Here is a 112,249-nt window from a genome sequence, read left to right as displayed (position 1 = left end):
ACCACTCAGGCGCTGGTGATGCTGGCTCGCAAGCTTGCTCGGGTGGTATTCGCCTTGCTGAAAGGGCAAAGCGAATATCAGCCAAAAGCCAGTTGAGGGCTTTCCCTCAACCATAGAATCTCCCACAGTAAACCGTGGCGGTTTAAAAAATCACTGGCAATCCTTACTGCTGATATGCGCCACTAGCCCCATTCATTGAAACAGCTGCAACGTCGCTGCCACGGGCCGCGGCCAGCCTGGAGAACCCCCGTTATGAGCGAGAGCGTGTTTGGCGATCGCATCGTGCAGAACCTGCTCGACACCGACTTCTACAAACTGACGATGATGCAGGCGGTGCTGCACAACTACCCGAATGTGGAAGTCGAATGGGAGTTTCGTTGCCGTAACAGTGAAGATTTGCGCCCGTACCTGGCGGAAATCCGCTTCCAGATCGAGCGCCTTGCCGAGTTGAGCCTGAGCGCCGACCAGTTGAGCTTCATGGAGCGCATCAGCTTCATGAAGCCGGATTTCCTGCGTTTTCTCGGGTTGTTCCGCTTCAATCTGCGCTACATCCACACCGGTATCGAAAACGGCGAGCTGTTCATCCGCCTGCGCGGGCCATGGCTGCACGTGATCCTGTTCGAAGTGCCGCTGCTGTCCATCGTCAGCGAGGTGCGCAACCGCTATCGCTACCGTGAAGTCGTCCTGGAACAGGCGCGTGAGCAGCTCTACCGCAAGTTCGACTGGCTCACCGCCAACGCCAGCGCGCAGGAATTGTCCGAATTGCAGGTCGCCGATTTCGGCACTCGTCGTCGCTTCTCGTACCGCGTGCAGGAAGAAGTGGTGAACGTGCTCAAGCACGATTTCCCCGGTCGTTTTGTCGGCACCAGCAACGTGCACCTTTCACGGGAACTGGACATGAAACCGTTGGGCACCATGGCCCACGAATGGATCATGGCCCATCAGCAACTCGGCCCGCGGCTGATCGACAGTCAGATTGCCGCCCTCGATTGCTGGGTCCGCGAGTACCGTGGCCTTTTGGGGATCGCCCTCACCGACTGCATCACCACCGATGCCTTTCTCAGCGATTTCGACCTGTACTTCGCCAAACTGTTTGACGGCCTGCGCCATGATTCCGGGGATCCGGTGCTCTGGGCGGAAAAGGCCATCGCGCATTATCACAAGCTGGGTATCGACCCGATGAGCAAGACGCTGGTGTTCTCCGACAGCCTGACAATGCCAAGGTCCCTGGAGATTTTTCGGGCGCTGCGCGGTCGGATCAATGTCAGCTTTGGTATCGGCACCAACCTGACGTGCGATATTCCGGGTGTCGAACCGATGAATATCGTGCTTAAAATGGCCGCCTGCAACGGCCAGCCCGTGGCAAAGATTTCCGATGAGCCTGGCAAGACTCACTGCAAAGACCCGAATTTCGTCGCCTATTTGCGACACGTTTTCAAAGTACCTGCTGCCATTTCCAGCACATCAAGCAAGGAGTGAATTCATGCAAGCCGAACAGCGTGAGATTGCTGAACAGCTCAAGGTCCAGCCGCCGTTCGCCGACCAGGCCGCCCTCGAGGCTGAAGTCACCCGGCGGATTACCTTCATCCAGGATTGCCTGGTCAATTCCGGGCTCAAGACCCTGGTGCTCGGCATCAGCGGCGGCGTCGATTCCCTGACCGCCGGTCTGCTGGCCCAGCGTGCCATGCGCGAACTGCGCACACGCACCGGCGACAACAGCTACAAGTTCATCGCCGTGCGCCTGCCGTACGAAACCCAGTTCGACGAACACGACGCCCAGGCCTCGGTGGATTTCATCGCCCCGGACGAGCGCCACACCGTGAACATTGGCCCGGCGGTCAAATCCCTGGCCAGTGAAGTCGCAGCGTTTGAAGGCAAGCACGCAGTCTCGGTGGATTTCGTGCTCGGCAACACCAAGGCGCGGATGCGCATGGTCGCCCAATACACTATCGCCGGCGCAGCCCACGGCCTGGTGATCGGCACTGACCACGCAGCGGAAGCGGTGATGGGCTTCTTCACCAAGTTCGGTGATGGCGCGTGCGACCTGGCTCCACTGAGCGGTCTGGTGAAAAACCAGGTCCGGGACATCGCCCGCAGCTTCGGCGCGCCGGAGTCGCTGGTGGAAAAAATCCCCACGGCCGACCTGGAAGACTTGTCGCCCGGCAAGCCGGATGAAGCGTCCCACGGCGTGACCTATGCCGAGATCGACGCGTTCCTGCACGGCGAACCGGTGCGCGAGGAAGCGTTCAAGATCATCTGCGACACCTATAAAAAGACTCATCACAAGCGAGTGATGCCGTTTGCACCTTGATTGGGCGAACAGACAGGCACAAAAAAAGCGTCCACTTGGGACGCTTTTTTTATGCGTTCGATTCGATCACTTCAGGACAACAGTGCCTTTCATCATCGAGATGTGGCCCGGGAACGAGCAGAAGAAACCGTAGCTTTCGCCAGCAGCCAGTTTCGAGATGTCGAAGGTCACCGAGTCCGTTTCGCCAGCACCAATGATTTTGGTATGCGCGATAATGCGGGCATCACCTTCTTTCAGGTAGTTCTTCTCGATACCTGCACTCAGACCATCGGTGGCAATTGGCTGCATATCAGCTGTTTTACTCAGCACCCAGTTATGCCCCATGACGTTTTTCGGCAGGCTGCCGGAGTGTTTCAGCTCCACGGTGAACGTCTTGCAGCTCTTGTCGATGCTGATTTCCTTGGTATCGAAGGACATCTGGTCAGTCGAGTCGACAGTGACCTTGCACTCGGCAGCCATCAATTGGCTGCTGGCCAGTGTCAGCAGGGATACTGCAACAAGTTTGGCAAACATGGTGAATCTCCAAGGCAGGGTTAATAAAAGTGCGAATGGACAGAAGACTGCCTGAAAACTTCGCAAGTTCCTATGACCTGAATCAAAAATTGTATACAACTTTCGGGCTATGACACCTATCGAAACAATCTACCAGCCAGACGTCTGGGGCGGCCCTATCATCAGCTCGTCCTCACCCATCTGGAGCGTCAGTCATGTCCCTTAACAGCCTGTTGCGCAGTTTGCTCGCCGCCTATGCCTGTGGCGCCAGCGGAACCTTTGAAACACCTGAACGCGAAGTGTAGACCTTGGAACGCCGCGTGCCTGCCTTTACTCTGTGACCATCCTGACCATGGAGTAAGGCATGTCTTTAGCGTCCGTTTGTGTATTTTGCGGTGCCAGCACTGGCACCAACCCGGCTTATCGTGAAGCGGCTGTCGCCTTGGGGCGAGCATTGGCCGAGCGTAAGCTGACTCTGGTCTATGGCGGTGGCGCCGTCGGGCTGATGGGCATCGTCGCCGATGCTGCGCTGGCGGCCGGCGGTGAAGTGATCGGGATCATCCCGCAAAGCCTCAAAGACAAGGAAATCGGTCACAGCGGCCTGACTCGCCTGGAAGTGGTCGACGGCATGCATGCGCGCAAGGCGCGAATGGCCGAGCTCAGCGACGCCTTTATCGCCCTGCCCGGCGGCCTGGGCACGCTGGAAGAACTGTTCGAAGTCTGGACCTGGGGCCAGCTCGGCTATCATGGAAAACCGCTGGGGCTGCTGGAAGTGAACGGTTTCTACAGCAAGTTGACGTCTTTTCTCGATCATATCGTCGGTGAAGGCTTCGTTCGCGAACCGCACCGTGACATGCTGCAAGTGAGCGAATCGCCGCAAACCCTGCTTGATGAACTGGATGCCTGGCAGCCGACAGTGGTGCCAAAATGGATCGAGCAAAAACCCAGCTAACGGCTGGGCATCGATACAGGGCAGAATACGCGCCGCTCAACCTCACCTTCGACCCCAGAGGATCGCCCATGGCTAAACCCAATTATTCCTTCGCCAAACGTCAGAGAGACTTGGCCAAGGAGCAGAAGAAAGAGGAAAAACTTCAGCGCAAGAAAGCTACAGCTGAAGAAGAAGCCGCCGCACTGAACCCGGATGCAGAAGGTGAAGTGGCCGCAGAAGACGCTGTTGAAGCACCGAAAGATCAGGCGCCCGACGCCTGAGACCCTCAGGGCCCGATGATCTGATCAGGCCCACCGGATCTGTGTCCAGGGTCAGCAACGATGTTGCTGACCCTCACAGTCCCATCTGAAATGTCCCCTCCAGAACTGACTTGCACATTCCCATGTGGGAGCGAGCCTGCTCGCGATGACGGCGGCACATTTAGCAATTATTTGACTGATACTCCGCTATCGCGAGCAGGCTCGCTCCCACAGTGGATCGTGGTCACTCCAGCGGCATCACTGTGACGCGGACCTCCGGGTCATGATTACCGCCACCCAGAATCACCCCACGCAACGGCGATACATCGGAAAAGTCCCGGCCCCAGGCCAAGGTGATGTGTTCCAGCGCCGGCTGCACGTTGTTGGTCGGGTCGAAATCCACCCAACCGAGCACCGGGCAAAACACTGAAACCCAGGCATGTGACGCATCGGCGCCGATCAGGCGCGGCTGGCCCGATGGTGGCCGGGTCAGCAGGTAGCCGCTGATGTACCGCGCCGCCAACCCACGGGAGCGTACGCAGGCGAGCATCAGGTGAGCGAAGTCCTGACAAACACCACGCCGGCGCTCCAGCACTTCCACCAGCGGCGTCGCCACTTGGGTCGCCTCGGCATCGAAGGTGAACTCGCTGAAGATCTTCTCCATCAGCGCCTGAACACCCAACAGTAGCGGCCGACCCGATGGAAAGCAGCTTTCGGAAAACTCGACGAAGTTGCGCTTCAAATGCACGTAGGGCGATTCGAACCGGTAACGACACGCTTCCAGCAATTCGGGGGAAAGCGGCTGACTGCTGTAGGTCAGCGCGTTGCGGGTTTCTTCCCACGCGGGGGATTGATTGAAATCCAGCGCAGGCCGGGCCAGCACTTCGACGGTGAGCCGGGCATTGACCAGCAATTCATCATGAGGCCGCTCGAACGCCAACCGGGTCAGCGGATTACCGAACACATCCAGTTCATCGCGGCGGGTCGTCGGGTCGGGGCTGATCTGCAATTGTTGCTCGGTGCAGCGCTGCCAGGCACATGCACGCGGCCACAGGTGCGCGAGCTGCTGAGCCAGGGACACCGGGCTGTCGTAGTGATAATGGGTGTCATGGAGAATCTGGTAATGGGCGCTCATCAGACGGACACCGTGCGCTGGCTGACGTCATCGACGTGGGCAAAGTGGCGCAAGGCCAGACGATCCGACACTTGCCCGCTGGCGTCGGCGATCTCTTGCAACAGATCGGCCAGCCCCTCAATGGCGGCCCGAACGCTGGCTGCGCCGAACAGCGAGTTCTCCAGACATCCCAGATCGAACTGTGCCAGGCGTTCCACCAACTGCGGCAACCCCACTTCGCGAGGCACACCGAAGTCGTCATTCAAGCGCTTCAAGGTACGAGTCACCAGTTTCAACTGAAACAGCACGGCGTGAGGGTTCTGCTCGTCGAGCAGCAACAGGTCAAGCACCGGGATCAATTGCGCCACCGCCAGATAGCGCGATCGGTAGGTGATGCTGCTGTTGCCCAGTTCCAGCAGCCACTCCAGCCCGGCCTGATCGAAAGCACCGGCGCCGCGCAGAAATGCCGCCAGGCTGGCGCTGAGAAATTGCAGACGTTCGATCCGGCGCCCGATCATCAGGAAGCGCCAACCTTCGTCCCGGGTCATGTCGTCGAGGGCGAAACCGGATAACGCCGCCAGGGACATCACCAGACGGTTGAGGAAATCCAGCAACTCGCCGAAATCCGGTTCTTCGGCTTCCAGTTCCATGGCTTCGCGCTGCAACTCCACCAGCGCTTGCCAGTTTTCCCGCGAGAGCTTGCCGCGCACCTGCGAGGCCGCCCACTGCAAACGCTGCAGGTTGGAGCGCAGGCTGAACGACCAGTCATCGCCGAGCAATGCCGCCAGCAAACGCTCCGGCAACTCACCTTCATCGGGCAACAACATCAACCGCTCGCCCAGATCGACCGCCGCCTCCAGGGCTTGCGGGTCATCGCCATCGACATACCGCGCCAGCATGATTCGCAGCAGCCGCGCGCTGTCATCACAGCGTTCGCAATAACGGCCGAACCAGAACAGGTTTTCCACCACCCGTGACGGCAGGTATGGATCACGCCTTACCAGGTCGTGCACACCGATCGTGCGTTGGGTTTTCCATTGCTCACCGCTCGGCGGGCGATCGCCCAACACCCAGGTGTCTTTGCTCGCGCCACCGCGCTGCATCGACACCACTTCGGCGTCAGCCTCGGCGGCAACCCGGGTAAGACCGCCGGGCAACACCCGATAGCCCTCACGGCTGGCCACTGCGTACACGCGCATGCCAATGGCCCGAGGTTGCAGATAACCGTCTTCAGCCTGCCAGATCGGCGCTTGAGAAAGCTGAGCCAATTCTTGCGCGACATAGGCATAAGGCCGGGCCTGCATGCGCTCAGCCAGTTCCTGACGCTGTTTTTCACTCAAATCACGGCCAAATACCGGAGCAAAGCTCTGTGACGGGAAAGCCGGTTTGATCAACAACTCCGGCAATTTTTCCAGTGCCTGGGCCAGCACCGGCGCTTCACCGCACCACCAGGTCGCGATGGAAGGCAGGATCAATTCTTCACCGAACAGGAATTGATTGATCTTCGGCAGGAAGCCCAATAACCCCGGCGACTCCAGCACGCCGCTACCGAGGGCGTTGGCCACCAGCACCCGACCTCGGCGTACCGCTTCCAGCAACCCCGGCACACCAAGGGCCGAGTCAGTGCGCAGCTCCAGCGGATCGCAGAAATCATCGTCGAGCCGCCGCATGATCGCGTGGACCCGGCGCAGTCCGCTCAAGGTTTTCAGGTACACCGTGGCATCACGAACGGTCAGGTCGCCGCCCTCTACCAGTGGGTAACCGAGCTGGCGCGCCAAATAGAGGTGTTCGAAATAGCTTTCGTTGAAACGTCCCGGCGTCAGCAGCACGATCAGCGGCGCTTCGTCATCACTCGGCGCCTGACGGGCCAGGGTTTCCTGAAGCGTGCGGAAGAAGCCGGCCAGGTGCTGCACTTTCAAGTCGCGGTACAGCTCGGGAAAGGCCCGGGACACGATGGTGCGGTTTTCCAACGCATAACCGGCGCCGGACGGTGCTTGCGTCCGATCCGCCGTGACCCACCAACGGCCGTCAGGCGTACGCGCCAGATCCACGGCGTATAGATGCAGAAAAGCCCCGTCGGGTGGCGTAATGCCCTGACAGGGCCAGAGGAAATTGTTGTGACCGAAAACCAGCTCGGCAGGCAGCAGACCCTCAGCGATTAACCGTTGCGGGCCGTACAGATCTGCCAGCACAGCATTGAGCAAGCGTGCCCGCTGGGCGATTCCGGCCGATAACTGCTGCCATTCATCAGCTGCAATCACGTGCGGCAGCAGATCAAGCTCCCAAGGTCGATCCGCCCCCTTGGGATCGGCGTAGACGTTATAGGTCACGCCGTTTTCCTGGATCTGCCGGGTCAGCAGCGCCTGACGCTGCACCAATTGCGTTGGCGTGCAGCGTTGCAAATGGTCGAACAACCGACGCCAATGCGGGCGCACGGCGCCGCTGTCGTCGAGCAGTTCGTGATAAGTGCCCGCCGTCAGCGGGTAGCGGTCAAGCAGGTCAGGCATGGAAAGCTCGGCAGACAGCAAAGAACGGTCAGACTAACGCAGGCTCATGACGCCCGGATATACGAAAAATCCGAGCGTCGCGTACGGTTTAGAAACGTCGTAAATCGAGAGTCATCGGTAGCTCGTCGTTAATTTCCATATTGGGTATAGGAAGTTTCCCAGGCGTATGTCCGATGCGGAAAAAACGCGCCATTCGACGGCTCTCCGCCTCATTGGCGTTCACCGGCAAGCTGTCGTAGTTGCGTCCGCCCGGATGGGCAACGTGGTATTGGCAGCCACCCAGCGAGCGCTGCATCCAGGTGTCGAGCAAATCAAACACCAACGGCGCATGGACCGGAATGGTCGGTTGCAGGCAGTTGGCCGGTTGCCAGGCGCGGAAGCGCACGCCAGCGACAAACTCGCCGACCCGCCCGGTGGGTTGCAATGGCACCGGGATGCCATTGCAGGTCAGAAGATAACGCTGCGGCGGCAGGCCCGTGAGTTTGACCTGCAAACGTTCCAGCGACGAATCCACATAACGCACCGTGCCGCCGACTGCGCCCTCCTCACCCAGCACATGCCAGGGCTCCAGCGCCTGGCGCAATTGCAGCTCGATCCCGCTGACCGCGTAATCGCCGACCTTGGGGAAACGAAACTCCAGATGCGCCGCAAACCACTCGGCGCGCACGGGATAACCGGCGGCATTAAGGTCGACGATGACGTCGGCGAAATCCTGTTCGATGAAGTGTGGCAACAGGAAACGATCGTGCAGTTCCGTGCCCCAGCGCGCCAGTTTCGGCGGCGCATAAGGTTCGCGCCAGAACCGCGCCACCAGCGCCCGCAGCAACAACTGTTGCGCCAGGCTCATGCGCGCATGGGGCGGCATTTCAAAGGCGCGCAATTCGAGCAACCCCAGACGCCCCGTCGCCCCATCCGGTGAATAAAGCTTGTCGATGCAGAACTCGGCACGGTGCGTGTTGCCGGTCACGTCGATCAGCAGGTTGCGCAGCAACCGATCCACCAGCCACGGCGCGCACTCCTCGCCCGGTTCAGGCATCTGGGCAAAGGCGATTTCCAGTTCATACAACGCATCATTGCGCGCTTCATCGACCCGTGGCGCCTGAGACGTCGGGCCGATGAATAATCCCGAAAACAGGTAGGACAAGGACGGGTGGTTATGCCAGTAGCTGATCAGGCTGCGCAGCAGATCGGGGCGGCGTAGAAACGGTGAGTCAGCCGGTGTCGCGCCGCCCAGTACGAAATGGTTACCGCCGCCGGTGCCGGTGTGCCGGCCATCGATCATGAATTTCTCGGTGGTCAGTCGGGTCTGGCGCGCTTCTTCATAAAGAAATTCGGTGCGCTCGACCAGTTCATCCCATGTGGCGGACGGCTGCACGTTGACCTCGATCACACCCGGGTCGGGCGTGATCCGGAAGTTGCTCAGGCGCGGATCGCTCGGCGGTTCATAGCCTTCCAGCAACACCGGGCAATGCAATTCTTCGGCGGTGGCTTCGATGGCACTGACCAGTTCCAGATAATCCTCGACCCGCTCCAGCGGCGGCATGAACAGGTACAACCGCCCTTCTCGTGCTTCCGCGCAGAACGCCGTGCGGGTCAGCCAGTCGGCGGATTCGTCGATCTTTGGCGTGCGCTCATCAGCAACTGCAGGCTCGCCTTGGCTCTGAAGTTGCGCAGTGTCGGGCAGTGCAGGGAAATCCTGATTCGGGTCCACAGGATGAATGAACGGGTACTCCGCCGCTTTCACCCAAGGCTGCGAGCCGAGCGGCAAGCGATAGCCCAGCGGCGAATCCCCCGGCACCAGTCGGCAATGCTCATCGCGCAGATACCAGCGGCCGCTTTGCCATTGATCACCCTTGGCGGTGCGCGCCAGCGGCAGGACCTGGCCGATGACTTTGTCCAGACCCTGGCTGAAGACTTTGCGCAGGCGTGCACGTTCCAGAGGCTCTTCAAGACGTGAGTCTTCGGCGCTGACGTTCTGCGGCAAAGTGCCTTCGCGCCAGAGGTAATAGAAATTGTCTTCGTAGGCCGGAAACACAAAACGTGTCGGAATTTTCAGGCGTTCGGCGACACTCGCCAGAAAGCGTCCGGCCAACTCACCATTGGCACCGTAGTCTTGCTGCTCATCGGCAATCAACGCGCTGTTGTGCCAGATCGGCACATCGTCGCGGCGCCAGTAGCAGTTCAGTGACCAGCGCGGCAATTGCTCGCCGGGGTACCACTTGCCCTGACCGAAATGCACCAGACCTTTGGGCGCGTAGTGCTTACGCATGCGCTGGAACAGTTCGGCGGACAGACGCCGCTTGTCTGGCCCCAGTGCCGCCGTGTTCCACTCGGCGCCGTCTGGATCGTCGATGGAAACAAACGTCGGTTCGCCGCCCATGGTCAGGCGTACGTCACCTTCCAACAGGTCGGCATCGATCTGCCGACCCAAGGCCTGGATCGCCAGCCACTGGTCTTCGCTGTAGGGTTTTGTTACCCGTGGCGCTTCCCAAATCCGCTCCACGGACATTTCGTGGGTGAATTCGCACTCGCACGGTTCAACCAAGCCACTGATCGGTGCCGCAGAGCCCGGATCGGGACTACAGGCCAACGGAATGTGTCCTTCACCGGCAAACAGCCCAGAGGTCGCGTCCAGGCCGATCCAGCCGGCACCGGGCAAATAGACCTCACACCAGGCGTGCAGGTCGGTGAAGTCCACGTCAGTGCCCGACGGGCCGTCGAGGCTTTTAACGTCTGCGGTCAGTTGAATCAGGTAGCCGGAGACGAAACGCGCCGCCAGACCGAGGTTGCGCAACAGCTGCACCAGCAACCACGCGGAGTCGCGGCAGGAACCGGAGGCATGTTCCAGGGTGTGTTCGGGCGTTTGCACACCTGGTTCCATGCGGATCAGGTAGCCAATGTCTTCGCTCAGGCGCTGGTTGAGTGCGACGAGGAAATCGACGCTGGGCAGCGGCGTGCGGTCGATGCCATCCAGATACGCTTTGAACTTTGGCGTCAGGGGCAAGGTTTCCAGGTACGGCGCCAGTTCTTTGCGCTCATCCGCGGCGTAGGCGAAAGGGATCTTTTCCGCGTAGGGCTCAAGGAAGAAGTCGAACGGATTGAAGACCGCCATCTCTGCCAGCAGATCGACTTCGATCCGCAGCTCATCGGTTTTCTCCGGGAACACCAACCGCGCCAGGTAATTGCCCTGGGGGTCCTGCTGCCAGTTGATGAAGTGCTGCTCGGGCGAGACTTTCAGCGCGTAGGACAGTATCCGCGTGCGACTGTGGGCGGCCGGGCGCAGACGAACGATCTGCGGACCGAGCTCGACGGCGCGGTCGTAGCGGTAATGCGTGACGTGGTGCAATGCGACATGGATCGACACGGCGTGCCTCCTGCGAGCCTTAAGCGTATTGGAAAGCGCGCAAGACTTATGCCATCCAGCAGCGCTGGCGCTTTCTCCGGTTGCTTGAGGCAGTACAGCACCAAAATCGGGCGATGCGGGAATTTGGTTTGCGTCGATTGCACGGATTTGTGGCGTTCAGCTGCATTGTCGGCGCCAATACAGGCCTCTTCGCGAGCAAGCCCGCTCCCACAGGGTTTTCTGTGGATGCAGAATTTGTGAACGACAGAGATCACTGTGGGAGCGGGCTTGCTCGCGAAGAGGCCAGTTGCCCCAACACAGCTTCCGGCCCATCGCCCCGGTTTTCCGTGGCGCACAACGCAAAACGCCAACCCGTAGGTTGGCGTTTTGTTCAGCTCAAGCGAGGTTTAGCGCGGTACAACCGGCTTGCGCGCAGGCTTCGGACCCTTGCCTTTGGCCGCGTCCTTGCGATCCTTGGCCGCCTGCTGGTTGCGGGCGAATGCCGCTGCCTTGGCCTGTTCACGCTTGTCCCACGGATTGCCGCCATCGCTGGCGCGCGGTGGCAAGCCTGTGTGCTGGGTCAGGATCTTGGTGGTCTTCTCACCCGCAACTTTGTGGCTGCCAGCCGGCGTCGAGTTCTTGCGACGGGCGCTCTGGTAGCTGTCGGTTGCCGGCTGGTGCAGCGGGATCAACTGGTTCTTGCCCGGCCCGATCAGGTCGGCGCGGCCCATGCGGGTCAGCGCCTCACGCAGCATCGGCCAGCCTTTCGGGTCGTGATAACGCAAGAAGGCCTTGTGAAGACGACGCTGCTCTTCGCTCTTGACGATGGTCACGGCGTCACTCTTGTAAGTGACTTTGCGCAACGGGTTCTTGCCCGAGTGGTACATCGCGGTGGCGGTGGCCATCGGCGACGGGTAGAACGCTTGCACCTGGTCGGCACGGAAGCCATTGCCCTTGAGCCACAGGGCCAGGTTCATCATGTCTTCGTCGGTGGTGCCCGGGTGAGCGGCGATGAAGTACGGAATCAGGTACTGCTCTTTCCCGGCTTCCTTGGAGTACTTCTCGAACATGCGCTTGAACTTGTCATAGCTGCCGATGCCCGGTTTCATCATCTGATTGAGCGGACCTTCCTCGGTGTGTTCCGGGGCGATCTTCAGGTAACCACCGACGTGGTGGGTCACCAGCTCTTTGACGTATTCCGGCGACTCGACCGCGAGGTCATAGCGCAGACCGGAAGCGATCAGGATCTTCTTCACACCCGGCAAGGCACGGGCGCTGCGGTACAGCTGAATCAGCGACGAGTGATCGGTGTTCAGGTTCGGGCAAATGCCCGGGAACACGCACGAAGGCTTGCGGCACGCGGATTCGATTTCCGGGGTCTTGCAGGCGATGCGGTACATATTCGCGGTCGGGCCGCCGAGGTCGGAAATGACGCCGGTGAAGCCGGGGACCTTGTCGCGGATCTCTTCGATTTCGCGAATGATCGACTCTTCGGAACGGTTCTGGATGATCCGGCCTTCGTGCTCGGTGATCGAGCAGAAAGTGCAGCCACCGAAGCAGCCACGCATGATGTTCACCGAGAAGCGGATCATGTCGTAGGCAGGGATCTTTTCCTTGCCGTACGCCGGGTGCGGAATGCGCGCATAGGGCATGCCGAACACGTAGTCCATTTCTTCGGTGGTCATTGGAATTGGAGGCGGGTTGAACCAGACGTCGACTTCGCCGTGCTTCTGCACCAGCGCACGGGCGTTGCCCGGGTTGGTTTCCAGGTGCAGCACGCGGTTGGCGTGAGCATACAGAACTGCGTCACCGCGGACTTTCTCAACCGAAGGCAGACGAATCACGGTCTTGTCGCGAGTCATCTTCGGGCTGGCCAGAATCTGCACGACCTTGGCTTCACTCGGGTCTTCAACCGGACCTTTTTCCTGCTCGATGGCGCAGGCTTGGGTGTCCTGGGTGTTCACGTACGGGTTGATGATCTTGTCGATCTTGCCCGGACGGTCGATGCGCGTGGAATCGATTTCGTACCAGTCTTTCGGGGTGTCGCGACGAATGAATGCGGTACCGCGTACGTCGGTGATGTCTTCGATCTTGTGACCGTAGGACAGACGCTGGGCGACTTCGACGATCGCACGCTCGGCGTTGCCGTAGAGCAGGATGTCGGCGCTGGCGTCGATCAGGATCGAGTTGCGAACCCGGTCCTGCCAGTAATCGTAGTGGGCGATGCGGCGCAGGGACGCTTCGATGCCACCGAGAACGATCGGCACGTTCTTGTAGGCTTCCTTGCAACGCTGGCTGTAAACCAGGCTCGCGCGGTCCGGACGTTTGCCCGCCATGCCGCCAGGGGTGTAGGCGTCATCGGAGCGGATTTTTTTGTCGGCGGTGTAGCGGTTGATCATCGAGTCCATGTTGCCGGCCGCGACACCGAAGAACAGGTTCGGCTCGCCGAGCTTCATGAAGTCGTCTTTGGACTGCCAGTTCGGCTGGGCAATGATCCCGACGCGGAAGCCTTGCGACTCCAGCAGCCGGCCGATGATTGCCATGCCGAACGACGGATGGTCAACGTACGCATCACCGGTGACGATGATGATGTCGCAGGAATCCCAGCCAAGCTGATCCATCTCCTCCCTGCTCATCGGCAGGAATGGCGCTGGACCGAAACATTCGGCCCAGTACTTGGGATAGTCAAATAACGGCTTGGCTGTTTGCATGACGATGACCGGTGTTGAGATGAAAAATCGCGGGCGCGGAATATAGCACAAAAAATAACCAATTCCGACAACAGCGGTCGGCTTTTACCCTCAGGCCCGCCCCCCTGACCGATACAGCACATTTCGCTGGGCACAGGTCACTACATAGAGATTCTTCAAGCAAAAAACCCGCGAGTAATCTGGCGCTTCAATTATCAGACTGGCTTATCCAGAGCCACGGAGCGCCCTTGAACGATTCGACTTTACACAATACAGCCCCCGCACCTACCCCTGCGGCCCTATCTGCTCACGCAAGTTTCATCCAGAGCAAGCTGCCTGGCTGGCTAGTCGAGGGATCCGCCGAACAACGCAAAACGTTTCGCGCTTGCCTGCTCAAAAGCAATGCCGCCAGGCAGGCGTTGGCCTCAGTCTTCGAGGATCTGAAAAACCCCGTGAACTTTGCCCGATCCTTGTTGAGTGAAAAGCTTACAGGGCACCTGGGATCGCTGGACGCTGAAAAATCCACACTGCTGCGCGAGTGGAAGAACTCCCATCTCCTGGGGCTGATCAAAACACATCATAAAACCACCGAACAAACGCTTGTAGACGCCGCTTTGCAGAACTTCGAACCTTCCGAAGCCCAGAGCGGTGGTTTTGAAGCGGGATCGGCCATCTATTTGTCCGGGTACGTCGAAAAGAAAAAAAGCGCTGTCAGCCCAGAAAACTTCGCCGGGGTTTGTCGCGAGCTGGACATCGGCATGCAGTACCAGAGACACATCAGCGAAATACTGGAACCTTGCGCAACGGCGGGAACAACCGCCACTCACTCGGCAAACCAGATAAAGGCCCTGATCAGGAACGACGATCAAAATACTTTTGAGGCGGCGATCCACATCGCCCTGATGAAGAAATCCATCAACAAAGATCTTTACACGCTATTACTCGAACTGAGCCACGCCGGCAGCCACAAGGACTTGATCTGTTCACAGCTGACTCTGGACGGCATAGCCCTTCCGGGCATCGTGATACTTCGGGATAAATGGCCTCAGATCAAACACGTCCTTTACATTCCCGATGATCCCGATAACGCGATCAAACGATATGACTCATATAACGCGCTTCAAAAAGCCTTGGCAATTAAGCTGGACACACCCTCTTACCGCAAATTCTTCAATCGCTTCATTCCGTTTGAGCGCCAGGGAACGCCGCTGACCACAGGCACTTTGTGGTCAGGCGAAACCCGCCTTGGTAATCCGTCTTTTGCCAAACCCTTAGTGCGTGTCGATATGGCCGGTGACATCTATGAAACGGCCTTCAAGCAACGCATTGCCCACCTGAAAGCTGATGCACGTGTACTGGCGGTCCCCACGGCAGATGCCAACACCGCCAGCAGCTTGAAAAAACGTCAGGAGCTCGAGGCAGCAGGAGAGTCGCTGTTATTTTTCGCCGCGTCCTTCATACCGGTCATCGGTGAAGTGATGCTGGCGGTAACAGCGTTGCAGTTACTTCACTCGGTCTATCACGGCGTTGCCGCCTGGAGTCGTGGCGATACCGATGAAGCGTTGAATGATCTGCTCGACGTCGCAGACGCCGCGGCTCTGGGCATCATCACGGCAGGCGCAATAAAAACCACCGGGATCGCCACTCACCTGGTGAAAATCAGGTTGAGCGACAATAGCGAACGACTCTGGCACCCCGATCTGATGCCCTATCGGAATACACTTCAACTCCCTGAAAACATCCATCCCAACGCTCAAGGTTTGTATAAACACAACGCAAAAACCTATGTAGCACTGGAAGACCATTTCTATGAAGTAAAGGTCAACATCGCCACCCGGCAGTGGGAGCTGCAACACCCTTCTGATCCAAACGGGTATGCACCACAGATGGTACAAAACGATGCCGCCGGATGGCGCCATCTGCACGAGGACCCGCGCACTTGGGATGGGTTGAAACTGATCAGGCGTCTTGGCCCTGTCGCACGCAATATCCGCCAAGAAGCCGTCGAGCCCATTCTGCTGGTCTGCGGATTAGACAGATTGGCTCTCATTGAACTTCATCTGAACACCCAACGTCCGCCGGCCCTGCTGACCGATGTGTTGAAGCGCTTTGATTTGAGGCAGGAAATAAATGATTTCAAGATAGAACGCAGCAAAGGTACTAAAACCGGCGCTTACTCACCGTTCATCTTGCTGCACCTGCTCACCACACTGAGCGGCTGGCCAACCACTCGATACCTGACCGTAGTCGACGGGACTGAAACACTCTTTGCTTTTGGTGACTCCGCCGATGCAACACTGCCAGAACTTAGATTGACCTACGCCCAACTCAGAAACGGCGAACTGACTGACGCCGTTGTCGAGAAGCTGGAAACTGAAGAGCTCAGTGAGCTGCTCAAAGAGCTGGCGCCCTCCACTGCCTCTAACGCAGAGCGCCTGGCACAGTGTCTCGAGATCAAACTTGCGGCAACAAAAGCTCTGCTGTTTTCAAAAGTTTATGCGTTGACCGATCAACCGGAAAACTCGATTCAGGAACACATTCGCACGAAGTATCCAACGCTGCCAAAAAGCTATCTGCAACAAATGACACTCAGCCTCAGCGCACTGGAAAAACAACAAATCGTGCGGGAACGGAAGTTGCTGCCACTCATGGAAAAGGAAGCAGCCGAATATTCCAAAGAAGTGGAAACAGCACGTACTTATGAGGGGCTTTATCTTGATTCGGCTCGCCCTCTCGACACCGACAAACTCATCCTCACGAACCTCAAGCACTTGCCTGACTGGGCCGACTCGGTGCACATCGAAATGCGTGATGCAACCCTCAACGGCACATTGCTGAGCAGCGTCGGCAGTGACACAGCCGTTCATCGCAGGGTTCTGGTTCGAGCAGGCACGCAGTACAGGGCTTATGATGCTGCGGGAAATTCGCTTAATGGATTGGCCGACCTCTATACCTCGATCAAAGCGGCCCTGCCTGAAGCCGAGCGCTTTGCCATTGCCAATAGCTGGACTGACCGCGTCAAAACCGCGCTCAACAATGTCATTGAGCATTTACACAAACAACCTTTGGCTATTCGGGAAGCTGATGCGTCATGGGCTACCGAGCCCGTAACCCCAGGCGTGCCTCTCGATACCTATTTTGCCCGGCAAGAAACACCGACGAATCTGTCGCTGCGCGCAGATGGCGTTTATGAACAGCGCCCCCTACAAGGTGGCACGCACACGTATTACGTGCAGGAAAACGGTCTGTACTATCAAGTGCAATACGCCAAACCGGGTTGGCAAGTCATCGATGCGCGCAGCCCCTATCGAGCGTACAAGCCCTATGTGCGGAAAAAGGCTGAGGGTGGTTGGGAGATCGATACCGATAGCGGCTTACCTGGCGGCACTCCGGGCGTTGGCTCGTCCAGGCACCTCGATATTCCGGAGGAGGCAAGCGGCAGCTATCACAGCGCCACCGAATACATCATGCCTGTGCCATTCACTGCCGCCGAACGAGAGCGAATGTCCAGCATCAGATCCTTTCAACAGGCCATCAACACACGCGGCAAATATGATCGCGCCAACAACGGCCGTTACCCCCTCAGGGACTTGAAAGGGCAACCGTTACGCATCAAAAAAATTCAGCAGCAGGCCAGATCGGCTGATGGCGGTACCCGCTACCAGGCCGTGGCAATCAAACCTTACATTCAATGGGAGGGCTTCGAAGACGTAGCCAACCTGTACGAAGAGAAACTGGCGCTACGTACATTCACCGCCGCCGACTGCAAGATGCCTGAGGAAAGGACCTTGATCGGGCAAGACATGGTGAGCAACAAAAAGCCGCTGGTTAAAGGGGAGATTCTTGGGGTCTATGGGGGAGGATTGATACCCGGTTATGTCGGTGTCGCCAGAAAGGACCCATTCCTCATCGATGTACTGCCCGGGAAGCTGTTCACCCACGCCCGACCTTCTACCGTTCTGTTGTCTGGAGACAATGTGCTGTCCCGAATGAATACTCTCTTCGAGTATGAACAGGGCAAGCCGGCACGACAGGCAACAACGGGGTACAACGTCGAAGCCGTGCCGTTCGATGTGGTGGTTCAAGCCCAAGGCGCAGGCAAGGAAAAATACTTGCTGTACGCCTTCTTTGCCATCGACGACATTCCCGTCGATAACGAGCTGCGTTGGAACTATGGCTACACCGAGCAAGCGATCAGAGCCCTGTTCGCCTGAAACACAGCTATCAACCGGACACCCTTGACGTTACTCGTCGTCGAAGTTGTAGCTGCCCGGCGCCAGGTTTTCGAAGCGGGTGTACTTACCGATGAACGCCAGTCGTGACGTACCGATCGGGCCGTTCCGCTGCTTGCCGATGATGATCTCGGCGATGCCTTTGTGCTCGGTTTCCGGGTGATACACCTCGTCCCGGTACACGAACATGATGACGTCGGCATCCTGCTCGATCGCTCCGGATTCCCGGAGGTCGGAGTTGATCGGGCGTTTGTTCGGTCGCTGCTCCAGGGAGCGGTTGAGCTGGGACAACGCCACCACCGGGCAGTTGAATTCCTTGGCCAGGGCTTTCAAGGAACGGGAAATCTCGGAAATCTCGTTGGTCCGGTTGTCACCGCCAGAACCCGGGATCTGCATCAATTGCAGGTAGTCGATCATGATCAGCGCGATATCGCCGTGTTCACGCACCAGACGCCGGGTCCGTGCGCGCATTTCCGAGGGGCTGATACCGGCCGTATCGTCAATGAACAGCTTGCGATCGTTGAGCAAGTTGACCGCCGATGTCAGGCGCGGCCAATCGTCGTCTTCCAGGCGACCGGCACGAACCTTGGTCTGATCGATCCGGCCGAGGGACGACAACATACGCATGATCAGCGATTCGCCTGGCATCTCCAGCGAGTAAACCAAGACGCATTTGTCGCTGCGCAGCACGGCGTTTTCCACCAGGTTCATCGCAAAGGTGGTTTTACCCATGGATGGACGGCCGGCGACGATGATCAGGTCAGACGGCTGCAGGCCGCTAGTCATACCGTCGAGATCGGTATAACCGGTGGACAGGCCGGTAATGGCGTTGTCCGTGTTGAACAAGGTGTCGATGCGGTCGATGGCCTTGGTCAACAGGTCATTCACGCTCACCGGGCCGCCGGTTTTTGGCCGGGCCTCGGCGATCTGGAAAATCTGCCGTTCGGCTTCGTCGAGAATCTCTTCAGCCGAGCGGCCTTCCGGGTTGAAGGCGCTGTCGGCGATTTCGGTGGCGATGCCGATCAACTGCCGCAACGTCGCCCGCGCACGAACGATCTGGGCATACGCCTTGATGTTGGCGACGGACGGCGTGTTTTTTGCCAGTTCGCCAAGGTATCCGAGGCCGCCAACTTGCGACGTCTGGCCTTCCTTGTCCAATTGCTCGGCAAGGGTCACGACGTCGATCGGCGAGTTCTGGTCAGCAAGCTTGGCGATCGCGCGGAAGATCAAACGGTGGTCATGTCGATAGAAATCGCCGTCCGATACTTGATCAAGCACGCGCTCCCAGGCGTTGTTGTCCAGCATCAAACCACCGAGCACGGCCTGTTCGGCCTCGATGGAATGCGGCGGCACCTTCAGGGCAGCGGTTTGCAGATCGTATTGCTCGGGAGCGGAGATATCGTTCATGGCCACTTGGAATTAGATGTGAAAATCAGGAACTGCAGAAAGACAAAGGGCACGACCTGTAAACAGGATCGTGCCCGATGTTACCGGCAAGCACCCGAGGGCACCAGCCGACAAGTGCTGCTTAAGCTGCTACCACGACAACGCGTACGGTGGCTTCAACTTCGGCGTGCAGGTGCACGGCTACGTCGAATTCGCCTACGTTGCGGATAGTGCCGTTCGGCAGACGAACTTCGCTTTTTGCAACTTCAACGCCAGAGGCGGTCAGTGCATCAGCGATGTCGTGAGTACCGATCGAACCGAACAGCTTGCCTTCGTCGCCAGCGGTGGCAGTGATAGTCACTTCCAGCTCAGCCAGTTGGGCAGCGCGGCTTTCAGCCGAAGTTTTACGATCTGCTGCGGCTTTTTCCAGCTCAGCACGACGCTCTTCGAACGCAGCCAGGTTGGCAGCGGTCGCAGCGGTAGCTTTGCCGTAAGGCAGCAGGTAGTTACGACCGTAACCAGCCTTAACGTTCACTTTGTCACCCAGGTTGCCCAGGTTGGTGACTTTTTCCAGAAGGATCAGTTGCATGTGAAAATCCTCTTAACTTTTAACCTTCACCGTTCGCGCTATCGACGTCTTTCGGCGTCGAACGACCGCGAAAATCAATCAGGCTGTCGACGATGGCCAAGACCACCAGCAACGGATAGATCAGCTGCATGAACAGCAACAGCGTGACGTACAACCCCACCAGCCAGAACCTGGCCAGTCGCTTTTGCGCCACCAGCCCGTGAATCAGGGCCAGCCCGGCGAACACCAGCGGTACACTGCACAACGGCGTCAACATGGCCATCTGTGGACCGAGGTTCGGTCCCAGAAGCATGAACGCCAGCAGCAACATCGCCAGCCCCAGCGGGAATCGGATGGCGCGAAACTCGCGACCAAAACCACCCGGGTTGTACAACAACGCCTGCCAGTAGCGCCCGACAAGCAGGCTCAGCACACTGACGATTTGCAACAAGGCCGCAATCAGGCCGGTCAGGACCGGTGCGATCAGGGACGCAAAATGCGCTTGCTCGTCTACCGACAACTTCTGGTAGACATCACCGAGTAGCGACGGCATGACTTTTATCAAAGCCTGCGCCAGCATCTCGATTTGGGGACCAAAAGCCGTCCCCAGCACCACTGAAAACACCACTCCCATCGCTATGCTGACCAGCAGCACGCGGTTCCAGGATTCGCTTGCGCGCAAAACCAACGCAAGGCTCCAAGACCCCAGCAGCACCAGAAGTGCCCGTGGGTCATCGGAGTAAAGCCACCAGATCAACGCCGGCAGCAGTCCCAGAGCAAGAACGCCCAGGGCGTCCTTCAATCCGCGCCGCAGGAGCACAAGGCAACCCGCGGCAGCACCCAACCAATACAACAACGGCAATGTTGCGCATCCGGCCACTACCAGAGTGGCCTGCATACGGCCGCGCATGATGAACTCAGCTATGGCACGCATGCTTTCAATCCTTTGCTACGTGTCGACTGCCCGGTCTCAGCGGCCGTGGCTGTCGGTGTAGGCCAGCAGGGCCAGGAAGCGGGCGCGCTTGATAGCGGTGGCCAGCTGACGCTGATAACGTGCTTTGGTACCGGTGATGCGGCTTGGAACGATTTTGCCGGTCTCGGATACATAAGCTTTCAGAGTGTTGAGATCTTTGTAATCGATCTCTTTCACGTCTTCAGCGGTGAAGCGGCAGAATTTACGACGACGGAAGAAACGTGCCATGTAATAGGCTCCTCAAAAGGTCCGTGGATTACTCGTCAGCGTTATCGCTGTTGTCGCTGTCATCACTGTCAGCGCTTTCAGCGCCTTCGTGCTCAGGACGGTCGCGACGCTCACGGCGCTCACTGCGGTTTTCTTCAGCCTTGAGCATCTCGGATTGGCCGGTAACGGCTTCTTCGCGACGGATGACCAGGTTACGGATCACTGCATCGTTGTAGCGGAAGTTGTCTTCCAGCTCGGCCAGGGCCTTGCCAGTGCATTCAACGTTCAGCATCACGTAGTGAGCCTTGTGAACATTGTTGATTGCGTAGGCCAGTTGACGACGGCCCCAATCTTCCAGACGGTGGATTTTGCCGCCGTCTTCTTCGATCAGCTTGGTGTAACGCTCTACCATGCCGCCGACTTGCTCGCTTTGATCCGGGTGGACCAAAAAGATGATTTCGTAATGACGCATGAATGCTCCTTACGGGTTGTAGCCTGCCGCTCAAAAGCGGTCAGACAAGGAGTGAATGACACTTATGGACTTGCTTGCGATAGACACATGCGTGCCTGCCGTCACAGCAAGGGGCGCAATTGTAGAGAAGGGACAGAAGAGGTGCAAGGCAATTGGTGATTATTTGAACAACCACCAATGTTCGCCAGGCATAAATCATTGTGGGAGCGGGCTTGCTCGCGAAAGCGGAGTGTCATTCAGCACAAGCGTTGAATGTCAGACCGTATTCGCGAGCAAGCCCGCTCCCACATTAGAACTGCGTCGGATCAGGACTTTTTGCTGGCAGCCTTGACGCTGCGCTGGCGCTGGGCTTCAAACAGGCAGACGCCGGTCGCCACGGAAACGTTGAGACTGCTGACACTGCCCGCCATCGGCAGGTGCACCAGGTAGTCGCAAAGATCGCGGGTCAGGCGACGCATACCGCTGCCTTCAGCACCCATGATCAGGATGGTCGGGCCGGTCATGTCGTGCTGATACAGACTCTGCTCAGCCTCGCCCGCCGTACCGACAACCCACAAGCCACGCTGCTTGAGCTTTTCCAGGGTGCGCGCCAGATTGGTCACCGCAACCAACGGAATCACTTCCGCCGCGCCGCAAGCCACTTTACGTACCGTCGGGGTCAGCGTGGCTGACTTGTCCTTCGGAACGATCACCGCCAGTGCGCCTGCCGCATCGGCAGAACGCAGGCAAGCGCCGAGGTTGTGCGGATCGGTCACGCCGTCGAGCACTAGCAACAGCGGTGCGCCTTCGGTGCGATCGAGCAACTCGTCGAGCATCGCCTCGCCCCAGACCTGGCTCGGACTCACCTCTGCCACCACGCCCTGGTGCACGCCTTCAACCCAGGCATCCAGCTCACGGCGTTCGGCGTTGCCAACGGCCACGCGGTTTTCGTTAGCCAGCTCGATCAGCGTCTGAACACGCGGATCACTGCGGCCTTCGGCCAACCAGATCTGCTTGACGCGTTTTGGGTGGTGACGCAGCAACGCTTCTACAGCGTGCACGCCGTAGATCTTTTCCAACTGACTCATGACTTGGCCTTCGGTTTACGCGCCCCGCCGCTTTTGGCGGCTGGCGCAGAACCCGCTTTTGGCGGGCCTTTACGGTGTTTGCTCGTTTTGGCTGGCTTGCCGCCGGGAGCCTTGTCAGGCGCCGACCGTCCGGTCTTTCCCCCAGACGCCGCTTTACCGCCGCTTTTCGCTTCAGACAATAACGCCTGCTTCAATTCGCGGCTTTTGCGCAATTCGGCATTTTTCGCCGCAGCATCGCTCGGGCGATAGGCTTCGACAGCCTTTTCCTTGGCAGGACGACGACCGGTTTTAGCCGGGGCCGGTTCTGCGGCTGTTTTTGCAGCAGGAGCAGAGGTTTCAGTCCCTCGCTTCTTGCGACCAATCGGCGCGCTGATGGTTTTTTCAGCCATCTCGAAGTCGATCTTGCGCTCGTCGAGGTCGACGCGCATAACGCGCACTTCAACGGTATCGCCAAGACGGAAGCTGCGACCGGTACGCTCACCGGCCAGGCGGTGGTGCACAGGATCGAAGTGGTAGTAATCGCCCGGCAGCGCGGTGACGTGCACCAGGCCTTCGACGTAGATATCGGTCAGTTCGACGAACAGACCAAAACCGGTCACGGCAGTGATCACACCCGGGAACGACTCGCCCACACGGTCTTTCATGAACTCGCACTTGAGCCAGTTCACGACGTCGCGGGTCGCTTCGTCGGCACGGCGCTCGCTCATCGAGCACTGCTCGCCGAGCTGCTCCAGGATCGCTTCGTCGTACGGGTAGATGCGCGCTTTCGGAATGGTCATCGCGCCAGCACGGCGAACGTGCGGGGTGTCCATTTTCGAATGGATGACGCTGCGAATCGCCCGGTGCGTGAGCAAGTCCGGGTAGCGGCGGATCGGCGAGGTGAAGTGGGTATAGGCTTCGTAATTCAGGCCGAAGTGGCCCTGATTATCGGCGCTGTACACAGCCTGGCTCAACGAACGCAGCATAACGGTCTGGATCAGATGGAAATCCGGACGGTCCTTGATGCTCGCCAGCAATGCCTGGTAGTCCTTCGGCGACGGGCCGTCCTTGCCTTTGTGCAGGGACAGACCGAGCTCGCCAAGGAAAGCGCGCAGTTTTTCCAGACGCTCCGGTGGCGGGCCATCGTGGACGCGGTACAGCGCTGGGATTTCGTGCTTTTTCAGGAATTCGGCGGTGGCCACGTTGGCCGCCAGCATGCATTCCTCGATCAGCTTGTGCGCATCATTACGAACGGTCGGACGGATTTCGGCAATCTTGCGCTCGGCCCCGAAGATGATCCGGGTTTCCTGCGTTTCGAAATCGATCGCGCCACGCACGTGACGAGCGGCCAGCAGCACTTTGTACAGTGCGTAAAGCTGCTTGAGGTGCGGTAGAACGTCGTTGTACTCGCCACGGAGCTCACGCGCCTCGGTGAGTTTCGGCGTTTCCAGCATCGCGCTGACTTTGTTGTAGGTCAGGCGAGCGTGGGAGTGAATCACCGCTTCGTAGAAGCAGTAGTCGGTCATCTCGCCGGATTTGGAGATGGTCATCTCGCAAACCATGGCCAGACGATCGACGTGCGGATTCAACGAGCACAGGCCGTTGGACAGCTGCTCAGGCAGCATCGGCACGACGCGCTCGGGGAAATACACCGAGTTGCCACGAACCTGGGACTCGTTGTCCAGCGCCGAACCGATTTTCACGTAGCTGGAAACGTCGGCAATCGCCACGTACAACTTCCAGCCGCCGGAGAACAGGCGCAGCTTGCCCGGCTTGGCTTCACAGTAGACCGCATCATCGAAGTCACGCGCATCTTCACCGTCGATGGTCACGAACGGCAGATGGCGCAGGTCGATGCGCTTCTCTTTGTCTTTCTCTTCGACTTCCGGCTTGAGCTTGGCGGCCTCTTTCAACACAGCCTCAGGCCAGACGTGAGGAATGTCGTACGTGCGCAGGGCAACGTCGATTTCCATGCCCGGCGCCATGTAGTTACCCACGACTTCGACCACGTCGCCTTGCGGCTGGAAGCGTGGCGTCGGCCAGTGAGTGATCTTCACTTCGACGAACTGACCGATCTGGGCGTTGGCGTTACGACCCGGGGTCACCAGCACTTCTTGCTGGATCTTCGGATTGTCCGCAACGACGAAACCAATGCCGCCCTCTTCGAAGTAACGACCAACGATGGTCTCGTGGGCACGGGACACCACTTCGACGATCATGCCTTCGCGGCGACCGCGACGGTCGAGGCCGGAAACGCGGGCCAGGGCACGATCGCCATCGAACACCAGACGCATTTGCGCCGGGCTCATGAACAGGTCGTCACTGCCGTCGTCCGGGACCAGAAAGCCGAAGCCGTCACGGTGACCGCTGATGCGGCCCAGGATCAGGTCGAGCTTGTCCACCGGCGCATAGGTGCCGCGACGGGTATAGATGAGTTGAGCGTCGCGCTCCATGGCGCGCAGGCGGCGGCGCAGGGCTTCGATCTGGTCTTCTGTGGTCAGACCAAACTCTTCGACCAGCTGCTCGCGGTTAGCAGGCGAACCCCGATCAGCAAGATGCTGAAGGATCAGTTCGCGGCTAGGAATAGGGTTATCATATTTTTCCGCTTCACGAGCGGCCTCGGGATCGAGGGACTGCCAATCGGCCATTAGAGAGTTTTCACCTTGTCTATATGCGGGTTAGTTTGGCATAGGCGTAATGAAACGGGAAATTTCAGGCTATGACAGCCCATCTAAAGCCCTATATCGACACCGAGAAGCTGAATTAAATGCCACTGGTAAAATTTTCCAGGTTTTTTCGACCTCAGGGGTTTACAGTTAAAAAGACGCTCCGTATAGTGCGCGCCATCGACGACGCAGACGCATTGCCGATAATGCCCAGATGGTGAAATTGGTAGACACGCCAGCTTCAGGTGCTGGTGACCGCAAGGTCGTGGAAGTTCGAGTCTTCTTCTGGGCACCAATTTCGAGCTTGAGATTAGATCAATTTCAAGGCTCACACAAAAACCCGCGAAAGCGGGTTTTTTGCATTCTAAGCCTCTGAATTATTAAAACTAAATCAGGGGTTTACAGATCAAAAAGCTCTCCGTATAGTGCGCCACATCAACAGCGGCAACGCTGAAGATTATGCCCAGATGGTGAAATTGGTAGACACGCCAGCTTCAGGTGCTGGTGACCGCAAGGTCGTGGAAGTTCGAGTCTTCTTCTGGGCACCAATTCAAATTTCAGAGTCGATCTGAAATTTCACAAAAACCCGCGAAAGCGGGTTTTTGCGTTTCTGGCCTACTGAAATCAAGTCAATATTTCTCCTGAATGAAGGTCTTCTTGTGGCGAGGGGATTTAGCGAAGACTTCCCTGCCTCGCAAGGCGCACTTGAGAAACAATATCGTTTATCATTGTTTCAAGTTTTTGCAATGCGACAGTGAGGAACCTTGCGAATGATGTTTCGAAATACCCTGCGCCGCAGCCTGACCATGACCCTGCTCGGCCTGGCACTCGCCACTCCCCTCACCCAAGCCGCCGAACCGGTTTCCCTGACACTCTATAACGGTCAACACAAAGAAGTCGGCGATGCCATCGCCAAAGCCTTCGAAGCCAAGACCGGGATTCACGTCAATGTGCGCAAAGGCAGCAGCAACCAGCTCGCCAGCCAGGTCGTCGAAGAAGGTGCTCGCTCCCCTGCCGACGTGATCTACACCGAAGAATCGCCACCACTGAACAAACTCGGCGAACAAGGCCTGCTGGCGCAGACCGATGCCGCCACCCTGGCCGTTCTGCCCAAAGACTACGTCGCCGGCAACGGCACCTGGATCGGCATCACCGCGCGAGTCCGCGTCGTCGCCTACAACCCCAAGCTGATTGACGAAAAAGACCTGCCCAAGTCGGTCATGGAGTTCTCCGATCCGAAATGGCAAGGCAAGGTCGGCTTCGTGCCCACCAGTGGCGCGTTCCAGGAACAGGCCGTGGCAATCATCAAAGTGCACGGCATGGACGCGGCCGAAGAATGGCTGACCGGTTTGCGCGCTTTCGGCAAGACCTACAGCAACAACATGGTTGCATTGAAGGCAGTGGAAAACGGCGAAGTCGCTACCGTGCTGGTGAACAACTACTACTGGTTCGCCTTGCAGCGTGAAAAAGGTCAGCTCGATTCGAAACTGCATTACTTCACCGGCGGCGACGTCGGCGGGCTGATCACTGTTTCCAGTGCGGCCGTGCTGAAATCCAGCAAACATCCAAAAGAAGCCCAGCAATTGCTCGCTTACATGGCCAGCGAAGAAGGTCAGCGCGTGATCACCCAGACCACCGCCGAATACCCGCTGCACAAAGGCATGGAATCGGATCGCGGGCTCAAGCCGTTCAGCGAACTTGAGGCACCGAAGGTCACGCCAGCCGATCTCGGCAATGCCGAGCAAGCCCTGGACCTGGAACGTGACGTTGGCTTGAACTGATGAGCGCATCGTTATCCGCCCCCGTCGCGCGCGAGGGTTATGTGCCACGGCGCAAGCGGCCATCGATCTGGCTGCTGCTACCGGTTTTGCTGCTGGTGGTGCTCAGCCTGTTGCCACTGGCGTATGTCGGACTCAAGACCTGGCAGGCCGGCTGGGCCGAGGCGCTGCATTTGTTGTGGCGCCCTTATGTGTTTGGCCTGCTGCGCAACACATTGGCGCTGATGGTCGGTGTGACGCTCGCCTGTGGCGTGATCGGCCTGTCACTGGCCTGGCTGCTTGAGCGCAGCAACTTGCCGGGGCGGCGCTTGTGGGGCGTGATTTTATGCCTGCCGTTCGCGGTACCGGCGTTTGTCAGCAGCTTTACCTGGGTCTCACTGAGTGCTCACTTCGAAGGTCTGGGCGGGGCGATCCTGGTGATGACCCTGTCCAAGTATCCGCTGATCTTTCTGCCGGTCGCGGCGACCCTGCGCAATCTCGACCCCTCCCTCGAAGAGTCCGCCCGTACACTGGGGCAGAATCGCTGGGGCGTGTTTTTCAGAATTACCCTGCCGCTGCTCTGGCCATCACTGCTCGCCGGCTCGCTGCTGATCGCGCTGCACATGCTGGTGGAGTTCGGTGCTCTATCGATCATCGGCCTGCAGACATTTACCACCGCAATCTATCAACAGTTCGAACTGGAATTCAGTAACGCGAACGCGGCGATGCTTTCCGCCGTGTTGCTGGCGCTGTGTCTGATGCTGTTGTGGCTGGAACTGCGCGTACGCGGCAAGGGCCGACACGTGCGTACCGGTCAGGGCGCGGCCCGGCAGGCGGAACAGGTCCGGCTGGGGCCTTGGGCTGCCGCCGGACAACTTTACTGCCTGGCGCTGGCGATCATCGGCAGCGGTATTCCGCTCGGGATGCTGGCGTACTGGCTGGCAGTGGGTTCGTCGGCAGCGTTCCCGGTGGCGGCGATCAGCGAGGCGCTGCTCTCCTCCCTGGCGTTGTCACTGGGCGGCGCGGCGCTGTGCCTGGTGTTGGCAGTGCCGGTGGGATTGCTAGTGGTGCGCCACAAGGGCCAATTGGCGATCTGGGCCGAACGCTTGCCGTATCTGCTGCATGCGCTGCCAGGACTGGTGATTGCACTGACGTTGGTGTATTTCGCCCTGCACTATGTGCCCGTGCTGTACCAGACTTCGGCATTGTTGCTGATCGCTTATGCGTTGCTGTTTTTGCCGCTGGCTCAGGCGCCGATTCGTACGGCGCTGAACAAGGCTGCGCCGCAACTGGAAGAGGCTGCGCGCACGCTGGGCGCAACGTCCTTCAGTGCGTTTTGTCGAGTGACGTTGCCGATCATTTTCCCGGCGCTGGGCGCAGCGTTTGCGCTGGTGTTTCTGGATGCGATGAAGGAACTGACGGCGACGCTGCTGCTGAGCCCGACCGGGCTCAACACCCTGGCGACGGAAGTCTGGGCGCATACCGCGAATGTGGAGTTTGCGGCGGCGGCGCCTTATGCGGCGTTGTTGATTTTGGTGTCGGGGTTGCCGGTTTATCTGCTGACTACCCGGATGTATCTGAGCCGTTAAGACCGCTTTCGCGAGCAAGCCCGCCCCCACATTTGATCTGAAGTGTTCACAAATCTTGTGTCCACCAAAAATCACTGTGGGAGCGGGCTTGCTCGCGAAGAGGCCCGCCCAGTCAATACAAATTTAAGCCCTGAACTGCCCCAGACTCGCCTTCAACTGCGCCGCCAATCCATCCAGTACCTTGCCGCTGGCCGTGGTTTCCACCACCGCTTGAGCCGCTTTCTCAGCCTGCGCATGAATGGTTTCAACCCGACCACGCACCGCTTGCGCGCCTTGCGCCTGATGCGCCGCTGCCTGCGTTGCCAGACCAATCGCCGCATGAACCTGCTCGACCGACGCCTGCACTGATTGCTGCAACCGCGCACTGTCACGCAGCACCAGCAAACCTTCGCTGGCCTGGCGCCCGGCCTGACCGATCGCTGCCACCGCCTCACGCGCACCTTGTTGCAAGGCAACGATGTGCGCCTGAATGTCGCCAGTGGAGCTCTGCGTCTTGCTCGCCAGCGCTCGCACTTCATCGGCGACCACGGCAAACCCGCGACCGGTCTCGCCCGCACGCGCCGCTTCGATCGCCGCGTTCAGCGCCAGCAGGTTGGTCTGCTCGGCGATCCCGTGAATCACCGTCAACACCACTTCAATTTGCTCACTCTGCTGCGCCAGCCGCTCGATGACTTTCGCCCCGGTGTCGACCTGCCCGGCCAACGCCTCGATCAGGCTGCCGACTTTCGCCGACGTCCGCGTGTTTTCATCCGTCGCCGAACGAATATCCACCACTTGCTGCAAGGCCGCCTGCATGGCATGACTTTCTGACTGGGCTTCATCAGCCATTTGCGACAACGCACGCAGGCTCTCGGCCACTTCATCGCGCTGCATGCCCGCCGCTTTATCAGCCCCTGCATTGCGCAAGGTCATCGCGCCGATTTCCACACCGGTACGCTGAGCCACATCGCCCGCTTCGCGCACGATCGGCTGCAACTTATCCACAAAGCGATTGACCGCCGAGGCCATGTCGCCGATTTCGTCCTTACTGTTGATCTGCACCCGCTTGGTCAGGTCGCCCTCGCCCGCCGCCAGATCATCCATGGCAACGATGAGCAGCTTCAAGCGATTGACCACTCGACGACCCAGCACCACCGCGAGCAACAGCAGCACCCCGCAACCGACCAACGCGAGCCCCATGCCGATGCGCCAGCGCAAAGTGCCTGCCGCTTCCTGCACGGTGCTGGTGGTGTTGGCCTGCATCGCTGAAGCCGTGGACTGCGCCGACTTCAGGCGCGCGCCCATCGCTGCAGCACTATCAGCCGCCGCGCCTTTGAGGCTGTCGCCGACCAGTTGATCACTGCTGGCGATCAGTGCCGAAAAGCGTTTGTCGAGGGCTGCCAGATCGACTTCCACGGAAGCGGTGGAAACACCCATCAAGACCTTGCCGATTTCCACGCCATTGGGGCTGATTGAGGCTTCGAGGTAGTAGACCGATGGATCGCTCTTCGCCGCATCCAGCACTTTGTCCAATGCGCGCTCGCCCTGGCCTTTCTCCAGTAGCGCTTTGTTGATCGGGTTCTCGCGGTTCAGATAGCGCGTCAGGTGCTGGCCAGTAGCGTCGTCGTAGATCACGAACAGCACGTTGGGATTGCGCTGGGCCCGGCGGGCGAATTCGGACAAGGTTGGAACGTCGCTGTCCCACATGGCGCGAGGTGCGACCGAAGCCAGAAGCTGCGCCATGTCATTGGCAGAGTCCTTCAGGTCCTTTTCCAATGTCCCACGCAGTTGTGCCTGCTCATCCTTCAAACGTGACGACAGGCCGGCGGTGAGTCGCTGACGGGTATTGGTCGACAGGCTGTCGAGGCTCGACGTGACTTCCCGCCCCGCCTGCTCCAGTTCCCCGGAGAGCTTTTGACTGTCAGCACCCAGGCGAACACCTAAATCAGCTTCCAGTGCGGTCACTGTGCTCCGGGTCAGGGCGACAGCTACAAGCACTTGCACCAAAAGGGCGATACCAAGGGTAACGAACACCGGCCGCAGAAGACGGCTTTGTAACAGTGAGAGAATGGCTGACACTTAAAATCCCTCTGCTTGGCGCCATTAAATTGATGGCGCACTGGAAGCGATGCTTTTAATCAACATCACAGCAAAGGTCGTGCCGCCCGACAGGCAGATACGACAAAGGCCCCAAATGAGGGGCCTTTGTGTTTTACATCAACGACTTATTAAGCGAACGGATGACGCAAAACGATGGTTTCGTTGCGGTCCGGGCCCGTCGAAATAATGTCGATCGGCGCACCGATCAGCTCTTCGACGCGCTTGATGTAAGCACGGGCGTTAGCTGGCAGCTCTTCCATGGTTTTGGCACCCACAGTCGACTCGGTCCAGCCCGGCACTTCTTCGTACACAGGCTGCAGGCCCACGTAGCTGTCAGCATCAGTCGGGGCAACGGCATTGCCTTGCGCATCTTTGTAGCCGACGCAGATGTTGATGGTTTCGAGGCCGTCGAGCACGTCGAGCTTGGTCAGGCAGATGCCCGAGATGCTGTTCACATCGATAGCACGACGCAGGATAACGGCGTCGAACCAGCCGCAACGACGGGCACGGCCGGTGGTAGCGCCGAACTCGTGACCTTGTTTGGCCAGGTGAGCACCCACTTCGTCAAACAGCTCAGTCGGGAATGGACCCGAACCTACGCGAGTGGTGTAAGCCTTGGTGATGCCCAGAATGTAATCCAGGAACATCGGACCAACGCCCGAACCTGTCGCCACGCCACCAGCGGTGGTGTTGGAGCTGGTCACGTACGGATAGGTACCGTGGTCGATGTCGAGCAACGAACCTTGGGCGCCTTCGAACATGATGTCTTTGCCAGCGCGACGCAGGTCGTGGAGCTCGGCCGTCACGTCCAGCATCAGCGGCTTGAGCAGTTCAGCGTATTCTTTGCACTCGGCCAGGGTTTTTTCGAACTCGATGGCAGGCTCTTTGTAGTAACCCACCAGCATGAAGTTGTGGTAGTCCACCAGTTCGCGCAGCTTGTCTTCAAAGCGCGGCATGTTGAGCAGGTCGCCCACACGCAGGCCACGCCGTGCAACCTTGTCTTCGTACGCCGGGCCGATGCCGCGACCGGTCGTACCGATCTTCAGTTCGCCACGGGCCTTTTCACGGGCCTGGTCCAGCGCTACGTGGAAGGACAGGATCAGCGGGCAGGACGGGCTGATACGCAGGCGCTCGCGCACCGGTACGCCTTTCTCTTCCAGCTTGATGATTTCCCGCAGCAGAGCGTCGGGTGCAACCACCACGCCGTTGCCGATCAGGCACTGCACGCCTTCGCGCAGCACGCCCGACGGGATCAGGTGCAAGACGGTTTTTTCGCCATCGATCACCAGGGTGTGACCAGCGTTGTGGCCACCCTGGTAGCGCACTACGGCGGCAGCATGTTCGGTCAGCAGATCAACGATCTTGCCTTTGCCCTCATCACCCCATTGGGTGCCCAGGACTACGACATTCTTACCCATAACACTTGTCCTCATTCGCGCAAACTTGGTGCCGGCCGCAGCCGACAGGAAAACTCAAGAAGCCAGTGGCGATACTTGCCAAAGCCCGTTCTGCTGAATCAATTGCCGGTCGCAGTCCGCTTCACGGGCGGCGGCCAAAGGTTGCCCAGGCAACGCCTGAACGACACGCTGACCCTCACTGCGCAACTGGCAAACCTGCTGCCAGAGTGCTGCATCCGTACTGTCAGGCATCCAGATACCGCCAGACGGTAACTCGATCTCAGCACGCCCCAGGGTCACCAGGGTTTTCAAATCGGTAGAGAAGCCGGTTGCCGGACGGGCACGACCGAAGTCGGCACCGATGTCGTCGTAACGACCGCCCTGAGCAATGGACTGGCCAACACCCGGTACGAACACCGCGAACACCACACCGGTGTGGTAGTGGTAGCCGCGCAACTCGCCCAGGTCGAAATACAACGGCAACTCGGGGAAACGCGTGGACAGACGCTCGGCAATCGCCAGCAAGTCGTCCAGAGCGGCCAGTACTGGCGCCGGCGCATCCGCCAGACGCTCGCGGGCAGCGCTCAAGACTTCACGGCCGCCACACAGGTCAACCAGCGCCCGCAACATGCCCGACAGATCGGCAGGCAGGCCTTCGGTCAAGGTAATGACCTCGTCGATGGCCTTACGTTGCAACGCGTCGAACAACTGTTGCTCGACTTCACCGGACAAACCGGCGGCGCGAGCCAGGCTGCGGTAGATACCCACATGACCGAGGTCCATGTGCACATCCGGCACATCGGCCAGTTGCAGCATAGCCAACATCAGGCTGATGACTTCCACGTCGCTGCTCGGGCTGGCATCGCCGTATAACTCGGCACCCAGCTGGATCGGGCTGCGCGAGGACGACAAGGCGCGCGGTTGAGCGTGCAGCACGCTACCGGCATAGCACAGACGGCTCGGGCCTTCGCGACGCAAGGTGTGCGCATCGATGCGCGCCACTTGCGGCGTAATGTCGGCACGGAACCCCATCTGCCGGCCCGATTGCGGGTCGATGACCTTGAAGGTACGCAGATCGAGGTCCTGGCCCGCGCCGGTCAGCAGGGATTCCAGGTACTCGATATGGGGAGTCACGACAAACTCGTAACCCCAGCTCTGGAACAGATCCAACACCTGACGACGCGCGACTTCAATGCGCGCCGCTTCTGGTGGCAGTACTTCTTCGATGCCATCTGGCAGCAGCCAGCGGTCTACCGTTGCCATTACGCCATTCCCCTATGATCCGGGCGGCAAGCCTTTGGGCGAGCCTTGAGTGAAGCAGAAAATGATCGGCTCATGCGCACAAACAACGCGCATGAACGACGCGGCGAAAAGCCTGAAATCGGCTTCACCAACCACTTTCCTCGAAAAACCTGTCGAGTCATTTCAACTCGGACGCCTGCATAAAAAACAGCAATCAAACGTGCAGACGCAAAAAAGCCGGGAATTTCCCGGCTGCCGCATCATACACACGTTTTCCCAAAGGATCACCCCGCCCGAGGCGTTAGCCGCCAGGCGGGGGATGATTCAGGTCAACGACGTATCAAGGCTTGGCTTTTTCCAGGTAACGGAAGAAGTCGCTGCTTGGGTCCAGGACCATGACGTCGGATTTGTTCGCGAAGCTTTCACGGTAGGCACGCAGGCTACGGTAGAAACCGTAGAACTCCTGATCCTGGCCGTAGGCCTTGGAGTAGATCGCAGCGGCCTGGGCATCACCATCACCACGAACCTCTTCAGATTCACGATAGGCTTCAGCCAGCAACACGCGGCGTTGACGATCAGCGTCGGCACGAATGCCTTCCGACAGCTCGTTACCCTTGGCGCGGTGCTCGCGAGCTTCACGCTCACGCTCGGAACTCATGCGTTCGAACACGCTGCGGTTCACTTCCTTCGGCAGATCGATGGCCTTGACCCGAACATCGACAACTTCGATGCCCAGCTCTTTTTCCGCCATCTTGTTCAGCGAAGCCGTGATATCGGTCATCAGCGCATCACGCTCACCGGAAACCACTTCATGCAGCGTGCGCTTACCGAACTGGTCACGCAGGCCCGACTCCAGACGACGGGAAAGACGCTCGTCAGCAATCTGCTTGAGGCCGGAAGTCGCGGTGTAGAAGCGCTCGGCATCTTTCACGCGCCACTTGGCGTAGGCATCGACCATGACGGCTTTCTTTTCCAGCGTCAGGAAGCGTTGTGTCGGTGCATCCAGCGTCATCAGGCGTGCGTCGAATTTGCGCACCTGGTTAACGTAAGGCACTTTCACATGCAGGCCCGGCTGAACATCAGTCTGGACTACACGACCGAACTGCAGCAGCACCGCACGCTCGGTCTGAGCCACGATGTAGAAGCAGTTCCAGGCAGCGATCGCCACGACGACGCCGACAATAAGGGCGATCAGCGATTTATTGCTCATCAGCGACTCTCCCTGGTACGTGCTTGCTGTTGCTGCAGATCGGCTGCACGCACATTCGCTTCATTGCTGGTGGCTGCCGCGCCGGTCACCGAAGTGCTGGTGTTGCGACCGCCTTCGACCATCTTGTCCAGCGGCAAGTACAGCAGATTGCTCTGGCCATTCTTGTTGCCGGTCACGAGAACCTTGCTGGTGTTGCTGAAGACTTCCTGCATGGTGTCCAGGTACAGACGCTGACGGGTCACTTCAGGTGCCTTGCGATACTCGCTCACCAGCTTGGTGAAGCGATCAGCCTCACCCTTGGCGCGCGAGACGGTTTCGTCACGGTAACCATTGGCATCTTCAATGATGCGCTGGGCCTGACCACGGGCTTCCGGCACGACACCGTTGGCGTAGGTTTCAGCCTGGTTACGCGAACGCTGCTCGTCTTCACGGGCGCGGATCACGTCATCGAAGGCTTCCTGCACTTCACGCGGTGCGGCTGCGCTCTGTACGTTGACCTGAGTGACGGTGATACCGGTGCGATAGGTATCCATGAAGCGTTGCAGACGCTCCTTGATTTCGCTGGCCATCAATTCACGACCTTCGGTCAGCACCTGGTCCATCGCGGTGGAACCCACCACATGGCGCAAGGCACTTTCGGTCGCGTGCTGCAGGCTGATTTCCGGCTGATCAACGCTCAGCACGAAGTCCTGCAGGTTGCTGATCTTGTACTGCACGGTCAGCGGCACTTCGACGATGTTCTCGTCTTCAGTCAGCATTTGACCCTGCTTGGTATAGGCACGCTCACGCGTGACGTTTTCCAGGTACTTGCGATCGATCGGCGGGAAGTAGATGTTCAGGCCCGGGCCAACGGTTTCGTAGTACTTGCCGAAGCGCAGCACCACGGCTTGCTCCTGCTCGTCGACTACATAGACCGCGCTGTACAGCCACACGGCCGCCAACACGACCAGGCCGATGCCGAGCAGACCGCCGAAGCCGCCACTCCTGCCCGAACCGCCACCGTCATCACCGCGTTTCTTACCACCACCGAACAACCCGTTCAGGCTTTCCTGCAGCTTTCGGAAGGCCTCGTCGAGATCCGGTGGTCCCTTGCGGTCGCCGTTATTGCGGCGTTTGCCACCCCAAGGATCCTGATTATTCGAGTTGCCACCCGGCTCATTCCAAGCCATAGCGCTCTCCATCTGATAAAGCAAAGACGCACCCACGGCGCGCCGACCAATGCTACAGAATGCCTGTCACCGCGGCACAACCGCTTTTTCAGGCTTTTATTGCAAAGTGTGTTGTTCGATGAATTCCATCGGTTGCAGACCTTCGCGACTCACCAGTCGATTCAACTCGACCCGCGGCAAGCGAACGGCCAGCAGGCTGATGCCTTCTTCGTCGTGTTCTTCTTTCTGCACCGCACCGAGTTCGAAAAACTGCGCACGCAGTCGAGCAAAACGTTGCGGCAAGCGCAAGGTGCCGATAAACAAATCACTGCCGAGTAACTCGGCAATGGCTTGTTCAAGCAATTCCAGACCAGTGCCATCACGCGCCGACAGCCATACCCGCTGGGGTTTGCCGTTTTCGTCGCGCTGGATTTGTGGCTCAACGCCTTCAAGCAAATCGAGTTTGTTATAGACCTCGAGGATCGGCAAGTCCTGGGCACCAATCTCGCCCAGCACCACCATCACCTGCTCGATCTGCAACATGCGATCGGGTTCGGCCGCATCGATCACGTGCAACAGCAGGTCTGAGTTGCTCGACTCTTCGAGGGTAGACCGAAAGGCCTCGACCAGCTTGTGGGGCAAATGGCGAATGAAACCTACAGTGTCCGCCAGGACAATCGGCCCCAGATCGTCCAGCTCCAGACGGCGCAGGGTCGGGTCCAACGTGGCAAACAATTGGTCAGCCGCGTAAACGTCGGATTTCGTCACGTTATTGAAGAGCGTGGATTTACCGGCGTTGGTATACCCCACCAGCGACACCGTAGGGATATCCGCACGCATACGCCCACGTCGCGACTGTTCGCGCTGACTGCGCACTTTCTCCAGCCGACCCTTGATCTGCCGCAGACGAACCCGCAGCAAACGGCGGTCGGTTTCGAGTTGGGTTTCACCCGGGCCACGCATGCCGATACCACCACCCTGACGTTCAAGGTGGGTCCAGCCACGAACCAGCCGGGTGCTCATGTGGTCAAGCTGGGCCAGTTCTACCTGGAGCTTGCCTTCATGGGTACGGGCGCGTTGGGCGAAAATATCGAGAATCAGACCGGTACGGTCGATCACGCGACACTCGAAAACACGTTCGAGGTTACGTTCCTGACTGGGCGTGAGGATGTGATTGAAAATCACCAGATCGGCCTCTTCGGCCTTGACCAGGTCGCGCAGTTCCTCGACCTTGCCGCTGCCAATCAGGAATTTGGCGGTTGGCCGATGACGCGGCACGTTAAAAAACGCAACGGTCTCGGCGCCCGCCGAATTAGCCAGTTCCTGAAACTCCTGCGGATCTTCGCGCGCCTCAGGGTCCTGTCCATCCAAGTGAACGAGGATTACTCGCTCACCACCACCGTGGCGCTCAAAGAACAAAGGAGACTCCTATCAGGCGTTACCTGGCTCAGCGTCACCTGCTTCGGATTCGGTTGCGCTAGGCAGACGAATTGGACGAACCGGCACCACTGTAGAGATAGCGTGTTTGTAAACCATCTGGCTGACGGTGTTTTTCAGCAGGATAACGAACTGGTCGAAAGACTCGATCGTGCCTTGCAGCTTGATCCCGTTGACCAGGTAGATGGAAACCCCCACTTTCTCTTTACGTAAAGTATTCAAGTAAGGGTCTTGTAGCGAATGCCCTTTTGACATGTGCCGCACTCCTTTAAGGATTCAAAATAAAAAATAGGTAAACAATGGCTTGTGGCCGTCACACCCCCAAGGATAGACGGCAATTGCAAGGACTCAGCTCAATATGGAGATGGTCCCAAGGTATTTCAAGGCGCGCGGCAGATTGTCGCAATCGAGGCTGTCCAACCAGTGCAAATCAGCCCAACTGCGCAGCCAGGTGAACTGACGCTTTGCCAATTGGCGCGTGGCAATGATTCCACGCTCCTGCATCTCGGCTTGCGTCAGCTTGCCATCCAGGTAGTCCCAGACTTGTCGGTAGCCTACTGCACGTATAGACGGCAACCCGGCATGCAGGTCACTTCGCTTACGCAGGGCTACGACCTCGTCAATGAATCCCTGTTCCAGCATATTCGTGAATCTTTGTTTAATTCGCTCGTGCAATACCTGGCGATTTGCCGGAGCAATGGCCAAGTTCGCGACAGTATAGGGCAATTGTTGCAGTCCCGAGGCGGCTGCTTCAGTACTTTGCGCAGATTGTTGCAACCTTAGTGCAGTCATGCTCTGACCGCTGACACGATAAACTTCCAGTGCTCGACTAAGTCGCTGCGGATCGTTCGGATGAATACGCGCCGCAGATTGCGGATCGATGACTGCCAATTGATCGTGCAAGGCTTGCCAGCCAAGGCGTGCAGCTTCTTCTTCGATCTGTGCGCGGACGTCCGGATCGGCCGCCGGCATGTCTGCCAGACCTTCAACCAAAGCCTTGTAATAGAGCATTGTGCCGCCCACCAGCAGCGGAATTTTGCCCCGCGCGGTGATCTCGGCCATGGCTTGGAGGGCATCACGACGGAAATCGGCGGCCGAATAGCTCTCTGCCGGGTCGAGAATATCGATCAACCGGTGTGGAAATTCAGCGAGAAGCTCTTTTGAAGGCTTGGCGGTGCCGATGTCCATGCCACGGTAGACCAGCGCCGAATCGACGCTGATCAACTCGCAAGGCAAGACTTTGGTGAGTTCGATGGCCAGGTCGGTCTTGCCGGCGGCGGTCGGCCCCATCAGGAAAATCGCAGGAGGGAGCTGGCTCATCAACGACCGCGCAAAAACAGTTTGTCCAGATCGTCCAGGCCCAATTGGGTCCAGGTCGGTCGGCCATGGTTGCATTGACCGCTGCGTTCGGTATTTTCCATGTCCCGCAGCAGACCGTTCATTTCCGGCAGGGCCAGGCGTCGATTCGCCCGAATCGCGCCATGGCAAGCCATGGTCCCGAGCAGCTCGTTCAGGTGCGCCTGAATCCGGTCGCTGGTGCCGTATTCCATCAGGTCCGCGAGGACGTCACTGACCAATCGATTGGCTTCTGCCTGCTTGAGCAGTGCCGGGATCTGCCGGATGGCCAGGGATTCCGGGCCCAGACGCTGCAATTCAAAGCCCAGGCGCTGGAACCACGCGACGTGTTCTTCGGCGCAATCGGCTTCACGCTGACTGACCGCCAGGGACTCCGGCACCAGCAGCGGCTGACCGCTCAGGCCTTCGCTGGCCATGGCGATTTTCAGGCGTTCGTACATGATCCGCTCGTGAGCCGCGTGCATGTCCACCAGCACCAGGCCTTGGGCGTTTTCCGAAAGAATATAAATGCCTTTGAGCTGCGCCAGTGCATAACCCAGCGGCGGAATGTCGTCCTGCCCGGCCGGCAGCGCTACTGCGTTGGCTTCTGGCAATGGCGCAAAAAACTCGCGATAAGCTGCCTGGGCCTCAGCCACCGGCACGCCGGACTGAGGGCGCGGCGAGTACTGATATTGATAACCGGCACCCGCGCCCGAGCCGGCCGGCGTATTGAACGACGGCTGGGCCTGAGGCTGTTCCAGCAAGGCATTGGCCGCCAGACGCATTTCGCCCTGTGGCCCGAACTCGCCAGCATCAATGCCGGTAGGTCGAACGATGGCCGTCGCGACAGGCGCGGCCAGATGGTCTTCCGGCCGCACATCGCCCAAGGCGCGGTGCAGGGTGCCGTAGAGGAAATCGTGAACCATGCGCCCGTCACGGAAGCGCACTTCGTGCTTGGTCGGGTGCACGTTGACGTCAACGCCTGCCGGATCGACTTCGAAAAACAGCACGAACGTCGGGTGCCGGCCGTTGAACAGCACGTCGCGATAGGCCTGACGCACCGCGTGGGCCACCAGTTTGTCGCGTACCGCACGGCCATTCACAAAGAAATACTGCAAGTCTGCCTGGCTGCGGTTGAACGTCGGCAAGCCGACCCAGCCCCACAAATGCAGGCCATTGCGCTCGATCTCGATCGGCAGCGCCTGCTCGAGGAAACCCGAGCCGCAAATCGCCGCCACACGCCGGGCACGGGCCGCGTCGTCATGGGCTTCATGCAGGCTGAGGATGGTCTTGCCGTTGTGGCGCAGATGGAACGCCACGTCAAAACGCGCCAACGCCAGACGCTTGATCACTTCTTGCAGGTGATCGAATTCGGTTTTTTCGGTTTTCAGAAACTTGCGGCGTGCCGGGGTGTTGAAAAACAAGTCACGCACTTCCACCGACGTGCCCACCGGATGGGCCGCTGGCTGCACGCGAGGCGCCATGTCCCGGCCTTCGGTTTCGACCTGCCAGGCTTGATCGGCCTCTTTGGTGCGGGACGTCAGGGTCAGGCGCGCCACGGAGCTGATCGACGCGAGGGCTTCACCGCGAAAGCCCAGGCTCATGACCTGCTCGAGGTCTTCCAGGTTGCGGATTTTGCTGGTGGCGTGTCGCGCCAGGGCCAGCGGCAAGTCATCGGCAGAAATGCCGCTGCCATCGTCGCGCACCCGCAGCAGCTTGACGCCGCCCTGCTCCACATCGACATCGATACGCCTGGCGCCGGAGTCGAGGCTGTTTTCCAGCAGCTCCTTGATCACCGAAGCCGGGCGCTCAACCACCTCACCGGCGGCAATCTGGTTCGCCAGTCGCGGGCTGAGCAGCTCGATGCGAGCCGTGTTGGTCAGCACCTGGTTCATTCTTTGGCCGCCAGTTCAGTGCCGGGGATGGTCAAGTGCTGACCGATCTTGAGCTCATCACTCGACAGGTTGTTGGCGCTGCGCAGCGTGGCCGCAGACACCTGATATCGCACGGCAATCATCGCCAGCGTCTCGCCGGGGCTCACGCGATGGTCACGAGGACCTTGGGCGATCCCGCCGGAATCACGCAGCCAGGCAATGTAGGTACCCGGTGGCGGGTTCTGCTGGAAGAACTGGCGCACGCCGCTGCTGATCGAACGCGCCAGCGCTTGCTGGTGATTCGCGGCGGCAAGCTTGGACGCTTCGTTGGCGTTGGAGATGAACCCGGTTTCCACCAGGATCGATGGAATGTCCGGCGACTTCAGCACCATGAACCCGGCCTGCTCCACGCGCTGTTTGTGCAGCGGCGTGACACGGCCGATGTTGCTCAGGACTTTCTGGCCGACGTTCAGACTAGAAGTCAGGGAAGCCGTCATCGACAGGTCAAGGAGCACGCCCGCCAGCATGCGGTCCTTGTCGTCGAGGCTGACGTTGCCGGCACCACCGATCAAGTCGGAACGGTTTTCGCTGTCGGCCAGCCAACGGGCCGTTTCCGAGGTAGCACCGCGATCAGACAGGGCAAACACCGAGGCACCGAAGGCTGCGGCCGAAGGCGCGGCATCGGCGTGGATCGAAACGAACAGGTCGGCGCCCTTCTTGCGGGCGATTTCGGTACGGCCGCGCAGTGGGATGAAATAGTCGCCAGTGCGGGTCAGTTCGGCGCGGAAGCCTTTCATGCCGTTGACCTGACGCTGCAATTCGCGGGCGATGGCCAGTACCACGTCTTTTTCACGCTGACCGCGAGAGCCGGAGGCGCCCGGGTCTTCGCCGCCGTGACCGGCATCGATGACCACAATAATGTCGCGCTTGCCGGCCGGAGCTGGCGGCAGCTTCACCGCAGGCTCTACCGGAGTGACCGGCACCGGGGCTACCGTCGCGACGTTGGTCGGCGCCGGAATTGGCGCGGCATCGGCGGCGTTGTCGAACAAGTCGACCACCAGGCGATTGCCGTACTGGGCGTTTGGCGCCAAGGTAAAACTTTTCGGCGTCACGGCTTTTTTCAGGTCGATGACCACCCGCAGATCGGTTGGCGTACGTTGAGCCGAGCGCATGGCGGTGATCGGCGTGTTCGAGCTGTTGACGCTCAGCGGCGCCCCCAGAGTCGCGCCATTGATGTCGATGACCAGCCGATCCGGGGCGGTCAGGGTAAATACACTGTGTTGGACAGGACCACTCAGATCGAACACCAGTCGTGTGTTGTCCGGAGCCCGCCACAGGCGAACGCTGTTGACCTTCGTCTCGGCCACAGCGTCGACGGTCACCGCCAAAAACAACAATCCTACGGCAGCTACCATCGCGCGAAAGCGCATACCTAACCCCATCATTTAATTGGTTTCCAATGCCAAAGCGGCACACCACGACTCGCCACGCGAGCCCTGGGACAAAATTTTCAGCGAACGCCCGCTGTCTTGCGGGCCAATGGTAATGGTCAGGTCAGGCTTTGGCAAAAAGCCTGCACCCTTTTCGGGCCATTCGATCAGACACAACGCGTCGTCTTCGAAGTAGTCGCGGATACCGAGGTATTCCAGTTCCTCAGGGTCGACCAAGCGATAGAGGTCGAAATGGAAGGCCCGGATTTCGCCAATCTCGTAGGGTTCGACCAGGGTGAAGGTCGGACTTTTTACCGCGCCTACATGCCCCAAGCCACGAATGATGCCCCGAGACAGCGTAGTTTTCCCCGCCCCCAGGTCCCCTTCCAGAAAAATCAGACCGTGCCCTTGAGTGGTTTTTGCGATGCGCCCGCCAAATGCGGTCATCGCCTCTTCATCAGCCAGGTACAGGGTTATTTCAGACACGGTGCTTGCTCCTCCAACAACTGACGAATGGCTGGGATCAGATCACTGGCCGCCAGCCCACGGCCCGATTTACCTTCTTGCGCACCAGCATTGGCGTGCAGCCAGACGGCCAGGCAGGCGGCGTCGAACGCCTCCATGCCTTGCGCCAGCAACGCGCCGACCAGACCGGCCAGCACATCACCCAAACCGGCGGTGGCCATCGCAGGATGGCCCTGATGACACACCGCCAGACGCCCATCGGGGCTGGCGATCAGGCTGCCGGCGCCTTTGAGCACCACGACAGCTGTATATTTTTTGCTCAATGCGCGAGCCGCCGCAGGACGATCGGCCTGCACTACGGCAGTGCTCACCCCCAACAAGCGCGCCGCTTCGCCTGGATGCGGCGTGATCACGCAGTCCTTGGGCAAGCTCAAGTGCTCTGCGGCCAGCAGATTCAATGCATCAGCGTCCCAGACTTGCGGCAGCGGCGCCTTGGCAGCCGCCGACAAAAGGCTGCGCCCCCAGGAAGCCTGACCCAAGCCTGGGCCGACAACCAGCACGGAAACCTTTTGCAGCAGTTCCATCAGCTGATTGGCCGACGAAGTGCCCAACACCATGGCTTCAGGGATTCTCGCCAGCGCGGCCGGAACATGTTCACTGCGCGTCGCCACGGACACCATGCCCGCACCGCTGCGCAGGGCACTTTGTGCGCTCAGCAGGATGGCGCCACCAAAGCCGCGATCACCGCCGATCAGCAGGACGTGGCCGAATTTGCCTTTATGGGAGGTTGGAGCCCGGCCCGCCAGACGCGGCAACGAACTGGCCGTCAGGCGACGTGCACTGATGGCGACGCCGTTAAACGACTCGGGGGAGGCCTGCAGATCGTTGAACACCACCTCGCCGACCACGTCTGCAGCATCGCCGGTGAACAGACCCAGTTTCAGGCCGATGAACGTCACCGTCAGGTCAGCCCGCACCGCAGCGCCGAGTATTCGGCCGGTATCAGCGCACAACCCCGAAGGGATATCCACCGCCACAACCGGCAGCCCGCTGCCGTTGATCGCCGCAATGGCGCCCCCGTAGGGTGCTCGCACCTCACCCGTCAGGCCGGTGCCGAGCAAGGCATCCAGCACGATACCGCGCAACTCAGACTGTGCGCTCCAGGCTTGAACCGCGACACCTTCGGACACGGCCTCGGCATGGGCTGATGCCGCATCACCCTGTAAACGCTTGGGATCACCGACCGCCAACACCCGCACATGCCAGCCGGCACGTCGGGCCAGTACGGCCACCAGATAACCGTCGCCAGCGTTATTGCCATGACCGGCCATGACACTCAATTCATTCGCCGACGGCCAATGGCGGACCAGCGCACGCCAGGTCGCCCGCGCCGCGCGCTGCATCAATTCGAAGCCCGGTGTGCCGGCCGCGATGAGGCTCGCATCGAGGGCTCGCACTTGCGCGGCGCTATACAGCGCGTCGGGTAAATCATCTTTAGTCTGCGGCATGCGTCTTCGGGCTCCGATGTCTGGCAGAATTATACGCACCTCAGCTCCGGTTTCTCTCGCCTCATGCCCGCAATTACCACAGACCTGTCCGCCCTCGCCCAATCCATCAAGGACTGGGGCCGCGAGCTGGGCTTTCAGCAAGTCGGCATCAGCGGCCTCGACCTGGCCGAGCATGAGCAGCACCTGGAACGCTGGCTCGCGGCCGGCTACCACGGCGAAATGGACTACATGGGCGCTCACGGCAGCAAACGCTCACACCCGGAAGAGCTGGTGCCCGGCACGCTTCGGGTGGTTTCCCTGCGCATGGACTACCTGCCGGGCGACACCGAAATGGCCAAACGCCTGGCACAACCTGCAAAAGCCTACGTCTCGCGTTATGCCTTGGGCCGCGATTACCACAAATTGATCCGTAAACGCGTGCAACAACTGGCCGATAAAATCCAGGCCGAAATCGGCCCGTTTGGTTTCCGCGCCTTCGTCGACAGCGCGCCGGTGCTGGAAAAAGCCATCGCGGAACAGGCCGGTCTGGGATGGATCGGCAAAAACACCCTGGTCTTGAATCGCAAGGCCGGCAGTTACTTCTTTCTCAGCGAACTGTTCGTCGACCTGCCGCTGCCGGTTGACCCGCCTCACGCTACCGAACATTGCGGCCGTTGCACCGCATGCCTCGACATCTGCCCGACCAACGCCTTCGTCGGCCCGTACATGCTGGATGCCCGACGCTGCATCTCCTACCTGACCATCGAACTGAAAAGCGCGATCCCGGAAGATTTGCGGCCACTGATCGGCAATCGGGTATTTGGCTGTGATGACTGCCAGATTGTCTGCCCGTGGAACCGCTTCGCCCGTCCGTCCGGCGAAAGCGACTTCAAGCCACGGCACAATCTGGACAACGCGGAGTTGGCAGAGCTGTTCATGTGGGATGAGGAGAAGTTTCTCAGCAGCACTGAAGGTTCGCCGCTGCGGCGGGCGGGTTATGAGCGTTGGCTGCGAAACCTGGCGGTTGGCCTGGGCAATGCTCCGTCGAGCATTCCAGTGCTGGAAGCGTTGAAGGCTCGTAGGGATTATCCGTCAGAGTTGGTGCGAGAGCATGTGGAGTGGGCGTTGAAGCAACATGACCAGCGCGCTGGCAACGAAGGATCTCGCCCTTAACAAATGGGGTAATTTGATGATGAACTACCCCATTTGAAGTCGAATTACCCTATTAAGAGCAAACCGCCAGGACTAGCAATCTTCGTTCAAGCCTCGTCGTTATAAACAAACTTCGGCATTTCCCAATGAAACCGGATCGCCAGCAACCGCAGCAGGAAGCCGCCAAACAGCGTGATCAAAATCGCCTGTTCACCCGGCAATTGCAGGTAAATGCAGAGCATGTAGCACCACGCCGCTGCGAACGAGACGCTGGCGTAGAGTTCGCGGCGGAAGATCAGCGGGATGTCGTTGCAGAAAATGTCGCGCAGGATGCCGCCGAAAACCCCGGTGATCACACCGCTGACGGACGCGACGAGCATGCCGTGGCCCATTTCCAGCGCGGTCATGCAGCCGATCAGGGTGAATGCCACCAGGCCCACAGCATCGAGCACCAGAAACAGTGAGCGCAGATGGCGCATCCAGCGTGCGGCGAAGACCGTGAACATCGCCGCCACCGAGGTTAGCACCAGGTATTCCGGGTGTTTGACCCACGTCAGCGGGTAATGGCCAAGCAGCACGTCACGCACCGAACCGCCGCCCAAAGCCGTGACGCAGGCAATCAGCACTACGCCAAACCAATCCATCCCGCGACGGCCGGCAGACAGGGCACCGGTCATGGCTTCGGCGGTAATGGCAATCAGGTAAAGCATCAGCAACATGGTGGCGGTCCTTGCAAGAAGGCGCGCAGTCTAGCCATTTAGTCCCGGCACCAAAAGAGGGCAAAACAGACACTGAGACCTGTGGCGAGGGGATTTATCCCCGTTGGAGTGCGAAGCGCTCCCCTGCATTCTTTCAGTGGCAACGCATTCGCCGGTTTTACGACTGCTTCGCAGCCGAACGGGGCGGTGCGACGTTTCGATAAATCCCCTCGCCACAGAAAGCCCCCTCACCACAGAAAGCCTCCTCACCACAAAGGCCTTCGCTGCTCTGCATCAGAACTTGATGAAGTTCTTGCGATAGTGCTGCAGCTCGGCGATCGATTCGCGAATATCGTCCAGGGCCAGGTGAGTGCTGCCCTTTTTGAAGCTGTCGCGCACGTCCGGCGCCCAGCGTGCGGCCAACTCTTTCAGAGTCGACACGTCAAGGTTGCGGTAATGGAAGAAGCTTTCCAGGGATTTCATGTGCGTATAAAGGAAGCGACGGTCCTGGCAGATACTGTTGCCACAGATCGGCGACTTGCCCTTCGGCACCCATTTTTCCAGGAAAGCGATGGTTTCAGCTTCTGCTTCGGCCATGCTGATGCGGCTGTCGCGAACGCGCTGGGTCAGCCCGGAGCCGCCGTGTTGACGGGTATTCCACTCGTCCATGCCAGCGAGAATTTCGTCGCTGTGATGGATAGCGATCACCGGACCTTCGGCCAAAGTGTTCAGGTCACTGTCGGTGACGATGGTGGCCATTTCGATGATGACGTCGGTATCAGGGTTCAGACCGGTCATTTCCAGGTCGATCCAGATCAGATTCTGCGGGTTTTGCATGTGTCGGCTCCTAGGCAATGCTGCGCAGTTTAGCCTAGGGCGGCGGCCGGGCGTGCTAAACTCGCGGCCGTTTTACCTAATCGCTGCATTCTTGATACGGAACACCCATGGCCAAACGCCAACTCAATCGTCGTCAAAACTGGCGCATCGAAAAGATTCAGGGCGAACGCGCTGCCCGCGCCGCCAAACGCGAGTCCTCGGCTGTCGAGGCACTTGAGGGTGGCGATCTGGGTCCGGAACAGACCGGCCTGGTGATCGCGCACTTCGGTGTGCAGGTCGAAGTCGAAGCCCTCGATGGCGATCTGGCCGGCCAGGTATTCCGTTGTCACTTGCGCGCCAACCTGCCGGCGCTGGTGACCGGCGATCAGGTGGTCTGGCGTGCCGGCAACCAGGGCATCGGTGTGATCGTGGCGCAACTGCCGCGTAAAACCGAACTCTGCCGTCCGGACAGCCGTGGCCAGCTCAAGCCTGTAGCCGCTAACGTCGACATGATCGTCATCGTCTTCGCGCCGCTGCCCGAGCCTCATGCCAACTTGATCGACCGTTATCTGGTCGCTGCTGAGCACGCAGGGATTCGTCCGCTGCTGCTGCTCAACAAGTTCGACCTGATCGACGAGCAGAACGCCCCCGCGCTGAATGCCTTGCTGGCGGTTTACCGCACGCTGGGTTACCCGGTGCTGGAAGTCTCGGCGCACCACGGCAACGGCATGGAGCAACTGCAAGAACAGCTGGACGGACGCATCAGTGTGTTCGTCGGCCAGTCCGGCGTCGGCAAATCCTCGCTGGTCAACAGCCTGTTGCCTGAAGTCGAAGCCCGTGTCGGCCCGCTGTCCGAGTTGTCCGGCCAGGGCACTCACACCACCACGACCGCGCGGTTGTTCCACTTCCCCGGCGGCGGTGAGTTGATCGACTCCCCGGGTATCCGCGAATTCGGCCTGGGCCACGTCAGCCGTGCCGACGTCGAAGCCGGCTTCATCGAGTTCAACGACTTGATCGGCACCTGCCGCTTCCGCGACTGCAAGCACGACCGCGAGCCGGGTTGCGCGTTGCTCAAGGCCTTGGAGGAGGGTCGCGTGCAGCAGCAGCGGATGAACAGCTATCGCTCGATCATCGCGAGTTTGCCGGAGACCAGTTACTAAGCCGGTACGAAACCTGTGAGCGAGCTTGCTCGCGAAAGCGGTAGGTCAGTCAACATTGATGTTGAAGCTGATGACCCCTTCGCGAGCAAGCCCGCTCCCACAGGGACCGTGCCCACGCTGAAAATGAAGTGGCTTCCAAACCAGTGAAAGCCGCAAAAAAAGCCGACATCACTGTCGGCTTTTTCATGGCTCACTGCTTGGGCGGTTCACCCGGTTTCGGTGCCGGGTTGTCGAACAAATTCAACCGTTCACGAAGCTCATGCGCCGGCAACGGCTCTTTATCTGCCGGTAACGCGTTCGGGTCGGCTGGCTTGGCGGGCACTTCGCCCGGGCCGCCCTGCCCTTGCGCCGGCGTTGTTTCTGGAGCCGGTTCCGCCCCTTGCGAACCTTCGATGGCACGCTGGGCTTTCTTGGTCAGCACAATAATGTCGATACGGCGATTGATCGGATTGAACGGGTGCTCGCGATCGAACAACGCCGATGAGGCATAACCGACGACGCGCGCCACCTGCGCATCCGGATAGCTGCCGGCGACCAGCGCACGACGGGCAGCGTTGGCACGGTTGGCCGAAAGCTCCCAGTTACCAAAGTCACCGGTGCCCGTGTACGGCTTGGCATCGGTGTGGCCGCTGATGCTGATCTTGTTCGGCACTGCTTTGATGGTGTCGGCCATGGCCAGCAGGATGTCTTCGAAGTACGGTTTCAGACGAGCTGAGCCTGAGTCGAACATCGGCCGGTTTTCGGCGTCCACGATCTGGATGCGCAAACCGTCCGGCGTGATTTCGAAACTGATTTGGTCTTTGAATTTCTTCAGCTGCGGGTTCTCTTCGACCTTGGTCTGCAGTTCTTGCAGCAACAGTTCGAGACGCTCCTTCTCGACCTGCTCGGCCATGCCTTCAACCTGCTCGGCGTCGATGGTCACCTTGTCTGGCTGCGGCTGGGATTTCACCTCGGGGTTGAGGGTGTTCTCCGGCGCCAGGGTCGGTGTGCCGCCCAGGTCGATGATGTACGGCGTGCCGCTTTCGGAAAAGCCGACCGGGTCCTTGAAGTATCCGGCGATGGCGATCTTCTGTTCAGGCGTTGCGGTCGACAGCAGCCACAGCACCAGGAAGAACGCCATCATCGCCGTCGCGAAGTCCGCGAAGGCGATTTTCCAGGCGCCCCCGTGATGCCCGCCGGCGATGCGCTTGACGCGCTTGATGATTATCGGCTGGTTATTTTCCATGACTTAACGTCCGCGGACCGCTTGTTCCAGCTCAGCAAAGCTAGGACGGTGCGCCGGGTACAGAACTTTACGACCGAACTCTACCGCCAGCGATGGCGGCATGCCGGAAGCCGAAGCGACCAGCGAGGCCTTGATGGCTTCGTAGATGTTGAGTTCTTCCTTGGCATCGTGGGCCAGGGAGTGAGCCAGCGGACCAAAGAAACCATACGCCGCGAGAATACCGAAGAAGGTACCGACGAGGGCCGCACCGACGTGCAGGCCGATGGATTTCTGATCGCCTTCACCCAGGGAAGCCATGGTCACCACGATACCGAGTACCGCCGCGACGATACCGAAACCAGGCATGGCGTCGGCAATGCCGTTCACCGCGTGGGATGGATGCTCGAGGTCTTCCTTGAGACTGTAAAGCTCCATGTCGAACAGGCCTTCAAGCTCATGGGGCGCCATGTTGCCGGAGGACATGATGCGCAGGTAATCGCAGATGAACGCGGTCATGCGTTCGTCTTTTAATACCGCAGGGTATTTGGCGAAGATCGGGCTCGCAGCGGCGTCTTCAATGTCGCCCTCGATAGCCATCATGCCTTCGCGGCGGCTCTTGTTGAGGATCTCGTAGATCAGGCCCAGCACTTCCAGATAAAAAGTGTGGTTGAAACGCGAACTGAACATGCCCAAGGATTTCTTGAGCACGTGCATGGTCATGTAACCGGGGTTGGCCTGCAGGAATGCACCGAGGGCCGCACCACCAATAATCATCACCTCGAAGGGCTGAATCAGGGCGGCAATTTTGCCGTGGGAGAGCACGTATCCGCCGAGCACGCTCGCGAATACGACGATGATGCCGATTAATTTAGCCATAGGTAGGAGAGCACTTACTGAGTCGGGTTCAAGGTCATATTCGGAAGTTAAAAAATCTCTTCTTCTACTTATCGGCAAAACTGCGCCAGACTATAGCCAGTTCAGGCGAAAAGCCAATTTGGCCCGCTCCGGGCATAGGTAATGCAGACGATGATCGCGTCCAGACATGGCTAACGAAACGAACGTTCCAACTCCAAAACCGACCACTCTCGAAGGCTGGGTCAAGCTTCTCGATGGCGTGCGCCTGCCGGTTCCGCAAGCCAGTCATGACCGTGTCTGCAAGGCCATCGCCAACAGTCGCAGCTCCCTGCGCGATATCGCCGAACTGATACAGGACAGCCCGGCGCTGGCCTTGAGCGTGATTCGCGAAGCCAATCGCCACACCCACGGCAGCATGACCGAGCCTGCGGAAAACCTTGAGGTGGCGATCAATCGCCTCGGTTTGAAGCGCACCGAAGAACTGCTCGCCCGGTTGCCTGCCCAGCCGCAATCGGAGATCCCGATCGCCCTGCGTCAGCTACAGCTGATCAGCCAGCACGCGACCCAACAGGCCAACGGTTTTTTCGCCAGTCGCCTGGCGCGGCTGTGGCAGGACATCCACTGGGGCAGCCTTTTGTTTCTCTCGCCGCTGTGGCCGATGGCGTTGACTCATCCGCAGTTGCTCGAAGAGTGGGAGCTGCGGGTCATCCACAAAGGCGAGTCGGCGCGCAAAGTCGAAAAGCAATTGTTCGGCGCGCGCCTGCTGGATATCTGCCTGGCGCTCGTGGACATCTGGCGCCTGCCGATCTGGGTGCAGCAGGGTTACCGGCTGCTGCTCAACGAGCAACGTGAGCTGGTGAAAGTGCTGCGCATCGCGCGCGACAGCGATCATCCATTGCGCCAGCAGAACCGCCTCGATGACGATCCGACCCTGCGCCGCTGGCTCAATCAACCGGCCAATACGGTGCTGCTGGCCAACGGTCTGGCGCTGTCGGCGCAACAGGCCTGGGACAGTCCGCACAGTGAACGCTGGCAGTACCTGACCAGCCTTTACCTGCAAATGCCGATGGACGAGGTGCAGCAGCAGTTGCACCAACAGGCCGCCAACAGCGCCCGCCATCACGCCATGCCAGATCTTTGGCACCCGGCCGTTTCACTGATCTGGCCGTGGGGCATGAACCGCGTGCACGCAGGCTTGCTGCCGGCCCCGGCGCCGACGGCCGAAGACCTGGCGAAATGGCGCAGACAGTGTGCCGAGTTGCTGGTCGAGCCCAGCCGCTTCACCAATGCCATGCACTTGACCACCTCTGCCCGGGACGCTTTGGTCGCGTGCGGCATGCGGCGGGTGATGATCCTGATGGCCGACCGTACTCACGCCAATCTGCGGGTGCATCAGACGGCCGGGCTGCCAAAAGAAGTGGCCGGTCTGAACTTCGTCGTCAGCCAGAGCACCGTGCTGCAACGCCTGCTTTCGCAACAGGCCCAAGTGCGCCTGACGCCGGCCAACAACGCACAATTCTCGGCCATGCTGCCGGCCAGCCTGCGCTCACAGTTCGGCGGCGAACACTTGCTGCTGCGTTCACTGGTCAATAATGGTCGGGTGATCATGATTGTGGTGGCGGATCAGGGCGGCGGGCCGTTCTCGGAAATCACCGTACAAGCCTTCGGCAAAACCGCGCAGTGCATCGAAAAGGCATTGCACAGCTTTAGTCAGCGCGGCCAATGACGCTGCTATACAATCCTCCCTTTTGTGCTCTGGAGACCTCACATGTCTGACTTCTCTGGCTTGCCGCTGGTGATCGAGCCGAGCGACTTGCTCCCTCGTCTTGACGCCCGCGAACTGATTCTGGTGGACCTGACCAGCAGCGCCCGCTATGCCGAAGGGCATATCCCCGGTGCGCGCTTTGTCGATCCGAAACGCACGCAACTCGGTCACCCACCTGCGCCGGGGCTGATACCGCCGCAAGCGGCGCTCGAAGCATTGTTCGGTGAGCTGGGACACAACCCCGATGCGGTCTATGTCGTCTATGACGACGAAGGCGGCGGTTGGGCCGGGCGCTTTATCTGGCTGCTGGATGTCATCGGCCACAGCAAGTACCACTATGTCGACGGCGGCCTGAAGGCCTGGCTGGCAGAAGGCTTGCCCATGTCGATCCAGATCCCGGCGCCGGTCGGCGGCCCGGTTGCGCTGACCCTGCACGACGAACCCACGGCCACCCGCGAGTACCTGCAAAGCCGTCTCGGTGCCGCCGATCTGGCGATCTGGGACGCACGCGGGCCGCTGGAGTACTCCGGAGAGAAAGTCCTGGCAGCCAAGGCCGGGCACATTCCCGGCGCGGTCAATTTCGAATGGACCGCGGGCATGGATCAGGCGCGCAACCTGCGCATCCGCACCGACATGCCGCAGATCCTGGAAAAACTCGGGATCAGCAAAGACAAAGAAGTGATTACCCACTGCCAGACACACCATCGTTCTGGCTTCACCTATCTGGTGGCCAAATCCCTCGGTTATCCGCGGGTCAAAGGCTACGCCGGTTCCTGGGGCGAATGGGGCAACCACCCCGATACGCCCGTAGAGATTTAAGGTTTTTAAGGACAGTTAATGAATAACCGTTTGTTTATCCTCAGCCAATACCTGCTGCCCCATCACCTGCTGTCGCGCCTGGCCGGCTGCATCGCCGAATGCCGCGTACGCTGGTTCAAGAACGCCTTCACCGCCTGGTTCGCCAAGCGTTATCAGGTGGACATGTCGCAGGCGCTGGTCGAAGACCTGACCGCTTACGAGCACTTCAATGCGTTCTTCACTCGCGCCTTGAAAGACGGCGCTCGCCCGCTGGACGAGACGCCTGGCGCGATCCTCAGCCCGGCCGACGGCGCGGTCAGCCAACTGGGCCCGATCGAACACGGTCGAGTGTTCCAGGCCAAGGGCCACAGCTTCAGCGTGCTGGAATTGCTGGGCGGCGACGCTGCCAACGCAGCGCCGTTCATGGGCGGTGACTTCGCGACTATTTATCTGTCGCCGAAGGACTACCACCGCGTGCACATGCCGTTGGCCGGCACCCTGCGCGAGATGGTCTACATCCCCGGCCGGATCTTCTCGGTCAACCAGACCACCGCCGAAAACGTTCCGGAACTGTTCGCCCGCAACGAACGTGTGGCGTGCATTTTCGACACCGAGCGCGGGCCGATGGCCGTGGTGCTGGTGGGCGCGATGATCGTTGCGTCGATCGAAACCGTTTGGGCCGGGTTGGTCACGCCGCCGAAACGCGAGCTGAAAACCTTCCGTTACGACGAAGCTGCCCGTGCACCGATCCATTTGGAGAAAGGTGCAGAACTGGGCCGCTTCAAACTGGGTTCGACCGCTGTCGTGCTGTTCGGGCCAGATCAAGTTAAGTGGGCTGAAGAGCTGGCGGCCGGTTCGCCGGTGCAGATGGGCCAGGGCATGGGCCTGGCAAAAGCCTGATCCCTGATCCGAACCCCGCGAACGTCTTCGCGGGGCCGGACATTTCGGTGGGTGCCGTTACTCTATCTGTCCACGGAAGCCGATCGGCCCTTCGTTGGCGTAGGTATTGGTGCCACTGAGGTTTTTCCCTCCATCGCTGGAGGTCACGCTCAACGCCACAACGTTCTGATTATCACGGCCGCCGATGACCCATTTGCCACCCGGATGCCATGGAGCGTCGTTGCCGCCCCACTGATTCTCAACGTTGTACTGGTTCTGGCCCGTGCGCTGAGCCTTGAAGCCAATGGGACCTTCACCCGCATACGTCATGGTGCCGGTGAAACTCTTGCCGCCATCGCCCGATTTGATCTCGATCGCGACAACGTTCTGGTTGTCCCGCGCGCCTAGCGTCCAGTCTCCGCCCGGATGCCAGGGTGCCGAACTACCGCCCCATTGATTTGCCACTACATATCTAGACATAAACTTCATCTCCTTGAAGTTACAAAGAGACCTGCCCTGCGTAGGCAGCAGGCCGTACGACCGTGCGTATCCAGTCGCACGACTGTCAGATTAGTAGTACGCCCGGATGACACTCGACTGACAGACAAACGGTAAAAACCCATAGCTGCTACAGTCAGGTCATTCACTGCCCATTTACCGGTTGGAGTTTTTCCACGGCATGAATGAGACCAGCCCCCATCTTTTGCTACGCGCGCCCGTCCCGCTGCAGGTGCGTCTGTCATTCTGTGAAGCCACCCCGCGCGACCTCAAGCGCTGGATCGCCAATCTGCCCAAAGCCAACATCGGCGAAACCGCTCGCCAGCTGTATCAAGGCTTGAGCGAACTCAACCAGCTATTCACGCCCAGTGACAATCGCCTGCAATTGCTCGAACTGCTGCGGCCCGAGGTGTATTACGTCTGCAAACACCTTGAGCAGCATTTCCTGCATCAGTCGATTGTCCTCGACGAGCGTTCCCGCAAGATCGCCAACCTCTGCCAGGCGCTGCAAAGTCACTTGGCCATTGGTTATAAACAGATCGTTGTGCGCATCACACCAACGTTCAGCAAGGACCGTGCGCCGCTGCTGACCCAGGCGCTGCAACGGGCGCTCCATTGCCTGAACGGGTCGCTGATCCGCGCGACCAAACTCTATTGCCCCGTGCCGGAAGGCCTGTGGCTGGAGCTGCATCAACTCTACCGGATCGCCTGCGCGCACCGGCTCCAGCACACGAGCCTGCGCGATGAGCTGGCCAATCAGACGCAAATCCTGAGCATCGAACAGACGTACGTGGTCGCCTTGCTGCTGGGCGCCTCACGCTGCAACCAACTGCGCCAGCACCAGATTGCCCGGGTGGCCGAAGTGCTGGAACCCTGGAGCCAATGGATCAAGCTGCAACCCGGCAAACCGGCCACTGGGTTATTTGCCGTCGCGCCAGACCTCGACACCGGACCGCGTTACCGCACCAAGTTCCGCGCCGAGCAGCAAGAGAGCTTGTTGGGGATTGATCCGCAGCCGTTGGTCGCGGCAATTGAAGCTCATTTGCAAAAAAACGACAGCTCATCGCCACTGCCCATGTCGACAGGGTTAAGCCTGGACTCGTTGCAACACCTTCATGCCGCCTGGGGCCAGACGGCCGAGCGCAGTTTCCAGCGCACCGTTGGCCAAGGCACGTTGACCCTGTGCATTGGCATGAGTGCGCTGCACTTTTATCTGGGTGGGCAACGCTCATTCAGCGACATCCTGAAAAACCACGGCGCCCGGCCTGCACAATTTTCGGTAACGTCAGCGACCGGCCGGGAAAAGGACCAATGGCACCAGGCCTTCGACGCCGCGCCCCAAGGCAATGCAGATGCTCTGTTGCCCTACGAAGAGATCGAATACCCGCAGCTTCAGAATGACGACAGCCACGCAGCATCCGACCGCAATCAGCACTTCCCGACCCATGTTCTGTCAGTGATCAATCACAGCCCCGGCGGTTACTGCCTGGCCTGGCCCGGCGCTGTGCCGGCCGAGTTACAGGCGGGCGAGATGGTCGGCATCGAGGATTCTGCCGGTCAGGGTTGGAGCATCGCGGTGGTGCGCTGGATCCGCCAGGTGCGCGGCGGCGGCACGCAAATGGGCATCGAGCAGGTTGCGCCCTGCGCCGAGCCTTGCGGCCTGCAATTGGTGCGCACCCGTGATGACCACAGCCAGTACCTTCGAGGCCTGTTGTTGCCGCAAATCAGCGCCATCGACCTGCCGGCCACCCTGCTCGCGCCGCGCCTGCCCTTTCAGGAGGGCAATAAGGTCATGATCAATACCCACGGCGAGGAACGTCGGGTCGGGCTGGAGCGGCGGGTGGCGAGCACCAACAACTTCAATCAGTTCGCCTACCGTCCATTGGAGACAGCCAGAAACGACAACGCCGCGGTGAGCGGCGCTGAGGAGGATTTTGATTCGTTGTGGAAAACACTTTGAGGGAGTAGCAGATCCCTGTGGTGAGGGGACTTGTCCCCGTTGGGCTGCGAAGCGGCCCCAGCGTTCTCTCAGGCAGACCGAGTTATCTGGATTTGCGACTGCTGCGCAGCCGAACGGGGTGGTGCGGCATTCCGATAAATCCCCTCGCCACAAATGTGAACACCCGCGCTTAAGTGAACAGCATTACTCACCACAGAGGCCCTTTTAGTTAATGCAAGACTCAAAGCTGCCCGTCGCGATCCCGGAAACCCAGCAGATACAGCACGCCATCCAGCCCAAGGGTGGAAATCGCCTGCTTCGCCGACTGCTTGACCAGCGGCTTGGCACGGAACGCCACGCCCAACCCGGCAATCGCCAGCATTGGCAAATCGTTGGCGCCGTCGCCGACCGCAATGGTCTGTTCCAGACGCAAACCTTCCTTGTGCGCCAGTTCCTTCAGCAGATCCGCCTTGCGTTGCGCATCAACAATCGGCTCGACCGCCACGCCAGTCACTTTGCCGTCCACCACTTCCAGTTCGTTGGCGAACACGTAGTCGATGCCCAGCTTGGCCTGCAATTGCTTGGCGAAGTAGGTAAAGCCGCCCGACAGGATGGCGGTCTTGTAGCCCAGACGCTTGAGTTCGGCGAACAGTGTTTCGGCACCTTCGGTCAGACGCAGGGAGGCGCCGATGGAATCCAGCACGCTGACGTCCAGCCCTTTCAACAAGGCCAGGCGCTCCTTGAAGCTGGCGCGGAAGTCCAACTCGCCGGCCATCGCCCGCTCGGTGATCGCAGACACCTGATCGCCCACACCGGCAGCCTTGGCCAGTTCGTCGATGACTTCGGCTTCGATCAGCGTCGAGTCCATGTCGAACACCGCCAGGCGACGGTTACGACGGAACAGTGAATCTTCCTGGAAGGCGATATCAACGTTCAGTTCCTGCGCGACGCTGAGGAATTCGGCCCGCAGCGCTTGCGGATCCGCCGCTTCGCCACGAACGGAAAACTCGATGCAGCCCTTGCCCTGATCGGCCGGGGTGTCCAGCGGCATGCGCCCGGACAGACGATCGATGTGGTCGATATTCAGGCCATATTTGGCGGTAATCGAACTCACGGCCTGCAATTGCCCAGCGGTCACTTTGCGGGTCAGCAGGGTCACGATGTGGCGTTTCTTGCCCTGATTACCGACCCACTGCTGGTAATCCTCTTCGGACACCGGCGTGAAACGCACCTGCTGATCGAGCTTATACGCCGTGAACAGGATGTCCTTGAGTACCGACTTGCCTTGCTCGGTGTCAGGAATTTCAACCAGGATGCCGAACGACAAGGTGTCGTGGATCACCGCCTGACCGATGTCGAGAATGCTCACACCACCCTGGGCCAGAACGCCGGTAATGGCCGCAGTCAGACCCGGACGGTCGACTCCCGTGATGTTTATCAGGACGATTTCGCGCAAGGCGCACCCCCGCAGGTGGAAAAAAACCGCATTCTACCCACATTCAGTGACCATCGGGCACCGTGAGCGCTTTGACGGTCTAGGGCCTGTCGCTATACTGCGCGTCAACTCCACGGACAAAAGAGCCGAGCTCAAGTGAACCGGCCCACGCCAGTAAAAACCGATAACTTCTTTCTGCTGATCTTCCGTGCACTGCGCCACCGCCGTGTACCGATTGCATTGCGCATCGCCAGCCATAACGTGATCCTGGTCGCTCTGGCCCTGGTGATCTATGCCTGCGTGATGGGTTTGCAGTTCAAGCAGGCCATGCACGAGCAGGCGGATGCGCTGGGCGAAAGCCTGACCACCCAGACTGCCACGTCCGCCACGGAGCTGTTGGTGTCCAACGACATCCTCAGTCTCAATGTGCTGCTCAACAACCTGACCAAAAACAAGCTGGTGGCTCACGCTGCCATCTACAGCGTGGATAACCGCATCCTCGCCGAAGCCGGTCAGCGCCCCAAGCACAGCCTGCTGGGCGAAGCCGAAGGCATGTACCAGAGCAAGATCACTTTCCAGGATGTGACCGCCGGGCAACTGCGTATCAGCCTGGACATGGATCAGTTCCAGCAGCCGATGACCATCAGCCTGCAAAGCATGGGCATTTTGAGCGCGATTCTGCTGGCGCTGTCCCTGGCCTTGAGCCTGCGCCTGGGTCGGCATATCTCCACGCCGTTGCTGCAATTGCGGGTGTGGCTGCGCCATATCGACGAACACACCCCGGCCACCGAGCGTCAGGATGAGATCGGCGATCTGGCCCGTCAGCTGCACGCCGACTTCGCACCAGAGCCCGCCGAGCCGGAACCTGCTCCCGAGCCTGAATACGACGAAAGCGACTACGAAGACGCCGACGATAACGAGCCAACCTTCGAAGTGCGCAATTTGCGTGACCCGAGTTTCGATGAATCCAAGCCTGTGGCCGGTCTCAAACCTGCGCCACGGCGCATTGTCAGCACCGTTGAAGACGATGATGACGACGATGCATTTGCCGACTTGCGCGATGAATCAGCTTCGACCGCACCGAAACCGCTAGCCAAACCGCAACTGTCGAACGTGCCGCAGCACAGCGCAGTGCTGGCCGTGCAACTGGGCGCTCAGGATCAGCTGCGTCGTCTGCCCCGCACACGCCTGGAAGAACTGCTCAAACGCTATCGCGACTGCCTCGATCAGGCCGCCTCGCTCTACCAGAGCGAGCTGCACACCCTGAACGATGGCAGCACGCTGATGTTGTTCCATACCGAAGACAGCGGCGACGACTACCTGACCAATGCCATCTGCTGCGGTGAATTGTTGCGGGCTCTGGGCCATCAGTTGCAGATCGAAGTCGCCGACAGCGGCATCACTCTGCAATTGCAACTGGGCCTGACCCTGGGTGACGAACTGTTTGGCCTGAGCCAGATCGATCTACTGCTGACCGAAACCGCCCAGGATGCGCTGGCCCTGTCGCAACACAGCCGCAACCTGTTGCTGGTGGAGCGCAAGATCGGTGACGACGCGCTGATCCGCCAGCGCGCTCGAATCCGACCGATCGCAAGCCCGGAAGGCGCTTGTTGCGTAGAGCGGCTGATGGAGCCTTATCCGTCGATGCTTGAGCGGCAACTGGCGCGGATGCACGAACGTCGGGCGTAATAGCCCCGTTATGAAAAAGCCCGCAGACGAGTAATCGTCTGCGGGCTTTTTATTGCCTGCTCTGGCCTCATCGCGAGCAGGCTCGCTCCCACAGGGATCTTCTGTGGACGCATCCTCTGTGAGTCATCAGATATCCCCTGTGGGAGCGAGCCTGCTCGCGATGAGGCCTTCAGAAGCACCGAAGATCCCCAACCTGCAGAAACAACAAAGCCCGCATCTCTGCAGGCTTTGTGTTGAATCCATCCAGGCTTAGAACCTGAACACTTCCATATCAGTGCGGATCGGCGACGCCATCGGGATCTTCGGCTGTTTGTCCTGCTCGGCAGCAGGGGCCACAGGTTTAGGCGACGGTTTGCGCGGCGCTTCGGCAATCGGCGGCTGATTCGCCAGCGGCTTGAGCGCCGTCGACAGTTGCTGGGCCAGACGCTGCAACAACACACCCTGAGCCTGAACCTGAGCCGCCGTGCCACCGGCATGTTGCTCTTGCAGGTGAATGATGCGGTTATCACGAACCTGGCCACGACGGTCGATCAGACGCCATTGCGCATCAAGGATCGCCGGTTGCGCCTCACCCGAGTCCAGGCGAGTAATCGTCAGGAGAACCTGCACATCCGGCGTGAAGCCCACTGTCGCTGGCGCCAGCACTACGCGCTGGCTGTCCAGATGACCGGCGACCTGACGCAGCAGCAGTTGATCGATATCCGACGACAGGCTACCCGCCCAACGACCGTCAGCCGACGCTTGCAGGCTGCCATCCGGCTGTCGCTGCAACAACGTTTCGCGTTGCAGATAATCGGCTACCGTTACCGGACCCAGCAATACAGCCATGCCCGCGCTTTGCGCAGGCTGAGCCGGACTTCCGCTGTCCAGCTGATACAGCGACACCGGTTGGTGAACGCTGCAACCCGCCAGGCCAAGTACGCCAGCGAGCATCAAAATAAAAGGAAGGCGCAGAGCAGTCATCGTCCCATCCAGGTGGTTGCCACAAGGCTAACCACAGTGAAAATACTCAATAAATATGAAGAACGCTCGGCCACGCCGGCGCTTGAAAGGCCATATCATCCGTGAATATGCGTTCCGACTCCAGCGCCAAAGCGTCGATCTACGCGTTAAATCGTAGATCGAGCGCTCTAGGACGCCTAATTGAGGTTTTCGACGAGCAGCGCATCTACCCTCTGAAAGCCACGTGGCAATTTGTTCCCACGACGTCCACGCTCACCTTTGTAGTGTTCGAGGTCGTCCGCTTTTAGTGACAAGGTACGTTTTCCGGCCTGCAGCACCAATGTGGCGCCATCCGGCAGAACGGCGATGTCCGTGACATATTCTTCCCGGCTGGCAACACGCTCGCCGGAAATCCCGATGATCTTATTACCTTTACCTTTACCTAATTGTGGCAGATCGCTGATTTTGAAGATCAGCAGGCGACCTTCGGTGGTCACCGAGGCCAGCCAGTTTTGCTCACGATCAGCCACCGGACGCGGCAGAATCACCTTGGCGTTGTTCGGCAGACTCAACAGCGCCTTACCCGCCTTGTTCTTGGCTTGCAGGTCCTCACCTTTTACCACGAAACCGTAACCGGCGTCGGACGCAATTACATACAGCGAATCGTCTTCCGGCATCAGCACGCATTCGAAGCTCGCCCCTGGCGGCGGCGTCAGACGACCGGTCAGCGGTTCGCCCTGGCCTCGGGCCGATGGCAGCGTGTGCGCGGCCACCGAATAGCTGCGACCGGTGGAATCGATAAACACCGCAAACTGGTTGGAACGTCCGGGTGCCAAGGCCTTGAAACCATCCCCGGCCTTGTAGGAAAGACCGGTGGCGTCGATTTCGTGACCTTTGGCGGAACGAACCCAGCCTTTTTCCGACAGGACGACGGTCACTTTCTCGTTCGGCAGCAGATCGTGCTCGGTCAGGGCCTTGGCTTCAGCGCGTTCGACGATTGGCGAGCGACGGTCGTCGCCGTAGGTTTCGGCGTCCTTGATCAGCTCGGTGCGCACCAGTTTTTTCAGCTTGGCTTCGCTGCTCAGCAGGGCTTGCAGCTTGGCCTGTTCCTTGAGCAGTTCATCCTGCTCGGCACGCAGCTTCATTTCTTCCAGTCGCGCCAACTGACGCAAACGGGTGTCGAGAATGTAGTCGGCCTGGATTTCGCTCAGGGCGAAACGTGCGATCAGCGCGGCTTTCGGGTGCTCCTCGGTGCGGATGATGTGGATCACTTCATCCAGGTTGAGGTAGGCGATCAACAAACCGTCCAACAGGTGCAGGCGACGCTCAACCTTGTCGAGGCGGAATTGCAGGCGACGACGCACGGTCTGAACCCGGAATTCCAGCCACTCGACCAACAACGCGCGCAGATTTTTCAACTGCGGCTTGCCGTCCAGACCGATGATGTTGATGTTGACCCGGTAGCTCGACTCCAACTCGGTGCTGGCGAACAGGTGGGTCATCAATGCATCGTGGTCAAAGTTTTTGCGTGCGCCCGGAATAATCACGATCCGGCACGGGTTTTCGTGGTCGGATTCGTCTCGCAAGTCAGCGATCTGCGGGGCTTTCGACGGTTTGGCCTGCATCATGGCCGCGATCTGTTCCAGCACTTTGGCGCCAGACACCTGATGCGGCAGCGCCGTGACGATGATGTCGCCGTCTTCGATGTGGTACACGGCGCGCATGCGCACCGAGCCCTTGCCGGTTTCGTACATTTTCAGCAGGTCGGCGCGCGGCGTGATGATTTCCGCTTCGGTCGGGTAATCCGGGCCCTGGATGTGTTCGCAGAGCTGTTCGACCGTGGCTTTGGGCTCATCGAGCAAACGCACGCACGCCGTGGCGACTTCGCGCAGGTTGTGCGGCGGTACGTCGGTGGCCATGCCCACCGCGATGCCGGTGGTGCCGTTGAGCAGGATGTTCGGCAAACGCGCCGGCAACACCAGCGGCTCGTCGAGGGTGCCGTCGAAATTCGGCCCCCAGTCCGCAGTGCCCTGGCCCAGTTCGCTGAGCAGCACTTCGGAATACCGCGATAGCCGCGCCTCGGTGTAACGCATGGCGGCGAAGGACTTGGGATCATCCGGCGCACCCCAGTTACCCTGGCCGTCGACCAGCGTGTAGCGATAGCTGAACGGCTGAGCCATCAGGACCATGGCTTCGTAGCAGGCCGAGTCGCCGTGCGGGTGGAATTTACCAAGCACGTCACCGACGGTACGCGCCGATTTCTTGTGCTTGGAATCGGCGTCCAGCCCCAACTCGCTCATCGCGTAGATGATGCGCCGCTGTACCGGTTTCAGGCCGTCGCCGATATGCGGCAAGGCACGGTCCATGATCACGTACATGGAGTAGTTGAGGTAGGCATTTTCGGTGAAGTCAGCCAGTGACCGGCGTTCTACACCGTCCAGGCTGAGATCAAGGGAGTCGCTCATGCGGGCCTCATCGGTTCGTTGTCTGGCGCAGCAGCATGGTGCCACCGCGCTGGGTAAATTCAAGTTTGTTCAGCGCGCTCATACCGAGCAGCACTTGCTTGCCATCCAGGCCTGGCACGACGAGGGCGCGCACATCACGCAGCACAATGTCGCCCAGTTGCAGCCGGTCGATGCGGGTTCGGTAACCCTGGGTTCGACCGTTGGCTGTGCTCAGGGTCACCCCGAAGCCTTTTTCCAGTTTCAGCCGTTCGGCCAATTCCGCCGGGATCGACACGTCGGTCGCCCCGGTATCGAGCATGAAATCCACCGGCTGGCCGTTGATCTGGCCGCTGGCGACGAAGTGACCCTGTGTGTTGCTGGCCAGTTTCACTTCGATAAAACCTTCGCCCTGCTCAGAGCTGATGACGGTGTTGGGGTTCTGCTGACGCGCCTCCCACTGACCGAAAAACCGCGTCGCCAGAAACAGCGCCGCGCACCAGGCCAGCACCATAAATACCCGGCCGGCGCGTTTACCCGGCGTTTGCTGGCTCACGGCTTGGCGCTCCAGCCGCCTTCAGGCGCGGCAAAGCGCCAAACGATCGGACGTTCCTCGCCATCGGCACGGGCATCGTTGTTGTTGTCGGTGCCAATCCACGCGCCCTCGGCGTCAACAATCAACGCTTCGGTCAGGCCGTAAGGATTTGAATAGCGGCGATGCGCCTGCAAGGCTTCATCGGCAAACGACCAGCAGCGCTCGACCTTGGCCGTCACCGGATCACGGCGGCAGATCTGGTAAGCGTTGCGCTCAAGGGTAAACAGCTTGCCGTTGAACAGCGACAGGTCGGAAAAGTCTCTGGACACTGCTTTGGTTTGGGGAAACTGCGCCGGCTGCATTTCTTTTCCGGCTTCGCTCAGCAACACACAGCCACCATCGCAATCCCATACCGTCTGTTTGCGCTTGATCAACAACAAGCCACGGCTTTGACGCTCGGCGGCGAGCCACAATTGATCGCCCGCCGGATTGATCGCCAGACCCTCGAACAACGCATTGAAGTGCAGCAACATGCCGCTGGCCCGGGCTTCGCGAATCAGCATCGGCGAGATCTTCAGCCAGGACGATGGCCCAACGGGCGGCACTTGCAGAATCGCAGCATGGGATTCGCTGACGATATAGCGGTTACCGGCGCTGTCGCAGGTGATGCCTTCAAAATCCAGATCCCCGCCACGGACAAACGACGCCAGCCAGGTCCGCGAACGCAGGCCCCAGGGCAAACCGCTGTCTGGCACCGGCGGTACGCCGATGCCCACGGTTTCGGCTTGCCATACCCTGTCGCGGGTATCGAGCCGGTAAATCTGATCGTCGTCGCGATCCGACACCGTCCACAGATCCTTGCCGCACTGGGCCAACCCTGACAGGTTGCCGCCGCGCATACCGTCAACGGGATGCTCGGACAACAGGCGCAGTTCCGGCACCGGTTCGGCAAACACCGAAACCGAGGTCAGAAGTAACGCACACGCCAGGGCAAAGCCAACCCGCATCAGCCAAGAACCTCGGCCAGATTGCCTTTGGATTCCAGCCAGGATTTGCGGTCACCGGCGCGTTTCTTCGCCAGCAGCATGTCCATCATTTCCGAGGTCGCTTCAAAATCGTCCAGCGTCAGCTGCACCAGACGCCGAGTGTTCGGGTCCATGGTGGTTTCGCGCAGCTGCGGCGGGTTCATTTCACCCAGACCTTTGAATCGTGTGACCTGCGGCTTGCCGCGTTTCTTCTCGGCCACCAGACGATCGAGGATGCCATCGCGCTCGGCTTCGTCCAGGGCGTAAAAAATCTCTTTGCCCAGGTCGATACGGTACAACGGCGGCATCGCGACGTAGACGTGACCGGCATCCACCAACGGGCGGAAATGCTGGACGAACAACGCGCACAGCAACGTGGCGATGTGCAGACCGTCGGAGTCGGCGTCGGCGAGGATGCAGATCTTGCCGTAACGCAGCTGAGCGATGTCCGCCGAGCCCGGATCGACACCGATGGCCACGGCGATGTTGTGCACTTCCTGGCTGGCCAGCACTTCACTGCCATCGACTTCCCAGGTGTTCAGGATCTTGCCGCGCAACGGCAGGATCGCTTGAAATTCTTTATCCCGCGCCTGCTTGGCCGAACCGCCGGCGGAATCACCTTCCACCAGGAACAGCTCGGAACGCATCGGGTCCTGCCCGGCGCAGTCGGCGAGTTTGCCCGGCAATGCCGGCCCCGCCGTGATGCGCTTGCGCTCGACCTTCTTGCTGGCCTTCAGACGACGGCCGGCATTGTTGATCGCCAGTTCCGCCAGCAACATGCCGGTTTCCGGGTTGGCGTTGAGCCACAGGCTGAACGCGTCCTTGACCACACCGGAAACGAATGCCGCCGCTTCACGGGACGACAGACGCTCTTTGGTCTGGCCGGAGAATTGCGGCTCTTGCATCTTCATCGACAGCACGAAAGCGATGCGTTCCCAGACGTCTTCCGGCGCCAGCTTCACGCCGCGTGGCAGCAGGCTGCGGAATTCGCAGAACTCGCGCATCGCATCGAGCAAGCCCTGACGCAGACCGTTGACGTGGGTACCGCCCTGCGCCGTCGGGATCAGGTTGACGTAGCTTTCCTGAACGCTGTCGCCACCTTCCGGCAACCACAGCAGCGCCCAATCGACCGCTTCTTTGTTACCGGCCAGGCTGCCGCAGAACGGTTCGTCCGGCAGGCGTTCGAATTCGCTGACCGCGTCCACCAGATAGGAGCGCAGGCCGTCTTCGTAATGCCATTCGACTTTCTCGCCGGTGGCCTTGTCTTCAAAACTGACCAGCAGCCCCGGGCACAGAACGGCCTTGGCCTTGAGTACGTGCTTGAGGCGGCTGATGGAGAATTTCGGCGAATCGAAGTACTTCGGGTCCGGCGCGAAGAACACGCTGGTACCGGTGTTGCGCTTGCCGACGGTACCGATGATTTCCAGCTCGGTTTTCTTGTAACCGTCGGCGAAAGTCATCTGGTATTCGTTGCCGTCACGCTTTACACGCACCCGGACTTCGTTCGACAAGGCGTTGACCACAGAAATACCTACCCCGTGCAGACCGCCGGAGAACTGGTAGTTCTTGTTGGAAAACTTGCCGCCCGCATGGAGCTTGGTGAGGATCAGTTCGACGCCCGACACCCCTTCTTCGGCGTGGATATCCACCGGCATGCCACGGCCGTCATCGCTGACTTCCAGGGAGTGATCGGCGTGCAGGATGACCTGCACCGAGGTCGCGTGCCCGGCCAAGGCTTCGTCGACGCTGTTGTCGATGACTTCCTGGGCGAGGTGGTTCGGCCGACTGGTGTCGGTGTACATGCCGGGGCGTTTGCGCACCGGGTCGAGGCCCGAGAGGACTTCGATGGCGTCTGCGTTATAAGAGCTAGCGCTGGGAGTGGCCATGGGGTCTCGTCGTCCGCCTGTAAAAAGAGTGTTCGTTGAAAATAGGGGCGACGGTTCACAGTGCAGTGAAATCAATCGCCTGATACAAATCTGCGCCGATGCCGGCAAAACTCAACATTGCCGGCAATTGCTCGGCAAAACCCTGGAAGCTATGGTCGCCGCCAGCCTGGATGCGCAAGGCACAGGCCCGGTAATACTGCTGGGCGAGGCGGTAGTCCAGCGTTTCATCGCCAGTCTGCAACCACACCTGATACCGCTGCGGGTCCTGGGGTGCCGGCACTTCCAGCTCGGCCAGGGCCGTCACGTGGTCGTGGGTCAACTCCCAGGCCTCATCGGTATACAGGTTCTTCTGCGTCCCCAGATACCCGTCGAACATCCGGTGCGGACTGACGGCAGGGTTGATCAACAGGGCCTTGAGGCCATGGCGCTCGGCCAGGTGAGTCGCATAGTAGCCGCCGAGTGAGCTGCCGACCAGCAGTGGCCGCCCAAGCTCCTCAATCGCCTTGTTTAGCTGACCGATGGCCTCACGCGGATGGTGATGCAAGGCCGGGACGCGCAACTGATCGCTCAAGCCCAGACGTTCCATTACTTGTACCAACTGCGTGGCCTTTTTAGACGAAGGCGCGCTGTTGAAACCGTGAATATAAAGGATCGAACCAGACATTTGAGCTCCCTGTGCGTCGGGTAAAGAGGCGCAGTTTACAGGGTGTCGGGGGAATCGGGGACATCCGCAGAAATGAGGGTGTCTGTGCCGACGTCTTCGCGAGCAAGCCCGCTCCCACATTGGATCTGTGTCGTTCACAAATCCCCTGTGGGAGCGGGCTTGCTCGCGAAAGCCGCGACTCGGTCCTGCTGAATGACAAAAAAGTCAGTAGCCGTTGGAGCCGTAATCCACCTGGAAGTCGAAGCCAGTGACACGTTCCACGCCGGTTTCCAGCTGGCCATCCGGCAACAGTCGCAACCACCGATACCCCGGCGCCTGGTCACTGACCTTGAAATCATCACTGCCCGGCTCGAACTGAATACACGTCGAAGGCGAGGCGATCAGCCGCACGCCATTGCGATCCTGGTCGATCTCCTGATGCACATGCCCCCACAAAACAGCACGTACTTGTGGAAACCGATCCAGCACCGCAAACAGCGCCTCAGGATTACGCAATCCAATGGGCTCCATCCACGCACACCCGATCGACACTGGATGATGATGGAAGCACACCAGATGATGCCGCTCCGGCGCCTCACTCAACGAACGGGCCAGCAACTGTAGCTGCTCATCCTGCAAATACCCCGGCACCGAACCCGGTACGGCTGAATCGAGCAACGTGACGCGCCAGTTACCGATATCCACCACCGGCTCCAGCAAGGCACTCTGCACGGCAGCCTCAGCCATGATCTGCGGCTCATCATGATTGCCGGGAATCCACCGCGCCGGCGCATCGAGTTGCCGCGTCAGGTCGCGAAACAGTTGATAGGACTCCAGCGTTCCGTCCTGAGAAAGATCACCGCTGGCAATGATCAGGTCGATCTGCGGCTGCTGAAGCCGCACCAGCTCGATGACTTTTTGCAGGCTGTCACGGGTATTCATGCCCAACAACGTCCCGTCCGCCTCGGCAAACAGATGACTGTCGGACAGTTGCACCAGCAACGCCGAATCGGCGGTGGTCAATGTGGATACGCTCGGCAAGGCGTTCTCCCAGGGCTGAATCACGGGATGGATGAGTGCCGCAATTATGCTGGGGGATGATCAAAAGGGGAAACCTGTGAAGCTGACGCAGTTCACATCTATCGAACGACGGCGTACTCGTGTCCGCAGGCCAGGCAATGGCTCAGCCATTCACCCAGGAACATATTCAGCTGGGCCTTTTCGTCCGGCTGATGCATTGAGGCATTCGGGTAAGGATAGATGCCGCGAAAGCGTCGCGCATGTTCGGCGCTGACGACTTCGGCCATGCACGCGTCGTGATAGACCTGAACTTCCAGTTGCGGCACCGGCAGCCACGGCAGGCTGTGTTCCTGGCGCACTTGCAAGGTTGTGGTGTACGGACAGACTTGAAGGACTTCGAGGGCCAGCACGCCGAGCATCTGGTCGCCGTGGGTCACGGCAATGCGCCGCGCCTCCGGCTCGTTGCGCATGTCCGGCAGCAGTCGCATCAGGCGCGCGTAGTTGGCCTCGCAGGAGGCTTGCAGCCCCACGAGGTCGACCCTGTAGCGATCGCGCAGTTTGTTTACGACCATAACCCCCTCACTTCAACGCGGTTCAAAGCTAACCATTGCAAGGCAATGATGCTGGCCGCGTTGGCAATTCGTCCGTCGCGTACGGCCTGCAGGGCATCTTCGAACGCCCAGACCGTGACGCGGATATCTTCTGCTTCTTCCTCCAGCCCATGCAGGCCGCCGACGCCGGTGCTGTCGCAACGCCCCAGGTACAAGTGCACAAATTCATTGCTGCCGCCCGGCGATGGAAAATATTGGGTCATCGGCCAGAGTGCCCCGAACACAAGCCCAGCTTCCTCCTGCGCTTCGCGGTGAGCAACTTCTTCCGGCACTTCATCCTTGTCGATCAGACCGGCGACCAGTTCGATCAGCCATGGATTGTCGGTTTTGCCCACGGCGCCGACGCGAAACTGCTCGATCAACACCACTTCATCGCGCTGCGGATCGTACGGCAGCACGCACACCGCATCGTGGCGAACGAACACTTCACGATTGATCTCGCGACTCATGCCACCGGCAAACAATTCGTGGCGCAAGTGCACACGATCGAGCTTGTAGAAGCCCTCATAGCACTTTTCGCGCCGAACGATATCAATGGCGGTCGGTATGGCGTTGGCAAAATCAGTCATGACAATCCTCGTTTACTGCAAATCCGTTATGAGGCTCCTTGTTTGTTACTTGCAACCTCGACTTCGCGCCATCCTAACGCGCCCGCGACCTTTGATGCAGCCCCTTTCCAGTCAGCGGGATAGACGGTGAGGGCGAAACCAACTCTAATTAGCTTAGTGGCGAACTGACTGCTTCGTTGATAGTCGAAGCGGATAACTTTTTGCCTTTCCCTGTTTTATGAAGGACGCCCATGTCGCTTTTTAAAATCGCCTCCGTGGCTGCAATCGCCCTGACCCTGGGCGCCTGCCAGAGTTTGTTCCAACCCAACTACCGGACGCCGCTGGAAACTACCCGCGATGCATCCGAACAGCTGAAACCGGGTTGCACAACAGCTGACTGCCCGCTGGTGAACATCGATACGCTGCACTTCCCTGCCGAACCGCAGTTGGACGGCATCGTCGAAAAACGCCTGCTGCAATTGACCCGCACCTCGCCCGACGCCCCGATAGCGCCGACGCTGGCAGCGTATCGCGAGCAATTTTTGAGCAGTGCCGGCCCGCGTAACAGCAGTTACCTGCAAGCCAAGGTACGTGAGCAGCATGACGGCTTGGTGATCGTCGAATTTTCCAGCTACCTGGACACCGGCGGCGCCCATGGCACGCCGGGCCGCAGTTTCGTCAACTATTCGCGCCAGCAACACAAAGTGCTGACGCTGTCGGACATGTTGGTGCCGGGGCAGGAAGAGGCGTTCTGGAAAGCTGCGCAGGTGGCGCACAACAGTTGGCTGATCAGCACCAAACTCGATCAGGAGCCAGAGTTCGTGAAGAGCTGGCCCTTCGTCAAAACCCAAAACGTGGCGCTGACGTACGGCGGGGTGATCCTCAAGTACGAAGTGAGCACCATCGCGCCTTACGCGCTGGGTCACGTCGAACTGAAGATCCCTTACCCACGCCTGAACGGCATTCTCAAGCCCGAGCTGTTTCCTGGCCGTAACTGAAGGCCCGACCCAGTACGAGTTGCAGCAGCCCTGCCAGAATCAGTGACGGCAGGGTTGCGCCGATGTCCGGGTACAGATTAGCCAGCAAATGATAGGTGCTTACCCCGCCCAACCAGGCGAGCAACGCCGGCCAGCGCAATGCGGCTGACGCAACGCGAGCACTGCGTTTGCGCAGGATGAAGTGATCCACCAGCACCACGCCGAACAGCGGCGCAAACACCGAACCGATCAACAGCAGGAAGTTCTGATACTGGGCCAGCGGCGCCAGGCACGCGATCAGCGTGCAGATCACGCCGATGGCCAGCGCCAGATGCTCGACCTTCATGCGCAGCAGAATTCCGCTGGAAACGGCCGCCGAGTGAATGTCGGCGAAGGCATTTTCCGACTCGTCCAACAGAATCAGCAGCAGCGGAATCCCCAGGCCAGCACCCGCCAATGCCAACAGCAAGGCATTCACTTCACCGCTCGGCGCAAACGCCAGGGTATAGGCCACGCCCAGGCTCATCAGCCAGAAGTTGCCAACAAAGAAACCCACTGCCGTGCCGCCAAACACATTTTTCGCACGCTTGCCGAAACGCGAATAGTCGGCAATCAGCGGCAACCACGAAAGCGGCATGGCGATGGCAATGTCGAAGCCCACGGCGAACGGCATCGAACCATCACCGGCCTGCGCCCATAACGCAGCCAGATCGGCTTTGGCTAACAGGTTCCAGGTCAGCCAGATGCACGCGGCCAGCAGCAACCAGATGCCCCACTTGCGCAGGATCTGACGGACGAACGTCAGCGGACCACTGACGGCCAGCAAGGTCGCCAAACCGCCAAAGAACACAGTCCACAGCAGTGGATTCGACAGCAGGCTGCCTTCGCTGAACGCCCGCGCGCCGAGCAGGCTGGCGGCGTCACGCATGACGATGATTTCGAACGAGCCCCAACCAATCAGTTGCAGCAGGTTCAGCACGGCCGGCAGGCTCGCGCCTTTTGCACCGAGGCTGAGTTTGAGCGCGGCCATCGACGACAGACCCGTGTCGCTGCCGATCACGCCGACCGCCGCCAGCAAAAGAACACCGACCAGCGTGCCAAGGAAGATGGCCAACAACGAGCCGGACAGGCCCAGACCTGGCGCGAGCAGAGCGCCGGTCTGCAGGACCATCAGGCCGATGCCGAGGGAGAACCACAAGGAAAACAGATCGCGGCCGCCGAAGACACGTTTGTCTGTGGGCACCGCAATATCAGGGGAATACGTGCTGGGTTGAATGCTCAAGGGTGTTATCTCAGAGGGATAAGTGTGTCATTGAGATATTCGGTGCCTGGTCTGACGCCTTCGCGAGCAAGCCCGCTCCCACATTGGATCTCCTGCGAACACAAATCTTGTGTACGACTGAGATCCAATGTGGGAGCGGGCTTGCTCGCGAAGACGGCAGCACAGACGCCGTCAATCACAGGTCAGATCAAACCTTCTTGTACAGCTGACTGCCTTCCTGTTTGAACCGCTCGGCCTGTTCCGCCAATCCCTGGGCGACTTCGGCATCAACGGTTTCGATGCGCTGGTTGGCCGCGTATTCGCGGACTTCCTGGGTGATCTTCATCGAACAGAATTTCGGCCCGCACATGGAGCAGAAGTGCGCGACCTTGGCCGAATCCTTCGGCAGGGTCTCATCGTGATACGAACGAGCCGTGTCCGGATCGAGGCCCAGGTTGAACTGGTCTTCCCAACGGAATTCGAAACGCGCCTTGCTCAAGGCATTGTCGCGGATCTGCGCGCCCGGATGCCCTTTTGCCAGATCGGCGGCATGCGCGGCGATCTTGTAGGTGATGATCCCGGTCTTCACGTCATCCTTGTTCGGCAGACCCAAGTGTTCCTTGGGCGTCACGTAGCAGAGCATTGCGCAACCGAACCAGCCGATCATCGCCGCGCCGATACCCGAGGTAATGTGGTCGTAGCCTGGTGCGATGTCCGTGGTCAGCGGGCCGAGGGTGTAGAACGGCGCCTCGTCGCAGCATTCCAGCTGCTTGTCCATGTTCTCTTTGATCAACTGCATCGGCACGTGGCCCGGGCCTTCGATCATGCATTGCACGTCGTGTTTCCACGCGATCTTGGTCAGCTCGCCGAGGGTTTCCAGCTCACCGAATTGCGCCGCATCGTTGGCGTCGGCAATCGAGCCCGGACGCAGGCCATCGCCCAGCGAGAAGCTGACGTCGTAGGCCTTCATGATTTCGCAGATGTCTTCGAAATGGGTGTAGAGGAAGTTTTCTTTGTGGTGCGCCAGGCACCACTTGGCCATGATCGAACCGCCACGGGACACAATGCCGGTCACGCGCTTGGCGGTCAGCGGCACGTAGCGCAACAGTACGCCGGCGTGGATGGTGAAGTAGTCGACGCCCTGCTCGGCCTGTTCGATCAGCGTGTCGCGGAACAGCTCCCAGGTCAGGTCTTCTGCGGCGCCGCCGACTTTTTCCAGGGCCTGATAAATCGGCACGGTACCGATCGGCACCGGCGAGTTACGGATGATCCACTCGCGGGTTTCGTGAATGTGTTTGCCGGTGGACAGGTCCATGACCGTGTCCGAACCCCAGCGAATGCCCCAGGTCAGTTTCGCCACTTCTTCTTCGATGGACGAACCCAAAGCGCTGTTGCCGATGTTGCCGTTGATCTTCACCAGGAAGTTACGGCCGATGATCATCGGTTCCAGTTCGGTGTGGTTGATGTTGGCCGGAATGATCGCGCGACCGCGGGCGATCTCTTCACGGACGAATTCGGGGGTGATGATTTTCGGCACGCTGGCGCCAAAGCTGTAACCGGCGTGTTGCTGGTCCAGCAGGCCAGCGGCGCGGGCCACTTCAAGCTTCATGTTTTCGCGGATGGCGACGTATTCCATCTCGGCGGTGATGATGCCTTTGCGGGCGTAGTGCATCTGGCTGACGTTGGCACCGGCCTTGGCACGGCGCGGGTTGTTCACGTGGGCGAAACGCAGCTTGGTCAGCTCCGCATCGGCGAGGCGCTCCTGACCGAAGCTGGAACTCAGACCTGGCAGGCGCTCGGTGTCGCCACGGGATTCGATCCACGGCGAACGTACATCGGCGAGACCTTTGCGCACGTCGATGATGACGTTGGGGTCGGTGTACGGGCCCGAAGTGTCGTACACAACGACCGGCGCGTTGACCTCACCGCCGAAGTCGGTCGGGGTCACATCAAGGCTGATTTCGCGCATCGGCACGAGGATGTCCGGGCGAGAGCCCTGAACATAGATTTTTTGCGAGCGGGTAAACGGCTGAACCGATTGCTGATCGACCTTGGCCGAGTCACTCAAGTTGGTTGCGATTTTTGATTTTGTAGTCATCACGGGCTCTCCAGACACACATCCAGGCAGTGGATTTTTTGTCGGAGCGAACCTGTAAACGAATGGACGCACGAGCGCTGGGAAAACCAGCTGTGCTGTGCTCAGTGCTCGAGGGGTGTTCGATTGTCGAACAACATCCCGGACGAAGCACAAGAGGACTCGCCGGGTGACGAGAAATCTTGTTCCCTACGCAGGCGCTAACCTGATCAGGTTCAACGGGATCCGAAATTATTCGATCTCAGCCTCATAGCAAGGCACCCCGACAAGAACCCGGCCAGTCTAGACACAACCGGCAAAGAACGCCAACACCGCAGTAAACACCATGATGAATGGCGCAATTACAGGATTGTTGCGGCCGTTGCGCACAACTACACTCGCTACGCCATACCGCACCTTGACGCTGTATGAGCCGCGCCGTAGCCTTGGCGCTCAAATTATCAGCGTAATTTTTTAGGGATGGCCTCATGCTGCGCAAACTTTCACTGGCTCTTGCCGTGTCTTGTGCGTCCAATGGAATGGCCTGGGCAGCAGAAGCGCCCTTATCGACCAAGAACGATCTGGTCAGCGTCTATCAGGAAGCGGTGGACAACAACGCCGACCTTGCTGCAGCCATCGCTCAATATGGCGCCCAGAAAGAAGTCGTGCCCCAGGCCCGCGCCGGGCTGTTGCCGAACCTCTCTGGCGGCGCCGAACTTGCCAACGTGCGCACGGTGATCGATCAGCCTTCGGCTACCGCCAACCGCAATGCTCATTCCTATCAGGCGACCCTGGCGCAACCGCTGTTCCGTGCTGATCGCTGGTTCCAGTTCCAGGCCGCCAAAGACGTTAACGAACAGGCTGCGTTGCAGCTCTCGGCAACCCAGCAAAACCTGATCCTGCAATCTGCCGTCAGCTACTTCAATGTCTTGCGAACCCAGGACAACCTGGCGTCAACCAAGGCCGAAGAAGCCGCGTTCAAACGCCAGCTCGATCAGTCCAACGAACGCTTCGACGTCGGTCTCTCGGACAAAACCGATGTGCTGCAATCACAAGCCAGCTACGACACCGCCCGCGCCAACCGAATCGTCGCCCAGCGCCAGGTCGATGATGCGTTCGAAGCGCTGATCACCCTGACCAACCGTCAGTACAACTCGATCTGGGGCATTGCCCATACCTTGCCGATCCTGCCGCCAGCACCGAACGACGCCAAGGCCTGGGTCGATACGGCAGCCAGACAGAACCTCAATCTGCTCGCGAGCAACTACGCCGTCAGCGCCGCCGAAGAAACCCTCAAGCAGCGCAAGGCCGGCCATGCGCCCACCGTGGATGCCGTGGCGAAATACGAGAAAGGTGACAACGACGCTCTGGGCTTCAGCAACCCGAACGCCTTCGGCCAGCCTTACGGTGGCAACGTCGAGCAAACGACGGTTGGCCTGCAACTGAACATCCCGATCTACAGCGGCGGCCTGATCAATTCCCAGGTGCGTCAATCGTATGCGCAGCTGGATCAGTCCGAGCAGCAACGTGAATCCCTGCGCCGGCAAGTGGTGGAAAGCACCCGCAATCTGCATCGCGCCGTGAACACCGACGTTGAGCAGGTACAGGCGCGCAAGCAGTCGATCATCTCCAACCAGAGCGCGGTGGAAGCGACCGAAATCGGTTATCAGGTGGGCACACGGAACATCGTCGACGTGCTGGATGCCCAGCGTCAGCTGTACACCTCGGTGCGCGACTACAACAACACGCGTTACGACTACATCCTCGACAACCTGCGTTTGAAACAGGCCGCGGGCACGTTGAACCCAGGGGATTTGCAGGACCTGGCGCGCTATCTCAAGGCTGATTACAACCCGGATAAAGACTTCCTGCCGCCGGATCTGGCGAAGGCTGCGGCGGAGCAACTCAAAGCCCGCCCCTGACAGCAAAAGCAAAAAGCATTCGCGAGCAAGCCCGCTCCCACATTAGCCCCTGCCCTACACAAATTTTGTGTTCGCAGGAGATCCAATGTGGGAGCGGGCTTGCTCGCGAATGAAGACAACCCGGTCTAACGCTCGATCAACCGCCCCAACCCATCCAGCAATCGCTGCAACGCGCCCTGATTGGTGCGCATGACTTTCAGCCCCGCCTCCGCCATCCGCTGCGCATCGCGCGGCAACTCGAACAGCCGCTGCACCGCCAGCGCCAGACCTTCGGCATCCTCCACTTCCTGCAACGCCCCGGCACTGCGCAGCTGCGCGGCGATTTCGAGGAAGTTAAACAGGTGCGGACCGCTCAACACCGGTTTGGCCAGAGCCGCCGGCTCCAGCAGGTTGTGCCCGCCGTTCGGCACCAGACTGCCGCCAACAAAAGCGCTGTCGGCCAAGGCATACAGAAACAGCAACTCACCCATGGTGTCGCCCAGCAGCACCGAAGTTTGCGCGGTGACCGGGTCGCCAGTGGAGCGACGGACCGTGGCGAAACCCTGTTGCCGACACAGCTCGAACACCGGGTTGAAACGCTCTGGATGACGCGGCACCAGAATCAGCAACGCATCGGGATGATTGGCAAGCAACTGGCGATGAGCCGCCAGCACCACTTCGTCTTCGCCTTCGTGCGTACTGGCCGCAATCCACACCGGACGCTCCTGCGCCTGCCATTGCGCACGCAACTCGGCGGCACGCTGAAGCAGTGCCGGGTCGATGGTCAGGTCGAACTTGATCGAGCCGGTCACTTCCACGGTTTGCGAACGCGCACCCAAATTGCGGAAGCGCTGGGCCTCGGTCTCGGTCTGCACCGCGAACAGGCTCATCTCGGCGAGCATCGGCTGGGTCAGTTTGCCGAAGCGTCCATAGCCCTTGGCCGAACGCTCGGACAGTCGCGCATTGGCCAGGGCCACGGGAATCCCACGCCTGGCGCACTGATGGATATGGTTCGGCCAGAGCTCGGTTTCCATGATCACCGCCAGTTTCGGCTGGACCCGATCAAGGAATCGCTTCGCTGCGCAAGGCAAGTCGTAAGGCAAATAGCAATGCTGGATGCGCGGTTCATTGGCGAACAGCGCGTGGATGCGCTCCGATCCGGTCGGGGTCATGCAGGTCACGGTAATGGGCAACTGTGGATAACGTTGCAGCAAGGCGCGAATCATCGGCGCCGCGGCAATGCTTTCGCCCACCGACACCGCGTGCACCCAGATGCCGCCCGTTTTCATCGCCGGTAACCCGAGGGAGAAACGTTCGCCAATGCGCTTGGCGTACGCCGGCGCCTTGCGCGCCCGCAGCCACAGCCGAATCGCTACCAGTGGCAGCCCCAGGTAAAACAGCGCGGTGTAGAGAGTTCTATTCATGGCGGCGGAGTTTATCGGCTTTTTTCACCGATCGTCTGCAAGTGCACGGCAAAACGTTCCGCCAGCCAACGAGCCGCCGGCCCCAGTGGCTCATCGCGACGCCAGACCAGCTCTACCACCAGCGCTGGCGGGGTCCATTCACTGACCAGTTCAATCATTAGGCCCTGATACGCCGGATACTGCACCACGTGGCGCGGCAGCCAGGCCCAGCCGAGGCCGCGCACCAGCCATTCAGCCATCACGTAGAAACTGTCGGCCCGCCAGACTTGCGGGCTGGCCGGTTCGCTTCCGGGATAGACACTCGACTGTGTGGACATCAGCAACTGACGATGCTGCGCCAGTTGCTGACAATCGACCTGAGCCTGCTTCGCCAATGGATGCCCGACGCCGCACACCGTGACCATTTCAACGCTGCCCAACACCCGCCGCTCGAGCGCTTCGGGAATCTGGTCGTGATAAAACAGCAACCCCAGATCGGCCCGACGCTCCACCAGTTTGCGCGCGACATCGCCTTGGGCCGCGCTGGTCAGCTGCACTTCAAGGCTGGGAAATTGTTGAGCCAGGGCTTCGAAGCTTTCGATGATCGGCTGATAAGGCATCGCCTCATCCTGGGCCACACGCAAACGCGCCTCCTGGCCGCGCATCATGGCCAGCGCCCGACCGTTAAGGCGCTCGCATTGACGCAGCACTTCCCGAGCCTCATCCAGCAACGCGTTACCGGCCTCGGTGAGCTTCGGCTGGCGGCCGCTGCTACGGTCGAACAGGCTGACGCCCAGGTCCTCTTCCAGCAGCGCAATCGAACTGCTGACCGCCGACTGCGCCTTGCGCTGATCCCGCGCTACCGCAGAAAACGAACGCTGCTCCGCTACGCTGACAAACAGCCGCAGTTGCTCCAGATTCCATTGCGTGTTCATGGCTCAACCCATCTTCAGAACAGATAGGTAATGACTTTACCGCATCTGGGGAATCTCTAAAATGCCGACCTCAGAAAGCAACACTTCACACGAGGATGCACCCATGACCGCTTACTACTACCTGGCCATTGCCATCTGCGCCGAAGTGATCGCCACCGTTTCGATGAAAGCGGTCAAAGGCTTCAGCACCCCGCTGCCGCTGATTCTGGTTATTGTCGGTTATGGCATCGCCTTCTGGATGCTCACGCTGGTGGTGCGCAGCGTTCCGGTGGGCGTGGCTTACGCGGTGTGGGCCGGCATGGGGATCGTGATGGTCAGCGTTGCGGCGCTGTTCATCTACGGGCAGAAACTGGATGTGCCGGCGATGATGGGGATGGCGCTGATCGTATTGGGCGTCGTTGTCATCCAGCTCTTCTCCAAAACCGCCGGGCATTAAGACCTGAATCACGATCCAGTGTGGGAGCGGCGGTGCGGCGATCCGACTTGCTCGCGAATGCAGTGTGCCAGCCGACACAAATGTCGCCTGACATACCGCTTTCGCGAGCAAGCCCGCTCCCACAGGGTTTTGCGTTTGACCTGTTGATCACCAACAAATCCCCTCTTCGTCGAGTCTGTATACTGCGCCCTCGTCTTGAACACTGAGGTCGCTGCATGCCATCCGTTATTTCCACCGACGTTTTGATTGTCGGCGCTGGTGTCGCCGGCCTCTGGCTGAATGCGCGCCTGCGCCGCCAGGGTTTTTCGACCGTGCTGGTGGAAAGCGCCAGCCTCGGTGGCGGGCAAAGCTTGAAATCCCAGGGCATCATCCATGGCGGCGCCAAGTACGCATTGCATGGCGCCTTGACCGGCGCCTCGGAAGCCATCGCCGACATGCCTCGGCGCTGGCGCGAAGCCCTGGCCGGTGACGGCGAACTGGACCTGACCGGCGTGCGCCTGCTGTCCGAAGCCCATTACCTCTGGTCCCCCGGCACGATCGCCGGCAATCTCACCAGTTTCTTCGCCAGCAAGGCCGTGCGCGGCCGTGTCGATCAGGTCAAGGGCGAGCAATTGCCGCCCGCCCTGCAAGACAAGCGCTTCAAGGGCAAGGTCTATCGTCTGGCGGAACTGGTGATCGACGTGCCGAGCCTGATCCGGCGCCTGGCCGATCTGGCGGGTGACGGCCTGCTTGCCGGTCAGAACATCGAACCGTTGCTGGAGGGTGGAAAACTGGTCGGCCTGAAGGTCGACGAGCGCGAGATTCGTGCCCAGCGCATCGTCTTCAGCGCCGGCGCTGGCACGGCAGCGCTGCTCGAAGCCCTGGGATTGAGCCAGCCCGCCATGCAACGCCGTTCGTTGCACATGATCATCGTCAAGGGTCCGGGGCTCAAACCGCTGTATGCCCACTGCCTGGGTGGCGGCACCAAGCCGCGCATTACCGTGACCACCCATCCGGCCGCCGATGGTCAATGGGTCTGGTACCTGGGCGGCGATATCGCTGAAGCCGAAGGTGTCGCCCGCGAACCCGCCGAGCAAATTGCCACCGCGCAGAAAGAACTCGGCCAGTTGCTGCCATGGATCGACCTGAGCACAGCGCAATGGGCCACCCTTCGAGTGGATCGCGCCGAACCACTGCAATCGGGAATGACCCGTCCTGACAATGCATTCCTTGCCGAAGAAGGCCGGCTGCTGGTCGGTTGGCCAACCAAACTGGCGTTGGCTCCGGACTTTGCTGATCGCGTCATCGCATCCTTGCAGCGCGACGGCATCCAGCCAAGCCATCCGACGCCGCTGCCCGACCTGCCAAAACCGCCGATGGGCGTCCCTGCCTGGGAGCAATTGCTGCCATGAGCCAACCGACCCTGCACGATCTGCACCGCCCGTTGGGCAGCACCGGCCTGCTGGTTTCGCCACTGGGGCTGGGCACGGTCAAACTCGGCCGTGACCAAGGCGTGAAATACCCCAACGGCTTCCAGATTCCCGATGACGACGAAGCGCGCATGCTGCTCAAACTCGCGCGCGACCTGGGCATCAACCTGATCGACACTGCCCCGGCCTATGGCCGCAGCGAAGAACGCTTAGGTCCGTTGCTGCGGGGTCAGCGCCAGGACTGGGTGATCGTCAGCAAGGTCGGCGAAGAGTTTGCCGACGGCCAGTCGAGCCACGATTTCAGCGCCGCCCACACCCGGCGGTCGGTGGAACGTAGTCTGCAACGGCTGGAAACGGATTTCATCGATCTGGTGCTGGTGCACTCCGACGGCAACGACCTGGCCATCCTCAACGACTGTGAAGTCTATGCGACCCTCGCCGAGCTGAAGAGCGAAGGCAAGATTCGCGGCTTCGGTTTTTCCGGCAAAACCGTCGAAGGTGGTTTGAAGGCTCTGGAACAAGGTGATTGCGCGATGGTCACCTACAATCTGAACCAGCAGAACGAGAAGCCGGTCATTGACTATGCTGCTGCTCACGGCAAAGCCATTCTGGTCAAAAAAGCCCTCGCCAGCGGACATGTTTGCCTCAGCCCGGGGGTAGACCCTGTTCGCGCCAGCTTCGAGTTGTTGTTTGAACATCCGGGTGTTGCCAGTGCTATTGTCGGGACCATCAATCCGCTGCACCTCGCCCATAACGTCGCGACCGTTGCCCAGGTCCTACGTCGAAACTGATGCCGCCCACGCGGCCTTAAGCAGGAGCCGACATGCCGCGTACGCTCATAAGAAAGAACCCGAGCAACTTCAAGACCCTGCCGTTATTCGTCGAAGCGACTCCCGAAGGCCTGAGTTATCAAAGCGTCGGGATGCCGCTCAATTTCTCCCAGACGCTGCAACGGCGCCGCCCGGTGACGGTCGCCGACACTCAGCGGTTTTCGCTTGAGCTGGCCAATCTCGGGGTTTCGGTGCGCCTGACCCTGCATTGGCAGAACCGCGATTACTGGGTGTTGGTGCGTCAGCGTCGGCAAGACCGCGGCGACGTGGTGCTCAAGCTGATCTCCGGTTACGTGCCCGCCCATGAGCTGAACCTGCCGCTGCACACCGCGATTCAGGAAATTGCCGAAGAGTGCCTGCTGGAAACCCCGGAAGGCTGGCTCGGCGGTCGCTTCAATGACACCTGGCTGCCGGCGCCCTACTCGTCCGCGCTGCATTACCGTGAAGCCCTGCCGTTTCGCCTGACGCCGTTGTCCGGTTCGGCGCGGCCGGTGCGTTGCGCCAAGATGCAGTTGATCGAACGTCCGCGGGCTTACGTGCATTTGCCGACGGCCTCGCTGCAATTGATCTATGACTTGCGCCTCGACGTGCCCAAGGAGGCTAAATCCCTGAGCCTGTTCCATGTCGACGAGCGACTGGAAGGCGATCAACTGGTGGCCCGGCTCGATCGGAAACGTCCCGATTTGTACTTGATGCCGCTGCAGGATGGCCAACCGATGGCCGAGCTCTACACCTTGAAAAAGGATCAGCTGTACCCGGCGAGTACTCGCGGGTTGTACCTGGCAGAGAGTTTTGCCCAGCAGGAAGGCTGGCTGGTGAGGGATGAGCGGATTCGCTGGAAGGATTGGGTGCGGCAGCAGGGCTTGAGCCCGCCGGGGAAAGATTCAGGTTTGGCGCGATTACGTGGGAAGGCGAAGCAATTGTTGAAGAGAATCGTACCGCGGAAAAAGGTCAGCTCCTGATTGATCGTTCCCACGCAGACGTGTTCGACGTGGGAACGATCAGTGTTACTCGGACTTGCGGATCTTCTCGACAATCGCGGTAGTCGAGCTGTTTTCCACCAGCCCCAGCACTTTCACCTTTCCGCCGTAAGCGGTCACGATGTCCGCGCCGACAACCTGCTCGATTCCGTAGTCCCCGCCCTTGACCAGCACATCCGGCTTGACCTCACGCAGCAGGTTTTCCGGAGTGCCTTCAGCGAAGCTGATCACCCAATCCACGGCGCCCAGACCTGCCAGTACGGCCATGCGACGGTCGACGCTGTTGATCGGACGACCCGGGCCTTTCAGGCGGCTGACCGACGCATCGTCGTTGACCGCAACGATCAAGCGATCGCCCTGAGCCCGCGCCTGTTCGAGGTAGGTCACGTGGCCGGCGTGCAAAATGTCGAAGCAGCCGTTGGTGAAGACGATCTTCTCTTTATGCGCACGCGCATCATCGACCGCCAGCAACAGTTGCTCCAGGCCGAGTACGCCGCGCTCCGAACCTTCTTCACGCTGGATGGCGCGACGCAGTTCCGGCGCGCTGATGGCTGCCGTACCGAGTTTGCCGACCACGATACCCGCCGCCAGGTTGGCCAGGGCCACCGCGTGGGGCAGTTCTTCACCAGCGGCAATGGCGGCCGCCAAGGTGGAAATCACCGTGTCGCCGGCACCGGTCACATCGAACACTTCACGGGCACGGGCCGGCAGGTGCAGCGCCGGATGATCCGGACGCAACAGGGTCATGCCGTGTTCGCCGCGGGTGACCAGCAATGCGCCAAGGTCAAGGTCGTGCATCAGCTGCGCGCCCTTGCTCACCAGTTCGTGCTCATCGGCGCAACCGCCGACGATGGTTTCGAATTCGCTGAGGTTCGGGGTGATCAGGCTTGCACCACGGTAGATCGAGAAATCCTTGCCCTTGGGATCGGCCAGCACCGGAATGCCACGGGCACGTGCCGCCTGGATCAGCACCTGATGGTTTCTCAGCGCGCCTTTGCCGTAGTCGGACAGCACCAGCACTTTGATGCCTTCGAGCAATTCGTCGACTTGCTCGCCCAACGCCAACGCGTCGGTGGCGAACGGTTCTTCGAAGTCGATACGCAGCAGTTGCTGGTGACGGCTCATGACCCGCAGCTTGACGATGGTCGGTTGGTGCGCAATGCGCTGGAACAACGCCCGCACGCCAGCGCCCTTGAGGCTATTGGCCAGACTGTCGGCGGCTTCATCGTCGCCGGTCACGCCGACCAGCGAGGCCGGGGCGCCGAGGGCGGCAATGTTCAACGCAACGTTGGCGGCACCGCCCGGGCGGTCCTCGATTTGCTCGACCTTGACTACCGGTACCGGCGCCTCAGGGGAAATCCGTGAGGTACCGCCATGCCAGTAACGGTCGAGCATGACATCGCCGACCACCAAGACAGGGGCTTGATCGAATCGCGGCATGGACAACTTCATGGAGCAACCCACATACAAAATGAACAGGGGCGCGATATTAACACAGGGTTGGCGTGGGCTTGCGCATGGCATTAATGAGAGGATTTTTTGCGGCCGCCACCCCTCGGTGGCGGCCAGCGGGGGTCAGGCGATACCCGCAGTAACCGGCTCGTCCAGGCCCATAGCATGCAGGCGGGAGTAGTAGCCGTTTTGCGCCAGCAGTTGAGCGTGGGTGCCGCGCTCGACGATTTCGCCATGATCCATGACCAGGATCAGGTCGGCTTTCTCGATGGTCGACAACCGGTGAGCAATCACCAGTGTGGTGCGACCTTTCATGACCTGATCCAGTGCCGCCTGAATGTGCCGCTCTGACTCGGTATCGAGTGCCGACGTTGCCTCGTCGAGAATCAGTAACGGTGCGTTCTTCAACAAGGCCCGGGCAATCGCCAGGCGCTGACGCTGACCACCGGACAGCAACACGCCGTTTTCGCCGACCTGGGTGTCCAGGCCTTGCGGCATCTCCGAGATGAAGTCCATCGCGTAAGCATCCTTGGCAGCCTTTTCAATGTCGGCACGTGGTGCGCCGGCCAGGTCACCGTAAGCGATGTTGTTGGCGATGGTGTCGTTGAACAGGGTCACATGCTGCGTCACCTGCGCCACGTGTCGACGCAGATTGCGCAGACGATAGTCTTCGACTTCCACGTCATCGAGCATGATTTCGCCGGTTTCGTGGTGATAGAAACGCGGAATCAGGCTGGCCAGAGTCGACTTGCCACTACCCGAGCGACCGACCAGGGCAATCATTTGCCCCGGTGCCGCCGTGAAGCTGATGTTCTTCAGCACTTCACGCTCGGTCCCTGGATAGGTGAAGCTCAGGTTGCGCACTTCCAGGTGGCCGCTGACGCGATCACGCTCGACGGTACCCTGGTCAATCTCGGGCTCGACGTCCAGTTGCTCGAAAATGCTCTCGGCACCGGCAACGCCTTTCTGAATTGTCGAGCTGACTTCCGACAGCTGCCGAATCGGCTTGGGCAGCAGGCCCGCCGCGGTGATGTAGGCCACCAGGTCACCGGCGGTGGCATCGCCGCGCAGGAACAGCACCAGGAACATCAGCACCGCCATGGCGGTGTAGATCACCAATTGCAGCATGGGCGTGTAGACCGCACCGGTCTTGGTCATGCGCAGTTGCTTGTCGGTGTTGCCCTGGCTGGCTTCGGCGAAACGACGTTCTTCATAGCTCTCGCCACCGAAGCTGCGCACCACGCGATAGCCCTGAATGGTTTCGGAGGCCACGTGAGTCACGTCGCCCATCGCCACCTGGATTTTCTTGCTCTGCTTGCGGAATTTTTTGCTGGTGCTGCTCACCATAATCGCGATGATTGGCAGGATCGCCAGCATCACCAGGGTCAGTTTCCAGTTCATCCACAACAGGTAAGCAAACAGGAACACCACGGTCAGGCCTTCACGAATGACCACTTTGATGGCGTCCGTGGCAGCACCGGTGACCATGGTCACGTTGAAGGTGATGCGCGAAATCAGGTGCCCGGAGTTATGGGTGTCGAAATAACGGTTGGGCAATACCAGCAACTTGTTGAACAGCTCGACACGCAAGTCGTGGACCAGCCCCAACGACACTTTGGCCAGGTAATAGTTACCCAGGAACGATCCCAGGCCTTGCCAGGCGGCGATCAGGATGATCAGCAGCGGCACGGCCATCAGCAACTGCAAGTCTTTCAGGTAGGGAACAGTCGGGAAGAGCACCGCTTCAGGGTTGCTCAGACCATCGACAAAATATTTGAGAATCCCTGCGAGCATGGGCTGCGTCGAGGCAAAAATCACAAAGCCGACGATACTGATGGCAAACATGCCCCAGTACGGGCGCACATACGACAGCAGGCGCAGGTAAATCTTCAAGCTCGACGGCGCAGGCGAATCAGGGCTGGTCATGAGAACCCGTTGTATGAGAAAAGAGCCCGCGAGTGTAACACAGGCCATTTTAGTCGCTGAGCTGCGGTAACATGGCTGGCTATCCATGCCTCACGGCGCCCAACCCGGAGTATTGATGCAAGCGCTTGATCACACCCGATATCTCGCCCTGCGCGAGGGAGCACAAGTCCTTGAAGCGGATGGTTCGGGGGACAAGGTTCTGCGGTTGACGGACGGTTCAATACTCAAACTGTTTCGCCGCAAACGCCTGCTGACGTCGGCCGCGTGGTACCCGTACGCCAAACGCTTTGCCGACAACTGCGATGCGTTGCGTGAACGGCACATCCCCTGCCCGTCGATTCGTCAGGTTTACCGTATTGCGAGTATCGAGCGCGATGCCGTGCACTACGATCCACTGCCGGGCCAGACCCTGCGTCAGCTGCTGGACATTGAGGGCGATGCCGATCCGTTGCGCGGCCAATTGGGGGTCTTCATGGCCACTTTGCATGAGCGGGGGATTTATTTTCGCTCGGCGCACCTGGGCAACATCGTGCTCACACCCGAGCATCAGCTGGGCCTGATCGACATCGCCGACATGCGGGTGTATCGACGTCCGCTGCGCAAGACTCTGCGGCTGCGCAACTTCAAGCATATGGTGCGCTACCCGCAAGATCGGCAATGGTTGCTCGACGATCGCGGCGAAGTCTTCATGCACAATTATGGCCAGACCCAGAGCATCTGCTCCCCGGAGGAGCTGAGCGTCGCCCTGCAAAAATGATCTGAGCGCCTTCGCCTCCGGGGAGGAAGCGAAGGCCAGGCATTACACCAGCGCGGGTTGTCGCGCCTTCAGCACGCGAGACAGGATCATCGCTGCGGGCAGCAGTACCAGTGGCCACAACTCGTCAGGGTTACCAATCAGCAAACTGCCATCGAAGTTCAGCATCACCAGCGCACACGCCAGGTACATACCCCACACGTCGCGCAGACGCCAGGCCTGCCAAAGGGAGGCGGCCATCAGCGCTACGAACAACGCCAGAGCGACTCCGCCGCTGTACAGCCCCAGTGCTACGAAAATGTTGTGCGGATGCTGAATCGGCATCCAACCATCGAGTACCTGGGTGGTGTGGAAGTTGATGCCACAGCCCAATGCCCAGCCGCAGTGGCGCCACTCGCCGACCATGATATGGAAAATCTCGATGCGATATGAATCACCTCGGTTCCAGAGGGACTGGTACCAGGCTTCGTTGTGCACCACCAGGAACAGCAGGCCTAAAACGATTGCGCAAATTGCCACCGCACCGCCTACCAGCCGCGGCTTGTGGTAAATGCCGTAAAGCACCCAGAGACTAAACAGGAACACAGCCCCCACAAACGCAGTACGCGTCTGCAGGACGAAGGCTACCGCGAACACTGACAAAACGATGGCCAGGCCAGCTTCGATGTACTTTCGGTCCCTGAGCCAGATTGGCAGCGCCAGCGCCAACGCACAGAACAGCCAAATGCTGGCGTAGATGACGTTCTCCAGGCGCGCCGGAAGCAGCGCCACCCGGCCGCCGACGGCGAACTCACCGGTGGCCCAACCGTAGAGCGCGCTGCCGAAAATGTACAACGTCAGAATCCAGAACTGAGCGCGAACAAACGCCGCACTGCGGAAGAACTGCGGATCGGTGAAGGCGCCGGCCACCATGACGAACATCAGTACATAGAAGACGTGTTTGTAGAACTGCATCTGCCCTGCAATCGTCGCAGGCACCAGAAACCATAGAATGAACGCCAGCCAACCCCACGCCAGCGGCTCCTTGAGCAAGCCCGCACCGCGTTCCTTGATCAGGAAGATCAGGCCCGGCAATACCATCAAGGCGTAGAACAGGTTGTTGGTCCACTTCGACGACCAGCCCACCACAAAGCTCAAAAGGAACAAACAGAGCGCCGTTCCGAAATACACCATTGTGTTCTTTCCTGGCCTCATGCCGCTAAATTCCATGTAGCACCCAACCTATTGCCAGACCCAAGATAAGAGCTGCGATCAGCTTCAGCCGATCGAGACGTTTACGCCGTAATTTGTTCTCCCGCTCCTTCGGGACCACCACATGCTCACCGAAACCGGTGTGTAATACCGCGTCATTTTCCAGAATCAACGCGTAGCGGTTTTCGCCAGCATACAGACGCGACAGGTCTTTCTCCCCGGAAAATCCGGAATACGGTGCATGCATCAAGTAATCCGCGCGACGGCGCAGCCCTGGATTAAAGGAAAAACCTTGCCACTCGGCTTTTTGCGAGCCCAGTACGTAGAAAGGAATGCCATGGCTGACTTTGCGCTCGTTCAGGAACACGTAAGGGCTGTGAACCATCAGGTCATGATTGAAGCTGCGCAGCCACACTTGCAGTGCCTGCGGATCTTCCTCCAGCAGGCATTGGGACTCTTCGATGAACCCTTCGCGGTAGAAGTCCCAGTCGTCTTCACAGTGGAAAATCCACGATGTCTGAACCTGAGCATAAGCGGCATCGATGGACCGCAACTGCCCCAGGCGTGGCTTGTTGATGAAGAACTGGGTATGCGCCCTCCAGTGCTCCGGAATACAGGCCTCTACGGCGCTGTCGCCGGAGTCCTCTGTAATGAACACCTTACGGATGGGAGCCGTGTTGAACCGGTCGAACGTCTCGAGGGTACGCTTCAACAGATCGAAGCGACCGCAACTAGTGATTACAACCGAAATGTCGCTAGTCTCGCTGAACAGCATTTATTTGCACCGCACCATAGGTTGTTTAATTGCCCGGCTTCACAGCCCCAGCGACAAGCGTAATTTTTCTTTCCAGCCTAGCGGGACATGCTCGCGCAGCGGCGCACGCAGGGCGTCGACAATCGCATGCCCTACAGCCCGGAACGTGTAACGCTGCTCTACCAAAGCCTGTCCGGCCAATGAAATGGTCTCGGTCAGCTGGGGGGACTCGCGCAACACCGCCAGTTTTTCCCTGAGTTCGTCGCGGGTTCGATAGAGCACGATGTTGTGCATATCGACAAACCCCAGCGCGCGATTCTCGGCTTCCCCTTGATCGTAAGCAAACAGCACACAACCACAGGCCATGGCCTCGAAATTCTTGATCATGTATTCGCCCATGCCGACGTCGGCACTCACGAAGTAACGGATCCGGCTCAACGTCTCGCAGTATTCTTCACCCGACTTGGTGCGGGTGATCAGCAGGTTTTCCACTTCGGCCACGGACTCGAGCATGGCCTTGCGTCCGGCATACGCCACGCTGTTGAGACTGCCGACAAAACCCAGCTCGATATCCCGTTCACGCTGGCAGTTTTGCAACAGTGCCTGATCGTAGCCCTTGGGCACGAAATGCGCGTCAAACCCTTCCTCGCGCAAGCGCTGGCTGACCATGAAGCCCGAGCTGATCACCCGCGCCCAAGGCAGCTTGCGGTAATGGGCGCTGAACTTGCCGGTGTACTTGCACGGGATGTAGTTCTGGTACGCATCGTGTTCCAGAATAACCAGATTGGGCAGGGTTTGTATGAACCTCACCTGTCTGATTTCTTTTTTGAAGCGCAGGAAAAAAACAATCCGGTCGTAGCGGGTCACATCGACATGCTTGCGAAAATATCCACGCAAGTCGTCCTGCTCCGCGCTGGTCAGCTCACGCTTGTCGCAGTCGCAGTGCTCGGCGATACCGTCATACAGTCGATCGAGGATCGCTCGCTGCTCTTTCTGCACCAGAAACAGAACTTTCAATTGGTCTCTCTCTTTCCAGACAGCTCTTGGACCCAGAATAATTCGTGGCGTCGCACCGCTTTACGGAAGAACTCGTTTTCGCCGAAAGCCGGCCAGCGTCGGGCCGCCAGACAGCGTTGTATCGCCCGGCGAAGTAGACGCTTGAGGGGAAGTCGGGGCTGAAGGTCGTGCATCATGCCCAACGACATAGCCTTGTGCCACTGCTTTTCAGCCGACAAACAAAGCGCCCAGGGCCGCAACGGTTCGTGATCATTGATCTGTGGCGGCAGTGTTACACCGGTACCGGCATCACCCATTGGCCAGCGATCGTTGTCGTGTAGATGATTGGCGTAATGCAACAAGGTTTCGGGCTGCCAGGCTGTACCGTTCAGTGCCTGCATCACCGCTTGCTGTGAGCATAGATGGTCTGGGTGCGGGTCGAAACGCGGATGTGGCAAAACGATGACCTGAGGCTGGATACGCTCGATCAACTCACTCAGGTCGGCCAGCAAATTGTTCCAGGATGGTATGCCATCGACGTCACTGCCCAGGGCAAACGGATTGAACCGTCGAAAGTATCGGGTATCCCCCAGTTGTGCCTCACGGGATACCACGGCCTCGGTCGGCGTGCTTTGCATGGCGGGCAATTGCAGGCAGAAATACCCCAACTGTATGCAGCGCTCCTGAGGTACACCGCCCCACAGCGGCACACTGAGACTGTCCCAGGCGCGAAGCGAGCCTTTCAACCGAGACGCTTCGACACCATTGAGCCCCATCTGCTGATAGTGCCCGGCCTCTATTTCACCGGCGGTCAGGGTCACAATCCAGCTTTGACTGGCGCTGCTGTACAAACCGAATGCGGCCAACTCGGCATCGTCGGCATGGGGCGCGATCACCATCACCCGTTGACGGCTGTAATCCGGATGCTCGAACACCCTGAGCACCGGCTCACCCAGCAGTCGGCAGAATCGCCCGCGCAGGCGTAACTCACCTTGCGACAGAACGTGTGCCTGACCACTGAGGTTGAGGTAACGCAGGCCGTTCACACCACGCTCGAACGTTTGCCGGTCCGGGTGATCCCCCCCCGACAACTCGACCACGGGATCGATGAAGCGGCCCAGCCAAGTGCTTTTTATCCGCAGCGCCAAGACTAGCGTGGCGTCGTCGACCAGCATGACACCGTCGTCCAGGCGCAAACGCTCACCGTCAAGATGAACCTTGGGCTGCTGGGTGTACGGTGGAAAGCTGTACTGATAATCGTCTTTGGGCGAATAAAACAAATGGTCGGCAAACCATGCCTCGTGGGCAATCCAGCCCAGAAACGCGAGCACCAACGGCAGCCACCAGCTCACCAGCACACCCATGGCAATCAATAGCACCAGCGCGATGAGCAGACCGATGCGTTTGTTGCGCCGATGGCGCTTGAGCAATTGCTGTTTGCGGTTCATGGGCTGACTCATACGGTGAACACCGGCACAGGATTGCACCAGCGATCCTTGTATTCACGGTCGGCGCGGCCGAAAGAAAAGCGCAAGGGTTTGTCCAACGCCCGGGCATGCTCCCAGGCGCTTTGCGTATTGAGAAAACTCAGCACGCTGCCCGGACTGAATTCGCGGGTTTCGGGATCGACGCCGCCATTGATGTACTCGACGCTGATCCACTGCGGTGTCTCGACACGGTAGACCAATTGAATCGCTATTGGCGCATCGTTGAGGAAAATCACCGAACCGATCAGCAAATCACGCAGCAACTCGATGACCTCAGCCATGCGCTCGGCCCCCGTCGCCGGGAAACCCCAGCGACGCTGGAACAAGTCGCAATAGATCGTCGCCAGTTCACTGCTGGAAAACTCGGCGACCGGCCGAACCACTCCGCCCGCTTCTTCCAGCAATCGCAATTCACGGCGCTGGTTGTAGCGAAACTTCTTCGACAGTTCTTCGGGAGTGCGGGCCATCGCCAACTGTTCAGCCTGCAACTTGATGCCGGTGAAGCGGCCTTCATTCAGCGCCGACAGGTAGCGTCCACGATGACGCAGCGGCGCTTGTGCATCGGCTGCGGCCGGCAGGATGAACTCGGCATTACCGAGGTCGAACAAGCCTTTTTTACCGCAGCGTTTGAGTACGTCCTTGGACAAGGCGAGGTCGCGGCCCCAGGTCGGGATCGCGGCTTTGACTTCACCGTTTTGCTCCCAGGCCAGGTAGCGCACAGGAATGTCGGCCAACTGCGAAAGCCGCTCGACCACCATGGGATGAGTGGCGACGCTGCCGCCATATCGTTGCCAGGCCTGGGCATATGTCGAGGCGTCGACTACCGCCCAGCCACGTTCGCGCCAGCCTTGAAATCGGTTGAGCATCAGCCCCTCGGCGCCAGTTCGGTAACGTGCGGCAAACGCCAGAAGGCATCGCGTACCGCGCGGTCGGAGAAGCGCTCACGCAAGCGATCGAGCATCAGCTCGGCGCACTGGTGACGCTGCTGCTCGTCCATCGCGGCCAGATGTTGCAGCCCTTGAGCCAAGTGTTCGGCATCGCCCAGCGGGAACAGAATACCGACACCCTCGACCACTTCCTTCGCCCCGCCACACGCCGTGGCGAGCAAGGGCACGCCGGCAGCCATGGCTTCCAGCAGCACCATGCCGAACGGTTCGTGATCGGAACTCAGGGCGAACACATCGAAGGCACGGAAATAACGCCGGGCTTCAGGCACCTGCCCGAGAAACAGCACGCGGTCGCCGATACCCAACTCACGGGCCAGGGCCTTGAGGTCCTGTTCCAGTCGACCGGCACCGAGAATCACCAATTGACTGCTGGCCGGCAAACCCGGCAACGCCGCAGCAAAACCGTGCAGCAGCGTGGTCTGATCCTTGTCCGGATGCAGCCGTCCGACATTGCCGACAACCCAGGCGTCCGGCGCCAGGCCGAGGGTTTCCCGGGCCTCGCGAACCGACACCTGGCTGTCCTGCAAGGTCTGCACATCGATACGGTTATAGAGCGTCTGAATCCGCGCCGTCGGCCACTTCGGCAGGCAATGGCGCATGTCGTCGCGCACGGCATCGGAAACCCCGAGCAGGCTCAGGCGCTTGCGGAAAATATTGGCGAAGAGTTTGCGCGTGCCGCGCTTGTAATCGTCAAACGCGTGATGCACGCCAATCACCGGCAACGACGTGCCGAGCAAGGCGATATAAATAGGCTTGAAACGGTGGGCGATGCAAAAACTGAAATTGCGCGAGGCAGCGATCTTGCGCAGATCGCTGATGGCGCCCAGCTTCAGGCCACGAATGGCCTTGGAGCTGTATTCCATGAACAGCACTTCATCGCAAGCGCAGCCCGCGGCAACTTCGGCATCGGCAGCCCCGGTCAGAAACACCGTGGTCACCCGATAACCGGTCCCCGCGAACAGGCTGGCGTACTGCCGGGCGCAGTCCAGAAACGGCCCGTCATAGCCGTGACAGAACTGCAACACATGGCGTTCAGCCGAGCGTGTCATATGCGTCCGCGCCCTCTTTGACCACCAGGATGTCTTCCATGATCAGATACTGTAGATCGGAACCGAAGAACATGTTCAGGGCGTCCGTTGGCGAGCAGATCATCGGTTCGCCACGACGGTTGAGCGAGGTATTCAGCGACACGCCGTTGCCGGTCAGTACTTCCAGCGCCTTCATCATGTCGTAGTAACGCGGGTTGTATTCGCGCTTGAGCACCTGGGCCCGGGACGTACCGTCTTCGTGGACGACTTCCGGTACGCGGGTTTTCCACTCTTCTGCCACTTCGAAGGTGAAGGTCATGAACGGCGCCGGGTGGTCGACCTTGATCATCTGCGGGGCCACGGTGTCGAGCATCGACGGGCAGAAAGGCCTCCAGCGCTCGCGGAACTTGATCTGGTGGTTGATGCGGTCAGCCACGCCAGTCGCACTCGGGCAACCAATGATCGAACGACCGCCCAAGGCGCGCGGACCGAACTCCATGCGGCCCTGGAACCAGGCTACCGGGTTGCCATCGACCATGATTTTGGCGATGTTTTCCGGCATGTTCTCAAGCTTGCGCCAGACCGGCTTGCTCGGGTGACGGGCACACGCGGCGAGCACGTCTTCGTTGGTGTACGACGGGCCGAGGTAGACGTGTTCCATCTTCTCGACCGGCACACCACGGGCGTGGGACACATAGGCCGCCGCGCCGACCGCGGTGCCGGCATCGCCGGACGCTGGCTGCACGAACAGCTCTTTAACATCATCGCGGGCGATGATTTTCTGGTTCAGCTTGACGTTCAACGCACAGCCGCCGGCGAAGGCCAGCTTGCCGGTTTCCTTGAGCACGTCGCCCAGGTAATGGTCGATCATCTGCAGCGAGATCTTTTCGAACAGCGCTTGCATGCTCGCGGCGTAATGGATGTACGGCTCGTCGGCGATGTCGCCTTCGCGCTTCGGCCCCAGCCACTCGATCAGCTTCGGCGAGAAGTAGAAACCTTTGCCTTTCTCTTTATAACGACGCAGGCCAATGACGTTGGCGTAGTCAGTGTTGATCACCAGCTCGCCGTTCTCGAACGAAGCCAGGCGCGAGAAATCGTATTTGCTGGCGTCGCCATACGGCGCCATGCCCATGACCTTGAACTCACCGTCGAGCATCTCGAAACCGAGGAACTCGGTGATCGCGCCGTACAGGCCGCCGAGGGAGTCCGGATCGAAGAATTCCTTGATCTTGTGGATCTTGCCGTTTTCGCCGTAACCGAAAAAGGTCGTGGCGTACTCACCCTTGCCATCGATCCCCAGGATCGCGGTTTTCTCTTTGAAACCGGAGCAGTGATAAGCGCTAGAGGCGTGAGCCAGGTGATGCTCGACCGGCTCGATCTTGATTTTCTTCGGATCGAAACCCAATTGCTCGAGGCACCAGACAATCTTGTTGCGATAGCGCTTGTAGCGACGGTTGCCCATCAGGATTGCGTCGAGCGCGCGGTCCGGGGCGTACCAGTAACGTTTGGCGTAATGCCAGCGAGCCTTGCCGAACAGGCTGATCGGCGCGAACGGGATCGCTACCACATCAACGTCGGATGGCTTGATGCCGGCCTGCTCGAGGCAGAACTTCGCCGACTCGTAGGGCATGCGGTTCTTTGCATGTTTATCGCGCACAAAGCGCTCTTCCTCAGCCGCCGCGACCAGCTTGCCGTCGATGTACAACGCTGCGGAAGGATCATGGCTAAGGGCGCCGGACAGGCCAAGAATCGTCAATGCCACAGGGGTCTAGCCTCTTTAGTCTGCATGCAGGCGCAAAGCGCCTCAAAGATTAATGTGCCCTCGCAAAGGGCGAGTGGCAGCTAAAGGGCGGGATTATAGCTTAAAAGCGACGGCAAGCCTCTAGCGGGAAGTGGCAAGCTGGCGCGTTGACAGATGACGGACCTCGACATAGACTCCTGCGCAAATGGACTGGGGGATCCCGGTCGGCGTTGCGGCCTCGGTGAGTTTCACCGGGGCTTTTCGCTTTCTGAGAGAGGGAAAATTTTTAACCCCCAATTCTCGAAACCCTCTCCCACATTGTTACGCCCACCACTGCAGTAGAACTTGCGCTTGAGCACGTCAAAGGCACGATTTTCTTGCCCCGACCGCAAAACGCTCATACCAATGGGTCTTGCAACAAGATCCGCTAGCTGTAACCCCGTGGAATTCACTTGTTTGGTTGCAAAGACGATGTCGAACGGCAGTTGTATGCCCAATCTGTTCGCGCCATCGCACATGCGACGAAACTCCAGTTCAAGCTCATTATCCTCACGTTTCCCTCGACGCTCGAAAATCACATGAGTTAAAACGCTCTGTTGATTCTTTTCCTGCAAATACTCATAAAGCGTTTCAAGGCAGAATCCGAGCGCGAGGTGATAAGGATTGTGGACAGGACCTTGCTTTTCGCGAAGAGCGGCTTTGTCGATAACGCAGCTGATCAGGACGAAATTGCTGGCCTCAATGATTCCCGTCAACTCATCGAGAAAGGCATGTTTGTGTTGCCTTGATGTGAAAAGACTGGAGAACGCGCCCTTTTCTTTTCGAATTTCCAATTCATGCAGACCGATCAGGTCATGACCCATATGATTAAATTTGAACTTCTGAAGGGCAGGAATTACCTTTTCGCAATAATGCCTTTTATGAAACACACAAAATGCCAGCACAAACATTGGATAGTTTGGATCTAATGTTTGCATCCCATGATCGCCGCTCTCATCCACATAGATTATGAAATCGCTGTACCTTCCGGACGGAGGTAAGAGCTTTTCCGTCTCAACATTAGTTTCAGCTTCGCTTTCGTTTTCAAAAAGCAAAAACTGTTGAGAGGGCAAAATCGGGGTCGACACGAGCTATTCACCTTTTGTTCTTCGAGCCAAGTGCGTCAGGTGTAGCACTGACACGCCGGAATACAAAAGCGTTACCCGCGGCCTGCTCGCCAATAGATGCTGAGATTGCCGTCGGTAGCCTGGCGGTAAACCGTATAGGGCAGGAGGACGGTATCGAAAACACCCGACAGGGTGAAATCCACCAATACGAACGGCAAAAGAATACCCGTGGGATCAGGCGCTGCGTTCAATACGCAAAAGTCGTAGGCCAGGCCGCTGTAGATGCGCGGGATGGATTGACAGTAGGTCTTTTGCTTTCTAAGACTACGAGCCGCGTCTTCGTCATCCTGCAGCACCGTAACAGCGGTTCCGCAGCCTGATAAAACCAGTGCGAAAGCGCTCAGTAACACCGTCGTTTTTATTGTCAAAATCTGCCCTCCGTGAACGTCAGGCAAACTAGCATCGCGGCTATTCAGGGCACAGTTCACGGCATCTGCGGATCATGTAGGACGATTCATAAAAACCTGTCCCCTTTTGACATTCACAGCTTTTTCGCTGGATGTACCGGCCTCTTCGCGAGCAAGCCCGCTCCCACAGGGGATCTTCGGCGTTACATAGATCCAGTGTGGGAGCGGGCTTGCTCGCGAAGGGATTCAGGCAGCGCTAGAGATATCCTTGGGCAAACGCTGATCAATGACCTGATACAGCGCGCTGCTCTCAGGCCAGTTACGCATGAACCTTGCCCGATCCCGCGCATACGCCGGGGCGAAGCTGCTGAGCGAGGCATGCTGACACATCGAATCGAGATCGATCAGCGCCCAGCGATCGTCCTGCCAGAACAGGTTATGCCCCTTGAAATCCCCGTGACTGATCCGCTCGCCAATCAGCTCGGCAAACAAATGATCCAGCGCCAGCAATTCGGCTTCCGGTGCCTCACCGCTTTCGACATAAGGCGCAAAGCGCTCGATGATGTCCGGCCCCGGTAAATACTCGGTCACCAGATAAGCCCGACTGCGCAACCAGAGAAAACGCTTCTCCAGCAACGCCAATGGCTTGGGCGTGGCGATGCCGAGAAATGCCAGGCGATTGCCTTCGCGCCAGGAGTGCCAGGCACGGCTCGGGCGCCAGAAGCGTTTGAGCCAGTGGGCAAAACCTTTGATGTTGTAGCGCTTGATCACCAGCGCACGACCCGCCACCTCGACCTTGCCGACGCTCGCCGCGCCGCCGGTCTTGTATAGATGGCCCTGATCGAGCAGCGCATCGGCCTGCGCCAGCACCGGCAGCATCGCCGCCTCTTCCTCGCGGCGAATCGCCCGTAAGCCGAACGCTCCACGCTGGACACTGAACAGCGTGCATTCGCGGCCAATCTTGATCAGGTAGTCCTTGAGACGCCAGTTGCGAACCTTGCTGATCTGCTTCTGCAGCGCTTCCATCGGCAAGGCATGTTCGCCGTTGCTCAGCAGGTAATACACCAGCAATTCTTCGGTGTAGGGCTCCAGCGACTTGGGCAACTGGGCGAAAAACACCCCGAGGTTTTCCAGGACTTTCTGCCGCGACAGCGGTTGGCCAGGTGTTTCGGAGCAGACGCCGCCGCCATCGATCAAATACAACCGGCCGCGCTGGCGCAAGAGGTTGTCCAGGTGCAGGTCTTCCTGCCAGAGCCCCTTGCGATGCATTTGGCCGATAGCGCCCAACGCCTCGGCCAGCACAGCCCCTTGCATATCCGCCAGCACCGGCAAATGCTCGACCTGTTTCCAGGTTTCACCGAGGCTTTCGGCGCCCTCGATGAACTCGAACAGCAGCCAGCCGCCCTCGCCGTCCTTCAGGCCATCAGCCAGCAACAATGGCGTGGTCAACCCCTGAGCCGCCAGCAACCGCACGCCGTCCAGCTCACGCTGGAAATGCCGCGCTGCCTTGCTGCCGACCAGCAACTTGGCCAGCACCGGCCGGCCACGCCAGACGCCGGCACCGACATAACGCTGTCCCGGCAACACTCGCAACAGACTTAGCAACTGCAACTCGGCAGGGCCGGCGGCATCAGCCAATGGAATGTTCAGCGGCAGGCTCGGGCTGCGTCCTGCGTTTTTCAGTTCAGACAAACGCATCAGCGCGTCTCCTTATGAGTGCGACGCGCGGTCAGCCGTGCAAACCAGCTGTCGATCAGCGAACTGTCTTGCGATTGATCCAGATAGGCAGCCAGCAGCTCGCGCAACTGCGCTTCGCTCCACTCAGGCGACCGACGCAGCAGCGGCTCCAGGTCTTTGGCCCGATCACGCAGACCAAACAGCAACGGCCGGGTCTTTTCCAGGTCGATCAGTTGGGCCAGGTAACCGTCACCGGTGGCCTGGAGAAAAATGTGCTTGGGGTAGAAACAACCGTGAACCTGACGCGCGCCGTGCAGGCGACGAGCCAATTGCCCACAGGCCTTCAGAATGGCCGAATGCTGCGCCGAACTCAGGTCCGACCAGCGTTGCAACAGTGAATCCAGATCATCCCAACCGTCCAGGGCACGGGTCAGCAGAATCGCCCGGACTTCGCCGTCGACTTTGCGCTCACCGAAAAACGCCGCTTTCAACGCTGGAATACCGAGCTTTTCATAGCGACTGATATTGCGAAATTCACGGGCAAAGCTCGGCTCACCAAAGGGCGCATGCAAGGTGCGCATCTGGTAGTTGTTCTGGCGTTTGAGGTAGTAGCCATGACCTTCCAGATCCAGCCGAAACACGCTACTCCAGCCACCGCGACCGGTGTTGGGCTCATCCACAGCGTCGAGCTGCTTGGCCCAGAGTGCGTCGAAGGTGCCGAGGCCGTGACGCTCAAGCAGCGCACGGTCTTCGGCCGCCAGAAAATCAGTCATTCGCGCCCCTCGAAAAATCTCACCACGTGCCGAATCCGTTTTTTGTCGGCGGCATTCAGCCGATCAGACTGGCGGTATTGCAGGTAAAAGCGCAGGCGCTGGGTCGCCGACAAGTGATACTTGGCGACCTTGTCCAGACAGGCCAGGTCCTTGGTGATCCGGTACTTGAGCCAAAAGCCGCGCCAGAAATCGCCATTGGGGCAGTCGATCAAAAACAGCCGGGGCTCATCGTCGATCAGCAGGTTGCGCCACTTCAAATCGTTATGGGTGAAGCGGTGGTCGTGCATGGTCCGGGTATAACCCGCCAGCTGCCGGCTGACAGTGTCCACCCAGGCGCGATCCGCCAGTTTCGGATCATGCCGCTCGGCCAGGGCCGACAAGTCTTCGGTATGCGGCAGCTCGCGGGTGATCATTGCCCCGCGATCGTACGCCGCACCGCGACGTTCCAGGCCCCAGGCCACCACTTCGGCGGTAGGAATGCCCCACTTGGCGAAGCGCTTGAGGTTCTGCCACTCGGCTTTCACCCGAGGCTTGCCCAGGTAACGGCGCAGACCCTTGCCCGCACCCACATAGCGTTTGACGTAATAGTTGACGCCATTGCGCTGAACGCGAATGACCTCGGACAACAGGTCGCGCGTCAGGCGCTCGCCCTGAAGCGCAAACACAGCTTCAAGACTGCCGAAATCTTCTGCCAGATCGCTGTACTCAGGCTCCAGTGTCCAACCCGCCATCAGAGCGCATCCCCGTATCGCTGTTTACGGTCGTAGAGTTTGTTGGCCTTGCCTTCGAGCCAGGCGAGCAACCCGGCTTCTTCACCCAGGATCTGGCGCAGGGGCTGCTGGAAATACCCCTTGAGGAAACGCAGTTTGTCGCGACGGGTCAGGCCAATGTCCAGCGCCGAAAAATACAGTGCCGCCAGGTCCTTGTTGCGCCAGCGCCGGGTAATCGTCGGACGGGTCTGCGCGCGGTGCAGGTCGATCACCGAGAGCCTGAAATCGTCGGCCGTCACCGGTTTGTCGGTGTGCAGCAGAAAGTGGCAGATGTAGCAGTCGCGATGGTTGACCCCGGCGCGGTGCATCATGCCGGTCATGCGCGCGACCTCCGCGATCAGCGCGCGCTTGAGTTTTGGCTCGGGCGGGTGCTTGACCCAGTCGATGCTGAAATCTTCAAGGCTGACAGTGGGCGCCAGTTCTTCGGTGACGATGAACGAATGCTGGTCCGCCGGGTTGCTGCCCTTCTCGCCGTAAGCCACGGCGGTCATGGTCGGCACGCCGACTTCTTGCAGGCGCTGGATAGCCTTCCATTCCTGGCCGGCACCGAGCACCGGCAGCTTGGCGGTGAGCAGGTTCTTGAAGATCTCGCCCCAGCCAATGCCACGGTGGATCTTTACGAAAAAGCCACTGCCATTGACTTCGGTACGCAGGGTCCGGCGCGCTTCAAGTTCGCGGTATACCTCGCCCTGGAGGTTCTCGACTTCGGCGAACGGGTCGCGTCCGGCCCAAAGGCTCTTGAACGGTTCAGCCAGCATCAACTTCATTAAGCGTGCTCCGCCAGAATCACATCGGCCGCGTGCTGCGGCATGCTGTAGAGGTCGGCCGTCTCGGCGAAGGCCAGACCATTGCGGCTCCAGGCCGCCCGTGCTTGAGCGTCGCTCAACATACCGGTCAGGTACTGGGTCAACTGCGCCTGATCGAAAGGCTCGTCCAGCACCAGACCGGCGTCGGCCTCGGCGATGTAATGGGCGTAACCACACACCGCACTCACCAGCACCGGCAACCCGGCCACCAGGGCTTCGAGCAACACAGTCCCGGTGTTTTCGTTGTACGCCGGGTGAATCAACAGATCGGCGCCGAGCAGAAAACGCGGGATGTCACTGCGGCCTTTAAGGAACGTCACGTTATCGCCGAGCCCCAGTGTGGCGCTCTGCATCTGGAATAATTTGGGGTCGTCCTGGCCAATTACAAACAGCCGGGTGCGTTTCTTCAGATCGTCGGGCAATGCGGCCAGCGCCTTGAGGCTGCGATCCACGCCCTTGGTCTTGAACCCGGAGCCGATTTGCACCAGCAGCAGCTCATCGTCTTTGAGGTTGAATTCGCGACGGAAGTCGGCACGGATCCCGGCGGCATTGGCTGGCGCGCGACGGTCCTGGGAAATGCCCGGCGGCAGCAAATGGAAGCGCTCAAGCGGTGTGTCGTAATGCTTGATGAACAGCGGCTGCTGGACTTCGGAAATCATCAGCACTTCGGTCTTGGCGTCCTTGGCGAACACGGCGCGCTCGTACTCGGCGAAGTGCCGGTAGCGACCCCAGCGACGGTACAGCGAGTTACGCAGGTTCTGTGCCTTGTCTTCGAAGCAGCCGTCGGCGGCGTAGTAGACGTCCAGACCCGGCATTTTGTTGAAGCCGATCAACCGGTCCACCGGACGCTTGGCCAGATCCGCTTCCATCCATTCGCTCAGTTTCTCGTTGCGTCGATGATTGAAGAACGCCTTGACCGGCGCCACCAACACTTCGAAACCCGGCGGAATGTCGCCCTCCCAGATCAGCGTGTAGACCCGAATCTGATGGCCGCGCTGCTGACATTCCAAAGCGATGCGCATGAAGTCGCGCTGCAAGCCCCCGAATGGAAAGTACTTGTACAAGACGAATGCCAATTGCATCAGCGCAGCTCCTCAGCCAGTAACAACGTGCTCAGTCGGGTCGCGACACGCTCGGGATTCAGACGCGTGAAGCACAGTGGCCACTCGCGTTTAAGGTCAAACTGACGGGCATCTTCGGCCGTCGGTTGATACGTACATTTCTTTTGCATGCACGGCGCGCAGGGGAAATCACTGGCCATGTGGATCTGCGATTTACCGTAGGCGCCGGTCAGGCCCGGGTTGGTCGGGCCGAACAGCGACAACGTCGGCACGTCCAGCGCCGCGGCGAGGTGACCGAGACCGGTGTCCACTGCGACGCAGGCTTGCGCGCCAGCCAGCACTTTGCCGACACCCGCCAGATTCAGCTTGGGCAGCACTTCGACGTGCCTCATGTCTTTGGCGATGCGCTCGGCCCGGGCTTTCTCGATCGGATTACCCCACGGCAGCTTCACCGCGACACCGAGATAGCCGACGCGCTCGGCCAACTCGCGCCAGTAGGCTTCAGGCCAGTGTTTGGTGTCCCACGTGGTGCCGTGCAGGAACACCACGTAAGGATTCTTGCGCGGCAATTCCACCAGTCGCTCGACGTTCAGGCCGTAATCGCCCAAGCCTTTTGGCAGGTCGTAACCCAGGGCCACGGCGAACAGCTGACGCACTCGCTCCACCGCGTGCTGCCCACGGGCCACGGCCAGACGCCGGGAATAGAAGCGTGCGGCAATCGGCTCGCGGGCCGAGTTTTTATCCAGCCCGGCCACCGGGGCTTTGGCGTATCGGGTCAGCAAGGCACTTTTGAGCAGGCCCTGGGCATCGATCACCAAATCATATTTGTTGGCGCGAACGCTTTGCTTGAAGCGCTTCCACTCGCCACTCTTGATGGTCTGCCAGATGTTTTTGCGCCAGCGACGGATCGCCACCGGAATCACCTTGCCCACGGCCGGGTGCCAGGTCGGGATTTCGGCGAAACCCTCTTCCACCACCCAGTCGAACTGGATGCCGGGGATCGCCCGTGCCGCGTCGGTCAGCGCCGGCAACGCGTGAATCACGTCGCCCAGCGAAGAAGTCTTGATCAGCAGTACCCGCAAACTATTTGACCTCGACCACAGTGCCTTGCAAACGCTGCAAGGCTTCGTTCACCGCTTGCGGCATGAGCTGGCGCAGGCAGTTGTAATGGCCGAAACGGCACGTGCGATCGAAGCAGGGGCTGCATTCGATGCCCAGGCGCACGATCTCGACGTGCTCGGCCAATGGCGGCGTGAAACCCGGCGACGTCGAGCCGTAAACCGCCACCAACGGGCGATTCAGCGCTGCGGCGACGTGCATCAGGCCGGAGTCGTTGGACACCACCGCGTCGGCGCAGGACATCAGGTCAATGGCTTCGGCCAGGGAGGTGCCACCGCTGAGGTTCACCGACTCCTCACGCAGCCCGGGAATCAGCCGCGAGCGGATGTCTTCGCCGACGGCGTGATCGTTTTTCGAACCGAACAACCAGACTTGCCAGCCTTCGCGGATCTTCGCTTCGGCAACCTTGGCATAGTGCTCGGACGGCCAGCGCTTGGCCTCGCCAAACTCGGCACCGGGGCACAGCACCAACACCGGGCGGTCGAGCGCCAGGCCGAACTTGGCCATTGCCGCTTCGCGAGTGACCGGGTCAATCTGCAGGCTCGGCCGTGGATAAGGTGTCGGCAGCTCGGCACCCGGCTCGTAAGCCAGGGCCATGAAGCGTTCGATCATCAGCGGGTAACGTTCTTTATCCAGCGTGCGCACGTCATTGAGCAGGCCGTAGCGCAATTCGCCACGCCAGCCAGTGCGTTTCGGGATGCCGGCGAAGAACGGCACCAATGCCGACTTCAGGGAATTGGGCAGCAGGATCGCCTGGTCGTACTGGCCGGCCAGGGATTTGCCGATGCGCCGACGCGTCGCCAGCTCCAAAGCACCGTGACCGAGCGGAAAGCTCAAGGCCTGGCGTACTTCGGGCATGCGCTCAAGAATCGGCCGGCTCCACTCGGGGGCCAGCACGTCGATTTCGCATTGCGGGTGGCGCTGTTTGAGACACTGAAACAGTGTCTGCGCCATCACCATGTCACCGACCCAACTGGGCCCAACGATCAGAATTTTCATGTGGTTTCCATAAACGAGCCGGGGAGGCATACGCCTCCCCGCCTCGAGAATCACTGCGGGAGCACGGCTGCTTGCGATGGGTCATCACCTTCAACATTATTGTCGACTGTCATTCCGCTATCGCGAGCAGGCTCGCCCCCACATTGGGATTTGGTGTACATCGATCTGCGAAACACTGCAGATCTACTGTGGGAGCGGGCTTGCTCGCGAAGGCGGAGTATCAGTCGCCATCATTGTTGAATTTAATGGCCCCTTCGCGAGCAAGCCCGCTCCCACATTTGAATCTTGTCGCTTCAACTTGCGTGTTTCAGCTTAGCCCCAGCTCGCGCCAGATCCGCACTACCTGCCGTCGTTCGTCCACGAACTGGTCACCCGGTATCACCCCGGCGTCCTTCTGCAAGGCCTGCCGGTGAGCGGCTGAACGGTAGGCTTTATAGGCCTCGCGCAACAGGCTGGCGTCTTCGGCGGGCATCAGCCCTTCCTCCTCCAGCCCTTCCAGAATGCGGATATTGTCCGTCCAGCGCAGCAATGGCGGATGCGATTCGGACCACGCCAGGGCCGCGTATTGCACCATAAATTCAATATCGACGATACCTCCGGCGTCCTGCTTGAGATCGAACGGCGCCGTGGCCTCGAAGGCATTTGCTCCGGTACCCGCCGCGGTGCTCTTGCTGCCAAGGTTATCGCGCATTTTGGCGCGCATCTCGCTGACCTCCTGGCGCAAGGTCGCCAGGTCCCGCGGCTTGCCCAATACCGCCGCGCGGACTTTCTCGAACGCCTGGCCGACGTCCGGGCTGCCCACCAGTACCCGCGCCCGCACCAGTGCCTGATGCTCCCAGGTCCAGGCTTCATTTTCCTGATACCGGGCAAACGCTCCGAGCGAACTCACCAGCAACCCCGACGCGCCGGACGGTCGCAGACGCATGTCCACTTCATACAGCTGACCGGAGTTGGTCTGGGCCGTGAGCAAGTGAATGATCCGCTGCCCCAGCCGAGTAAAGAATTGCGCGCCGTCGATAGGCTTCGGCCCGTCGGTTTCCGCCTGCGGGTCGCCATCGTGGATGAACACCAGGTCCAGGTCCGAACCATGCCCCAATTCCAGACCGCCGACTTTCCCATAACCGACAATGATGAAGCCGGGATCGCACAACGTACCGTCGGTACGCTGCGGCGTACCGTATTTGGCCACGGTCTGGCGCCAGGCCAGGGCCAGCACTTGTTCCAGGATCGCTTCGGCGAGCCAGGTCAGGTAATCACTGACCTTCATCAACGGCAGGCTGCCGGCGATTTCCGAAGCGGCGACACGCAAGCGGTGCGCCAATTTGAAATGTCGCAGGGCTTCCATTTGCTGCTCGAGGTCGTCCTCGGGAATCCGCGTCAAACGCTCGCGCAACTCGGCGGCCAGTTCCGGCGCCAGTGGCGGCTTGAACAGCCGACCTTCGTTGAGCAATTCGTCGAGCAGCAGCGGAAAGCGGGTGATCTGTTCAGCGATCCACGGGCTCGCGGCGCACAAGGTCAACAAGCGTCGCAGCGCGCCGGGGTTTTCGGTCAGCAACACCAGATACGCGGAACGACGGGCCACGGCTTCCACCAGCGGCAATACTCTTTCGAGCACCAGATCCGGATTGGCGTGTTCCACGGCCTGAGCCAGCAACCGCGGAATAAAGGCATCGAGGCGCTCGCGCCCCAAGCGCTGCATCGCGCGCAATTGCGGACTGCTGCGCAAACCGGCCAACGCTTTCAGGGCTTTGGTGGCATCAGCGAAACCGCCCTCTTCCAACTGACGGCAAGCGGCCTCTTCATCCTGAGCCTCTTCCCACAACGGCAGCCATTCACCGCCGACCACCACTTCGCTTTCGGTGCCTTCCTCTTCGTCGGGATCGGCAATCACCTGCCCGAAGTGCCAGGCCACGCGACCGCGCCAATACATCAGCTGTTCGTGGAAAGCGGTCCAATCGGCGAAGCCCAACATAAAGGCAATGCGCGCCTGATCCTGAGCGCCGTCCGGCAGCATCTGGGTCTGGCGGTCGGCAATCGCCTGGATCGCGTGCTCGGTGTACCGCAGGAATTCGTAGCCTTCGCGCAGTTCGCTGATCACCGCAGGCGGCAGGTAACCCTGACCTTCCAGCGTACTCAGTACTTTTAATAGAGGACGCTGCTGCAAGCTCAGGTCGCGGCCACCGTGGATCAGCTGGAATGCCTGGGCGATAAATTCGACTTCACGAATGCCACCGGAGCCAAGTTTGATGTTGTCGGCCATGCCCTTGCGCCGGACTTCCTGCTGAATCAGCTGCTTCATGGTGCGCAGCGCTTCGATGGCCGAGAAGTCGAGGTAACGCCGGTAAACGAACGGCCGCAGCATGTCTTGCAATTGCGCGCCGGCCACTTGATCGCCGGCCACCACCCGCGACTTAATCATCGCGTAGCGTTCCCAGTCACGGCCCTGATCCTGGTAATACTGCTCCAGCGCATTGAAGCTCAGCACCAATGCGCCGGCCGAACCGTAAGGCCGCAGGCGCATGTCGACGCGGAATACAAAACCGTCGACGGTCATCGGGTCCAGGGCCTTGATCAGGCGCTGGCCGAGACGAATGAAAAATTCCTGATTATCCAGCGAGCGTTTGACCCCGACGGTTTCGCCACCTTCGGGATAGGCGAAGATCAGGTCGATGTCCGATGACAGGTTGAGCTCCACCGCGCCGAGCTTGCCCATGCCGAGAATGACCATTTGCTGCGGCTCGCCGCTGCGCCGGCCAGTCGGCACGCCGAACTGCTGACAATGCCGTGAGTACAACCACTGATAGGCCTGATCGATGCTGGCATCGGCCATGTCCGAGAGGTCGCGGCAGGTCTGGATCAGATCGCACTGACGCGTCAGGTCGCGCCAGATGATCCGCACTTGATGACGGGTACGCTGACGACGCAGGGCGCGACCGAGCTCATCGTCGGTTTCCGCTGCATTCACCGCTGCCGCAATTTGTGCACACAGCTCGCCGGGCGCGAAATTTCGGTCCAGCTCACCGGACTGCACCAGCTCCAGCAACATCAATGGGTCACGGACACTTTGTTCAATCACGAAGTCGCTGGCAGCGGTGACGCGGGCAAATTGTGCCCAGCGTTCAGGCGTCCAGGCGGCCAGGCCATGGTCGTCGTCGAGGCCGGCGACGGCCGTGCGGAACGACTGTTCGGCGCGGGTGACAAATGGCAGGAGGATGCCAGGCAGTTCGGCAAGCGAAGGGAGGCTCATGGTCTATCCTTGATCGGCGTGTAGAGGGCTGCATGTAGTGATTCGCGAGAATGCACTACGTGATCGACTGTCGAACAAAGGTTAGAAATAGCTGAAATTTCTTTTTTTTTGGCAGACAGCATCAAGCTTTCACCTTTTCTGGTTGGCAAAAGACCAACCTTAACGATTATTCTCACAACGCAGCTGGAGGCCACAAGCCGCTCATCTGTAGTTTTACTACTCGTATATACATCCGAAAGGCTGAAATGCCCGATGATTTGTAGTAAAACTACACGCCGCCGGAACAACCTCTCGGCAATCCAAGAATTTATATCGTCTGCCCACAAGGCCAGTCGCAAACTCAGGCAACCGATTCTGGAAGCCTTTCCGCCCTGGAGCAAGCCATGCAAGACCTCGATCCCGTCGAAACCCAGGAATGGTTGGACGCCCTGGAATCGGTTCTCGACAAAGAAGGCGAAGACCGCGCTCACTATCTGATGACCCGTATGGGCGAACTCGCAACCCGTAGCGGTTCGCAATTGCCTTACGCCATCACCACGCCATACCGCAACACGATCCCCGTTACCCACGAAGCACGCATGCCTGGCGACCTGTTCATGGAACGCCGCATTCGCTCGCTGGTACGCTGGAACGCGATGGCCATGGTGATGCGTACGAACCTGAAAGATTCTGACCTGGGCGGTCACATCTCCAGCTTCGCCTCCAGCGCTACCCTGTATGACATCGGCTTCAACTACTTCTTCCAGGCCCCGACCGACGAACACGGCGGCGACCTGATCTACTTCCAGGGCCACACCTCGCCAGGCGTTTACGCCCGTGCGTTCATGGAAGGCCGCATCACCGAAGACCAGATGAACAACTTCCGTCAGGAAGTCGATGGTCAAGGCCTGTCGTCCTATCCGCACCCGTGGCTGATGCCTGATTTCTGGCAGTTCCCGACCGTATCCATGGGTCTGGGCCCGATCCAGGCGATCTACCAGGCGCGCTTCATGAAGTACCTGGAAGCCCGTGGCTTCATCCCTGAAGGCAAGCAAAAAGTCTGGTGCTTCCTGGGCGACGGCGAGTGCGACGAGCCGGAATCCCTGGGCGCGATCTCGCTGGCTGGCCGCGAGAAGCTCGACAACCTGATCTTCGTTATCAACTGTAACCTGCAGCGCCTTGATGGCCCGGTTCGTGGCAACGGCAAGATCATCCAGGAACTCGAAGGCGTGTTCCGCGGTGCTCAGTGGAACGTGACCAAAGTCATCTGGGGCCGTTTCTGGGACCCACTGTTGGCCAAAGACGTCGACGGTATCCTGCAACGTCGCATGGACGAAGTCATCGACGGCGAGTACCAGAACTACAAAGCCAAAGACGGCGCGTTCGTGCGTGAACACTTCTTCAACTCGCCAGAACTCAAGGCGATGGTTGAAGACTTGTCCGACGACGAGATCTGGAAACTCAACCGTGGCGGCCACGACCCGTACAAGGTCTACGCGGCGTACCACGAAGCGGTCAACCACAAAGAACAACCGACCGTCATCCTCGCCAAGACCATCAAAGGTTATGGCACCGGTGCCGGCGAAGCGAAGAACACTGCGCACAACACCAAGAAAGTTGATGTTGAAAGCCTGAAGCTGTTCCGCGATCGTTTCGACATTCCGGTCAAAGACGAAGAGCTGGAAAACCTGCCGTTCTTCAAGCCAGAGCCAAACAGCGCCGAAGCCCGTTACCTGAGCGAGCGCCGCACTGCACTGGGCGGTTTCGTGCCACAGCGCCGTGCCAAAAGCTTCGACATCCCGACGCCACCACTCGATACTCTCAAGGCAATCCTGGACGGCTCGGGCGACCGTGAAATTTCCACCACCATGGCGTTCGTGCGGATCCTCGCGCAGCTGGTCAAGGACAAGGAAATCGGTTCGCGCATCGTTCCGATCATCCCGGACGAAGCCCGTACCTTCGGTATGGAAGGCATGTTCCGTCAGTTGGGCATCTACTCCTCCGTCGGCCAGCTCTACGAGCCAGTCGATAAAGACCAGGTGATGTTCTACAAGGAAGACAAGAAGGGCCAGATCCTCGAAGAAGGCATCAACGAAGCGGGCGCCATGAGCTCCTTCATCGCTGCCGGTACTTCGTACTCCAGCCACAACCAGCCAATGCTGCCGTTCTACATCTTCTACTCGATGTTCGGCTTCCAGCGTATCGGCGACCTCGCCTGGGCCGCTGGCGACAGCCGCACCCGTGGCTTCCTGATCGGCGGCACCGCCGGCCGGACCACGCTGAACGGCGAAGGCCTGCAACACGAAGACGGTCACAGCCACATCCTGGCTGCCACCATCCCGAACTGCCGCACCTTTGATCCAACCTACGGCTACGAGCTGGCGGTGATCATTCAGGACGGCATGAAGAAGATGACCGAAGAGCAGCAGGACGTTTTCTACTACATCACCGTGATGAACGAGTCCTACCAGCAGCCAGCCATGCCGGCCGGTGTCGAGGAAGGCATCATCAAGGGCATGTACCTGCTCGAGGAAGACACCCGCGAAGCGGCGCACCACGTTCAGCTGATGGGCTCCGGCACCATCCTGCGCGAAGTTCGCGAAGCGGCGAAAATCCTGCGTGAACAGTTCAACGTCGGCGCTGACGTGTGGAGCGTTACCAGCTTCAACGAACTGCGTCGCGACGGCCTGGCCGTAGAGCGCAGCAACCGTCTGCACCCGGGCCAGAAGCCTAAACTGAGCTATGTCGAAGAGTGCCTGAACGGCCGTCAAGGTCCGGTCATCGCGTCTACCGACTACATGAAGCTGTTCGCTGAGCAAATTCGTCAGTGGGTCCCGTCCAAGGAATTCAAAGTCCTGGGCACCGACGGTTTCGGCCGCAGTGACAGCCGTAAGAAGCTGCGTCACTTCTTCGAAGTCGACCGTCATTTCGTGGTGTTGGCAGCCCTGGAAGCCTTGGCTGACCGTGGTGATATCGAGCCTAAAGTGGTGGCTGAAGCCATCGCCAAGTTCGGGATCAACCCGGAAAAACGCAACCCACTGGACTGCTGAGGAGACACTCTGTGAGCGAACTCATTCGCGTACCTGACATCGGCAGCGGTGAAGGTGAAGTAATCGAACTATTTGTGAAGGTCGGCGACCGTGTGGAAGCGGACCAGAGCATCCTGACGCTTGAGTCGGACAAGGCGAGCATGGAAATTCCTGCGCCCAAGGCCGGCATCGTCAAAAGCATCAAAGTGAAGCTGGGCGATCGCCTGAAAGAAGGCGACGAACTGCTGGAGCTGGAAGTCGAAGGTGCCGCTGCTGCGGCCCCTGCGGCGGCGGCGGCTGCGCCGACTGCCAAGGCTGAAGCGAAACCGGCTGCTGCTCCTGCTCCGGCAGCCGCTGCACCGGCCGCAGCTCCGGCTGCCGCCAGCGTCCAGCAAGTGCACGTGCCGGACATCGGTTCGTCGGGCAAGGCCCAGATCATCGAGATCCAGGTCAAGGTCGGCGACACCGTCGAGGCTGATCAGTCGCTGATCACCCTGGAATCCGACAAGGCCAGCATGGAAATCCCTTCGCCTGCCGCTGGCGTGGTCAAGAGCATCAGCGTCAAGCTCAACGACGAAGTCGGCACTGGCGACCTGATTCTGGATCTGGAAGTAGCGGGTGCTGCGGCCCCTGCTGCTGCCGCGCCAGCCCAGGCGGCTGCGCCAGCTCCGGCCGCCGCTGCTGCTCCAGCCGCCGCGCCTGCTGCACCGGTTGCCGACAGCGTTCAGGACATTCATGTCCCGGACATCGGCTCTTCGGGCAAGGCCAAGATCATCGAAGTCCTGGTCAAGGCCGGCGACACCGTTGAAGCCGACCAGTCGCTGATCACCCTGGAATCCGACAAGGCGAGCATGGAAATCCCATCGCCTGCCGCTGGCGTGGTGGAAAGCATTTCCGTCAAGCTGGATGACGAAGTCGGTACCGGCGACCTGATCCTGAAGCTGAAAGTCAAAGGCGCTGCGCCTGCTGCTGCACCGGCGACCGCCGCTGCTGCACCAGCACCTGCGGCGGCCAAGGCTGAAGCTGCTCCGGCAGCCGCCGCCCCGGCACCGGTCGCACCGGCTGCTGCACCGGCCAAGCCGGGCGCCAAGGTTCACGCGGGCCCGGCAGTACGCCAACTGGCTCGCGAGTTCGGCGTCGAGCTGAACGCTGTCGGCGCCAGTGGTCCGCACGGTCGCATCCTGAAAGAAGACGTGCAGGTTTACGTCAAGGCCATGATGCAGAAGGCCAAGGAAGCACCGGCCGCCGCTGCTGGCGCAACCGGCGGCGCGGGCATCCCGCCGATTCCGGTCGTGGACTTCAGCCGCTTCGGTGAGACCGAAGAAGTGCCGATGACCCGCCTGATGCAAATCGGCGCGTCGAGCCTGCACCGCAGCTGGCTGAACATTCCGCACGTGACTCAGTTCGATTCGGCTGATATCACCGACCTGGAAGCGTTCCGTATCGCTCAGAAAGCCGTTGCAGAGAAGGCTGGCGTCAAACTGACCATCCTGCCGCTGCTGCTCAAATCCTGCGCGCACCTGCTCAAGGAACTGCCGGACTTCAACAGTTCGCTGGCACCAAGCGGCAAAGCGATCATCCGCAAGAAGTACGTGAACATCGGCTTCGCCGTCGACACCCCTGAAGGCCTGCTGGTACCGGTCATCAAGAACGTCGATCAGAAGAGCCTGTTGCAACTGGCAGCCGAAGCCGCTGTGCTGGCCGCCAAAGCCCGCGACAAAAAGCTCACCGCTGACGACATGCAAGGCGCCTGCTTCACCATTTCCAGCCTCGGCCACATTGGCGGCACCGGCTTCACGCCGATCGTCAACGCGCCGGAAGTGGCGATCCTCGGTGTTTCCAAGGCAACCATCCAGCCAGTCTGGGACGGCAAAGCCTTCCAGCCGAAACTGATGCTGCCACTGTCGCTGTCCTACGATCACCGTGTGATCAACGGCGCCGCTGCTGCACGCTTCACCAAGCGTCTGAGCGACCTGCTGGCGGACATCCGCACCATCCTGCTGTAACACCGACCGGCCCTCCCCTTCACCGGAGGGCCCGTCGCGTTCCACGTTTTCCGAGCGCCACGCTCGTACCTCAACCCCGCCAGTTTGGCGGGGCTTTTTTTGCCTGGAAGAAAGTCACCCGACGCCCCTTTTCCTACATTCGCGGCTTACGTCGCCCACAACTCCAGTCCACTTCTGCTCGATATTTCTTGTTAACCAATAACTAAGCTTAGTTCAACTAATTATCGTTAAACCTTCATCTGCCAATTTTGCTTAACTAGTATTAATTCGAATGGATTCGAACATGTTCAAACCGACTGTCGGCCCTATTATGGGCCACACAACAACTAACCACGCACGCATCTTCTTGCGTGGCGAACTTCAAAACAATGCACCGGTATTTGCAGGCATTCGTTATCGCCGGCTCGGCGAAGAGCGATGGTCCCGAGGTGTATTTGCAAAGCTAACGATCTTGCATGATATGTCCGATGTCATCGCACTCAACGATCTTGCCGCCGATACCGAGTACGAATACCAGGCGGGCTGGTTCAGCCCCATGAGCCCGGTGCACACCGTGGAAACGGTTCAGGAATTGCCGCTGCAATGGCCGCGGGGTATCTACCGATTCCGCACACAGTCCAGCAAAGCCACGATTCCACGGGCCTATATCGTCGGTTCATGTCGTTACCTGCGCATGACCGCTGGCATCCCGTCTGCGCCGCATCTGGGGGACCGGATTTTCGCCTCGATCACGAATCTGGCGCAGCAGGCCGAGCCGCCCATCAGCGCCATGTTGATGACCGGCGATCAAATCTATGTCGATGACCTGAACGTTATCGCTCCCGACCGGGAATACAAGGCAATACTCAGTAAGTACCGCGCCGCTTTTTCCCAACCCAATATTGCAAAGTTAATGTCCGGCGTGCCGACTTACATGATCCTCGACGATCACGAAATAGAAGACAACTGGCCCGCCAACGAAAGTAAAGCCGATGCCTACTTATACAAAAACGCCATCGCGGCGTATGAGTTGTATCAAGCCAGTCATAGCCCGGCGCATGAACTTCTCGCCAGCGGGCAAATAAATAGAAAACTGGAACATTATTGGTATCAATTCGCCGAAGGCGATATTGAATGGTTTGTCACTGACAGTCGAACCCGACGCAACCTGTCGGGCAATGATCGACGCATCCTCGACGAAGAGCAGGAACAGGCCTTATGCAAATGGTTGATTCACAGCCCGGCCAGGGTCAAATTCGTGGTCACCAGCGTGATGTTCTACCCCGACCGCAAAGCCCATGGCGACGACGCATGGAAGGCCTTTCCCGAACAGCGTCTGCGGCTGCTGGAGACCATTCGCACACACCGCATCAAGAACGTTTTCTTCGTTTCCGGCGATGTCCATGGCTCCCTGACCAGTCGCCTGACCCACAGCGAGGACCCGGACTTCGAGGTTCACACCATCGTTTCTTCACCGCTGTGCAACAGCAAGCTACTGCCGTACGCCAAGGCATCCACCTTCATCCTCGATCACCCGTTGGCGCGAACAGCCGCTGGCGACTATCAGCATGGACTGACCAGCCAGGTGGTCAGCCAGGACAATTTCGCGCATCTGGTTGTTGATCAGGAAAACGTACAGGTCAACTATCACGATCGGGACGGACAGCTGCTGCAATCGGTAGGCATTCCTTTGCGTTAAACCAACCCTGTGGCGAGGGAGCTTGCTCCCGCTTGAGTGCGCAGCGCTCACAAGATTTTTGGGCCGCTGCGCAGCCCAGCGCGAGCAAGCTCGCTCGCCACAGGGCTCCAAACGATTACTTTTAGCCATCCATTGGAGAAATCCTCCCTCCTGCCGACATATTCTTATAGCACTTGGCCTTCATGTCTCTTGTCAGTCAGTGTCGCAATGATGCAACCTTGCCGCAGGTCACAGTAAAAAGGGCGAGAGCCCGGCGCGTTCAGCCTATTCGAAGCGAGTTTCCCTCCATATGAAGAGCCAACCCGATGCCGCCAGCCGTATGGTGGCCGAGGTAGTGACGCAGTTGCCTGTGCCCTCGCGGCTTGGCATGCTGCGTTTCGAACGGCTGAATGAAGCGAGCTGGGCGCTGCTGTTTCTCGATCCCAATTGCGAACGACAGTTCGGCCTGCCGGCGGTGGAGCTCTGCGCTCTGGTCGGCTCGCCCTACGCCAGCCTGATGGAACCCGAAGCGCGTTATCAGCTGCATGACGCGGTTCAGCAGCAACTCACCCAAGCCCCGCATTACCTGATCCGCTACACCCTGCACACCGCCGCAGGCGCCTTGAACCTGCTGGAACTGGGCGAAGCCTACAAACAACACAATCGACACCTGCTGCGCGGCTACCTGCTGGTGGTCGACGGCCTGTTCGAGGGCGAGCAACTGCTGCCCTCCCTGGACCTCGAAACCCAGAACTCTCGCCTGCAAATCGCCCTGGAACTCAATCAGCGCGCCCAGCAGGAACAGCTTCTGCACCTGGACCGGGTGCGCGCCCAGCAAGACTTGATCCTGCTGCTGACCCGCCAGCGCTATAGCAGCAACAACTCCCTGAAAGAAGCCGCCGAACTGATCACTCGCAGTGCCTGTGACATTTACGAAATCGACT

Annotated in this window: 87 protein-coding genes, 2 tRNA genes, 1 pseudogene and 1 riboswitch (1 of these 91 running past the window's edge); of the genes and pseudogenes, 28 read left to right on the top strand and 62 right to left on the bottom strand. The window is 59.6% G+C overall.

Annotation, left to right across the window (positions count from 1 at the left end):
- The 3 genes and pseudogenes from KW848_RS31785 to nadE all read left to right on the top strand — a co-directional run.
- A pseudogene (locus KW848_RS31785) lies at positions 1–96 on the top strand (IS110 family transposase); the annotation flags it as partial.
- 156 nt (positions 97–252) lie between these two features.
- The gene (gene pncB, locus KW848_RS12330; protein WP_192409991.1) at positions 253–1,479 is read left to right on the top strand and encodes a nicotinate phosphoribosyltransferase; all 1,227 of its coding nucleotides are present in this window, start codon (positions 253–255) and stop codon (positions 1,477–1,479) included.
- A 4-nt stretch (positions 1,480–1,483) separates the two neighbouring features.
- Positions 1,484–2,311 (top strand): ammonia-dependent NAD(+) synthetase, encoded by an 828-nt coding sequence (gene nadE, locus KW848_RS12325; RefSeq protein WP_111449245.1) that lies wholly within the window; start codon positions 1,484–1,486, stop codon positions 2,309–2,311.
- A 66-nt stretch (positions 2,312–2,377) separates the two neighbouring features.
- Here nadE and azu read toward each other — a convergent pair whose 3' ends face one another.
- Complete coding sequence (gene azu, locus KW848_RS12320; RefSeq protein ID WP_111449246.1) at positions 2,378–2,824, bottom strand: azurin; 447 nt, start codon at positions 2,822–2,824, stop codon at positions 2,378–2,380.
- A 343-nt stretch (positions 2,825–3,167) separates the two neighbouring features.
- On the opposite strand from azu, the gene KW848_RS12315 reads away from it, so the two are divergent.
- Complete coding sequence (locus tag KW848_RS12315; RefSeq protein ID WP_008157022.1) at positions 3,168–3,755, top strand: TIGR00730 family Rossman fold protein; 588 nt, start codon at positions 3,168–3,170, stop codon at positions 3,753–3,755.
- 68 nt (positions 3,756–3,823) lie between these two features.
- Complete coding sequence (locus KW848_RS12310; protein WP_008157021.1) at positions 3,824–4,015, top strand: hypothetical protein; 192 nt, start codon at positions 3,824–3,826, stop codon at positions 4,013–4,015.
- A gap of 223 nt (positions 4,016–4,238) precedes the next feature.
- Here the strand turns inward: KW848_RS12310 and KW848_RS12305 are convergent, their stop codons facing one another.
- The 4 genes from KW848_RS12305 to KW848_RS12290 all read right to left on the bottom strand — a co-directional run bounded on the left by KW848_RS12305 (position 4,239) and on the right by KW848_RS12290 (position 13,669).
- Positions 4,239–5,129 (bottom strand): transglutaminase family protein, encoded by an 891-nt coding sequence (locus KW848_RS12305; RefSeq protein ID WP_192409989.1) that lies wholly within the window; start codon positions 5,127–5,129, stop codon positions 4,239–4,241.
- Positions 5,129–7,615, bottom strand: coding sequence for a circularly permuted type 2 ATP-grasp protein (locus tag KW848_RS12300; protein ID WP_218536971.1), 2,487 nt, complete (start codon positions 7,613–7,615; stop codon positions 5,129–5,131). The genes KW848_RS12305 and KW848_RS12300 overlap by 1 nt, the downstream gene beginning before the upstream one ends.
- Positions 7,616–7,703: 88 nt before the next feature.
- On the bottom strand, positions 7,704–10,979 hold the full coding sequence (locus tag KW848_RS12295) for a DUF2126 domain-containing protein (RefSeq protein WP_218536970.1): 3,276 nt from the start codon (positions 10,977–10,979) through the stop codon (positions 7,704–7,706).
- Positions 10,980–11,365: 386 nt separating this feature from the next.
- Complete coding sequence (locus KW848_RS12290; RefSeq protein ID WP_111449251.1) at positions 11,366–13,669, bottom strand: YgiQ family radical SAM protein; 2,304 nt, start codon at positions 13,667–13,669, stop codon at positions 11,366–11,368.
- A 227-nt stretch (positions 13,670–13,896) separates the two neighbouring features.
- Here KW848_RS12290 and KW848_RS12285 point away from each other — a divergent pair, with 227 nt between their 5' ends.
- A complete protein-coding gene (locus KW848_RS12285; protein ID WP_218536969.1) occupies positions 13,897–17,862 on the top strand; it encodes a dermonecrotic toxin domain-containing protein in 3,966 nt (1,321 codons plus the stop codon).
- Positions 17,863–17,892: 30 nt separating this feature from the next.
- Here KW848_RS12285 and dnaB read toward each other — a convergent pair whose 3' ends face one another.
- The 7 genes from dnaB to rnr form a co-directional block, all read right to left on the bottom strand.
- On the bottom strand, positions 17,893–19,287 hold the full coding sequence (dnaB, locus tag KW848_RS12280; RefSeq protein WP_033055553.1) for a replicative DNA helicase: 1,395 nt from the start codon (positions 19,285–19,287) through the stop codon (positions 17,893–17,895).
- Between the two features lie 121 nt (positions 19,288–19,408).
- On the bottom strand, positions 19,409–19,855 hold the full coding sequence (gene rplI / locus KW848_RS12275) for a 50S ribosomal protein L9 (RefSeq protein WP_003197251.1): 447 nt from the start codon (positions 19,853–19,855) through the stop codon (positions 19,409–19,411).
- A 19-nt stretch (positions 19,856–19,874) separates the two neighbouring features.
- Complete coding sequence (locus KW848_RS12270) at positions 19,875–20,768, bottom strand: hypothetical protein (protein ID WP_218536968.1); 894 nt, start codon at positions 20,766–20,768, stop codon at positions 19,875–19,877.
- 36 nt (positions 20,769–20,804) lie between these two features.
- Positions 20,805–21,035 carry a 30S ribosomal protein S18 gene (gene rpsR, locus KW848_RS12265; RefSeq protein ID WP_002551829.1) on the bottom strand — a complete coding sequence of 77 codons (231 nt, stop codon included), beginning with the start codon at positions 21,033–21,035 and terminating at the stop codon, positions 20,805–20,807.
- 28 nt (positions 21,036–21,063) lie between these two features.
- Positions 21,064–21,486 (bottom strand): 30S ribosomal protein S6, encoded by a 423-nt coding sequence (rpsF, locus tag KW848_RS12260; protein ID WP_003217491.1) that lies wholly within the window; start codon positions 21,484–21,486, stop codon positions 21,064–21,066.
- A gap of 305 nt (positions 21,487–21,791) precedes the next feature.
- Positions 21,792–22,553 (bottom strand): 23S rRNA (guanosine(2251)-2'-O)-methyltransferase RlmB, encoded by a 762-nt coding sequence (rlmB, locus tag KW848_RS12255; protein WP_218536967.1) that lies wholly within the window; start codon positions 22,551–22,553, stop codon positions 21,792–21,794.
- Entirely contained in the window at positions 22,550–25,180 is a 2,631-nt protein-coding gene (gene rnr / locus KW848_RS12250) for a ribonuclease R (protein WP_218536966.1), read from the bottom strand. The genes rlmB and rnr overlap by 4 nt, the downstream gene beginning before the upstream one ends.
- Positions 25,181–25,406: 226 nt before the next feature.
- Here rnr and KW848_RS12245 point away from each other — a divergent pair.
- The 4 genes from KW848_RS12245 (at position 25,407) to KW848_RS12230 (ending at position 28,544) form a co-directional block, all read left to right on the top strand.
- A tRNA-Leu gene (locus tag KW848_RS12245) sits at positions 25,407–25,493 on the top strand.
- A gap of 166 nt (positions 25,494–25,659) precedes the next feature.
- Positions 25,660–25,746 (top strand) — tRNA-Leu (locus KW848_RS12240).
- Between the two features lie 222 nt (positions 25,747–25,968).
- Entirely contained in the window at positions 25,969–26,979 is a 1,011-nt protein-coding gene (locus KW848_RS12235) for an extracellular solute-binding protein (RefSeq protein ID WP_218536965.1), read from the top strand.
- Positions 26,979–28,544, top strand: coding sequence for an iron ABC transporter permease (locus KW848_RS12230; RefSeq protein ID WP_218536964.1), 1,566 nt, complete (start codon positions 26,979–26,981; stop codon positions 28,542–28,544). Before KW848_RS12235 ends, KW848_RS12230 begins: the two co-directional genes overlap by 1 nt.
- Positions 28,545–28,667: 123 nt before the next feature.
- Here KW848_RS12230 and KW848_RS12225 read toward each other — a convergent pair whose 3' ends face one another.
- The 12 genes from KW848_RS12225 to KW848_RS12170 form a co-directional block, all read right to left on the bottom strand.
- Positions 28,668–30,602 carry a methyl-accepting chemotaxis protein gene (locus KW848_RS12225; protein WP_218536963.1) on the bottom strand — a complete coding sequence of 645 codons (1,935 nt, stop codon included), beginning with the start codon at positions 30,600–30,602 and terminating at the stop codon, positions 28,668–28,670.
- Between the two features lie 149 nt (positions 30,603–30,751).
- Positions 30,752–32,041 (bottom strand): adenylosuccinate synthase, encoded by a 1,290-nt coding sequence (locus tag KW848_RS12220; RefSeq protein WP_074873214.1) that lies wholly within the window; start codon positions 32,039–32,041, stop codon positions 30,752–30,754.
- Between the two features lie 54 nt (positions 32,042–32,095).
- Positions 32,096–33,283, bottom strand: a complete 1,188-nt coding sequence (locus KW848_RS12215; protein ID WP_111449258.1) for an ATP phosphoribosyltransferase regulatory subunit — start codon at positions 33,281–33,283, stop codon at positions 32,096–32,098.
- Between the two features lie 319 nt (positions 33,284–33,602).
- Complete coding sequence (hflC, locus tag KW848_RS12210; protein WP_008156983.1) at positions 33,603–34,472, bottom strand: protease modulator HflC; 870 nt, start codon at positions 34,470–34,472, stop codon at positions 33,603–33,605.
- A complete protein-coding gene (gene hflK / locus KW848_RS12205) occupies positions 34,472–35,641 on the bottom strand; it encodes an FtsH protease activity modulator HflK (protein WP_008156982.1) in 1,170 nt (389 codons plus the stop codon). Before hflK ends, hflC begins: the two co-directional genes overlap by 1 nt.
- 96 nt (positions 35,642–35,737) lie before the next feature.
- Entirely contained in the window at positions 35,738–37,039 is a 1,302-nt protein-coding gene (gene hflX / locus KW848_RS12200) for a ribosome rescue GTPase HflX (RefSeq protein WP_111449259.1), read from the bottom strand.
- 12 nt (positions 37,040–37,051) lie between these two features.
- Positions 37,052–37,312 carry an RNA chaperone Hfq gene (gene hfq / locus KW848_RS12195; protein ID WP_007902656.1) on the bottom strand — a complete coding sequence of 87 codons (261 nt, stop codon included), beginning with the start codon at positions 37,310–37,312 and terminating at the stop codon, positions 37,052–37,054.
- Between the two features lie 93 nt (positions 37,313–37,405).
- Positions 37,406–38,377, bottom strand: a complete 972-nt coding sequence (miaA, locus tag KW848_RS12190) for a tRNA (adenosine(37)-N6)-dimethylallyltransferase MiaA (RefSeq protein ID WP_218536962.1) — start codon at positions 38,375–38,377, stop codon at positions 37,406–37,408.
- Positions 38,377–40,287, bottom strand: a complete 1,911-nt coding sequence (gene mutL, locus KW848_RS12185) for a DNA mismatch repair endonuclease MutL (protein ID WP_111449261.1) — start codon at positions 40,285–40,287, stop codon at positions 38,377–38,379. The genes miaA and mutL overlap by 1 nt, the downstream gene beginning before the upstream one ends.
- Positions 40,284–41,711, bottom strand: a complete 1,428-nt coding sequence (locus KW848_RS12180) for an N-acetylmuramoyl-L-alanine amidase (RefSeq protein WP_305729596.1) — start codon at positions 41,709–41,711, stop codon at positions 40,284–40,286. The genes mutL and KW848_RS12180 overlap by 4 nt, the downstream gene beginning before the upstream one ends.
- Positions 41,712–42,182 carry a tRNA (adenosine(37)-N6)-threonylcarbamoyltransferase complex ATPase subunit type 1 TsaE gene (tsaE, locus tag KW848_RS12175; RefSeq protein WP_218536961.1) on the bottom strand — a complete coding sequence of 157 codons (471 nt, stop codon included), beginning with the start codon at positions 42,180–42,182 and terminating at the stop codon, positions 41,712–41,714.
- Positions 42,170–43,669 (bottom strand): NAD(P)H-hydrate dehydratase, encoded by a 1,500-nt coding sequence (locus KW848_RS12170; protein WP_218536960.1) that lies wholly within the window; start codon positions 43,667–43,669, stop codon positions 42,170–42,172. Before KW848_RS12170 ends, tsaE begins: the two co-directional genes overlap by 13 nt.
- Positions 43,670–43,732: 63 nt before the next feature.
- Here KW848_RS12170 and queG point away from each other — a divergent pair, with 63 nt between their 5' ends.
- Positions 43,733–44,821 carry a tRNA epoxyqueuosine(34) reductase QueG gene (queG, locus tag KW848_RS12165; protein ID WP_218536959.1) on the top strand — a complete coding sequence of 363 codons (1,089 nt, stop codon included), beginning with the start codon at positions 43,733–43,735 and terminating at the stop codon, positions 44,819–44,821.
- An 86-nt stretch (positions 44,822–44,907) separates the two neighbouring features.
- Here queG and KW848_RS12160 read toward each other — a convergent pair whose 3' ends face one another.
- Both KW848_RS12160 and orn read right to left on the bottom strand, forming a co-directional pair.
- Positions 44,908–45,519 (bottom strand): trimeric intracellular cation channel family protein, encoded by a 612-nt coding sequence (locus KW848_RS12160; RefSeq protein ID WP_008153267.1) that lies wholly within the window; start codon positions 45,517–45,519, stop codon positions 44,908–44,910.
- 273 nt (positions 45,520–45,792) lie between these two features.
- Positions 45,793–46,335: an oligoribonuclease gene (orn, locus tag KW848_RS12155; RefSeq protein WP_008153265.1), complete on the bottom strand. Its 543-nt coding sequence runs from the start codon at positions 46,333–46,335 to the stop codon at positions 45,793–45,795.
- A gap of 107 nt (positions 46,336–46,442) precedes the next feature.
- Here orn and rsgA point away from each other — a divergent pair, with 107 nt between their 5' ends.
- On the top strand, positions 46,443–47,474 hold the full coding sequence (gene rsgA, locus KW848_RS12150; RefSeq protein ID WP_008153263.1) for a small ribosomal subunit biogenesis GTPase RsgA: 1,032 nt from the start codon (positions 46,443–46,445) through the stop codon (positions 47,472–47,474).
- Between the two features lie 190 nt (positions 47,475–47,664).
- On the opposite strand, the gene motB is transcribed toward rsgA, so the two are convergent.
- Complete coding sequence (gene motB / locus KW848_RS12145; protein ID WP_218536958.1) at positions 47,665–48,699, bottom strand: flagellar motor protein MotB; 1,035 nt, start codon at positions 48,697–48,699, stop codon at positions 47,665–47,667.
- A 3-nt stretch (positions 48,700–48,702) separates the two neighbouring features.
- The gene (gene motA, locus KW848_RS12140; RefSeq protein ID WP_111449276.1) at positions 48,703–49,554 is read right to left on the bottom strand and encodes a flagellar motor stator protein MotA; all 852 of its coding nucleotides are present in this window, start codon (positions 49,552–49,554) and stop codon (positions 48,703–48,705) included.
- A gap of 166 nt (positions 49,555–49,720) precedes the next feature.
- On the opposite strand from motA, the gene KW848_RS12135 reads away from it, so the two are divergent.
- Genes KW848_RS12135 through asd form a run of 3 tightly spaced genes read left to right on the top strand, consistent with a single transcriptional unit; the run spans position 49,721 to position 52,996 of the window.
- Positions 49,721–51,259 (top strand): HDOD domain-containing protein, encoded by a 1,539-nt coding sequence (locus KW848_RS12135; protein ID WP_218536957.1) that lies wholly within the window; start codon positions 49,721–49,723, stop codon positions 51,257–51,259.
- A 42-nt stretch (positions 51,260–51,301) separates the two neighbouring features.
- Positions 51,302–52,117 (top strand): thiosulfate sulfurtransferase, encoded by an 816-nt coding sequence (gene rhdA / locus KW848_RS12130; protein WP_218536956.1) that lies wholly within the window; start codon positions 51,302–51,304, stop codon positions 52,115–52,117.
- 18 nt (positions 52,118–52,135) lie between these two features.
- Positions 52,136–52,996 carry an archaetidylserine decarboxylase gene (gene asd, locus KW848_RS12125; protein WP_218536955.1) on the top strand — a complete coding sequence of 287 codons (861 nt, stop codon included), beginning with the start codon at positions 52,136–52,138 and terminating at the stop codon, positions 52,994–52,996.
- 57 nt (positions 52,997–53,053) lie between these two features.
- Here the strand turns inward: asd and KW848_RS12120 are convergent, their stop codons facing one another.
- On the bottom strand, positions 53,054–53,455 hold the full coding sequence (locus KW848_RS12120) for a hypothetical protein (RefSeq protein WP_042932429.1): 402 nt from the start codon (positions 53,453–53,455) through the stop codon (positions 53,054–53,056).
- A gap of 199 nt (positions 53,456–53,654) precedes the next feature.
- On the opposite strand from KW848_RS12120, the gene KW848_RS12115 reads away from it, so the two are divergent.
- The gene (locus tag KW848_RS12115) at positions 53,655–55,433 is read left to right on the top strand and encodes a molecular chaperone (RefSeq protein ID WP_218536954.1); all 1,779 of its coding nucleotides are present in this window, start codon (positions 53,655–53,657) and stop codon (positions 55,431–55,433) included.
- A 220-nt stretch (positions 55,434–55,653) separates the two neighbouring features.
- Here the strand turns inward: KW848_RS12115 and serB are convergent, their stop codons facing one another.
- Positions 55,654–56,868: a phosphoserine phosphatase SerB gene (gene serB / locus KW848_RS12110; protein WP_201183819.1), complete on the bottom strand. Its 1,215-nt coding sequence runs from the start codon at positions 56,866–56,868 to the stop codon at positions 55,654–55,656.
- A 135-nt stretch (positions 56,869–57,003) separates the two neighbouring features.
- Between serB and KW848_RS12105 the strand changes: the two genes are divergently transcribed.
- Entirely contained in the window at positions 57,004–58,536 is a 1,533-nt protein-coding gene (locus KW848_RS12105) for an AhpA/YtjB family protein (RefSeq protein ID WP_218536953.1), read from the top strand.
- Between the two features lie 249 nt (positions 58,537–58,785).
- Here KW848_RS12105 and KW848_RS12100 read toward each other — a convergent pair whose 3' ends face one another.
- The 9 genes from KW848_RS12100 to KW848_RS12060 all read right to left on the bottom strand — a co-directional run bounded on the left by KW848_RS12100 (position 58,786) and on the right by KW848_RS12060 (position 68,208).
- Complete coding sequence (locus KW848_RS12100; RefSeq protein WP_111449281.1) at positions 58,786–59,499, bottom strand: membrane integrity-associated transporter subunit PqiC; 714 nt, start codon at positions 59,497–59,499, stop codon at positions 58,786–58,788.
- Between the two features lie 176 nt (positions 59,500–59,675).
- Positions 59,676–61,943 (bottom strand): DNA topoisomerase IV subunit A, encoded by a 2,268-nt coding sequence (gene parC, locus KW848_RS12095; protein ID WP_008153344.1) that lies wholly within the window; start codon positions 61,941–61,943, stop codon positions 59,676–59,678.
- Between the two features lie 7 nt (positions 61,944–61,950).
- Positions 61,951–62,475: a TIGR02281 family clan AA aspartic protease gene (locus KW848_RS12090; RefSeq protein ID WP_192409969.1), complete on the bottom strand. Its 525-nt coding sequence runs from the start codon at positions 62,473–62,475 to the stop codon at positions 61,951–61,953.
- Positions 62,472–63,461: an esterase-like activity of phytase family protein gene (locus tag KW848_RS12085; protein ID WP_218536952.1), complete on the bottom strand. Its 990-nt coding sequence runs from the start codon at positions 63,459–63,461 to the stop codon at positions 62,472–62,474. The genes KW848_RS12090 and KW848_RS12085 overlap by 4 nt, the downstream gene beginning before the upstream one ends.
- On the bottom strand, positions 63,461–65,365 hold the full coding sequence (gene parE / locus KW848_RS12080) for a DNA topoisomerase IV subunit B (RefSeq protein WP_218536951.1): 1,905 nt from the start codon (positions 65,363–65,365) through the stop codon (positions 63,461–63,463). The genes KW848_RS12085 and parE overlap by 1 nt, the downstream gene beginning before the upstream one ends.
- A 55-nt stretch (positions 65,366–65,420) precedes the next feature.
- Positions 65,421–66,029, bottom strand: a complete 609-nt coding sequence (locus KW848_RS12075) for a YqiA/YcfP family alpha/beta fold hydrolase (protein WP_008153348.1) — start codon at positions 66,027–66,029, stop codon at positions 65,421–65,423.
- A gap of 204 nt (positions 66,030–66,233) precedes the next feature.
- A complete protein-coding gene (cpdA, locus tag KW848_RS12070; protein WP_218536950.1) occupies positions 66,234–67,049 on the bottom strand; it encodes a 3',5'-cyclic-AMP phosphodiesterase in 816 nt (271 codons plus the stop codon).
- A 98-nt stretch (positions 67,050–67,147) separates the two neighbouring features.
- Positions 67,148–67,600 carry a DUF1249 domain-containing protein gene (locus tag KW848_RS12065; protein ID WP_008153350.1) on the bottom strand — a complete coding sequence of 151 codons (453 nt, stop codon included), beginning with the start codon at positions 67,598–67,600 and terminating at the stop codon, positions 67,148–67,150.
- Positions 67,591–68,208, bottom strand: coding sequence for an NUDIX domain-containing protein (locus tag KW848_RS12060; protein WP_192409965.1), 618 nt, complete (start codon positions 68,206–68,208; stop codon positions 67,591–67,593). The genes KW848_RS12065 and KW848_RS12060 overlap by 10 nt, the downstream gene beginning before the upstream one ends.
- A 230-nt stretch (positions 68,209–68,438) precedes the next feature.
- Between KW848_RS12060 and KW848_RS12055 the strand changes: the two genes are divergently transcribed.
- Positions 68,439–69,185, top strand: a complete 747-nt coding sequence (locus KW848_RS12055) for an RsiV family protein (RefSeq protein WP_218536949.1) — start codon at positions 68,439–68,441, stop codon at positions 69,183–69,185.
- Here the strand turns inward: KW848_RS12055 and cytX are convergent.
- Together cytX and thiC are read right to left on the bottom strand one after the other, a co-directional pair.
- Positions 69,154–70,446 (bottom strand): putative hydroxymethylpyrimidine transporter CytX, encoded by a 1,293-nt coding sequence (gene cytX / locus KW848_RS12050; RefSeq protein ID WP_218536948.1) that lies wholly within the window; start codon positions 70,444–70,446, stop codon positions 69,154–69,156. The genes KW848_RS12055 and cytX overlap by 32 nt on opposite strands.
- Positions 70,447–70,633: 187 nt before the next feature.
- Positions 70,634–72,523: a phosphomethylpyrimidine synthase ThiC gene (thiC, locus tag KW848_RS12045; protein ID WP_218536947.1), complete on the bottom strand. Its 1,890-nt coding sequence runs from the start codon at positions 72,521–72,523 to the stop codon at positions 70,634–70,636.
- Positions 72,524–72,689: 166 nt separating this feature from the next.
- A riboswitch (TPP riboswitch) is annotated at positions 72,690–72,795 on the bottom strand.
- A 192-nt stretch (positions 72,796–72,987) separates the two neighbouring features.
- Between thiC and KW848_RS12040 the strand changes: the two genes are divergently transcribed.
- Entirely contained in the window at positions 72,988–74,421 is a 1,434-nt protein-coding gene (locus KW848_RS12040) for a TolC family outer membrane protein (RefSeq protein WP_111449291.1), read from the top strand.
- Between the two features lie 125 nt (positions 74,422–74,546).
- On the opposite strand, the gene waaA is transcribed toward KW848_RS12040, so the two are convergent.
- A complete protein-coding gene (waaA, locus tag KW848_RS12035) occupies positions 74,547–75,824 on the bottom strand; it encodes a lipid IV(A) 3-deoxy-D-manno-octulosonic acid transferase (protein ID WP_218536946.1) in 1,278 nt (425 codons plus the stop codon).
- Between the two features lie 11 nt (positions 75,825–75,835).
- The gene (locus KW848_RS12030; RefSeq protein WP_218536945.1) at positions 75,836–76,738 is read right to left on the bottom strand and encodes a LysR family transcriptional regulator; all 903 of its coding nucleotides are present in this window, start codon (positions 76,736–76,738) and stop codon (positions 75,836–75,838) included.
- Between the two features lie 103 nt (positions 76,739–76,841).
- Between KW848_RS12030 and KW848_RS12025 the strand changes: the two genes are divergently transcribed.
- The 4 genes from KW848_RS12025 to KW848_RS12010 all read left to right on the top strand — a co-directional run bounded on the left by KW848_RS12025 (position 76,842) and on the right by KW848_RS12010 (position 80,375).
- Positions 76,842–77,174: a multidrug efflux SMR transporter gene (locus tag KW848_RS12025; protein ID WP_008146221.1), complete on the top strand. Its 333-nt coding sequence runs from the start codon at positions 76,842–76,844 to the stop codon at positions 77,172–77,174.
- Positions 77,175–77,389: 215 nt separating this feature from the next.
- Positions 77,390–78,565, top strand: coding sequence for an FAD-binding oxidoreductase (locus tag KW848_RS12020; RefSeq protein ID WP_218536944.1), 1,176 nt, complete (start codon positions 77,390–77,392; stop codon positions 78,563–78,565).
- Positions 78,562–79,374, top strand: coding sequence for an aldo/keto reductase (locus tag KW848_RS12015; RefSeq protein WP_218536943.1), 813 nt, complete (start codon positions 78,562–78,564; stop codon positions 79,372–79,374). Before KW848_RS12020 ends, KW848_RS12015 begins: the two co-directional genes overlap by 4 nt.
- 32 nt (positions 79,375–79,406) lie before the next feature.
- The gene (locus tag KW848_RS12010) at positions 79,407–80,375 is read left to right on the top strand and encodes a hypothetical protein (protein ID WP_008146227.1); all 969 of its coding nucleotides are present in this window, start codon (positions 79,407–79,409) and stop codon (positions 80,373–80,375) included.
- A 45-nt stretch (positions 80,376–80,420) separates the two neighbouring features.
- Here the strand turns inward: KW848_RS12010 and hldE are convergent, their stop codons facing one another.
- Together hldE and msbA are read right to left on the bottom strand one after the other, a co-directional pair.
- Entirely contained in the window at positions 80,421–81,845 is a 1,425-nt protein-coding gene (gene hldE, locus KW848_RS12005; protein ID WP_218536942.1) for a bifunctional D-glycero-beta-D-manno-heptose-7-phosphate kinase/D-glycero-beta-D-manno-heptose 1-phosphate adenylyltransferase HldE, read from the bottom strand.
- 123 nt (positions 81,846–81,968) lie between these two features.
- Positions 81,969–83,771, bottom strand: a complete 1,803-nt coding sequence (gene msbA / locus KW848_RS12000; protein WP_218536941.1) for a lipid A export permease/ATP-binding protein MsbA — start codon at positions 83,769–83,771, stop codon at positions 81,969–81,971.
- A gap of 115 nt (positions 83,772–83,886) precedes the next feature.
- Here msbA and KW848_RS11995 point away from each other — a divergent pair, with 115 nt between their 5' ends.
- Positions 83,887–84,528 (top strand): toluene tolerance protein, encoded by a 642-nt coding sequence (locus KW848_RS11995; RefSeq protein WP_218536940.1) that lies wholly within the window; start codon positions 83,887–83,889, stop codon positions 84,526–84,528.
- Positions 84,529–84,570: 42 nt separating this feature from the next.
- Here KW848_RS11995 and KW848_RS11990 read toward each other — a convergent pair whose 3' ends face one another.
- The 17 genes from KW848_RS11990 to glnE form a co-directional block, all read right to left on the bottom strand.
- Positions 84,571–85,698, bottom strand: coding sequence for an O-antigen ligase domain-containing protein (locus KW848_RS11990; RefSeq protein ID WP_256365131.1), 1,128 nt, complete (start codon positions 85,696–85,698; stop codon positions 84,571–84,573).
- A 25-nt stretch (positions 85,699–85,723) separates the two neighbouring features.
- Positions 85,724–86,491 (bottom strand): glycosyltransferase family 2 protein, encoded by a 768-nt coding sequence (locus KW848_RS11985; RefSeq protein ID WP_192409953.1) that lies wholly within the window; start codon positions 86,489–86,491, stop codon positions 85,724–85,726.
- Between the two features lie 39 nt (positions 86,492–86,530).
- Positions 86,531–87,487: a glycosyltransferase gene (locus KW848_RS11980; protein ID WP_192409952.1), complete on the bottom strand. Its 957-nt coding sequence runs from the start codon at positions 87,485–87,487 to the stop codon at positions 86,531–86,533.
- Entirely contained in the window at positions 87,484–88,914 is a 1,431-nt protein-coding gene (locus KW848_RS11975; protein WP_218536938.1) for a PIG-L deacetylase family protein, read from the bottom strand. Before KW848_RS11975 ends, KW848_RS11980 begins: the two co-directional genes overlap by 4 nt.
- 8 nt (positions 88,915–88,922) lie before the next feature.
- Positions 88,923–89,819: an antimicrobial resistance protein Mig-14 gene (locus tag KW848_RS11970; RefSeq protein WP_218536937.1), complete on the bottom strand. Its 897-nt coding sequence runs from the start codon at positions 89,817–89,819 to the stop codon at positions 88,923–88,925.
- Positions 89,819–90,949: a glycosyltransferase gene (locus KW848_RS11965; protein ID WP_218536936.1), complete on the bottom strand. Its 1,131-nt coding sequence runs from the start codon at positions 90,947–90,949 to the stop codon at positions 89,819–89,821. The genes KW848_RS11970 and KW848_RS11965 overlap by 1 nt, the downstream gene beginning before the upstream one ends.
- A complete protein-coding gene (locus KW848_RS11960; RefSeq protein ID WP_111449307.1) occupies positions 90,933–92,690 on the bottom strand; it encodes a carbamoyltransferase in 1,758 nt (585 codons plus the stop codon). Before KW848_RS11960 ends, KW848_RS11965 begins: the two co-directional genes overlap by 17 nt.
- 227 nt (positions 92,691–92,917) lie before the next feature.
- A complete protein-coding gene (locus KW848_RS11955; protein WP_218536935.1) occupies positions 92,918–93,796 on the bottom strand; it encodes a DUF3800 domain-containing protein in 879 nt (292 codons plus the stop codon).
- A gap of 71 nt (positions 93,797–93,867) precedes the next feature.
- Positions 93,868–94,203 (bottom strand): YceK/YidQ family lipoprotein, encoded by a 336-nt coding sequence (locus KW848_RS11950; RefSeq protein ID WP_218536934.1) that lies wholly within the window; start codon positions 94,201–94,203, stop codon positions 93,868–93,870.
- 225 nt (positions 94,204–94,428) lie between these two features.
- Entirely contained in the window at positions 94,429–95,880 is a 1,452-nt protein-coding gene (locus KW848_RS11945; protein WP_218536933.1) for a lipopolysaccharide kinase InaA family protein, read from the bottom strand.
- Complete coding sequence (locus KW848_RS11940) at positions 95,880–96,632, bottom strand: lipopolysaccharide kinase InaA family protein (RefSeq protein WP_218536932.1); 753 nt, start codon at positions 96,630–96,632, stop codon at positions 95,880–95,882. The genes KW848_RS11945 and KW848_RS11940 overlap by 1 nt, the downstream gene beginning before the upstream one ends.
- Positions 96,629–97,363 (bottom strand): lipopolysaccharide kinase InaA family protein, encoded by a 735-nt coding sequence (locus KW848_RS11935; RefSeq protein WP_218536931.1) that lies wholly within the window; start codon positions 97,361–97,363, stop codon positions 96,629–96,631. The genes KW848_RS11940 and KW848_RS11935 overlap by 4 nt, the downstream gene beginning before the upstream one ends.
- On the bottom strand, positions 97,363–98,169 hold the full coding sequence (gene rfaP / locus KW848_RS11930) for a lipopolysaccharide core heptose(I) kinase RfaP (protein WP_218536930.1): 807 nt from the start codon (positions 98,167–98,169) through the stop codon (positions 97,363–97,365). The genes KW848_RS11935 and rfaP overlap by 1 nt, the downstream gene beginning before the upstream one ends.
- Entirely contained in the window at positions 98,169–99,290 is a 1,122-nt protein-coding gene (locus KW848_RS11925; protein WP_218536929.1) for a glycosyltransferase family 4 protein, read from the bottom strand. The genes rfaP and KW848_RS11925 overlap by 1 nt, the downstream gene beginning before the upstream one ends.
- On the bottom strand, positions 99,290–100,351 hold the full coding sequence (gene rfaC, locus KW848_RS11920; RefSeq protein WP_218536928.1) for a lipopolysaccharide heptosyltransferase RfaC: 1,062 nt from the start codon (positions 100,349–100,351) through the stop codon (positions 99,290–99,292). Before rfaC ends, KW848_RS11925 begins: the two co-directional genes overlap by 1 nt.
- A gap of 1 nt (position 100,352) precedes the next feature.
- On the bottom strand, positions 100,353–101,387 hold the full coding sequence (gene waaF / locus KW848_RS11915; protein WP_218536927.1) for a lipopolysaccharide heptosyltransferase II: 1,035 nt from the start codon (positions 101,385–101,387) through the stop codon (positions 100,353–100,355).
- Between the two features lie 307 nt (positions 101,388–101,694).
- Positions 101,695–104,634 carry a bifunctional [glutamate--ammonia ligase]-adenylyl-L-tyrosine phosphorylase/[glutamate--ammonia-ligase] adenylyltransferase gene (gene glnE / locus KW848_RS11910; RefSeq protein WP_218536926.1) on the bottom strand — a complete coding sequence of 980 codons (2,940 nt, stop codon included), beginning with the start codon at positions 104,632–104,634 and terminating at the stop codon, positions 101,695–101,697.
- Between the two features lie 383 nt (positions 104,635–105,017).
- On the opposite strand from glnE, the gene aceE reads away from it, so the two are divergent.
- From aceE to KW848_RS11890, 4 genes are all read left to right on the top strand, one after another.
- Complete coding sequence (aceE, locus tag KW848_RS11905; RefSeq protein WP_074873054.1) at positions 105,018–107,663, top strand: pyruvate dehydrogenase (acetyl-transferring), homodimeric type; 2,646 nt, start codon at positions 105,018–105,020, stop codon at positions 107,661–107,663.
- Positions 107,664–107,674: 11 nt separating this feature from the next.
- A complete protein-coding gene (gene aceF, locus KW848_RS11900; RefSeq protein WP_218536925.1) occupies positions 107,675–109,648 on the top strand; it encodes a dihydrolipoyllysine-residue acetyltransferase in 1,974 nt (657 codons plus the stop codon).
- 283 nt (positions 109,649–109,931) lie between these two features.
- Complete coding sequence (locus KW848_RS11895) at positions 109,932–111,326, top strand: alkaline phosphatase D family protein (protein WP_218536924.1); 1,395 nt, start codon at positions 109,932–109,934, stop codon at positions 111,324–111,326.
- Between the two features lie 289 nt (positions 111,327–111,615).
- A protein-coding gene (locus KW848_RS11890; protein WP_218536923.1) for a bifunctional diguanylate cyclase/phosphodiesterase crosses the window boundary here: on the top strand, positions 111,616–112,249 show its 5' portion. 2,063 nt of this gene lie beyond the right edge of the window; 634 of the gene's 2,697 nt are visible here — the first part of the coding sequence; its start codon is at positions 111,616–111,618; its stop codon lies off the right edge, out of view.

The organism is Pseudomonas sp. PDM25 (assembly GCF_019219045.1).
Classification (GTDB): Bacteria; Pseudomonadota; Gammaproteobacteria; order Pseudomonadales; family Pseudomonadaceae; genus Aquipseudomonas.
The sequence above is the reverse complement of the archived record's forward strand: the minus strand, read 5'-3'. Positions and strand labels throughout refer to the sequence as shown.

Bases quoted from the DNA above. Each gene is read 5' to 3' on its own strand.
- KW848_RS12030 (WP_218536945.1), bottom strand. From the start codon at position 76,738: ATGAACACGCAATGGAATCTGGAGCAACTGCGGCTGTTTGTCAGCGTA.
- KW848_RS12040 (WP_111449291.1), top strand. From the start codon at position 72,988: ATGCTGCGCAAACTTTCACTGGCTCTTGCCGTGTCTTGTGCGTCCAAT.
- KW848_RS12065 (WP_008153350.1), bottom strand. From the start codon at position 67,600: ATGGTCGTAAACAAACTGCGCGATCGCTACAGGGTCGACCTCGTGGGG.
- KW848_RS12115 (WP_218536954.1), top strand. From the start codon at position 53,655: ATGAATGAGACCAGCCCCCATCTTTTGCTACGCGCGCCCGTCCCGCTG.
- KW848_RS12060 (WP_192409965.1), bottom strand. From the start codon at position 68,208: ATGACTGATTTTGCCAACGCCATACCGACCGCCATTGATATCGTTCGG.
- KW848_RS12135 (WP_218536957.1), top strand. From the start codon at position 49,721: ATGGCTAACGAAACGAACGTTCCAACTCCAAAACCGACCACTCTCGAA.
- hflC (WP_008156983.1), bottom strand. From the start codon at position 34,472: ATGAGCAATAAATCGCTGATCGCCCTTATTGTCGGCGTCGTCGTGGCG.
- parC (WP_008153344.1), bottom strand. From the start codon at position 61,943: ATGAGCGACTCCCTTGATCTCAGCCTGGACGGTGTAGAACGCCGGTCA.
- hflK (WP_008156982.1), bottom strand. From the start codon at position 35,641: ATGGCTTGGAATGAGCCGGGTGGCAACTCGAATAATCAGGATCCTTGG.
- KW848_RS12025 (WP_008146221.1), top strand. From the start codon at position 76,842: ATGACCGCTTACTACTACCTGGCCATTGCCATCTGCGCCGAAGTGATC.
- rplI (WP_003197251.1), bottom strand. From the start codon at position 19,855: ATGCAACTGATCCTTCTGGAAAAAGTCACCAACCTGGGCAACCTGGGT.
- KW848_RS12215 (WP_111449258.1), bottom strand. From the start codon at position 33,283: ATGGCAACGGTAGACCGCTGGCTGCTGCCAGATGGCATCGAAGAAGTA.
- hfq (WP_007902656.1), bottom strand. From the start codon at position 37,312: ATGTCAAAAGGGCATTCGCTACAAGACCCTTACTTGAATACTTTACGT.
- waaA (WP_218536946.1), bottom strand. From the start codon at position 75,824: ATGAATAGAACTCTCTACACCGCGCTGTTTTACCTGGGGCTGCCACTG.
- KW848_RS11940 (WP_218536932.1), bottom strand. From the start codon at position 96,632: ATGACTGATTTTCTGGCGGCCGAAGACCGTGCGCTGCTTGAGCGTCAC.
- waaF (WP_218536927.1), bottom strand. From the start codon at position 101,387: ATGAAAATTCTGATCGTTGGGCCCAGTTGGGTCGGTGACATGGTGATG.
- KW848_RS12220 (WP_074873214.1), bottom strand. From the start codon at position 32,041: ATGGGTAAGAATGTCGTAGTCCTGGGCACCCAATGGGGTGATGAGGGC.
- aceE (WP_074873054.1), top strand. From the start codon at position 105,018: ATGCAAGACCTCGATCCCGTCGAAACCCAGGAATGGTTGGACGCCCTG.
- KW848_RS12100 (WP_111449281.1), bottom strand. From the start codon at position 59,499: ATGACTGCTCTGCGCCTTCCTTTTATTTTGATGCTCGCTGGCGTACTT.
- KW848_RS12010 (WP_008146227.1), top strand. From the start codon at position 79,407: ATGCCGCGTACGCTCATAAGAAAGAACCCGAGCAACTTCAAGACCCTG.
- rnr (WP_218536966.1), bottom strand. From the start codon at position 25,180: ATGGCCGATTGGCAGTCCCTCGATCCCGAGGCCGCTCGTGAAGCGGAA.
- KW848_RS11945 (WP_218536933.1), bottom strand. From the start codon at position 95,880: ATGCGTTTGTCTGAACTGAAAAACGCAGGACGCAGCCCGAGCCTGCCG.
- KW848_RS12020 (WP_218536944.1), top strand. From the start codon at position 77,390: ATGCCATCCGTTATTTCCACCGACGTTTTGATTGTCGGCGCTGGTGTC.
- thiC (WP_218536947.1), bottom strand. From the start codon at position 72,523: ATGACTACAAAATCAAAAATCGCAACCAACTTGAGTGACTCGGCCAAG.
- KW848_RS12015 (WP_218536943.1), top strand. From the start codon at position 78,562: ATGAGCCAACCGACCCTGCACGATCTGCACCGCCCGTTGGGCAGCACC.
- rpsF (WP_003217491.1), bottom strand. From the start codon at position 21,486: ATGCGTCATTACGAAATCATCTTTTTGGTCCACCCGGATCAAAGCGAG.
- KW848_RS12075 (WP_008153348.1), bottom strand. From the start codon at position 66,029: ATGTCTGGTTCGATCCTTTATATTCACGGTTTCAACAGCGCGCCTTCG.
- glnE (WP_218536926.1), bottom strand. From the start codon at position 104,634: ATGAGCCTCCCTTCGCTTGCCGAACTGCCTGGCATCCTCCTGCCATTT.
- KW848_RS12310 (WP_008157021.1), top strand. From the start codon at position 3,824: ATGGCTAAACCCAATTATTCCTTCGCCAAACGTCAGAGAGACTTGGCC.
- KW848_RS12235 (WP_218536965.1), top strand. From the start codon at position 25,969: ATGATGTTTCGAAATACCCTGCGCCGCAGCCTGACCATGACCCTGCTC.
- msbA (WP_218536941.1), bottom strand. From the start codon at position 83,771: ATGACCAGCCCTGATTCGCCTGCGCCGTCGAGCTTGAAGATTTACCTG.
- KW848_RS11975 (WP_218536938.1), bottom strand. From the start codon at position 88,914: ATGAACCGCAAACAGCAATTGCTCAAGCGCCATCGGCGCAACAAACGC.
- KW848_RS12085 (WP_218536952.1), bottom strand. From the start codon at position 63,461: ATGCGGGTTGGCTTTGCCCTGGCGTGTGCGTTACTTCTGACCTCGGTT.
- KW848_RS12230 (WP_218536964.1), top strand. From the start codon at position 26,979: ATGAGCGCATCGTTATCCGCCCCCGTCGCGCGCGAGGGTTATGTGCCA.
- KW848_RS12180 (WP_305729596.1), bottom strand. From the start codon at position 41,711: ATGATGGGGTTAGGTATGCGCTTTCGCGCGATGGTAGCTGCCGTAGGA.
- KW848_RS12160 (WP_008153267.1), bottom strand. From the start codon at position 45,519: ATGTTGCTGATGCTTTACCTGATTGCCATTACCGCCGAAGCCATGACC.
- KW848_RS12290 (WP_111449251.1), bottom strand. From the start codon at position 13,669: ATGCAAACAGCCAAGCCGTTATTTGACTATCCCAAGTACTGGGCCGAA.
- dnaB (WP_033055553.1), bottom strand. From the start codon at position 19,287: ATGAACGATATCTCCGCTCCCGAGCAATACGATCTGCAAACCGCTGCC.
- parE (WP_218536951.1), bottom strand. From the start codon at position 65,365: ATGGCCACTCCCAGCGCTAGCTCTTATAACGCAGACGCCATCGAAGTC.
- KW848_RS12305 (WP_192409989.1), bottom strand. From the start codon at position 5,129: ATGAGCGCCCATTACCAGATTCTCCATGACACCCATTATCACTACGAC.
- KW848_RS12120 (WP_042932429.1), bottom strand. From the start codon at position 53,455: ATGTCTAGATATGTAGTGGCAAATCAATGGGGCGGTAGTTCGGCACCC.
- miaA (WP_218536962.1), bottom strand. From the start codon at position 38,377: ATGAGCCAGCTCCCTCCTGCGATTTTCCTGATGGGGCCGACCGCCGCC.
- orn (WP_008153265.1), bottom strand. From the start codon at position 46,335: ATGCAAAACCCGCAGAATCTGATCTGGATCGACCTGGAAATGACCGGT.
- KW848_RS11965 (WP_218536936.1), bottom strand. From the start codon at position 90,949: ATGACACGCTCGGCTGAACGCCATGTGTTGCAGTTCTGTCACGGCTAT.
- motA (WP_111449276.1), bottom strand. From the start codon at position 49,554: ATGGCTAAATTAATCGGCATCATCGTCGTATTCGCGAGCGTGCTCGGC.
- KW848_RS12315 (WP_008157022.1), top strand. From the start codon at position 3,168: ATGTCTTTAGCGTCCGTTTGTGTATTTTGCGGTGCCAGCACTGGCACC.
- KW848_RS12170 (WP_218536960.1), bottom strand. From the start codon at position 43,669: ATGCCGCAGACTAAAGATGATTTACCCGACGCGCTGTATAGCGCCGCG.
- rpsR (WP_002551829.1), bottom strand. From the start codon at position 21,035: ATGGCACGTTTCTTCCGTCGTCGTAAATTCTGCCGCTTCACCGCTGAA.
- KW848_RS11970 (WP_218536937.1), bottom strand. From the start codon at position 89,819: ATGCTCAACCGATTTCAAGGCTGGCGCGAACGTGGCTGGGCGGTAGTC.
- asd (WP_218536955.1), top strand. From the start codon at position 52,136: ATGAATAACCGTTTGTTTATCCTCAGCCAATACCTGCTGCCCCATCAC.
- KW848_RS12300 (WP_218536971.1), bottom strand. From the start codon at position 7,615: ATGCCTGACCTGCTTGACCGCTACCCGCTGACGGCGGGCACTTATCAC.
- rlmB (WP_218536967.1), bottom strand. From the start codon at position 22,553: ATGAGTCAGTTGGAAAAGATCTACGGCGTGCACGCTGTAGAAGCGTTG.
- KW848_RS12270 (WP_218536968.1), bottom strand. From the start codon at position 20,768: ATGCGTGCCATAGCTGAGTTCATCATGCGCGGCCGTATGCAGGCCACT.
- mutL (WP_111449261.1), bottom strand. From the start codon at position 40,287: ATGAACCAGGTGCTGACCAACACGGCTCGCATCGAGCTGCTCAGCCCG.
- hldE (WP_218536942.1), bottom strand. From the start codon at position 81,845: ATGAAGTTGTCCATGCCGCGATTCGATCAAGCCCCTGTCTTGGTGGTC.
- queG (WP_218536959.1), top strand. From the start codon at position 43,733: ATGCCCGCAATTACCACAGACCTGTCCGCCCTCGCCCAATCCATCAAG.
- KW848_RS11985 (WP_192409953.1), bottom strand. From the start codon at position 86,491: ATGCTGTTCAGCGAGACTAGCGACATTTCGGTTGTAATCACTAGTTGC.
- motB (WP_218536958.1), bottom strand. From the start codon at position 48,699: ATGGAAAATAACCAGCCGATAATCATCAAGCGCGTCAAGCGCATCGCC.
- KW848_RS11990 (WP_256365131.1), bottom strand. From the start codon at position 85,698: ATGGTGTATTTCGGAACGGCGCTCTGTTTGTTCCTTTTGAGCTTTGTG.
- rsgA (WP_008153263.1), top strand. From the start codon at position 46,443: ATGGCCAAACGCCAACTCAATCGTCGTCAAAACTGGCGCATCGAAAAG.
- pncB (WP_192409991.1), top strand. From the start codon at position 253: ATGAGCGAGAGCGTGTTTGGCGATCGCATCGTGCAGAACCTGCTCGAC.
- azu (WP_111449246.1), bottom strand. From the start codon at position 2,824: ATGTTTGCCAAACTTGTTGCAGTATCCCTGCTGACACTGGCCAGCAGC.
- KW848_RS11895 (WP_218536924.1), top strand. From the start codon at position 109,932: ATGTTCAAACCGACTGTCGGCCCTATTATGGGCCACACAACAACTAAC.
- rfaP (WP_218536930.1), bottom strand. From the start codon at position 98,169: ATGAAGTTGATGCTGGCTGAACCGTTCAAGAGCCTTTGGGCCGGACGC.
- nadE (WP_111449245.1), top strand. From the start codon at position 1,484: ATGCAAGCCGAACAGCGTGAGATTGCTGAACAGCTCAAGGTCCAGCCG.
- KW848_RS12055 (WP_218536949.1), top strand. From the start codon at position 68,439: ATGTCGCTTTTTAAAATCGCCTCCGTGGCTGCAATCGCCCTGACCCTG.
- KW848_RS11995 (WP_218536940.1), top strand. From the start codon at position 83,887: ATGCAAGCGCTTGATCACACCCGATATCTCGCCCTGCGCGAGGGAGCA.
- KW848_RS11935 (WP_218536931.1), bottom strand. From the start codon at position 97,363: ATGGCGGGTTGGACACTGGAGCCTGAGTACAGCGATCTGGCAGAAGAT.
- rhdA (WP_218536956.1), top strand. From the start codon at position 51,302: ATGTCTGACTTCTCTGGCTTGCCGCTGGTGATCGAGCCGAGCGACTTG.
- KW848_RS11925 (WP_218536929.1), bottom strand. From the start codon at position 99,290: ATGCAATTGGCATTCGTCTTGTACAAGTACTTTCCATTCGGGGGCTTG.